This is a genomic window from Phreatobacter oligotrophus (assembly GCF_003046185.1).
Lineage (GTDB): Bacteria > Pseudomonadota > Alphaproteobacteria > Rhizobiales > Phreatobacteraceae > Phreatobacter > Phreatobacter oligotrophus.
The window spans coordinates 554,734-663,909 of sequence record NZ_PZZL01000001.1 but is presented as its reverse complement, the minus strand read 5'-3'; the positions used below and the strand labels follow the sequence as shown (position 1 = coordinate 663,909).

The window sequence follows — 109,176 nt, the reverse complement described above, 5'->3', positions numbered from 1 at the left end:
ACATTAGGGTTGCCATCGGGTTAACCCGCTACACGCCAGACGCGCGGCCTTGAGCCTTTGTTAACCACGACCGCCGATAGTCCGCCCATGGCTTAAGTGCTCTCATGGGGCTCAGGCGTGACGCGTTCCCTTTTCATCCTCACCACGGCGCTGATGCTGGCGGCTTGCGCCGGGCGTCCGGGCGCGGGTCCCGGAACCATCGTCGACACGACACGCGGTCCGGTGGGCCCGGTCGGCCGCGAAGGCACCCTCGTCCCGCATGAGCAGATCATGCCGCGCGGACCCTACCTCCTCGACACCAGCGATCGCCTGCGGGTCGTGGTCTTCGGCCAGGAGGGCCTCACCAATTCCTATGCGGTGGACGCGACCGGCGCCATCGCCATGCCGCTGATCGGCCTGGTGCCTGCCGCCGGCAAGTCGACGGACGCCCTGGCCCGCGAGATCGCCGGGCGCCTGCGCGGCGGCTTCATCCGCGAGCCCAGCGTCTCGGTCGAGGTCGAGACCTATCGTCCCTTCTTCATCATGGGCGAGGTCACCGCCGGCGGGCAGTTCCCCTTCGTCTCCGGCATGACGGCGCAGAACGCCATCGCCATTGCCGGCGGCTTCACCCCGCGCGCCAACCGCTGGAACGTCGAGGTGACGCGCAAGGTCAACGGCCAGCTCTACCGCGCCGACGTGCCGCTCACCCATCCGCTGGCGCCCGGCGACACCGTGGTGGTGCGCGAGCGCTGGTTCTAGGCGGCCCGCGGCCTTGGATCGTCCCCTCTCCATTCTCCATGTCATGCGCTCGCCGGTCGGCGGGCTGTTCCGCCATGTGGTGGACCTCGCGGGCGAACAGGCGGCGCACGGACACCGGGTCGGCATCGTCGCCGATTCCTCCACCGGCGGTGATCGCGCCGACACCATCTTTGCGGGGCTGACGCCGCTGCTCGCCCTCGGCCTCACCCGCGTGCCCATGGCGCGCGAGCTCGGGCCTTCCGACTGGTCGGCGGGACGGTCCGTCGCCGAGGTGCTGGCGCGGCACCAGGTGGATGTCGTCCACGGCCATGGCTCCAAGGGCGGCGCCTTTGCGCGCCTCGTCGGCGGCAACCGGGTCAAGGCCTACACACCCCATGGCGGCAGCCTGCACTATTCGCGCGGCACGCCCGTCGGCTTCGTCTACCTCACCCTGGAGCAGGTGCTCGCCGCCCGCACCGACCTCTTCCTCTTCGAGAGCCGCTATGGCCTCGGCGCCTTCGAGGCCAAGGTGTCCAAGCCGAAGGGGCTGGTGCGCGTCGTCCATAACGGGGTCAGCGCCGGCGAATTCGCGCCTGTGCCGCTGCGCGACGATGCGACCGATCTGCTCTTCGTCGGCGAGCTGCGCCAGCTCAAGGGCGTCGACCTCCTCATCGACGCGCTGGCGCTGCTCAAGGCCCGCGGACGGAGCCTCACCGCCACCCTGGTCGGCGATGGGCCGGATGCGGCAGCCTTCCGCCAGCGGGTCATCGACAGGGACCTGTCCGCCAGCATCACCTTCGCTGGCGCGCTGCCGGCGCGCGAGGCCTTCGCGCGGGGGCGGATCCTGGTGGCGCCGTCACGGGCGGAATCGCTGCCCTACATCATTCTGGAAGCGGCGGCGGCCGGCGTGCCGCTGGTGACCACGGCGGTCGGCGGCATCGCCGAGATCTTCGGGCCCGATGCGCGGGCGCTCGTCGCGCCGGGCAGCGACTGGGCGCTGGCCGAGGCCATCGCGCGCGCGCTCGACGAGCGGGACGAGACGGCAGCCCTCGCCGCGCGCCTGCGCGAGCGCGTGGAGGCGCATTTCTCCGTGCGCGCCATGACCGACGGCGTCCTCGCCGCCTATGCCGACGCGCTGGCCGCGCGCGCGTGAGCCCGCAAGCGAAAAGCAACCTTTTGCGGTTAATCCACGACAATCCGGGAGAGGGAGTACCGCAGCCATGCTGGGGATCACGGGACGCGACATTCTGAAGGCGGCAGAGACCGCCCCGTCGCCTGCGGCAAGCGACGAGCGCCGCCCGCTATCGGACCTCGCCACCCGCATCGCCGACGAGGCCGTTGGCCCCGTCTATTCGCCCGTCGTCCTGTCTGGGCTCGTCCGTCTCGTCGAATTCGCCGCGGTGCTTGCCCTCGGCGCCACGATCTATCTCGCCTGGGTGTTCCCGACGCACGGCGTGCAGTGGCCCTCGCTGATCGGGCTCTGCGCCGTCCCGGGGCTGACGCTCGCCGCCTTCCAGGCCGCCGGCCTCTACAATATCCACGTCTTCCGCACCCACGTCGCCCAGTTCAGCCGGCTGTTCTTCGCCTGGACGCTGGTGTTCCTGGTGGCCATGGCGGCGGCCTTCTTTCTCAAGGCCGGCGAGGAGCTATCGCGGCTCTGGCTCGGCACCTGGTATGGCATCGGCCTCGTCGCGCTGACCGCCGGCCGCGTCGGCCTCGCCCAGCTCGTGCGGACCCTGTCGCGCGCCGGCCGCCTGCAGCGCCGCGCCGTCGTCGTCGGCGGCGGTGAGCCGGCCGAGGAGCTCATCCGCTCGATCCTCGCCCAGTCCGAGTCGGACGTGACCATCTGCGGCACCTTCGACGATCGCACTGACGAGCGCTCGCCCGCCCATGCCGCCCATGTGCCGAAGCTCGGCACGGTTGACGACCTCTTGGAATTTGCCCGCCGCACCCGCGTCGATCTCGTCATCGTCACCATCCCGATGACGGCGGAGAAGCGCGTGCTGGACATGCTGCGCAAGCTCTGGGTTCTGCCGGTGGACATCCGCCTCGCCGCCCACACCGCCAAGCTGCGCTTCCGCCCGCGTGCCTATTCCTACATCGGCAACGTCCCCGTCCTCGACGTCTTCGACAAGCCGATCCAGGACTGGGACATCGTGCTGAAATGGGTGTTCGACAAGGTCGTCGGCACGGCCGCGCTGATCGCCCTGGCGCCGCTCTTCATCCTCACCGCCATTGCCGTGAAGCTGGACTCGAAGGGCCCGGTCTTCTTCCGCCAGAAGCGCTACGGCTTCAACAACGAGATGATCGAGGTGTTCAAGTTCCGCTCCATGTACACCGACATGAGCGACGCCACCGCCTCGAAGCTCGTCAGCAAGGGCGATCCGCGCGTCACCCGCGTCGGCCGCTTCATCCGCAAGACCTCGATCGACGAGCTGCCGCAGCTCTTCAACGTGGTGTTCAAGGGCAACCTGTCGCTGGTCGGCCCGCGCCCCCATGCCGCCCATGCCAAGGCTGCCGACAAGCTCTATGACGACGTGGTCGACGGCTATTTCGCCCGCCACAAGGTGAAGCCCGGTATCACCGGCTGGGCGCAGATCAATGGCTGGCGCGGCGAGACCGATACCCCTGAGAAGATCCAGCGCCGCGTCGAGCACGACCTCTACTACATCGAGAACTGGTCGGTGCTGTTCGACCTCTACATCCTGGCGATGACGCCGATCTCGCTCGCCAAGCACCGCGAGAACGCGTTTTGACCCTCGCCCTCCCCGCGACCGCCGCCGGGGGGACAGACCGCGCCGAGCCGCTGCGCCGCGCCGTCCTCTGGCTGATGCTGGTGGGCGGCGCCTTCGTCTTCGCCGAGCCGAGCCCCTATGAGATCGGCGCGCTGGTGGCGATCCTCACCTTCATGGCGACCGGGGCCTTGCGCCTGCGGCCCGTTCACGGCCCCCTCGTCCTCATTCTTGTCGTCTATTGCCTCGGGCTGACGACGGCGGCGATCCCCGTCCTGTGGGCGCCGAAGGTCGCCGTCTGGGTGGTCGTCTCCTGGTATCTCGCCCTCACCATGATCTTCTTCGCGGTGATCGTGGCGGAGGAGACCGAGGGGCGCCTCGACGTCATTCTCAGGGCCTGGACGCTGGCGGCCCTCATCGCCGCTGCTGCCGGCATTGCCGGCTATTTCCGCCTCTTCCCCGGCGCCTTCGACCTCTTCACGCTTTATGCCCGCGCCAAGGGGACGTTCAACGATCCCAATGTCTTCGGCCCCTTCCTGATCCTGCCCATGCTGATGGCCATCCAGGCCTTCTTCCGCGGCACGGCCGGCCAGATGGTCCGCGCTGGCGGCGTGCTCGCCGTGCTGCTGGTGGCGCTGCTGCTCTCCTTCTCGCGCGGCGCCTGGATCCATTTCGGCCTGTCGGCCCTGATCATGACGGCGCTGCTCTTCCTCACCGCCAAGAGCCGCGCCGAGCGGGTGCGAATCCTCGTCGTCGTCGGGCTCGGCGCCATCCTGCTCGCCGTCTTCGTCGGGGTGCTGCTCTCGATCGACAAGGTCGCCGAGCTGATGAAGGAGCGCGCGAGCTTCAACCAGAGCTACGATTCGGGTCCGATGGGCCGCTTCGGCCGCCATGCCTATGGCTGGCAGATGGCGCTGGACCTGCCCATGGGCATCGGGCCGCTGCAATTCACCCGATTCTTCCCCGAGGACGTCCACAACGTCTATCTCAACGCCTTCATGTCCGGCGGCTGGATCGGCGGCATCGCCTATCACGTCCTCGTCGGGGCAACGCTGGTGGTCGGCCTCGTCGCAGCGCTCGGCCGCTCGCCGGTGAGACCCGCCGCAACGGCCGTCTTTGCCTGTTTCTGCGGCCTTGCCTTCGAGGGCCAAATCATCGACAGCGACCACTGGCGGCACTTCTGGGTGCTGGCCGGCCTGCTCTGGGGCCTCGCCCTTGCGAACCGGGTTGCAGTGGCGCGCGAAACGTCCTAAATCCCCCGCACGGTCGGAGTGTAGCGCAGCCCGGTAGCGCACTTGCATGGGGTGCAAGGGGTCCCGAGTTCAAATCTCGGCACTCCGACCAATTTCCTCAAAAATACAAATACATAAAAGCGCCTGCAGACGCGCATTGGGACGGTCTACCCCCCAGTCATCCGGTCTGCCCACGGGCGCGAGGGCGCCAACTCATTGCCCTCGGTTCATAGCGCCGCATCGCCTCCTCGATCAGCCTCCTCACGTGTCCCACACACGAGAGATAGCGCCATGCGCTTCAAGCCCGACTGGAAGTTCATCATCGAATATGTGGTCAAGATCCTGGTTGAGATCTTCAAATGGCTCATCGAGCAAGGCGTCGCCTAGACGCAGTAGTGGATCGACCGAACGGGGCCATAACTGTGCGTCGAGAGCTTCGGTTCTATCCATGACAACCCCGTAGCGGTTGCGGCCTAGCGGAACCCATCCCCCTGTCCGGGGTTCTTCCCGACAAGGAGGACCCCGACCATGACGCATATCGACCCGCGCAATCCCGACCGCATCCCGGTGGAGCCGACACGGCTTGACGGCGGCCGTCGTTCCGATCTCGACCCGCCGACCGACCCGCGGATCGGCCGTTCGACCAGCGGCAACTAGGGCATGATCGGCGGCCTCGCGGCCGTCCTCGTGCTCGGCCTCGTCATCTTCTCGATGATGGGCGGCCAGCCCGCCGGCAACAATGCGACGACGCAGACAAGCCAGCCCGCTCCGGCGGCGCAGCCTGCCCCCGATGCCACCACCACGGGCTCGGTTCCGCGCTCGGCGACGCCGCCCTCGGGCCAGCCGGCCGGCACGATGACCCCGGCTCCCAGCCTGTCGCCGGCTCCCTCGCCCGCTCCCGCGGCCCCGCGCAACCAGCCCTGACAACGCTGACGTGACCCAGGACGGGGCGCCCTCGCGGCGCCCCCTCTTCCCTGTCCCGGAGCCATCATGACCCGCTTCGCCGCCCTCGCCCTGCCCCTGCTGCTCGCGACCGCCATCCCCACCCTCGCCCAGGTTCCGCCCGCCCAGCCCGACGGCGGCATGGGCGGCTCCAGTTCGTCCGGCGGCTCGTCGGGCGGCGGGATGACGGCGGACGACGAGAATGCCCAGGGCGTCGAGGCCGGCCACGAGGGCCGGATGGTCCGCAGCCGCGCCAATGCCGAGCGCGGGCGCGAGGCGAGCACGGTCGATCCCGCGCCCGATCCGCGCAGCCCGGCCTCCGGCAACGTGCCGAACCCGCCGGTGGCCAGCACCCCCGCGCCGCCCACGCCGACCCACCGCTGAGGCACGGCGCCCATCCTCTTGAAAAGGCACCCGCTCTCGCCCCACACTTTGCTGCGGGACGGGAGCGGGTGTCATCATGCAGGTGTCGACGCGGCTGAGGCCTCGGCTGATCGGCTGGACGGGGATCGTCATCGTCCTTGTCCTGCCAGCCGCCATCGGCGCGGCCTATGTCGGCGCGCTGAATGCCGCGAGCTTCGACGACCGCAACCTTCTCTGGCAGGTGACCATCGGCTTGAGCCTGCTCATTCCGGTCGGCCCGCTCTGCATCATCTTCGGCAGCGAGGCGGTGAGCCGCCCCGACCCCCTGGCGCTGTCGCGCATCGACAAGATCATCGCGGAGCTCGAATTCGCCAACCAGCAGGCGGGTCAGCTCGACCAGAGCCTGCAAACGGTGCGGGACGTCGCCGACCACATGGCCCGCCGCATCGAGGAACAGGCCAAGGCACCGCCGCCGCCCGCGCCGCCGCCCTGGCGGCGCTGAGCCTCAGCGCGGGTCGAAGGCCTCGTCGAGGCGCTTGCGGCATTCCAGCAGTTCGTAGAGGGCAGCCTGCAGCCGGCGAATGTCGTCGGCCGCCAGCCGTGCCGCCGGCGGCGGAGGCGCGACGTCGCGCACGGCAGGCCGCATGGAGGGCATGGACGGCGACGGGGACGCCGGTACGGCGGGAGGCTCGGCCATCGGCACCGTCGCGACATCCTGCTGCGCCGCATGGCCGGCGGAGGCCGGACCCGCGACAAAGGGCGGTTCGACGCGCGGCGCCGTCGCCGGCCGGGTGGGCGGGATCACCGCGGGACGTGCAACGAGAGGCCGCGAGTAGACCGGCTGGGCCGCAGCTGGCGGGCGGGCGATCGGCGCGGGCGGCGCGGGCCGGGCGATGGTGGTCGGCGGCAGCTCCAGCGGCTCGTCGTCCTCGGCCTCCGGCTCGTCCTCCTCTCCGAGATCGGCGGGGATGAAGGGGGGCGTGGGATAGGCCGCCTCGGCGAAAACGGGGACGCGGGTGGCGGGCCGGGCCGGCGGCTCGTCGGGCTCGCGGCCGGGATCGATGATCTCGGGTCCGCGCGGCTTCTGCAGCGGCGAGGCCCCCTCCCCGCGACCAAGCGCCTGGATCGCCTTGACGCCATTCTCCTTGATGATCCGCTGGACGCCGCGGATCGTGTAGCCCTCGCCGTAGAGCAGGTGGCGGATCCCCTTCAGGAGATCGATGTCCTCGGGGCGGTAATAGCGACGCCCGCCGCCGCGCTTCAGCGGGCGGATCTGGCTGAACCGCGTCTCCCAGAACCGCAGAACGTGCTGCGGCAGGTCGAGGTCATCAGCGACCTCACTGATCGTGCGGTATGCGTCGGGGGCCTTGTCCACGCTCGTCGTGCTTCACTGATAGGCGCGATGGCAAAGGGACATCGGGCCGCGCAACGGTGGCGGATTCGTGACGTTCCGGCAATCGCGACCGCGCGGGAATGCGGGCCGCGTCTTGTATCAGTCCTTCAGGCCTTCGCCGCTCTGGCCGTTGATCTTGGCCTTGAGGATGTTCGAGGGCTTGAAGACCATCACGCGACGGGGCGCGATGGGCACTTCCTGGCCGGTCTTGGGGTTGCGGCCGATGCGCTCCCCCTTGGACCGGACGACGAAGGAGCCGAACGAGGAGAGCTTCACCGTCTCGCCATCGGCGAGGCAATCGGTGATCTCGCGCAGGACGAGCTCGACCAGTTGGGCGGATTCGGTCCGCGACAGACCGACCTTCTGATAGACCGCCTCGCACAGATCGGCACGCGTGACCGTCCTGCCCGCCATGTTCACCCCCAGCATCGGCCTCTGATCGGGCACCCCTTACGGCAGCAGGTGCCGGGGACGCTCCTTATCACTCTGATTTTGCTATCATTATGGGGTTGCCGGACAGCGGTCAACCCATTGTTCGCCGGCGGTGGCCCTACCAGCGCACCAGCGCGGAGCCCCAGGTGAAGCCGCCGCCCATGGCCTCGAGCATGACGAGGTGACCGGGCTGGATGCGGCCGTCGCGCACCGCCACGTCGAGGGCGAGCGGGATGGAGGCGGCGGAGGTGTTGCCGTGGCGGTCGACGGTGATGACGACCTTCTCCGGCGCGATCTTCAGCTTCTCGGCCGAGGCGTCGATGATGCGCTTGTTGGCCTGGTGGGGCACGAACCAGTCGAGGTCCGCCGAGCTGGTGCCGGTCGCGGCATAGGCGTCGTTGATGACGTCGGTGATCATGCCCACCGCGTGCTTGAAGACCTCGCGGCCCTCCATGCGCAGGTGGCCGACGGTCTGGGTCAGCGAGGGGCCGCCATCGACATAGAGCTTGGAGCTGTGGCGGCCGTCGGACCGCAGATGCGTGGTGAGAATGCCGCGTCCGCCGGGCCCGTCCGGCTGATCCTGCGCCTCGACGACCACGGCGCCAGCGCCGTCGCCGAACAGCACGCAGGTGGTGCGGTCGGTCCAGTCGAGGATGCGCGAGAAGGTCTCGGCGCCGATCACCAGCGCGCGCTTGTGGCTCCCCGACCGCAGGAACTTGTCGGTGGTGGCCAGGGCGAAGACGAAGCCGGAGCAGACGGCCTGCAGGTCGAAGGCGGCGCCATGGCGGATGCCGAGCTTGTCCTGGATCGTCGTGGCGCTCGCCGGGAAGGTGCGGTCGGGCGTCGAGGTGGCGAGGACGATGAGGTCGATGTCCTGTGCGTCCATGCCGGCGGCGGCCAGCGCATTGCGGGCGGCGGCGAGGCCGAGATCGGAGGTCGTTTCGCCCTCCGCGGCAATGTGCCGCTCGCGGATGCCCGAGCGCTGGACGATCCACTCGTCGGAGGTGTCGACGAGGGTTGAGAGTTCGGCATTGGTCATCACGCGGGCGGGCAGATAGCTGCCCACGCCGCGCACCACGGTGCGCAGGGTCACGATGCGGCCTCGACAGGAGCGGCCGGCGGCACCGGACGCAGGGCGTGATAGGCTTCGAGCATGGAGCGGATCTTCGCCTGGAGATCGTAGCGCGCCATGTCATAGGCGAGGTCGACGGCACTGGCGAAGCCGAGCGCGTCGGTGCCGCCATGGCTCTTGATGACGATGCCGTTGAGGCCAAGGAAGACCGCGCCGTTGCTCTTGCGGGGGTCCATCTTCTCGCGCAGCGTCGCGAAGGCGTTGCGGGCGAGGAGATAGCCGAGCCGGGCGCGCCAGGTGCGCGACATGGCGGAGCGCAGATACTCGCCGATCTGCTTGGCGGTGCCCTCGCCGGTCTTCAGCGCGATATTGCCGGTGAAGCCCTCGGTGACGATGACGTCGGTGACGCCCTTGCCGATATCGTCGCCCTCGACGAAGCCGCGATAGTCGAGCGAGGGCAGGTTCGCCTCGCGCAGGATCTGGCCGGCCTCGCGGATGAATTCGAGGCCCTTGACCTCCTCGACGCCGATATTGAGCAGGCCGACGGTCGGGCGCTCCAGGTCGAAGACGACGCGCGCCATGGCCGCGCCCATCACCGCCATGTCGACGAGGGCCGCGGCATCGGCGCCGATGGAGGCGCCCATGTCGAGCACGATGGATTCGCCGCGCAGCGTCGGCCAGAGCGCGGCGAGCGCCGGGCGCTCGACATAGGCCATGGTCTTCAGGTTGAAGGCGGCCATGGCCATCAGCGCGCCGGTATTGCCGGCGGAGACGGCGGCATCGGCGCGGCCATATTTCACTTCGTCGAGGGCCCGCCACATCGAGGAGACGCGGCGGCCATAGCGCAGCGCCCGCGAGGGCTTGTCGTCCATGCGGATGGCGACGTCGGCATGAACGATGGTGGCGCGCGCCTTGACGCGGGGATTGGCGGCCAGAAGCGGCGTGATCTGCCGCTCGTCGCCCACCAGCACGAATTCGAGGTCCGCGTGACGCGACAGGGCGATCTCCGCGCCCGGCACGACGACGGAGGGGCCGAAATCTCCCCCCATGACGTCGAGGGCCAGCCGTACCTTATCGGACATACGACGTTCCGTTGCGTGGGCCGCCACGGCGCACCGTCGGGAGACGGCACGACCCCGGGGCCGCGGGAGCCGGGACAATAGCGTTTGGGACTGCCTGCACAAGAGGCAGGCGATCCGCGGCGCCTGTTTAGGTCCGGCGCTTCAATTTGGAAAGTCCCGCGAAGGGCGAGCCCTCGCCGAGGCCCTCCGGCTTCTCGAAGACGGCGTCGGGCTTGCGCGGATAGGGATCGACGCCGAGGGCGAGGAATTCCGCGGCGATGGCGGCCGCATCGATCACGCCACCGACAAGCGGGTCATCGGCCGCATGCGACGCGTCGATGGACAGGCCGTCCTCCTCGTCCTCGACCAACTTGGTGGTGATCTTGTCCTCGGGGCGGAAAGTGATCTCCACCTCCTCGTCGATGCGGCTCACCATCGGCTCGAGGGTGACGACGCAGGTCTGGTCGACCTCGGCGGTGACGCGCCCCTCCACCGCCAGGCCATCGCCGCGATAGGGGCGCACGTGGATGTCGAGGTCGAAGGCGCGCAGGCCCGCGACGCCGATCTGCGCGGCAAAGGCCGCACGGTCCGCGTCAGAAAGGTCGCGGCGGCGGACATGCAGCCCGCCCGCCGGCACATCGACCAGCCGCACCGGCCAGCGCGGCAGTTGTGGCGAAGGGGCGCGGGGGCGCCCGGTCTCTCCGGTCATGCCGGCTCTCCGTTGGGCGGCGGCGGGAAGGCGACCTCGCCCGCCAGGAACGATTCGTAGGGGACCGCGGCGAAATGCGCGGCGGTGCGCCGCACATAGGCCGCGAGCTCGCGCGTGTCCGCGCCGGGCGCCGACAGCACATTGCGAGCGAGCGCGTCTTCCAGCCGGCCCGGATCTTCGGCGGCGAGGGCCTCATCATAGGCCTGGATGCGGCCATAGAAGGCTTCGCCCATCTGCCGGATCTTGCGGGGCACCTTGGTGTCGGAGACGCCGACCTCGCGCAGTCCCCGGTCGAAATCGAGGAACAGCCGGTCAAACAGCGCCTGGCCGAGCGCGCGGCGCTCCTCGCTTTCCCCCTTCAGCCGGTGGAGCACGAGGAAGGCGTGGAGCACGACCATCTCGAAGCGCCCCCAGAGCGTGTCGGGCACGCCGCAGGCTGTGAAGAACACGGGTTGGCGAGCCTGCGCCACGATGGTGCCGTAAAGGCTGTCGATGGTCGGCTCGCTCTTCTTCCGCCGAAACAGGCCGAGGATCATCCGGTTTTCCGCCTTCGGGTTGAAATGGTGGCGGACGGGAGTTAAGTCAACGCGCCCCCGTGTCAAGCGAGGGCGTCCGCCAGAGGTGGCGGCCGGTGGGAAAAGGTCGTTCGCGCATGAAGTCCGTTCCGTCTCGTTCCCTGCGGGTGATGGCCGTCGCCGGTGTCGGCACGCTTCTCGCCGCCTGTTCGCAGGGTCCGTCGGTGTCGTCGCTCACGCCGAGCCTGCCAACGCCGACCCAGTTCCGCGTCGGCGAGACCTTCAACCGCGGCTATATCCCCAACGAGGAAGCCCTCGCTCAGGTGAAGGAAGGCAACAGCCAGGATCAGGTGATGATCGCGCTCGGCACGCCGACGACGATCTCCACCATCAATGGCGACGTCTTCTACTACATCTCCGAGAAGCAGACCCGGACCTTCACCTTCCAGACGCCGCAGACGGTGGAGCGCAACGTGCTCGCCGTCTATTTCAACGGCCAGCGCAAGGTGGAGCGCATCGCCAATTACGGGCTTCAGGACGGCAAGGTCTTCGACTTCATCTCGCGCTCGACCGTCACCGGCGGCGAGGAGGCGAACCTGCTCCGCCAGATCATCATGGGTCCGAGGACCTGAGGCAGCCCTGCCCGGCCCTGCCCCCCAAGCCCCGCTCCGGCGGGGCTTTTTCGTGGGGCTTGCCGCGCACCAGCGCCCCGGAATGACAAAGCCCCGCGGGATCGCTCCCGCGGGGCTTTGCCTGTCACGCCGGGGCGCGGCTCAGTGGGCGAGGATCGCCAGGAGCAGCAGGGCCACGATGTTGCAGATCTTGATGGCGGGGTTCACGGCGGGGCCCGCCGTGTCTTTGTAGGGGTCGCCGACGGTGTCGCCGGTCACCGAGGCCTTGTGGGCTTCGGAGCCCTTGAGATGGGTGACGCCGTCCTTGTCGACGAAGCCGTCCTCGAAGCTCTTCTTGGCATTGTCCCAGGCGCCGCCGCCCGAGGTCATCGAGATGGCGACGAAGAGGCCGTTGACGATGACGCCGAGCAGCGAGGCGCCAAGCGCGGCGAAGGCCGAGGCCTTGGAGCCGGAAATGGCGAGCACGGCGAAATAGGCCACCAGCGGCGCAAGGACCGGCAGCAGCGAGGGGATGATCATCTCCTTGATCGCCGCCTTGGTCAGCATGTCCACCGCACGGCCGTAGTCCGGACGGTCGGTGCCGGCCATGATGCCCGGCTTCTCCTTGAACTGGCGGCGGACCTCCTCCACGACCGAGCCGGCGGCGCGGCCGACGGCGGTCATGGCGATGCCGCCGAACAGGTAGGGAATGAGGCCGCCGAAGATCAGGCCGGCGACGACATAGGGGTCCGAGAGGTCGAAGGTGACCGGGCTCATGCCCTTGAAGTAGCCATAGGCGGTGGACCCCGCCTTGTTGGCCTCGGTGATGAAGTAGTTGAGGTCGTAGCTGTAGGCGGCGAAGAGCACCAGGGCGCCGAGGCCGGCCGAGCCGATCGCATAGCCCTTGGTGACGGCCTTGGTGGTGTTGCCGACCGCGTCGAGGGCGTCGGTGGAGTGACGGACCTCCTTGGGCAGGCCCGCCATCTCGGCGATGCCGCCGGCATTGTCGGTGACCGGGCCGAAGGCGTCGAGCGCGACGATCATGCCGGCGAGGCCGAGCATGGTGGTCACCGCGATCGCCGTGCCGAAGAGACCGGCCAGCTGGAAGGTCGAGATGATGCCGCCGACGATCACGATGGCCGGCAGCGCCGTCGATTCCAGCGAGACCGCGAGGCCCTGGATGACGTTGGTGCCGTGGCCGGTGACCGAGGCCTGGGCGATGGAGACGACCGGGCGCTTGCCGGTACCGGTGTAGTACTCGGTGATCCAGACGATCAGGCCGGTGACGGCGAGACCAACCAGGCCGCAGGCGAAGAGCGCCGAGCCGGTGATGGCCTTGCCGCCGACGGTGCCGATCGTGCCCCAGCCGGTGACGAACTGGGTGGCGATGGCGAGGCCGCCGATGGACAGGACGCCGGTGACGATGAGGCCCTTGTAGAGGGCGCCCATGATCGAGTTGTTGGCGCCAAGCTTCACGAAGAAGGTGCCGATGATCGAGGTGATGATGCAGACCGCGCAGATGGCGAGCGGGTAGATCAGCGCCGACTGCAGCGCCGGGGTGCCGGCGAAGAAGATGGCGGCGAGCACCATCGTGGCGACGACGGTCACCGCATATGTCTCGAAGAGGTCGGCGGCCATGCCGGCGCAGTCGCCGACATTGTCGCCCACGTTGTCGGCGATGGTGGCGGGGTTGCGCGGATCATCCTCGGGGATGCCAGCCTCGACCTTGCCGACGAGGTCAGCGCCGACGTCGGCGCCCTTGGTGAAGATGCCACCGCCGAGACGGGCGAAGATGGAGATGAGCGAGGCGCCGAAGCCGAGGGCGACGAGGCCGTCGATCACGGTACGGCTGGTCGGGGCGAGACCACCCGGGCCGGTCAGGGCCCAGAAGTAGACGGCAACGCCGAGGAGGGCGAGGCCGGCGACGAGGAGGCCGGTGACCGCGCCCGCCTTGAAGGCGATGTCGAGGCCGGCGGCCAGCGACTGCGAGGCCGCCTGGGCGGTGCGGACGTTGGCGCGCACCGAGACGTTCATGCCGATGAAGCCGGCGGCGCCCGAAAGGACCGCACCGATGAGGAAGCCGACCGCCACGGCCGTGCCGAGCAGCCAGCCGACGAGAAGCAGGATCACCACGCCGACGATGGCGATGGTCGTGTACTGGCGGCGGAGATAGGCCGCGGCACCCTCGGCCACGGCGCCCGCAATCTCCTGCATGCGCGCCGAACCGGCGTCGGCGGCCATGAGCGATTTCGTCGCCCAGACGCCATAGACCACGGACAACAGTCCGCAGCCGATGATGACCCACAAAGCTGTATTCATCGATGTTTCCTCTGTCCCGTCGGCCCGTGGGGACCGCCGTCCTGCCCTGAAGGGCGGAGTTGGCTGCTCGTCTTGTTTTGAGGCGGGACGGCCAAAAGCCGGGCCCGCCGCGAGTCCGGGCACATTTCTGCCAAAGTCCCTGCGGCGAAGCAACGCGCCCGGGGGCTCCGGACCTCGTCCTTTCGGCAGTTATGCAGGGATTTGGAACGATTAGAGGCCGATGAGCCGGCTCAGGCCGGTACGGGCTGCCGGCGCGCACCCATGACGAGCGCCACGGCCGCGAGCGCGACGATGGGGAAGACCACCCAGTTCACCATGTCCCAGCCATAGGTCGTGACGATCTTGCCCGAGGAGAACGAGCCGATGGCCATGACGCCGAAGACGCAGAAGTCGTTGACCGACTGGACGCGCGTGCGCTCCTCGGGGCGCGCGGTCGCGGCCACCATGGCGCTGGCGCCGATATAGCCGAAGTTCCAGCCGAGCCCGAGCAGCACCAGGGCGGCGTAGAAGTGCGGCACGGTGAGGCCGAGCAGGGCCACCACCGCCGAGAGCGCGGTGAGCACCAGACCCACCGCGACGACGCGCGGCGCGCCATAGCGGGCGATCAGGCTGCCGGTGAAGAAGCTCGGCGCATACATGGCGATGACATGCCACTGGATGCCGTAGGCCGCGTCATCGATCGTGTGGTTGCAGCCGATCATGGCGAGCGGGGCGGCCGTCATGACGAAATTCATGAGCATGTAGGTGGCGGCGCCACAGATGACCGCGGTGACGAAGGCGGGGTTCTTGAAGAACTCGATCGTCGGACGCGACACCGTGCCGGCGGGCGCCGGCTTCGGCTTGGGGATGTCGATGAAGGATAGGATGACGCCGGCGAGCAGCGCCACGACGGCCTGGCCGATATAGGTGCCGGCGAAGAGCACCGGCGGCAGGGCATCCTTGGTCCAGACCACGAGCTGCGGGCCGACCACGCCGGCAATGACGCCGCCGGTCATGACCCAGGAGATCGCCTTGGGCCGGAAGCCGTCGGAGGCGGTGTCGGCGGCCGCGAAACGGTAGCTCTGGGCGGCGGAGGCATAGAAGCCGGCGCAGAAGGTCGCCAGGCAGAAGACGGGGAAGCTCGCCAGCGTGACGCCGAGATAGCCGAAGAGACCGGTGAGCATGCCGGCGAAGGTTGCCAGCTGGTAGGCGGTGCGGCGGCCATAGCGGCGCACCAGCATGCCAACGGGCAGCGAGGCCGCGGCGAGGCCCACGACGAAGATCGAGATCGGCAGCGTCGCCAGCGAACGGACCGGGGCGAGCTGCGCGCCGACAATGGCGCCGGTTGCGAACATGACGGTGGTGTTGGCGCCCGCCAGCGCTGTCGCGACCGCGAGGATGACGGCGTTGCGGCGCGCAAGGCGGTCGCCGATGGCAGCGGCGTCGGAGGTCATGGCGGTCATGGGCATCACGCGGGGCGGGACGATCGCATCGCCCTGCGGAGCATCGCAGGACAGACGATCTCCCGGACGAGCCAGGGAAAGATGATCGTTCTCTAGTGTGATTTTGCCCCACCTGCCATCGGATCGAAGGAGGGAGAGGGCTGCGCCCAGCACATGCGGGAAATGCATGGCCCGTGGCTGCCCATGCGTCACCCTTGGCAGATGAGCCCTGCGCCCCAGCTAGTTGCGGGCGACAGGCCTTTCAGGTCCCCTCGCCGTCCAGCCGCCGCCAGAGACCGTCATGAGCCAGCTTTTTACGCCCTTCGCACTGGGCCCCGTCACCCTGCCGAATCGCATCGTTGTGGCGCCGATGTGCCAGTATTCGGCGGACGATGGCTGCATGAACGACTGGCACCTGCAGCACCTGATGAACCTCGCCATGTCCGGCGCTGGCCTCGTCGTCGTCGAGGCGACGGCGGTGGAGCGGCTCGGTCGCATCACCCATGGCTGCGTCGGCCTTTACAATGACGCCAACGAGCGCGCGCTGAAGCGGGTCCTCGACGCCGCCCGGGCGGTCGCCCTGCCCGGCACGAAGTTCGGCATCCAGATCGGCCATGCCGGCCGCAAGGCTTCCTCCGAGCGCCCCTGGGAGGGCGGTGGTCCGCTGAAGGACAATGCCGACCCCTGGGCGACGGTCGGCCCCTCGGCCATCCCCTTCGATGAGGGCTGGCACATGCCGCGCGAGATGACGGCCCAGGACAAGCTGCGCATCGCCCAGGCCTTCGTCGATGCCGCCAAGCGCGCCGTGCGCCTCGGCTTCGACGCAGTCGAGCTCCACATGGCCCATGGCTATCTCTTGCATTCGGTCATCAGCCCGATCTCCAACACCCGGACCGACGGGTTCGGCGGCAGCCGCGACAACCGCTTCGCCTGGCCGCTCTCCATCGCCGCGGCCGTGAAGGCGGCGCTCCCCGCCCATGTGGCGCTCGGCGCCCGCATCACCGGCCAGGACTGGACCGAGGAGGGCCTGCAGGTCGCCGACGCCGTGGCGCTCGCTGCGGAATTAAAGGGCGCCGTCCTCGATTTCGTCTGCGTCTCGTCGGGCGGCGTCACGCCGCGCATCCGCATCGCCGTGAAGCCGGGCTACCAGGTGCCCTTCGCCCAGGCGGTGAAGGCCGGCAGCGGCATCGCCACCCGCGCGGTCGGCCTCATCAACACGCCGAGCCAGGCCGAGGAGGTCATCACGTCCGGCGCCGCCGACATGGTCGCCATCGGCCGCGGCCTGCTCGACAACCCGCGCTGGGGCTGGCACGCGGCAGAGGAACTCGGCGTCGAGCTGAACTATCCGCCGCAATATGCCCGCGTCGCCAAGAAGGTCTGGCCAGGGGCGGCGCTGGCAAGGCCGGCGTGAGGGCGGCCGGCCCATCCACACCCCTCGCTTTGCTTCCGCCGCCGATCCGCCTATAAGGACCCGCCCGTGACGCGGCTTCCGCCGCGGGGCGCGTGATCGATTCCGGCCCGCCGGCCCGGTCGCGCCACGGACCCTCGACGCGGATCCAAGACCCCGGCGCATGAGCACCGTCCTCATCCTCAACGGCCCGAACCTCAACCTCCTCGGCACGCGCGAACCCGCCATCTACGGCGCGACGACGCTGGCCGATGTCGAGGTCATGTGCCGGGACGAGGCAGCAAAGCACGGGCTCACCGCCGATTTCCGCCAGTCGAACCACGAGGGCGTGCTCGTCGACTGGCTGCACGAGGCCGGCCGCGCCTTCGCCGCCGGCACGCTCAAGGGCGTCGTCTTCAATGCCGGCGCCTATACCCACACCTCGCTCGCCCTCGCCGATGCCGTCCGCGGCACCGGGGTGCCGATGATCGAGGTTCACATCACCAACGTGCATGCGCGCGAGGCCGTGCGGCACCATTCCTTCCTTTCACCCGTCGCGCGCGGCATCATCGTGGGGCTCGGCCCCATGGGATACGCGCTCGCCATCGCCGCCGTCGCGGCGCTTCCGGCCAAGGCGTGAGCGGCCCCCGCCGCGCCGAGCCCCAAGAGGCCACCATGAACAAAGGCAAATCCTCCATCGATACGGCGATGATCCGTGAGCTGGCCCAGGTGCTGGCCGACACGGATCTCACCGAGATCGAGATCGAGCTCGAGGCGCTGAAGATCCGCGTCGCCCGCCAGGTCACCGTCCATGCGACGGTCGCGGCGCCGGTCGCCGCGGCGCCTGCGCCGGCCCCGGTGGCCGCGGCTGCCGCTCCCGCCGCCGTCGCGGCTCCTGCGGCCTCGGGCGATGATCCGCGCAAGCATCCGGGCGCCGTGCCCTCGCCCATGGTCGGCACCGCCTATCGCCGCGCCTCGCCCGACGCCAAGCCCTTCGTCGAGGTCGGCTCGGCCGTGAAAGAAGGCGACCGCATCTGCCTCATCGAGGCGATGAAGACCTTCAATGACATCGTCGCCCCACGCTCCGGCACGGTGACGCGCATCCTGTTCGACGACGGCCGGCCGGTCGAATACGGCGAGCCGCTGATGATCATCGAGTGAGCGCAGCGCCATGTTCAACAAGGTGCTGATCGCCAATCGCGGTGAGATCGCCCTGCGCGTCCTCCGGGCGTGCAAGGAGCTCGGAATCGCGACGGTCGCCGTCCATTCCACGGCAGATGCCGATTCGATGCATGTGAAGCTCGCCGATGAGAGCGTCTGCATCGGCCCGCCCTCGGCCCGCGAGAGCTATCTCAACATCCCCTCGCTGCTTGCGGCCTGCGAGATCACCGGCGCCGAGGCCGTCCATCCCGGCTACGGCTTCCTCTCCGAGAATGCCCGCTTCGCCGAGATCCTCGAGAGCCACGGCATCACCTTCATCGGACCGAAGTCCGAGCACATCCGCATCATGGGCGACAAGATCGAGGCCAAGCGCACGGCGAAGCGCCTGGGCATCCCCACCGTCCCCGGTTCGGAAGGTGGCATCTCCGATGACGAGGAGGCCCGCAAGGTCGCCGCCGAGATCGGTTTCCCCGTCATCATCAAGGCAGCCGCCGGCGGCGGTGGTCGCGGGATGAAGGTCGCCCGCACGGCGGACGAGCTGGAGGTCGCGCTGCAGACCGCCAAGACCGAGGCCAAGGCCGCCTTCGGCGATGACGCGGTCTATATCGAGAAATATCTCGGCAAGCCCCGCCATATCGAGATCCAGATCCTCGGCGACGGCCAGGGCAATGCCATCCATCTCGGCGAGCGCGACTGCTCGCTGCAGCGCCGGCACCAGAAGGTCTGGGAGGAAGGCCCCTCCCCGGTCATCACGCCGGAGCAGCGGGCCGAGATCGGCGGCATCTGCGCCAAGGCCATGGCCGACATGGGATATGTCGGCGCCGGCACGATCGAGTTTCTCTACGAGGACGGGCAGTTCTTCTTCATCGAGATGAACACCCGCATCCAGGTCGAGCATCCGGTGACCGAGATGATCACCGGCGTCGACCTCGTGAACGAGCAGATCAAGATCGCCTCGGGCCAGAAGCTCTCGGTGAAGCAGTCGGACATCGTCATCGAGGGCCATGCCATCGAGTGCCGCGTGAACGCCGAGAATCCGGCGACCTTCCGGCCCTCGCCCGGCAAGCTCAACCTGTTCCACACGCCCGGCGGCATCGGCGTACGCGTCGACAGCCACGCCTACCAGGGCTACACGATCCCGCCGAACTACGACTCGCTGGTCGGCAAGCTGATCGTCCATGGCCGCACCCGAGCCGAGTGCCTGGCGCGCCTGCGCCGCGCCCTCGACGAGTTCGTGGTGGACGGCATCGAGACGACGCTGCCGCTGTTCCGCACCCTCGTGCGCAACCCGTCGATCATCGCCGGCGACTACGACATCCACTGGCTGGAGAAGTTCCTGGCCGGCGAGGCCGCCAAGACTGACAAGGCCTGAGCACGGGCGAGGCCCGCCTCACACGCCCCACAGACGCTTCAGGATCGCCGGGACCTCGCCATAGGTCCTGGCGATCGCGTTTGGGCGGGAGCGCAGGAGCGCCTCCGGCGCATGGTAGCCCCAGGTGACGGCGATGGAGCCGACGCCGGCGGCATGGGCCATGTCGATGTCATAGGTCGTGTCGCCAATCATCACCGTATCCTCGGGCACCGCGCCGACCTCCGCCATCGCCTGCAGGATCATGCCGGGATGGGGCTTCGAGGGCGCGTCGTCGGCGGTCTGGATCGTGGCGAAGCGGTCGATCAGGCCGTGATGGGTCATGACGATGCGCACGCCGCGCTGGGACTTGCCCGTGGCGATGCCGAGGGCCGCCTTCTCCGCCGCCACCCACTCGATCACCTCGCGGCAGCCGGGATAGAGCGGCTCGGCATGGCCGTGCTTCTGCCGCTCGGCATGGAAGGCGCCCTTGTAGGCCTCGATGAGCGCGGGAATGTCGGGGTCCTCGGGGCTCGTCAGCACCGCGAAGGCCTCGAACAGCGACAGGCCGACGATGGACAGCGTCGCCTCGCGGCTCGGCGGCGTGCGGCCGAGCGAGATGAAGGCCGCGTCCATGCAGGCGACGATGAGGTGCTGGCTGTCGACGAGGGTGCCGTCGCAGTCGAAGATGACGAGCTTCACGAAAGGCGCTCCGGGGAACCGGAGCGCCTTGTGGGCCGCCAGGCGCCGAAGATCAACGGGTCAGCCGAAACGGCAGGATCGCACGGCCATGCGGAACTCGGGCGTGCGCGGGATGTAGCCGTGGGCGCGGGCCGACTGGCGGCACTCGACGATGCGGGCAAGATCCGGGCGGCGGGCGCGCAGGCAGTCGAGGACGGCGGCGCGGACGGCGGGTCCGCGATAGCCGCGCGCACGGGCCTCCTGGCGGCATTCGAAGCGCTCGGCGCGCAGTTCGGGATTGCCGCGGCCGGGGCCCGGCCCATAGCCGAAGGGCTGGGCGGCAGCTGGCGCGATGGCGGACAGGGCGAGAAGACCGGCGAGAAGCAGGCGGGTCATGGCATGGGCTCCATCAGGACGATGCGTCCTTGTCGGTCCCGCCCGCTGAACCGCGCCTGAATCGGCTGTTCAGCGGCGCTCGCGCTCCAGCGTCTCGACACGCGCCTCGAGGGCGGAGATGCGGCGTTCGGCAAGGTCATTGGCGCGGCGCAGTTCGCCGACGAGGTCGGCCATGGCCCGGTCGCCGCCCGGCACGGTGCGGATCACCCGACGTGTCACCATGACGATGAGCGCGAGGATGGCGAACAGCGCCGCGGCGGTGACGTAGATCCAGCCCGTCAGGGACATCACTCCTCCGGCGCCTCGACAATGGGATCGTAGCGCGAGACGTCCCAGCCGAGGAGGTTGAAGGTCTGCTCCATGTGCGGCGGCAGCGGCGCCGAGACGTCGATCGTGCCCTTGCCGCGCGGATGCGGCACGACGAGGCGGCGGGCATGCAGGTGCAGCTTGTGCTGGATGCCGCCGGGGATCTCCCAGTTCTCGACGTCGAAATATTTGGGATCGCCGATGATGGGATGGCCGATCTCGGCGGCATGGACGCGCAGCTGGTGGGTGCGGCCCGTCACCGGCTTCATCGACAGCCAGGACAGCTTCTGCGCCATGGTGTCGATGACGGCGTAGTAGCTGACCGCGTGGCTGGCGCCCTTCTCGCCGTGCTTGGCGATGCGCATGAAGCTCTCGTCCTCGCGCTCTTCCTTGGCGAGATAGGTCGAGACGCGGCCCTGGCGCGGCTTCGGCACGCCGGCCACCACCGACCAGTAGATCTTGCGGGCGGCGCGGGTGCGGAAGGTCTTGGCCAGCGCCGCCGCGGCGAAGCGGTTCTTGGCGACGAGCAGGCAGCCCGACGTGTCCTTGTCGAGGCGGTGGACGAGGCGCGGGCGCTGGCCGTCCTCATCGGTCAGCACCGCCAGCATGCCGTCGAGGTGCTTCTTGGTGCCGGAGCCGCCCTGCACCGCAAGGCCAGCCGGCTTCGACAGGACGAGGACGTCGGCGTCCTCATAGAGGGTGATGGAGGCGAGGAAGCCGGCGACATCCTCGCCGACCTTGGCCGACATGGGCCGCGCCTGGTCGAGCTTGAGCGGCGGCACGCGCACCGCCTGGCCGGCCTCGAGGCGGTCCTTGGTCTCGACACGACGGCCGTTCACACGGAGTTCGCCCTTGCGGACGATGCGCTGGATGTAGCTGAAGGACAGCTGCGGGAAGCGCGCCGCGAGGAAACGGTCGACGCGCATGTCCGCCTCGTCATCCGTGACGGTGAGGGTCTGGACGCCGGTCTGCAGGGTCTCGGTGGCCGCAGCCTTTAGTTCGGCGCGGGTCGGGCCTGCCGGAGGCGGCGGCGCTGCGGGACGCTCGCGGCGCGGCGCCGGGCGGTCCTCAGGCGATGCGGACCGGACGGGGCGCTCGGCACGGCTCTCACGCGGGGCGGCGCGGGAGGGGCGATCACTGCGGGTGGGGCGCTCGTCACGGGCGGGACGCGCCGGCCGGCGACTCGGGCGCTCCTCCTCGAAGCCGACCATGTCGAGATCCGCCTCCGGCGACCAGGAGGGCTCGGGCAGGTCCCAGTCGTCGGCGCGGCCGCGGCGCGGCGAGCCATCGAATGAGCGCAGTTCGGACGGATCGGGCCGCTCGCGACGGGCGGGACGCTCACCACGCTCCGGACGGTCGAAACGCGGGCGACGATCATCGCGGCGACCGGCCTCGCCCTCGGGCGCGAGGCCGCGGCGCGGGCGGCGATCAGCCTCCTCGGTGGCGCGCGGCGGGCGCTTGGCAGCGGGGCGGCCCTCCTTGGCGAAGGCCGGCTTGCCGCCCTTCGCGGGCGGACGGCCAGAGCCGGTGCGGGCGGGTCCGCGCGGACCTGACGGCGCCCCCGGCTTCGATCCGCGACCCGGCGGCTTGCCCCTGCCCTTCATGAGAAGCTCCTGATGACGGCAAGGCCGACCGCGACGGCCGCGATCGAGAGAACCACCGAGGCCCCGACATAAAGGGCTGCGCCGGCATAGTCACCCCGCTCCACGAGGGTCATGGCGTCCAGCGAGAAGGCGGAGAAGGTGGTGAAGCCGCCGAGGATGCCGGTGGTGAGGAAGAGACGGAGCTCCTGGCTCCAGGCCATTTCAGCGCGGAAGGCGAGCCATCCCGCGATCAGGCCCATGAGCAGCCCGCCGACGACATTGATGATGAGCGTGCCGATGGGAAAGCCCGGCCCGAAAGCCTTGAGCGACCAGACGTTGACGCCGTGGCGCAGCGAACCGCCGATGCCGGAGCCGAGAAAGACGAGCAGGACCTTGGTCATACGCTGAAATAGCGCAATCCCAAGCTGTCAGTACATCAGGATTTGGACATCACCCGGCAACGCCGCCTGTACCGCATCCGGCCCGATCAAGCCGTTATTGCGAGAAGCAAACTCGGCGCGCACAATCGTCATGATCTTTGTGGCTGCATCGGTGAAATTCGCGTCGCCATACACCTCATACCGCACCCGGATCGATCCAGCGGTCGGGCGCCTCTGCCGCACTTCGGTCAGATCGCTGTTAACTGATGTCACTCTTCGATAAGACCTCGACAGCAAAGCTTGGAGCGCGGCGGCATCCTGTGACCGACCGCTCACGTAAAAGATGCGGACATCAGTCTCAGTGTCACCGGGATTCGGTGGCGGAGGATTGGGGAGATTACCGGCAGCCGCTGCGCGCGTCTCCAGTGCCGTAATTCGGCGCTGCATCTCCGATGTTGCTTCAGCGATGATGTTTCGAAGATCACACTGAGCATTTGGGTTAGAAGATGCACCCAATTCGAGGGCGACATTTGGGCGTCCCTCGCCAAGATTTAAAGTAAATTTTGACAAGGCAGGCAAAAGCAATATTGCTACTGCGACTGCCATGACAATCGCCGTTGGGGTCGCTTTCGACTCTTCAAGTCCTTGAGCGTACTGGTAGGTCGCGATCGCCAATATGGACAGACCAAGAACAGACGATAAAAAGAACAGTCCTTGCGGATAGGAAAGTGCGCACCCCCAACCGGTGCAGGAGCCTGACACTGTACAAATGCTTTCGAGAGCCGATACATCAGCCATGGCGCGCGCCCCTTATGCGCCCATGAAGCACTAGGCCGCGAAGCCGCGCAATCGGGTTTTCCCGCGTTAATTGAATTCACCGCATACGCTCGCGTCGAAGTTTCGCCCACCACTCCATGCGCTTGCCGATCTCGCGCTCGAAGCCGCGCTCGACCGGCCGGTAGAGCGACTGCCGGCCAATGGCCTCGGGCCAGTAGTCCTGGCCGGAAAAGGCGTCGGGCTCGTCGTGGTCGTAGCGATAGCCCTCGCCATAGCCTTCCGACTTCATCAGCTTGGTCGGGGCATTGAGGATGGTCTTCGGCGGCATGACGCTGCCGCGCTCCTTGGCCAGCGCCTGGGCGGCCTTCCAGGCGGTATAGGCAGCGTTCGACTTCGGCGCGGTCGCGACATAAATCACGGCATTGGCCAGGGCGAGTTCGCCCTCGGGCGTGCCGAGGAAATCGTAGGCGTCCTTCGCCGCGTTGGCGACGACGAGGGCCTGCGGATCGGCGAGGCCGATATCCTCCACCGCCATGCGGACGACGCGGCGGGCGATGAAGAGCGGGTCCTCGCCGGCATCGAGCATCCGCGCGAGATAGTAGAGCGCTGCGTCCGGATCCGAGCCGCGCACGGTCTTGTGGAGGGCGGAAATGAGGTTGTAGTGGCCCTCCTGCGCCTTGTCGTAGATCGGCGCGCGGCGCTGGACGACGGCGGAGAGGCCCGCCGTATCGAAGACCTCGCCCTCCCCTGCCGCGCGCCAGACCTCCTCGGCGAGAGTCAGGATGGCGCGGCCGTCGCCATCGGCCATGCGCACCAGCGCGAGGCGGGCTTGCCCGTCGAGCGGCAGCGGCTTGTCCTCCAGCGCCTCGGCACGGGCGAGCAGCTTTTCCAGCGCCTCGTCGTCGAGGGCGCGGAAGGTGAGGACGCGCGCCCGCGACAGGAGCGCGGCGTTGAGCTCGAAGGACGGGTTCTCCGTGGTGGCGCCGACGAGCGTCACCGTGCCGTCCTCGACCACGGGCAGGAAGGCGTCCTGCTGCGAGCGGTTGAAGCGGTGGATTTCGTCGACGAAGAGCAGCGTGCCGCGGCCCTGCATGCGGCGGGATCGCGCCTGCTCGAAGACCTTCTTGAGGTCGGCGACGCCGGTGAAGATCGCCGAGATCTGGTCGAAGGCGAGGTCCGTTTCGCCCGCGAGGAGGCGCGCCACCGTGGTCTTGCCCGTGCCCGGCGGGCCCCAGAAGATCAGCGAGCCGAGGGAGCGCGAGCGCAGGAGCCGCGTCAGCGCCCCGTCAGGGCCGGTCAGGTGCTCCTGTCCGGCGACATCCGCCAGGGTCTGCGGGCGCAGCCGGTCGGCGAGCGGCCGCGGCGCCTTGGGGTCGGGGCCCGCGGCCTCGAAGAGGTCCACCCTCAGCCGCCCAGCATGGACGAGATGATCTGGCCGCCGCGGTCGATCTGGAAGCGCCAGAGCCGCGAACGCTGGGCCGTCACCTCCCGCAGGTCGTCGGGCTTGGCGATCTCGCGGCCATTGACGCCGACCACCACGTCGCCCGGCTGCAGGCCGACCTGCGCCGCGGCGGAATTGGGCTCCACCGCCATCACGACGACGCCGTCGCTGCGATGGCTGACGCGCAGCTCGTCCGCCATGCCCGGGGCCAGCGTCGCGACACGGGCGCCAGCGAAGGGCGACGGGCCGGTGATGGTGATGGCGTCCTGGCCGCCGGGCGGCGCCGGCTCAAGGGCCACCGGAACGACCAGCGCGCGGCCGTTGCGGGTCACCGCGATGCTCGCCATGCCGCCGATGGGCTTCACGCCGAAGCGGTAGCCGAAGCCGTCGGGGTCCTCGACCGCCTGGTTGTCGACGGCGGTGATGAGGTCGCCGGCGCGAAGGCCAGCGCGGGCGGCGGGCGAGTTGGGGACGACCGAGACGACGAGCGCGCCCGTCGGGCGCGCGAGGCGCAGGCTCTCCGCGACATCGGCGGTGACATTCTGCAGGCGGCCGCCGAACCAGGGACGGCGCACGGTCTGGCTGCCGGCCTTGGCCGATTCGACGACGAGGCGGACGAGCGCGGTCGGAATGGCGAAGCCGATGCCGTGGCTGCCGCCGGAGCGCGAGAAGATGGCGGTGTTCACGCCGATGAGGCGGCCGCTCATGTCGACCAGCGCGCCGCCGGAATTGCCGGGATTGATGGCCGCGTCGGTCTGGACGAAGGACTGGTAGTCGGCGACGCCGACCTGCGTGCGGGCGAGCGCCGAGACGATGCCCTGGGTCACGGTCTGGCCGACGCCGAAGGGATTGCCGATGGCGAGCACGAGATCACCGACCTCGAGGGCGTCGGAATCGCCGATCTCGATGGTCGCGAGGTCGGAGGGCGGCGATTTCAGCCGGAGCACGGCGAGGTCGGTGCGCGGGTCGCGCAGCACGATGTCCACCTCGAACTCGCGCCGGTCGGCGAGCGCCACCTTCACCTCCGTCATGTTCTCCACGACGTGGTTGTTGGTGATGACGAGGCCGGAGCGCTCGACGATGACGCCCGAGCCGAGGGACCGGGCGACCTCGGCGCGCTGCGGCCCGCCCTGACGGCCCTGCCCGCCCCGGTCACCGAAGAAGCGGCGGAAGATCGGGTCGTCGAAGAAGGGATGGGCCTGCACCTGCTCGACGCGCGAGCCATAGACGTTCACGACCGCGGGCGCGGCGCGCCGCACCACGGGGGCGAAGGAGAGTTGCACCTCCGCACGGGTGGCGGGCGCCTGGCGTGGCGCCTGGGCCACGGCAGGAGCGGCGGAGACGAGCGCGAGGGCGGCGGCGGTGGCGAGGACGGTGAGTCTGGTCATGGCGGCAATATAGTCGTGCCCCCGCGAGCCCGGAAGGGAAGGCAGGCGCCCGATGCGTCCACGGCGGTTGACCGGACCGGGGGGAGCAGTGACGCTCCGTCAAAACACCCCCGAGGACACGCCCATGGCCGCCAGCCCGACGATCGACTTCGCACCCGGCAATTACCGCTACGTCCCCAGCGTGTTCCAGTATTCATCGGGCGCCGCGGCGATGCCCGGCTATCACATCGAGCGGGTGATGTTCCGCAAGCCGGTGCCGCTGAAACAGGGCTTCGAGCGGATCGCCGCGCTGATCCAGGGCCAGGGACGCCCGCTCACCGCCTTCTGCGCCTGCGAGCTGCGCTCTCCCGCGCCCTTCGACGATGCCGGCTTCAAGGCCTTCAACGAGGTCTATGTCGGCACGCTGGCGGCCTGGGGCATCTACAACGCCGAGACCAAGGCCAATCCGGTGGCGCGCTCCAATGTCTGCCCGGAGATCGGCGGACCGCCGGAGCCCTCCTTCCACGCCTTCTGCTACGTCGCCGAGGGCGATGCAGGCGGGGCGCCGCAATTCGTCATCGCCGGCTCCGGCGAGGCGCGCGAGGGCGCCGGCGCCTATGCCGAGCGGATCGTCCGGCTCAACGACACCAGTCCCGTAGGCCTGCGCGAGAAGGGCGTCTTCGTCCTTGAGCAGATGGAGAAGCGCATGGCGGCCTTCGGCCATGGCTGGGCGGACACGACGGCGGCGCAGGTCTATTGCGTGCACGACATCCATCCCTTCCTCGCCGACGAGATCGTCCGGCGCGGCGCGGCGCGGGCCGGCATCACCTGGCACTACAACCGCCCGCCGGTGATCGGCCTCGACTACGAGATGGATTGCCGTAGCGTCGCGGTCGAGCGCAGCCTGTGAGCGCATCGCCGCTGGGGCGCTGGCAGGGCTTCTTCGGTCCCATCCTCGCCGGCTATTGCGGCCTGCTCATCGGCGTCGGCATGGGCCGCTTCGGCTATCCTCCGCTGATTCCGGCCATGGTCGAGGCCGGCTGGGCGACGCCGACGACGCTGCACCTTGCCGGCGCCTTCAACCTCGCCGGCTACATCGTCGGCGCCAGCACGGCGCTCGCCAGCGCGCGTCTGATGGGCGTCCGGCCGGCCATTGCCCTCGCCGCGGCGCTCGCCGTCTTCGCCTTCGCAGCCTCAGCCGTGCCCCTGCCCGCCCCCGCCTTCATCGCCCTGCGGGCGCTGTCCGGCTCGACCGGCGGCATCCTGATGATCGTCATCCCGCCGGTGGTGGCGAATGTCGTGGCACCCTCGCACCGGGGGCGGGCCAACGGCCTCGCCTTTGCGGGCGTCGGCACGGGCTTCGTGCTGTCGGGAACCGCCGTGCCGGCCTTTGCGGCCTCGGGACCGGCGGCCGCCTGGCTGGCGCTGGCGACGGCGCTGGCGGTGGCGAGCGTCGTGATGATGGCGCTGCTGCCCCGCTCGGCCCCGCCGGTGGCGGCGGAGCGCGGCGCGCCCTCCCCGGCCTGGCGGCGCGCACCGGCCTTCCTCGGCCTCGCCGCAGCCTATGGCGGGGCGGCGGCAGGCTATGTGCCGCACACGCTGTTCTTCGTCGACCACGTCGCCCGCGATCTCGGCTTCGGCCTCGCCATCGGCGGCTGGATCTGGGTCGCGGCCGGCATCACGGCCGTTCTCGCACCGATGGTCGCGGGCGTCGCCGCCGACCGCTTCGGCTATGGGCCGGTGCTTCGGATCATCGTGGCGCTGATGGCGATCGGCGCGGCGCTTCCCGCGCTCACCCACAATCTCGTGCTGCTGACGCTGTCGGCGATGATGGCGGGCGGATTGATGATCGGCTTGGGATCATCCACCTCCGGGCGGACCCGCGAGATCGTCGGGCCGGAAGCGCACACGGCGGCCTGGGCGCTGCAGACCGTCGCCTTCGCCGTCATCCAGGCAGGCGCAGCCTACGGTTTCACCGCCCTGCTGGCCGCCACGGGCAGCCACGCGCTGGTCTTCGCGCTGGCGGGGACCATCATCGCGGCGGGGCTCGCAACCGAACTCGTCACGGCCCGCATGGCGCCGCCTCCCGGCTGACGCGCAAAGCAAAAGGGCGACCTGACGGCCGCCCCTGCAAAGGGCTGGTCCCGGAGGACCGCCCCGACTTCTCGTGGATCAGGCCGCCTCGGCGGTCTTCGCCTGGACCGGACCGGAGTCCTTGCCCTTGGCGTCGACGTCGCGATCGACGAACTCGATGACCGCGATCGGCGCATTGTCGCCATAGCGGAAGCCGGCCTTCAGGACGCGGGTGTAGCCACCCTGGCGCGCCTGGTAGCGGGGCCCGAGGACCTCGAACAGCTTCTTGACCATGGCGATGTCGCGGATCTGCGACACGGCCTGGCGGCGGGCGTGCAGGTCGCCGCGCTTGCCGAGCGTCACCAGCTTCTCGACGATCGGACGCAGGTCCTTCGCCTTCGGCAGGGTGGTGACGATCTGCTCATGCTTGATGAGAGCGGCGCACATGTTGGCGAACATCGCCTGACGATGCTCGGCCGTGCGGTTGAACTTGCGGTGGGCTTTGCCGTGACGCATCGCCTTGTCCTCCGGTGGCTCGCGGACCTCACGGTCGGCGAGGATGAAAACTCAGTAGTGGTCCTCGAAGCGCTTGGCGAGCTCTTCGATATTCTCCGGCGGCCAGCCCGTAACCTCCATGCCGAGGTGGAGGCCCATCTGGGCAAGCACTTCCTTGATCTCGTTGAGCGACTTGCGGCCGAAGTTCGGCGTGCGGAGCATCTCCGCCTCCGTCTTCTGGATCAGGTCGCCGATGTAGACGATGTTGTCGTTCTTCAGGCAGTTCGCCGAGCGGACCGAGAGCTCGAGCTCGTCGACCTTCTTCAGCAGCGCCGGGTTGAAGGCCAGATCCGGGATCGACTCCTGGACGACTTCCTTCCGCGGCTCCTCGAAGTTCACGAAGATCTCGAGCTGGTCCTGGAGGATGCGGGCCGCATAGGCGATCGCGTCCTCGGGCGAGACCGAACCGTTGGTCTCCACCGTCAGGGTCAGCTTGTCGTAGTCGAGCACCTGGCCCTCGCGGGTCGGCGAGACCTGGTAGGAGACCTTCTTGACCGGCGAGTAGAGGCTGTCGACCGGGATGAGACCGATCGGCGCGTCCTCGGCGCGGTTCTTCTCGGCCGGGACGTAGCCCTTGCCGGTGTTGACGGTGAACTCCATGCGGATCGAGGCGCCCTCGTCGAGGGTGCAGATCACCAGCTCGGGGTTCAGCACGGTGACGTCGCCGACCGTCTGGATGTCGCCAGCGGTGACCACGCCCGGGCCTTCCTTGCGCACGACCATGCGCTTCGGACCGTCGCCCTGCATCTTGATCGAGATGTCCTTGATGTTCAGGACGATGTCGGTGACGTCCTCACGCACGCCAGGGATCGACGAGAACTCGTGCAGCACGCCATCGATCTGGACGGCCGAGACGGCGGCGCCCTGGAGCGAGGACAGGAGGATGCGGCGCAGGGCGTTACCGAGCGTCACGCCGAAGCCACGCTCCAGCGGCTCGGCGGTCGCGGTCGCGAAACGCTTCGGGTCATCGCCGGGGACGATGTTCAGCTTCTCCGGCTTGATCAGTTCCTGCCAGTTCTTCTGGATCACGGTGTGTTACCTTCGCTCAAATCTGGCCGCTGTCTCGTCCCCTGCAGGACCCTGACGGCCGGTGTCCCTCGCTTTGCAGCGAGAGGCGGAAAACCGCGAGCCGCCACAGGCCGGCCCGCGATTGCGAGAAACAATGAAACTCAGACGCGACGACGCTTGCGCGGGCGGCAGCCGTTGTGCGGGATCGGCGTCACGTCGCGGATGGAGGTGACGGTGAAGCCGGCGGCCTGGAGGGCGCGCAGCGCCGACTCACGGCCCGAACCGGGACCCGACACCTCGACCTCGACCATGCGCATGCCGTGCTCGGCGGCCTTGCGGGCAGCGTCCTCGGCAGCGACCTGGGCGGCGTACGGGGTCGACTTGCGCGAACCCTTGAAGCCCATGGTGCCGGCCGACGACCAGGCAATGGTGTTGCCCTGCGCGTCTGTGATGGTGATCATCGTGTTGTTGAACGACGCGTTCACGTGGCAGACGCCGGAGGCGATGTTCTTGCGCTCACGGCGGCGAACGCGGGTGGCTTCCTTGGCCATTCTCTAGTCCTTGTCCTTCAGGCGCGCCCGTGGTGCCAGGCGCTCGGGAAACGGCAAGGGGCGCGGCTGGCGCGCCCCGACCGGATTACTTCTTCTTGCCGGCGATCGGCTTCGCCGGACCCTTGCGGGTGCGGGCGTTGGTGTGGGTGCGCTGGCCGCGGACCGGCAGGCCCTTGCGGTGACGCAGGCCGCGGTAGCAGCCGAGGTCCATGAGGCGCTTGATGTTCATCGAGACTTCGCGACGCAGGTCGCCCTCGACCATGTAGTCACGGTCGATGGTCTCGCGGATGGTGAGCACTTCCTGGTCGGTCAGCTGGTTCACGCGGCGCTCGGCCGGGATCTTGACCTTGTCGCAGATCTCGGCGGCGAACTTCGGTCCGATGCCGTGAATGTACTGCAGCGCGATGACTACGCGCTTGTTCGTCGGGATATTGACACCCGCAATACGAGCCATGTCTCGTCTCCATGTGGTCCGCGTCGCCGCGGGAGATGATGAAACCGTGCGTCCGGTGGAGGCCGGCCCCTGCACGGATGTCCTCGAAACGGAGCGGCCCGCCTGCACGGCAGACGGACCGGCTCAACCGTCTTTTGGACGAAGGTTGGCCGCATAGCCCGCCCTCGTCCCTGCGTCAAGCCCGAAAGGGCCGAATTCGCCTCACACGCCCAGATGGGCGGCGATGGCCTTGGTCACGTCGTCGATCGGCGCCATGCCGTCCACGGTCTTCAGCGCGCCCTTGGAGGCGTAATAGCCGGAGACGGGAGCGGTCTGCTCGCGATAGGCGTCGAGGCGCTTCTTGAGGGCCTCGGCATTGTCGTCGGCGCGCACGGGCTCGCCGCGGGCGGTCATCTCGGCAACGCGCTTCTCGATGCGGCCGACGAGGATCCCCTCGTCCACCTTCAGCTCGATGACGCCGTCCAGCTTCATGCCCTTCTCCGCCAGCATGGCGTCGAGGGCTTCGGCCTGGGCCACCGTGCGCGGGAAACCGTCAAGGATGAACCCCTTGGCGCAGTCCGGTTCGGCGATGCGGTCGGCGATGATGCCGACAACGATGGCGTCGGAGACGAGCTCACCGCGCGCCATGACATCCTTGGCCTTCAGGCCGATGGGCGTGCCGGCCTTCACCGCGGCCCGGAGCATGTCACCGGTGGAGAGCTGCACGAGACCGTGACGCTCCACCAGCCGCTGTGCCTGGGTCCCCTTCCCCGCCCCGGGAGGCCCGAGCAGAATCAGCTTCATCGACGTTTCCCCCTGAGCTGCGACTTCTTGATCAGCCCTTCATACTGATGGGCCAACAGATACCCCTGCACCTGGGCCACCGTGTCGAGCGTCACGGTGACGACGATCAGCAGCGAGGTGCCTCCCAGCAGATAGAAGCTTTGACCGAGCTGCGAAATCAGCATTTCGGGCAATAGGCAGACCAGGGTGATGTAGGCAGCGCCGAGGACGGTGATGCGGGTGAGGACATAGTCGATGTACTGCGCCGTCTTCTCGCCCGGGCGGATGCCGGGGATGAAGCCGCCATACTTGCGCAGATTGTCGGCGGTCTCGGTCGGATTGAACACGATCGCCGTGTAGAAGAAGCAGAAGAAGATGATCAGCAGCGCATAGAGCGCCATGAACAGCGGCTGGCCGTGGCCGAGCAGCTGGGCGGTGAGGCGCAGCCATTCCGACGGATTGGTCTGGAACGACAGCGCCGTCGTCGGCAGCAGCAGCAGCGATGAGGCGAAGATCGGCGGGATGACGCCGGCCGTGTTGATCTTGAGCGGCAGGTGCGAGGAATTGCCCTCGAACACCTTGTTGCCCTGCTGGCGCTTTGGATACTGGATCAGCAGCCGGCGCTGGGCGCGCTCGCAGAAGACGATGATGACGATCGTCACGCCGATGAGCACGAGGAGGCCGAGCAGCAGCGGCGTCGAGATGACGCCCTGGCGGCCGAGTTCAAAGGCCTGGGCCAGCACGCTCGGCAACTCCGCGACGATGCCGGCGAAGATGATGAGCGAGATGCCGTTGCCGATGCCGCGCTGGGTGATCTGCTCGCCCAGCCACATCATGAACATGGTGCCGCCGGTCAGCGTGATGACCGTCGACATGATGAAGAACAGGCCGGGACTGGCGACGACCGAGCCCGAGGACTGCAAGCCGACGGCGATGCCCCAGGACTGGAACAGCGCCAGCACCACCGTGAGGTAGCGGGTGTACTGGTTGATCTGCTTGCGGCCCTGCTCGCCCTCCTTCTTCAGCTTCTCGAGCTCCGGCACGACGGCCGTGAGCAGCTGGATGATGATGGAGGCGGAGATGTAGGGCATGATGTTCAACGCGAAGATCGCCATGCGCGAGACCGCGCCGCCGGCGAAGACGTTGAACATGGCCAGCACGCCCTGGTTGGCGTTGAAGACCTGGCGCAGGGCCTCGGGATCGATTCCCGGCAGCGGGATATAGGTACCGAGGCGATAGACCAGCAGCGCGCCGAGGGTGAACCACAGCCGCTTCTTGAGATCCTCGGCCTTGCCGAAAGCCCCGAAATTCAGGTTGGCTGCAAGTTGTTCCGCTGCCGATGCCATGGTGGCTCCGATGCCTCAGGGACGGAACGGGTCCATCCGGAAAAGTCGCCTTCACTTAACGGCCAGTGGCCGCCTTCGCCAGCCCCCCGACGTCGCAGGCAGGGCTATCGATGCAAAGGGGCCGGTCCTCGTCGAACCGGCCCCTTGAAGCTGTGATCGTCGTGTCGGGAGAGCGATGCGCCGGCCGTCAGGCCGCCGCCTCGTCCTTCGCCTTCAGCACGGTGACCGAGCCGCCGGCCTTCTCGACGGCCGCAACGGCGCCGGCGGAGGCGCCGGAGACGGTCAGCTCGAGCTTCGCCTTCAGCTCGCCGGTGGCGACGAGACGGATGCCGTCACGGGCGCGGCGGACGACGCCGCTCGACACCAGGGCAGCCTCGTCGACCTTGCCGGCCTGCAGCTTGCCGGAGTCGATCGCGCGCTGGATCCGGGCGAGCGTGACCTCGACATAGGAGAGGCGGAAGATGTTGTTGAAGCCACGCTTCGGCAGGCGCCGATGCAGCGGCATCTGGCCACCCTCGAAGCCCTTGATGGCGACGCCCGAACGGGACTTCTGGCCCTTCACGCCGCGACCGGCGGTCTTGCCCTTGCCCGAACCGATGCCGCGGCCGACGCGCATCTTGCGATGCGTGGCGCCGGCATTGTCCTTCATGTCCGTGAGTTTCATGGGATCAATCCACCACTTTCACGAGGTGAGCGACCTTGGCGATCATGCCGCGGACACTCGGGGTGTCCTCCAGCGTGGCGCGGCGGTGCAGCTTGTTGAGCTTCAGGCCGATGAGGGTCGCTTCCTGCGACTTCTCCCGGCGGATCGGCGAGCCGATCTGCTCGATGGTAACGGTCTTGTTGGCCATGGATCCGATCCTTACGCGTCGCCCTCGCCTTCCTCCTGGCGGCGGGCCTGGAGGACCGACACCTTGAGGCCACGGCGAGCCGCGACGGAGCGCGGGCTGTCCTGGTTCTTCAGCGCGTCGAACGTGGCGCGCACCATGTTGTAGGGGTTCGACGACCCCATCGACTTGGCGACCACGTCGGCCATGCCGAGCGTCTCGAAGACGGCGCGCATCGGACCGCCGGCGATGATGCCGGTACCGGCCGGAGCGGCGCGCAGGATGACCTTGCCGGCGCCGTGGCGGCCGTGCACGTCATGATGAAGGGTGCGGCCCTCGCGCAGCGCCACGCGGATGAAACCGCGCTTGGCCGCCTCGGTGGCCTTGCGGATCGCCTCCGGCACCTCACGGGCCTTGCCGTGGCCGAAGCCGACGCGGCCCTTCTGGTCGCCGACCACGACGAGAGCAGCAAAGCCGAAGCGCTTGCCGCCCTTCACCGTCTTGGAGACGCGGTTGATGTGCACGAGCTTGTCGGTGAATTCGCTGTCGCGCTCTTCGCGGTTGCGCTCGCGTTCACGTTCCCGAGCCATGTTCTGTCCTTTCGGCGGCAGGGCCGCCCGTATCCGTTAGAAGCTCAGGCCGCCCTCGCGGGCGCCGTCGGCGAGCGCCTTGACGCGCCCGTGATAGAGATAGGCACCGCGGTCGAACACCACGGCGGACACCCCAGCCTGCACTGCGCGCTCGGCGACGAGCTTGCCGACGGCGGTCGCCGCGGCCTGATCGGCACCGGTCTTCAGCGAAGACTTCAGGTCCTTCTCCAGTGACGAGGCACTCGCAACCGTCACGCCCTTCGCGTCGTCGATGATCTGCGCATAGATATGCTTCGACGAACGGAAGACGCTCAGCCGCGGACGCCCATTTGCCGCAGTGCGCAGGGCACGGCGGACACGCGCCTTGCGACGCTCCGTTGCATCCTTGAATTTGGCCATAGCCAGCTCCTTTTATCGGCGCGGTACCGGACGGACCCGCACCCCGGTAGACGGTGAGGCCCCGTATCCGGGGCCTCCGCCTTACTTCTTCTTGCCTTCCTTGCGGAAGATGAACTCGCCCTCGTAGCGGACGCCCTTGCCCTTGTAGGGCTCCGGACCACGATACTCGCGGATCTCGGCGGCGACCTGACCCACCTTCTGCTTGTCGATGCCGGAGATCAGGATCTCGGTCGGCTTCGGGGTCGCGATGGTGATGCCCTCGGGGACGGGATAGTTGACATCGTGGCTGAAGCCGAGAGCGAGGTTCAGCACCTTGCCCTGGGCCGCGGCACGATAGCCGACGCCGGTGATCTCGAGCTTCTTCTCGAAGCCCTTGGTCACGCCGACGGCGAGGTTGGCGACGCGGGTGCGAGCCATGCCCCACATGGAGCGGGCACGCTTGCCCTGGTCGCGCGGGTCGATCTTGATGACGTTGCCGTCGAGCTTCACGATGACGTCGTCCGGGCAGGTGAACGACAGCTCACCCTTGGGACCCTTCACCTTGACGGTCTGGCCGGACAGCTGGGCAGTGACGCCCTGCGGCAGGTCGACCGGCTTCTTACCGATACGAGACATTGGATGTCGTCCTTTGTCGAATGGGAGCTCTGCCAGGTCAGAAGACCGTGCAGAGCACCTCCCCGCCCACGTTCTGTTCACGTGCCTCGTGGTCCGCCATCACGCCCTTGGGGGTCGAGATGATGGTGATGCCGAGGCCGTTGGAGACGCGCGGCGTGTTGCCGACGCCGGCATAGACGCGGCGGCCAGGCTTCGACACACGGGCGATCTCACGGATGACCGGCTCACCGTCGAAATACTTGAGCTCGATCTCGAACTCCGAACGGCCGTTCGGGTGCGTGACGGTCATGTAGTCGCGGATGTAGCCTTCCGACTTGAGCACGTCGAGGACGCGGGCGCGCAGCTTCGAACCGGGCGTCAGGACGCGGGTCTTGCGGCGCATCTGCGCGTTGCGGATGCGGGTCAGCATATCGCCGAGCGGATCGTTGAGAGCCATGATCTGTCTCCTCTCACCAGCTCGACTTCACGAGGCCCGGAACGAGCCCCTTGTTGCCGAGGTCGCGCAGAGCCACGCGGCTCATGCCGAGCTTGCGGTAGAACGCCCGCGGACGGCCGGTCACCTCGCAACGGTTCTTGATGCGGACCTTGGCGCCATTGCGCGGCAGGCTCGCAAGCTTCACGGTGGCCGCGAAACGCTCTTCGATGGAGAGCGACTGGTCCATCACGGTCGCCTTCAGCGCAGCGCGCTTCTTGGCGTCCCGTGCGACCAGGGCACGGCGGCGGTTGTTCTTTTCGATGGAGCTCTTCTTCGCCATCGGATTCTCCTGGTTTCCGCGTCTGAGACGGGCTTCTAGCTTTGAGAAACCCGGCTCACTGCCGGAACGGGAAGTTGAAGGCCTTGAGGAGAGCGCGAGCTTCCTCGTCGGTCTTCGCGGTGGTGCACACGATGATGTCCATGCCCCACATCTGATCCACCTTGTCATAGGAGATCTCGGGGAACACGACATGCTCCTTCAGGCCCATGGCGAAGTTGCCACGGCCATCGAAGCTCTTCGGGTTCAGGCCGCGGAAGTCGCGGACGCGCGGCAGCGCGATCGTGACCAGGCGGTCCAGGAACTCGTACATGCGCTGCTTGCGCAGCGTGACCTTGCAGCCGAGCGGCATGTTCTCGCGAACCTTGAAGTTCGAGATGGCCTGCCGGGCCCGGGTGATGACCGGCTTCTGGCCGGTGATCAGGGCAAGGTCGGCCGCCGCAACGGAGGCCTTCTTGGAGTCGGCGGTGGACTCGCCGACGCCCATGTTGACCACGACCTTCTCGATCTGCGGGATCTCGAGCGGGTTCTTGTAGCCGAACTGGGTCACCAGCTGCTGCCGGATCACGCTGTCGTAATGCGCCTTGAGGCGCGGGGTGTAGGCCGCCTCAGCCATCGATGGTCTCCCCGGACTTCTTGGCCACGCGCACCTTGGTGCCGTCGGCGAGGATCTTGAAGCCGACGCGGGTCGGCTTGCCGGTCTTCGGATCGGCATAGGCCAGGTTGGACAGGTGGATCGGACCCTCTTTCGAGATGATCCCGCCTTCCGACGTCTGGCTCTGGCGCTGATGGCGCTTCACAATGTTGACGCCGCGGACGAGGGCGCGGCCCTCGGTCGGCATGACCTGGATGACCTCGCCGGTGCGACCCTTGTCGCGGCCAGCAAGGACGACAACCTTGTCACCCTTCTTGATCTTGGCGGCCATCACAGCACCTCCGGAGCCAGCGAGATGATCTTCATGTGGTTCTTGGCGCGCAGCTCGCGCGGAACCGGTCCGAAGATACGGGTGCCGATCGGCTCCTTCTGGTTGTTGATCAGCACGGCCGCATTGCGGTCGAAGCGGATCACCGAACCGTCCAGGCGACGGATGTCCTTCGCCGTGCGAACGACGACCGCCTTCATGACGTCGCCCTTCTTCACGCGGCCACGCGGAATCGCTTCCTTGACCGACACGACGATGATGTCGCCCACATGGGCGTAACGACGCTTCGCGCCGCCGAGCACCTTGATGCACATGACGCGGCGTGCGCCCGAATTGTCCGCCACGTCGAGATTGGTTTGCATCTGGATCATGACGCAACCTCTTCCTTTCGCGCCCGTCTCGGGTCTCCCCGACGGCGGCGCGCTGTTCTAACGATCACCGAGGGCTCACGCCTTCGGCAGCACGACCCAACGCTTCAGCTTCGAGAGAGGCTTGCCCTCCTCGATGCTCACCACGTCACCCACCTTGAAGGCGTTGCCTTCGTCATGGGCGTGATAGTTCTTGGTGCGGCGCACCGTCTTCTTGAGCAGCGGATGGGTGAAGCGACGCTCCACCTTCACCACGACCGTCTTGTCCTGCTTGTCGCTGACGACGATGCCCTCGAGCACACGCTTCGGCATATGCCCTCTCCTTACTTCTTCTCGGCGCGCTTCTGCGCGGCGACGGTCTTCACGCGGGCGATGTCGCGGCGCACCTGGCGGACGCGGGCGACGTTCTCCAGCTGGCCGGTGGCCTTCTGGAAGCGCAGGTTGAACTGCTCCTTCTTCAGCTCACCGAGCTGGCCCTCGAGCTCGTCGAGGGTCTTGGTCCGGATCTCTTCGGCCTTCATGACCCCTCTCCTCACTCGGCGATGCGCTGGACGAAGCGCGTCTTGATCGGCAGCTTGGCAGCCGCCAGCTCGAGCGCCTTCTTGGCGACGTCCAGGGGAACGCCGTCGAGCTCGAACATGATGCGGCCCGGAGCCACCTTGGCGGCCCAGTACTCGTTGCCGCCCTTGCCGGAGCCCATGCGGACCTCGGCAGGCTTCTTCGACACCGGGACGTCCGGGAAGATGCGGATCCAGACGCGGCCAGCGCGCTTCATTTCGCGCGTCATGGCACGGCGGGCGGCCTCGATCTGGCGCGCGGTAATGCGCTCCGGCTCGAGAGCCTTCAGGCCGAACTGGCCAAAGTTCAGGTCCGTGCCGCCCTTGGCAGCGCCGGAAATGCGCCCCTTGAACTGCTTGCGGAACTTGGTCTTCTTGGGCTGAAGCATGGTTCTAGACCTTCATCCTCACGCCGCGTCGCGGTCTTGACCGCGCGGACGGCGCGTCGAACCCTCGCCCTCGGACATCTTCTTGTCCTGGGCCATCGGGTCGTGCTCCATGATCTCGCCCTTGAAGATCCACACCTTCACGCCGCACGTCCCGTAGGTCGTGTAGGCCGTGCCGGTGCCGTAATCGACATCGGCGCGCAGGGTGTGCAGCGGCACGCGGCCTTCGCGATACCACTCGAGGCGGGCGATCTCGGCGCCGCCGAGGCGGCCCGAGCAGTTGATGCGGATGCCCTCGGCGCCGAGACGCATGGCGGACTGGACGGCCCGCTTCATGGCGCGGCGGAAGGCGACGCGACGCTCGAGCTGCTGGGCGATCGACTCGGCCACCAGGGTCGCGTCGGTCTCGGGCTTGCGGATCTCGACGATGTTGATGACGACTTCGGCGTCGGTCATCCGCGAGACGGCCTTCTTCAGCTTGTCGATGTCGGCGCCCTTCTTGCCGATCACGATGCCCGGGCGAGCCGAGTGAACCGTGACGCGGCACTTCCGGTGCGGACGCTCGATGACGATCTTCGAGACCGCCGCCTGCTTCAGCAGCTTCATCAGCTCACGGCGGATCTTGAGATCCTCGTGCAGGAGCTTGCTGTACTCGCCCTTGTTGGCGAACCAGCGGCTGTCCCAGGTGCGGTTGATGCCGAGGCGAAAACCGATCGGATTGATCTTCTGACCCATCGCTCTCTCCTCAGGCCTTGGCCGCCTCGACCTGACGAACGACGATCGTCAGGTGCGAGAAAGGCTTCTCGATCCGGGCGCCGCGGCCGCGGGCACGGGCATGGAAACGCTTCATCACGAAGGCCTTGCCGACATGGGCTTCGGCGACCACCAGGTCGTCGACGTCGAGATCATGGTTGTTCTCGGCGTTGGCGATGGCGCTCTCCAGGCACTTCTTGACGTCGCCGGCGATCCGCTTGCGCGAGAACTCCAGATCGGCGAGCGCCGTGTCGACCGGCTTACCGCGGATGAGCGCGGCAACCAGGTTCAGCTTGCGGGGCGAGACGCGCAGCATGCGCGCGACCGCCTTGGCCTCGTTGTCGCCGAGGGCGCGGGGTGTTGCGGGCTTACCCATGGCTCACTTCCGCTTCGCTTTTTTGTCGGCCGCATGGCCGTAGAAGGTGCGGGTCGGCGAGAACTCGCCGAACTTGTGGCCGACCATCTCCTCGGTGACCTGCACCGGGACATGCTTCTGACCGTTGTAGACGCCGAAGGTCAGTCCGACGAAATGCGGGAGGATCGTGGAGCGACGGCTCCAGATCTTGACGACATCGTGACGGCCCGACGAGCGGGCTGCCTCGGCCTTCTTCAGGAGGTATCCGTCGACGAACGGACCTTTCCAGACGGAACGTGCCATGACGGGCCTCTGTTACTTCTTCTTCGAATGACGGCTCGACACGATGAACTTGTCGGTCCGCTTGTTCGAACGAGTCTTCTTGCCCTTGGTCGGGAAGCCCCAGGGCGTGACGGGGTGACGGCCGCCCGAGGTACGGCCTTCGCCGCCGCCGTGCGGGTGGTCGATCGGGTTCATCGCGACGCCGCGGTTATGCGAGCGCCAGCCGAGCCAACGGTTACGACCGGCCTTGCCGATCGACACGTTCATGTGGTCCGGGTTCGACACCGCGCCGATCGAGGCGAAGCACCGGCCGTGGACGAGACGCTGCTCGCCAGAGTTCAGGCGAAGGATCACGTAGCCCTCGTCGCGACCGACGATCTGGGCGTAGGTGCCGGCCGAACGGGCGACCGCGCCGCCCTTGCCGATCTTCAGCTCCACGTTGTGGACGATGGTGCCCACCGGGATGTTGGCGATCGGCATGGCGTTGCCGGGCTTCACGTCGGCGCTCTCGGCGGCGACGACGCTGTCACCCACGGCCAGGCGCTGCGGCGCCAGGATGTAGGAGAGCTCGCCATCGACGTACTTGATGAGCGCGATGAAGGCCGAGCGGTTCGGATCGTACTCGATCCGCTCCACGGTGGCGGCAACGTCGAGCTTGCGACGCTTGAAGTCGACGAGACGGTAGGAGCGCTTGTGGCCACCGCCGCGGAAGCGGGAGGTGACGCGGCCGAGGTTGTTACGGCCGCCCGTGGACGACTTGCCCTCGGTGAGCGTCTTGACCGGCTTGCCCTTGTAGAGGTCGGAACGGTCGACCAGGACGAGCTGACGAAGGCCCGGCGTGATCGGCTTGAAGGTCTTGAGTGCCATGGTTTACCCCTCGCCTCACAGACCGGTCGTGATGTCGATGGAGTGGCCCTCGGCGAGGGTCACGATCGCTTTCTTCACGTCCGACCGACGGCCGAGAACGCCCTTGAAACGCTTGGTCTTGCCCTTCTGGACGAGGGTGTTGACGCTCTTGACCTTGACGTCGAAGAGCTTCTCCACCGCCGCCTTGATCTGCGGCTTGGTGGCGTCCGCCGAGACCTTGAAGACGACCTGGTTATGCTCCGCAACCACCGAGCCCTTCTCGGTGATCAGCGGCGCCTTGATGACGTCGTAGTGACGCGGATCGACCGTGCTCATTTGAAGCGCGCCTCCAGTGCGTCGACGGCCGCCTTGGTCAGGACCAGGGTGTTCCGGCGCATGATGTCGTAGACGTTGATGCCCTGGATCGGGAGGACATCGACGAGCGGGATGTTGCGGGCCGCGAGGGCGAAGTTCTTGTCGACCTCGGCGCCGTCGATGACCAGCACGCTCTTGAAGCCGAGCTTCTCGAACTGCGCCTTCAGCGACTTGGTCTTGGCCGCCTCGGTGGAGGCCTTCTCGAGCACCACGATGGAGCCGGCCTTCACCTTGGCGGAGAGGGCATGCTTCAGGCCGAGGGCGCGGACCTTCTTCGGCAGATCGTGCTCATGCGAGCGCGGGGTCGGACCGAAGGAGCGGCCGCCGCCACGGAAGAGGTTGGCACGAGCCGAGGAGTGACGGGCGGAACCCGTGCCCTTCTGCTTGTACATTTTCTTGCCGGTGCGATGGATCTCGGCGCGGTTCTTGACGTCGTGGGTGCCGGCGCGGCGCTTGGCGAGCTGCCAGCGCACCACGCGGTGCAGGATGTCAGCGCGGGGCTCCAGGCCGAAGATCTCGTCGGAGAGATCCACGGAACCGGCGTCGGCGCCGTCGAGGGTCTTGATGGTCAGTTTCATGTTCAACCCTCCGAAGTCTCGGCGGCGGCCGGAGCAGCCTCGGCGCCCGGCAGCTTGAAGCTACCCGGCAGCGGCGCGTCCTTCGGCAGCGGCTTCTTCACCGCGTCGCGGACGAGGATCCAGCCACCCTTCGAACCGGGGACGGCACCCTCGACCATGATCACGCCGCGCTCGACGTCGGTACGGACGACCTTGAGGTTCTGCGTGGTGACGCGGACGACGCCCATGTGGCCGGCCATGCGCTTGTTCTTGAACACCTTGCCGGGGTCCTGACGGTTACCCGTCGAACCATGCGAGCGGTGCGAGACCGAGACGCCGTGGGTGGCACGCAGACCGCCGAAGTTGTGACGCTTCATGGCGCCGGCGAAGCCCTTACCCTGGCTGGTGCCGGTGACGTCGACGAACTGGCCGGCGACGAAATGGTCGGCGGCGAAGCGGGCACCCACCGGGACCACGCCCTTGTCGTCGACACGGAACTCGACGATCTCGTGCTTCGGCTCGACCTTGGCGATGGCGAAGTGGCCACGCTGCGCCTTGGTCGTGTTCTTGACCTTGGCAAGGCCGGCGCCGAGCTGCAGGGCGGTGTACCCATCCTTCTCGGCCGTGCGGTGGGCGACGACCTGGCAGTCGTCGAGCAGAAGCACCGTCACGGGGACGTGCTCACCACCGTCGTTGAAGATGCGGGTCATCCCCATCTTCTTGGCAATCACACCGGAACGCATCGCGCGCATTCCTCGTTTTGGGGTCATCCGCGCCCGACATGGCGGACCGGAGAGGACCCGGGTTCAACTTGAGGTGCACCTTGCGGGGCACCCGGACACTTCGCGAAAGGCCGTCATCGGCCTGTCGCAAGACTCAGAGTTTGATCTCGACGTCGACACCAGCGGCCAGGTCGAGCTTCATCAGCGCGTCCACGGTCTGCGGGGTCGGGTCCACGATGTCGAGAAGCCGCTTATGGGTGCGGATCTCGAACTGCTCGCGCGACTTCTTGTCGATGTGCGGCGAGCGGTTCACCGTGAACTTCTCGATCCGCGTCGGCAGCGGAATCGGCCCGCGGACCTGAGCACCGGTGCGCTTCGCCGTGTTGACGATCTCGCGCGTCGAGGTGTCCAGGACCCGATGGTCGAACGCCTTGAGGCGGATCCGGATGTTCTGGTTCATGGGTTCGCCCCTTCAAAGGCAAAGCGACAGAGGACGCACGGTTTCCCGCGCGTCCTCGGGATAACGGATCACTCGATGATGGAGGCGACGACGCCGGCGCCGACGGTGCGGCCGCCCTCGCGGATGGCGAAGCGCAGCTTCTCCTCCATGGCGATCGGCACGATCAGGCTCACCGTCATGGCGATGTTGTCGCCCGGCATCACCATCTCCGTGCCCTCGGGCAGCGTCACGATGCCGGTCACGTCGGTGGTGCGGAAGTAGAACTGCGGACGATAGTTGGTGAAGAACGGCGTGTGGCGACCGCCCTCCTCCTTCGTCAGGATGTAGGCCTCGGCCTTGAACTTCGTGTGCGGCTTCACCGAGCCCGGCTTGCACAGCACCTGGCCGCGCTCGACGTCCTCACGCTTCGTGCCGCGCAGCAGCGCGCCGATGTTGTCGCCAGCCTGGCCCTGATCGAGCAGCTTGCGGAACATCTCGACGCCCGTGACCGTGGTCTTCTGGGTGTCGCGGATGCCGACGATCTCGATTTCCTCGCCGACCTTCACGATGCCGCGCTCGACACGGCCGGTCACGACGGTGCCGCGGCCCGAGATCGAGAACACGTCCTCGACCGGCATCAGGAAGGGCTGGTCGATCGGGCGCTCCGGCTGCGGGATGTAGCTGTCCACCGACTCCATCAGCTTCAGGATGGCGTCGCGGCCGATCTCCGGCTGGCGATCCTCGAGGGCGCACAGGGCCGAACCCTTGGTGATCGGGATGTCGTCGCCCGGGAACTCGTACTTCGACAGCAGCTCGCGAACCTCGAGCTCGACGAGCTCGAGAAGCTCGGCGTCGTCGACCATGTCGACCTTGTTCATGAACACGACCAGCGCCGGAACGCCGACCTGGCGGGCGAGCAGGATGTGCTCGCGGGTCTGCGGCATCGGGCCGTCAGCGGCCGACACGACCAGGATCGCGCCGTCCATCTGGGCAGCGCCGGTGATCATGTTCTTCACGTAGTCGGCGTGGCCGGGGCAGTCGACGTGGGCGTAGTGGCGGTTCTTCGTCTCGTACTCGACGTGCGCCGTCGAGATCGTGATGCCGCGCGCCTTCTCTTCCGGCGCCTTGTCGATCTGGTCATAGGCCGTGAAGGTCGCGCCGCCGGTCTCGGCCAGAACCTTCGTGATCGCCGCCGTCAGCGACGTCTTGCCATGGTCGACGTGACCAATCGTGCCGATGTTGCAATGCGGCTTCGTGCGTTCGAACTTTTCCTTGGCCATGGTGGCCTCCTTCGATGTTCGCCCCGCCCAAGGATCGTTGAACGACCCGGTCGGGCAGATGGACAATTAGGCGTATTTGGCCTGGACTTCGGCGGCGACGTTGGACGGCGCCTGCTCGTAGTGGCTGAACTGCATGGTGTAGCTGGCGCGACCCTGGCTGAACGAGCGCAGCTGGTTGACGTAGCCGAACATGTTCATCAGCGGCACCTTGGCCTGGATGACGTTGGCGTTGCCGCGCATGTCCTGGCCCTGGATCTGGCCACGGCGGGAGTTGAGGTCGCCGATGACCGAGCCGGTGTACTCCTCGGGGGTGACGACCTCGACCGACATGATCGGCTCGAGCAGCACCGAACCGCACTTCTGCAGCGCCTCGCGCATGGCGGCGCGGGAGGCGATTTCGAAGGCGAGGACCGAGGAGTCGACGTCGTGGTAGGCGCCGTCGATCAGGGTCGTCTTGACGTCGACCACAGGGAAGCCGGCGATGATGCCCGCGCCCATGACCGAGTCGATGCCCTTCTCGACGCCCGGGATGTACTCCTTCGGAACGGCGCCGCCGACGATCTTCGACTCGAAGGCGTTGCCGGCACCCGGCTCATTCGGCTCGACGATGATCTTGATCTTCGCGAACTGGCCGGTACCGCCGGTCTGCTTCTTGTGGGTGTAGTCGATCTCGGCGCGCTTGGTGATCTTCTCGCGGAAGGCCACCTCGGGAGCGCCGACCGTGACGTCGACCTTGTGGGTGCGGCGCAGGATGTCGACCTTGATGTCGAGATGGAGCTCGCCCATGCCCTTGATGCGGGTCTGGCCGGACTCGGTGTCGGTGGAGACGCGGAAGGACGGGTCCTCGCCGGCGAGCTTCATCAGCGCCAGCGCCATCTTCTCCTGGTCGGCCTTCGTCTTCGGCTCGATCGCCATTTCGATGACCGGCTCGGGGAACTCCATGCGCTCCAGGATGACCGGCTTCTGCGGATCGCAGAGCGTGTCACCGGTGCGGGTGTCCTTCAGGCCGACGAGGGCGACGATGTCACCGGCATAGGCTTCGGAGATTTCCTCGCGGTTGTTGGCGTGCATGAGAACCATGCGGCCGACGCGCTCGTTCTTCTCGCGGGTCGAGTTGAGGAGGGCCATGCCCTTCTCGAGCTTGCCGGAATAGATGCGGCAGAAGGTCAGGACGCCGTACTGGTCGTCCATGATCTTGAAGCCGAGGAGCGACAGCGGCTCGGAGTCCGACGACTTGCGCTCGGTCTCGGCCTCGGTCTTCGGGTCGATGCCCTTGATGGCCGGGACGTCGACGGGCGACGGCAGGTAGTCGACCACGGCGTCGAGGAGCGTCTGGACGCCCTTGTTCTTGAAGGCCGAGCCGCAGAGGACGGGGAAGAAGGCGGAGGTGAGGACGGCCTTGCGGATGAGGCGCTTCAGCGTGTCCTCGTCGGGCTCGTTGCCCTCGAGATAGGCCTCCATGGCGGTGTCGTCGAGCTCGACGGCGGCCTCGACCAGCTCAGCGCGGTACTGGGCGGCCTTCTCCTTGAGATCGTCGGGGATCTCGAGGTTGGCGTCGAAGTCGGCGCCGAGGGACTCGCCGGACCAGACGACGGCCTTCATGCGAACAAGGTCGATCACGCCCTTGAAGGTGTTCTCGGCGCCGATCGGCAACTGGATGGCGACGGGCTTGGCACCGAGGCGCTTCTTGATGTCCTCGAGGCACATGTAGAAGTCAGCGCCGGTCTTATCCATCTTGTTGGCGAAGACGATGCGCGGAACCTTGTACTTGTCGCCCTGGCGCCAGACGGTCTCGGTCTGCGGCTCGACGCCCTGGTTGGAGTCGAGGACGCAGACGGCGCCGTCGAGCACGCGGAGCGAACGCTCGACCTCGATGGTGAAGTCGACGTGGCCGGGGGTGTCGATGATGTTCAGGCGCTTGCCGCGCCACTGGGCGGTCGTCGCGGCGGACGTGATGGTGATGCCGCGCTCCTGCTCCTGCTCCATGAAGTCCATCGTGGCGGCGCCGTCATGGACTTCGCCGATCTTATGGGACTTGCCGGTGTAGTAGAGGATCCGCTCGGTCGTCGTCGTCTTGCCCGCATCGATGTGGGCCATGATGCCGAAGTTGCGGTAGTCCTCGATCGCGTGAGTGCGCGGCATGATCTTGGTTCCTTCGGTTCCGGATGAACCGTGTCGGTGTCGTTACCAGCGGTAATGCGAGAAGGCGCGGTTGGCTTCCGCCATCTTGTGGGTGTCTTCGCGCTTCTTCACCGCGTTGCCGCGGTTGTTGGCGGCGTCCAGCAGCTCGGAGGAGAGCTTGTCCACCATGGTCTTGTCGTTGCGGGCGCGGGCCGCCTGGATGAGCCAGCGGATGGCGAGCGCCTGGCGACGGTCAGGACGAACCTCGACCGGAACCTGGTAGGTGGCGCCGCCGACGCGGCGGGAGCGGACCTCGATCGCCGGCATGACGTTCTCGAGGGCCGACTGGAAGACGCCCAGCGGGTCGGTCTTGGCCTTGGACTCGATCTGGTCGAAGGCACCATAGACGATCTGCTCAGCGACCGACTTCTTGCCTTCGTACATGACCGAATTCATGAACTTGGCCAGCACGACATTGCCGTACTTCGCGTCCGGAATGACTTCCCGCTTTTCGGCCCGATGACGACGAGACATCGCTCTCTCCGTTGATCCTGAAAGCCGCCGGCCGCTCCGATCCGGCGCCTACGCGCCTCGACCTGGAGCGGCCGGCGGAAACAACTGTTACTTCGGCCGCTTGGCGCCGTACTTGGAACGGCGCTGCTTGCGGTTCTTGACGCCCTGCGTGTCGAGAACGCCGCGCAGGATGTGGTAGCGGACGCCCGGAAGGTCCTTCACGCGGCCGCCGCGGATCATGACCACCGAGTGCTCCTGGAGGTTATGACCCTCACCCGGAATGTAACCGATGACCTCGAAGCCGTTGGTGAGACGCACCTTGGCGACCTTGCGGAGCGCCGAGTTCGGCTTCTTCGGGGTCGTCGTGTAGACGCGTGTGCACACGCCGCGCTTCTGCGGGCAGCCCTCCATGTGGCGGGACTTCTCGCGGTAGGTGCGCGGCTGACGCGGCTTGCGGATCAGCTGGTTGACTGTCGGCATCGGCGGCCTTGTCCTTGAACCAATGAGACCCGGTTGCCCGGAACTCGTGAAAAGCGTGGCTTTGCCTGCCCCGTCACCGGAACAGGCAACCGGGCGCTCGGTTTGCCCCGGAGGACAAACTGCGCCCGGCGAAAACAGAGGATCTCCGCCCGTAAGGCCGGGGATCGTGCATTTCGATCTGACTGGCGTCAGGCGATGCAGTCTCGGTTTGCTTCGATCGGATCAGGCCTTGAGGCCGTTCCCAGGACCGGGTGTGCAACCGACGTACATCGGAAGTTGGGCGGCAATACACGCTGACTCGCGGCCCGTCAAGCGCAACCGTCGCGCGGAGGCCGGTTGGACCGGATGTTTCATCCTACCGGCGCAACGCGACAGAAACATTCGCCCCTCATCCCGTCATCGTCCGACAGTGTCGGCGTCCTATTGGGAAAGACATGGCGGCCCGGCGCGGCGGCCATCCCTTTAGCCACTTGCCCGGGGGTCGGGGAATCGGACTAAGCGCGAGCTGGGTGCCGCTTTTGGGGGATCGTTGGCGAGACGCTGCGCGATCCGGGGGCGACATTCATTCGAAGCGGCCGTCCGCCACGCCAGGGTGCCCACCGCACCGCCGTGAGCGGAACCACGCGGTCAACATGAAGAGGAAGAAGACCATGGCGTTCAGGAACGTCGTTTTCGCCGCCCTCGCGGCGTTCACCCTCGCCGGCGCCGCCGCGCCCGCGACCGCCCAGACTGACCGCGACGGCCAGCAGCGCTGGATCAACATCGTCAACCGTTCCGGCGTGACGATCCGCGAGTTCTACATGACCGACGTCGACACCCGCGGCTGGGGTGACGATCGCCTCGGCCAGGAGGTGGTGGAGCCCGGCGACTCGCTGCGCGTCGTCCCCACCCCGCGCCAGCGTGCCCGCGGCTACTGCCAGTTCGACATGAAGGTGGTCTTCGCCAATGACCGCACGGTGGAGCGCCGCGGCGTCAACCTGTGCTCGACGACCAACCTCGTCTGCACCTCGACCGGCTCCTGCCGGACCAACTGATCGACGAGGCGCTCGCCGCTTCTGCAAGGCCGCCCCTCACCGGGCGGCCTTTTGCATGCAGTCATTCTTCACGCGATGACCCTGCCCGTCCGCTTCGGCAATTGCGGCGAAACCGTGATGCTGCCATACCTTGCTGGCCGACTGACGCATCGTCACGTGAATGAACCGGCTACCCGGTGATCCTCGCGGCGTTCCGCCCCGACGCATTCCCCATCTGCGCGGGCAAGAGCTTCGCGCCGCCACGAGGACAAGACCATGACCACGCGCCTTCTCGCCACGGCCGCTGCCGCGCTGATGGCCTCCTGCCTCTCCATTGCCCCGGTCGCCCAGGCCCAGACCGATCGCGACGGCCAGCAGCGCTGGATCAACATCGTCAACCGCACCAACGTGACGATCCGCGAGTTCTACATGACCGACGTCGACACCCGCGGCTGGGGCGATGACCGGCTCGGCCAGAACGTCGTGGAGCCCGGCCAGGCGCTGCGTGTCGTGCCGACCCCGCGCCAGCGCTCGCGCGGCTATTGCCAGTTCGACATGAAGATCGTCTTCGAGAACGAGCGCACGGTGGAGCGTCGCGGCGTGAACCTCTGCTCGACCAGCAACCTCGTCTGCAACTCGACGAGCTCCTGCTCCGCCAACTGAGGCTAGGCTTCCCATCGCATGCAAAAGGGCCGCCCGCGAGGGCGGCCCTTTCTTGTTGGGACCGATGCGGCAAGGGGCCGACCAGCCCCCTGCCCTGTCCGCAGCCTCAGGGCTGCGGCGCCTCGATGGCGGCCACCTCGGCGGGAGCGCCGGCCGGCGTCGCCGCGGCCTTCTGCTTCTCGTCGAGGATGAGATCGTCGCGCTTTAGCGCGATCTCGCGGATGCGGTTGATCATGGCGCCGGTGCCCGCCGGGATGAGGCGGCCGACGATGACGTTCTCCTTCAGGCCCTCGAGCGTATCCGACTTGCCGTTGACGGCGGCCTCGGTGAGCACGCGGGTGGTCTCCTGGAAGGAGGCCGCGGAGATGAACGACCGGGTCTGCAGCGAGGCCTTGGTGATGCCGAGCAGAACCGGCGTGCCGGTGGCCGGCCGCTTGTTCTTGTCGTCGGCGATCGCCGCATTGGCCTCTTCCATCTCGGACGCGTCCACCTGGTCGCCCTGGATGAGGTCGGTGTCACCGGGATCGGTGATCTCGACCTTCTGGAGCATCTGGCGAACGATGACCTCGATGTGCTTGTCGTTGATGACGACGCCCTGCAGTCGGTAGACCTCCTGGATCTCGTTGACGAGGTAGGCAGCAAGCTCCTCCACGCCCTTGATCGCCAGGATGTCGTGCGGCGCCGGGTTGCCGTCGACGATGAAGTCGCCCTTCTGCACCTCGTCCCCGTCCTGCAGATGGATGTGCTTGCCCTTCGGGATCAGGTACTCGACCGGATCCTGCTCGGCCTCGAAGGGCTCGATCGTCAGGCGACGCTTCTGCTTGTAGTCCTTGCCGAAGCGGACCACGCCGGAGATCTCGGCGATGATCGCTGCATCCTTCGGACGACGCGCTTCGAAGAGCTCGGCGACGCGCGGCAGACCGCCGGTGATGTCGCGGGTCTTGGCGCTTTCCAGCGGGATACGGGCGATGACGTCGCCGGCATGGATACGGGCACCGGGCTCGAAGCCGATGATCGCGTCCACCGCCAGAGCGTAGCGGGCGTCCGTGCCGCGCGGCAGCTTCTGCAGCTTGCCGTTGGAGTCTCGGATGACCAGCGACGGCTTGAGATCGGCCGAACGGGTCGAGGTGCGCCAGTCGGTGACGACACGCTTGGTGAAGCCGGTGGCCTCGTCGGTGGTCTCCGCGAGGGACTGGCCGTCGACCAGGTCCTCGAAGCCCAGCACACCGTCGATCTCAGAGATGATCGGACGGGTGTAGGGGTCCCACTCGGCGATGCGCTGGCCGCGCTTCACCTTGGTGCCCTCGTCGACGCGCAGCTTGGCGCCGTACTGGATACGGTGCGTGGCGCGCTCGGTGCCGTCCGCATCGACGATGATGACGGCCATGTTGCGGCCCATCGCGATGAGTTCGCCATCCGAGTTCTTCACGATCGAGCGGTTGCGGATCTTGATCGTGCCCTCGAAGGTCGCCTCGATGAACGAGGTGTCGACCACCTGGGCAGCGCCGCCGATGTGGAAGGTGCGCATGGTGAGCTGGGTGCCCGGCTCGCCGATGGACTGCGCGGCGATGACGCCGACCGCTTCGCCGATATTGACCGGCGTGCCGCGGGCGAGGTCACGGCCATAGCACTGGCCGCAGACGCCGACCTTGGTCTCGCAGGTGAGCACCGAGCGGATCTTGACCTCCTGGATGCCGGCGGCGGTGATCGCCTCCACGTCCTTCTCCAGGATCATCTCGCCGGCCTCCACCAGCACCTTGCCCGAGGACGGGTCGGTGACGGTGACGGCAGCCGAGCGGCCGAGGATGCGCTGGCCGAGGGTCGCGACGACCTGGCCGGCATCGACGATGGCGCGCATACCGATGCCCTTCTCGGTATGGCAGTCCTTCTCGGTGATGATGCAGTCCTGAGCGACGTCGACGAGACGGCGGGTCAGGTAGCCCGAGTTGGCGGTCTTCAGCGCGGTGTCAGCCAGGCCCTTGCGGGCGCCGTGGGTGGAGTTGAAGTACTCCATCACCGACAGGCCTTCCTTGAAGTTCGAGATGATCGGCGTCTCGATGATCTCGCCCGAGGGCTTGGCCATGAGGCCGCGCATCGCGGCGAGCTGGCGCATCTGGGTGGGCGAACCACGCGCACCGGAATGCGACATCATGTAGATGGAGTTGATCGGCCGGTCGCGGCCGGTCTCGTCCTTCTTCACCGAGGAGATGCGACCCATCATCTCCTGCGCCAGGCGGTCCGAGCATTTGGCCCAGGCGTCGACGACCTTGTTGTACTTCTCACCATAGGTGATGAGGCCGTCGAGGTACTGCTGCTCGTAGTCCTTGGTGAGCGTGCGGGTCTCCTCGACGATGGACCACTTGTTGTCCGGGACGACCATGTCGTCCTTGCCGAAGGAAATGCCGGCCTTGTAGGCGTGGTAGAAGCCCAGCGCCATGATCCGGTCGCAGAAGATCACCGACTCCTTCTGGCCGCAGAAGCGGTAGACGGTGTCGATCATCGCGGAGATCTCCTTCTTCGTCATCAGCTTGTTGGCGACGTCGAAGGGGATCTTGGTGGACTTCGGCAGGAGCTGGCCGAGCAGGACGCGGCCGGGCGTGGTGTCGTAGATCCGGCGGACATGGTTGCCGTCGGCGTCCAGGCCCTCCCAGCGATACTTGATCTTGGTGTGGAGCGTGACGACCTTGTTCGACAGGGCGTGCTCGAGCTCGCCGACATTGGCGAAGGCCTTGCCCTGGCCGGGCATGCCGTCCGACATCAGCGAGACATAGTAGAGGCCGAGCACGATGTCCTGCGAGGGCACGATGATCGGCGCGCCGTTCGCGGGATGCAGGATGTTGTTGGTCGACATCATCAGCACGCGGGCTTCCAGCTGGGCTTCCAGCGAGAGCGGCACGTGGACGGCCATCTGGTCACCGTCGAAGTCAGCGTTGAAGGCCGAGCAGACGAGCGGGTGCAGCTGGATGGCCTTGCCCTCGATGAGGACCGGCTCGAAGGCCTGGATGCCGAGGCGGTGCAGCGTCGGGGCGCGGTTCAGCAGCACCGGATGCTCGCGGATGACCTCGTCCAGGATGTCCCAGACCTCCGGACGCTCCTTCTCGACCAGCTTCTTGGCCTGCTTGACGGTGGCCGAGAGGCCCTTGGCGTCGAGGCGGGCGTAGATGAAGGGCTTGAACAGCTCCAGCGCCATCTTCTTCGGCAGGCCGCACTGGTGCAGCTTCATTTCCGGACCGACGACGATGACCGAACGGCCGGAATAGTCGACGCGCTTGCCGAGCAGGTTCTGGCGGAAGCGGCCCTGCTTGCCCTTCAGCATGTCGGCGAGCGACTTCAGCGGACGCTTGTTGGCGCCGGTGATGACGCGGCCGCGGCGGCCGTTGTCGAACAGAGCGTCGACGGCCTCCTGAAGCATGCGCTTCTCGTTGCGGATGATGATGTCCGGCGCGCGCAGCTCGATCAGCCGCTTCAGGCGGTTGTTGCGGTTGATGACGCGGCGGTAGAGGTCGTTGAGGTCGGAGGTGGCGAAGCGGCCGCCGTCCAGGGGCACGAGCGGACGCAGGTCCGGCGGGATGACCGGGACGACCGTCATGATCATCCATTCCGGCTTGTTGCCGGACTGGATGAACGCCTCGATGATCTTCAGGCGCTTGGCGAGCTTCTTCGGCTTCAGCTCGGTGGTCGCCTCGGCGATCTCCTTGCGGGTGTCGGCAGCGAGCTTCTCGAGGTCGAGGGCGCGCAGCAGCTCACGGATGGCCTCGGCGCCGATGAGGGCGGTGAAGCTGTCGTCGCCGTACTCGTCCTGGGCGCGGATATAGTCCTCTTCCGACAGGAGCTGACGCTCCTTCAGCGGGGTGAGGCCCGGCTCGATGACGCAGTAATATTCGAAGTAGAGGATGCGCTCGAGGTCCTTGAGCGGCATGTCGAGCAGCAGGCCGATGCGGCTCGGCAGCGACTTCAGGAACCAGATGTGGGCGACGGGAGCGGCGAGCTCGATATGGCCCATGCGCTCGCGGCGCACGCGCGAGAGGGTGACCTCGACGCCGCACTTCTCGCAGATGATGCCCTTGTACTTCATGCGCTTGTACTTGCCGCACAAGCACTCGTAGTCCTTGATGGGGCCGAAGATGCGCGCGCAGAACAGGCCGTCACGCTCGGGCTTGAACGTGCGGTAGTTGATCGTCTCCGGCTTCTTGATCTCGCCGAACGACCAGGAGAGGATCTTCTCGGGGCTCGCGATCGAGATCTTGATCTGATCGAACGTCGCCGGCTGCGTGGTCGGATTGAAGAGATTTGCGATCTCTTGGTTCATCGCCGTCTCCTAAGCCCGGTGTCCCGGGGGGAAATTCGGGGCCGGAACGTGATCCCGGCCAATGAAAGCGTCAGGTGGGTGGCGGGGGCGAACAGCGCCCCCGCGCGGCGCGGCCTTACTCGGCGGCCGGCTGACCCACGTCGTCGTCGGCGCGAACCGGCTTCGAGGAGGCGAGCTCCACGTTGAGGCCGAGCGAGCGCATTTCCTTGACGAGCACGTTGAAGCTCTCGGGAATGCCGGCCTCGAAGGTGTCGTCGCCGCGGACGATCGCCTCGTAGACCTTGGTACGGCCGGCCACGTCGTCCGACTTCACCGTCAGCATCTCCTGCAGCGTGTAGGCGGCACCATAGGCCTCAAGCGCCCAGACCTCCATTTCGCCGAAGCGCTGGCCACCGAACTGCGCCTTGCCGCCCAGCGGCTGCTGGGTGACGAGCGAGTACGGGCCGATGGAGCGGGCGTGGATCTTGTCGTCCACGAGGTGGTGCAGCTTCAGCATGTAGATGTAGCCGACCGTGACGTTCCGATCGAAGGGCTCGCCGGTCTTGCCGTCATAGAGCGTTACCTGACCGGAATGGTTCAGGCCCGCCATGTCCAGCATCTGCTCGATGTCGGCTTCCTTGGCGCCGTCGAAGACGGGCGTGGCGAAGTGGATGCCACGACGCGTGTTGCGCGCGAGTTCGGCGAGGTTGGCCTCGTCGAGGGAGGCGACCTGCGGATCGTCCCCGAAGACCTTCGAGAAGGCCTGCTTCAGCGGCTTCACGTCCTTCGACTTCATGTAGGCGTCGTAGGCCTCGCCCACCATCCGGCCGAGGCCGGCGGCAGCCCAACCCAAATGGGTCTCGAGGATCTGACCGACGTTCATGCGGCTCGGCACGCCCAGCGGGTTGAGCACGATGTCCGCATGGGTGCCGTCGGCGAGGAACGGCATGTCCTCGATCGGCACGATGCGGGACACGACGCCCTTGTTGCCGTGACGGCCGGCCATCTTGTCGCCCGGCTGGATCTTGCGCTTCACGGCGATGAAGACCTTGACCATCTTCATCACGCCCGGCGGCAGCTCGTCGCCACGCTGCAGCTTCTCGACCTTGTCCAGGAAGCGCTGCTCGAGGCGGCGCTTGGACTCGTCGTACTGCTTCCGCATGGCCTCGATCTCGGCCATCAGGGCATCGTCGCCGATGCCGAAGGCCCACCACTGGCCACGCGGATACTCGGCGAGGGTATCGCGGGTGAGCACCGTGTCCTTCTTGAACGCCTTGGGGCCGGAGATGGCGGTCTTGCCCTCCAGCATCTCGGCGAGGCGGCCGTAGACGTTGCGGTCGAGGATCGCCTGCTCGTCGTCGCGGTCCTTGGCGAGACGCTCGATCTCCTCGCGCTCGATCGCCATGGCGCGCTCGTCCTTGTCGACGCCGTGACGGTTGAACACGCGGACCTCGACGATGGTGCCGGTGACGCCCGGGGGCACGCGCAGCGAGGTGTCGCGCACGTCGGAAGCCTTCTCGCCGAAGATGGCGCGCAGCAGCTTCTCTTCCGGGGTCATCGGGCTCTCGCCCTTCGGCGTGATCTTGCCGACGAGGATGTCACCCGCCTGCACTTCCGCGCCGATATAGACGATGCCGGCCTCGTCGAGGTTCTTCAGCGCCTCTTCCGACACGTTCGGAATGTCGCGCGTGATCTCCTCCGGACCCAGCTTGGTGTCGCGGGCTGAGACCTCGAACTCCTCGATATGGATGGAGGTGAACACGTCCTCCTTCACGATCCGCTCGGAGAGTAGGATGGAGTCCTCGAAGTTGTAGCCGTTCCACGGCATGAAGGCGACGAGCACGTTGCGGCCGAGGGCGAGATCGCCCAGGTCCGTCGACGGGCCGTCGGCGATGATCTCGCCCTTCTTGACCATGTCGCCGACACGCACCAGCGGACGCTGGTTGATGCAGGTCGACTGGTTGGACCGCTGGAACTTCATCAGGCGGTAGATGTCGACGCCCGACTTGGTCGGATCGAGATCTTCCGTCGCGCGGATAACGATACGGGTGGCGTCCACCTGGTCGACGACGCCGGTGCGGCGGGCGGCGATGGCGGCGCCCGAGTCACGGGCGACGATCGGCTCCATGCCGGTGCCGACGAAGGGCGCATCGGCCTTCACCAGCGGCACGGCCTGGCGCTGCATGTTCGAGCCCATGAGCGCGCGGTTGGCGTCGTCGTTCTCGAGGAACGGGATGAGCGCCGCGGCGACCGAGACGAGCTGCTTCGGCGACACGTCCATGAAGTCGACGCGATCGACCGGGAGGAGCAGGGTTTCACCCGCCTGGCGGCAGATCACGAGGTCTTCCATGAACTTGCCGGTCTTGTCGATCGGCGCGTTCGCCTGGGCGACCGAGTACTTCCCCTCCTCCATGGCGGACAGATAGATCACCTCGTCGGTGACCCGGCCGTCGCGCACCTTGCGGTAGGGCGTCTCGATGAAGCCGTACTTGTTGACGCGGGCGAAGGTCGCCAGCGAGTTGATGAGACCGATGTTCGGGCCTTCCGGCGTTTCGATCGGGCAGATACGGCCGTAATGCGTCGGATGGACGTCGCGGACCTCGAAGCCGGCGCGCTCGCGCGACAGACCGCCCGGGCCAAGCGCCGAGAGGCGGCGCTTGTGGGTGATCTCGGAGAGCGGGTTGGTCTGGTCCATGAACTGCGAGAGCTGCGAGGAGCCGAAGAACTCGCGCACGGCGGCAGCCGCCGGCTTGGCGTTGATCAGGTCCTGCGGCATGACCGTGTCGATCTCGACAGAGGACATGCGCTCCTTGATGGCGCGCTCCATGCGGAGCAGGCCGACGCGGTACTGGTTCTCCATCAGCTCGCCGACCGAGCGGACGCGGCGGTTGCCGAGATGGTCGATGTCGTCGATCTCGCCCTTGCCGTCACGCAGCTCGACGAGGGTCTTCACCACGGCGAGGATGTCGTCCTTGCGCAGGATGCGCACGGTGTCCTCGGCGGTGAGGTCGAGGCGCATGTTCATCTTCACGCGGCCGACGGCCGAGAGGTCGTAGCGCTCGGAATCGAAGAACAGCGAGTGGAACATCGCCTCGGCCGTCTCGACGGTCGGCGGCTCGCCCGGACGCATCACGCGGTAGATGTCGAACAGCGCGTCCTCACGCGTCATGTTCTTGTCGGCCGACAGGGTGTTGCGGATGTAGGCGCCGATGGTGACGTGGTCGATGTCGAGGATCGGAATCTCCTCGTAGCCCTCGCCCACGAGCAGCTTCAGCATCTTCTCGGTGATTTCCTCGCCGGCCTCGGCGTAGATCTCACCGGTCTTCATGTTGACCATGTCCTCGGCGAGGTACCGGCCGGCGAGCTCCTCGGTGGAGAGGCGCAGCGCCTTCAGGCCCTTGTCGGCGAGCTTGCGGGCATCGCGGACCGACAGCTTCTTGCCGGCCTCGAGGACGACCTCGCCGGAATCGGCGTCGATCAGGTCATTGGTGGCCTTGAAGCCGCGCATGCGCGAGGCGTCGTAGGGAACGCGCCAGCCATCCTTCTTGTCCTTCGTCACCGCGATGCGGTTGTAGAAGGTCGAGAGGATGTCCTCGGAATCCATGCCGAGCGCATAGAGCAGGCTCGTCACCGGGATCTTACGGCGGCGGTCGATACGGGCGTAGACGATGTCCTTGGCGTCGAACTCGATGTCGAGCCAGGAGCCGCGATAGGGAATGATGCGGGCGGCGAAGAGCAGCTTGCCCGAGGAATGGGTCTTGCCCTTGTCGTGGTCGAAGAACACGCCCGGCGAGCGGTGCATCTGCGAGACGATGACGCGCTCGGTGCCGTTGACGATGAAGGTGCCGTTCGACGTCATGAGCGGGATGTCGCCCATGTAAACGTCCTGCTCCTTGATGTCCTTGACGGACTTCGCGCCCGTGTCGGCGTCCACATCGAACACGATGAGGCGCAGCGTCACCTTGAGCGGGGCGGCGAAGGTCATGCCGCGCTGGCGGCACTCGTCCACGTCGTACTTCGGCGGCTCGAACTCGTATTTCACGAACTCCAGCATGGCGCTGCCGGAGAAGTCGGTGATCGGGAACACCGACTTGAAGACGGCCTGCAGCCCCTCGTCGGAGCGTCCGCCCTTCGGCTCGTCGACCATCAGGAACTGGTCGTAGGACGACTTCTGAACCTCGATGAGGTTCGGCATCGTCGCCACTTCCCGGATCTTGCCGAAGAACTTGCGGAACCTTTTGCGGCCGGTGAAAGTCTGAGCCATGTCGCCTCTCGCTTGGGCCGCCAGGCGTCGGCGGCGGCCCTGGTTCCAGCGGCGGACGGTCCCTTGGGACACTCTCCCGCCGCAGACGCCTGACCGGACGGTCCACAATCGGATCTTTTTCAGACCCTGGACCGTCCGGTCAGACGCTGACACCTCACATTCGTCTCGACGCGATCCAACGAGATCCCGCCATGCTGTGCCGTCCCTGGTACGGCTCCCGCGCGGTCAGACCGGCAGGCAAGGAGCCTGCGCGGGCGACCCTGAGGCCGCCCGCGCAGAGTACAATCACTTCAGTTCGACCTTGGCGCCGACGGCCTCGAGCTGCTTCTTCAGCTTCTCGGCCTCGTCCTTGGCAACGCCTTCCTTGACCGGCTTCGGAGCACCCTCGACGAGGTCCTTGGCTTCCTTCAGGCCCAGGCCGGTGATGGCGCGGACTTCCTTGATCACCTCGATCTTCTTGTCGCCGGCGGAGGCGAGGATCACGGTGAACTCGGTCTGCTCCTCGACCGGAGCAGCGGCGGCACCACCGGCGCCCGGAGCCGCGGCAACGGCAACGGCGGCGGCGGCGGAAACGCCCCACTTCTCCTCGAGCATCTTGGCGAGCTCGGCGGCCTCGAGAACGGTGAGCGACGACAGCTCGTCGACGATTTTGGCAAGATCAGCCATTTCCAACTTCCTTTTGAACGGTTCGAACCGGTTTGAGTGAGAGAAGCCTCACGCGGCCTTGTCTCGGTCGGCATAAGCGGCGAACACGCGAGCCAGCTTGGCAGCGGGCGCGGTCGACAGCTGGGCCAGCTTGGTCGCGGGAGCCTGGATGAGGCCCACGAGCTTGGCACGCAGTTCGTCGAGCGACGGCATGGTGGCGAGCGCCTTCACACCGTCCGCGTTCAGTGCGGTCTTGCCCATCGCCCCGCCGAGGATCACGAACTTGTCGTGGGCCTTGGCGAAGTCGGACGCGACCTTCGGAGCCGCGACCGGATCCTGGCTGATGGCCAGGATGGTGGGGCCCTTCAGGAGCCCACCGATGGACGCGACGTCCGTGCCTTCGAGAGCGATCTTGGCGAGGCGGTTCTTGGTGACCTTCACGGACGCGCCCTGGGCCTTCATCTTGCGACGGAGGTCCTGCATCTGCGCGACGGTGAGGCCGGAATAGTGAGCGACGACGACGACGCCGGAGGTCTTGAAGACCTCGTTGAGCGTGCCGACCAGCTCCTTCTTTTCCGTGCGATCCACGTTTGCTCTCTCTGGTCGGGCCTTCCTTGCGGAACACCCGGGTTGCACCTGCCGATCATCGGCCGCCGGAAAACCGGCCTGCCGAACGATCGACGTTCGGCCCTGTCCCCTCGAGGAACACCGTGGGATGAAGCCATCCCTCGGCCGAGGTGCTTGAGTTCGAACCTTTCCCTCGGCGTTGCCGCCGGTGAAAATGTCTTCACCCGTCTCATGCTGGCTGGTGGATTAAGAGGGTTTCCCCTCGCCCGCAGTCTCGGACAGGACTTCCGGCTTCACATCGCCCGGCCCTCGGGCCGAAGCGACAATTCCACCGGTCTTGCCGCGCAAGTCTCCCCGCGCGGAAGATCTTTCAAAACTCGTGTCGGACTCCTGATCGAGGTCCCGGGCCCTGCCCTGCGACCTCTGCGACGACCGTGACCCGCTGATGCGAATCGCGATCCGTGGCCCAAACGCAATGAGGGCGTGGTTGCCCACACCCCAGCCGGCGTCGTCTAGCAAAGGCCGTTCCACTTGCCAAGTGGGCAATCCCACTTTTTTGTCGTGGCCCGCTCACGAAGCAGGGCTGCATCCCGGGGATGCGGCGGAGCGGGGCACACGCGCGGCGCGTGCCCCGTCCTCACGATCAGGCGTTCAGAACGCTCGAGGGATCGACCTTCACGCCCGGACCCATGGTCGAGGAGATGGCGATCTTCTGAACGTAGGTGCCCTTGGCGCCGGTCGGCTTGGCCTTCACGACGGCGTCGGCGAAGGCCTTGATGTTCTCCACCAGCTTGCCCTGGTCGAAGGAGACCTTGCCCACGGCCGAGTGGATGATGCCGGCCTTCTCGACGCGGAACTCCACGGCACCGCCCTTGGAGGCGGCGACGGCGCCCTTCACGTCCATGGTGACCGTGCCGACCTTCGGGTTCGGCATCAGGCCGCGCGGGCCGAGCACCTTACCGAGGCGGCCGACGAGGCCCATCATGTCCGGGGTGGCGATGCAGCGATCGAAGTCGATCTTGCCGCCCTGGACGATCTCCAGCAGGTCCTCGGCGCCGACGATGTCGGCACCGGCCGCCTTGGCCTCATCGGCCTTGGCGCCGCGGGCGAAGACGGCGACGCGCAGCGTGCGGCCCGAGCCGTTCGGCAGGTTGCAGACGCCGCGGACCATCTGGTCGGCGTGGCGCGGATCGACGCCGAGATTCATCGCGATCTCGATGGTCTCGTCGAACTTGGCCGTGGCGCGCTCCTTGACGAGCTTCACAGCCTCGTCGAGGGCGTAGGTCTTGGTGATGTCGAGACCCTCGAGGGCCTTGCGAAAACGCTTACCGCTCATGGCTTACCCCACCACCTCGATGCCCATGGACCGGGCCGAACCCTCGATCATCGACGAGGCCGATTCGACCGAGTCGCAGTTCATGTCGACCATCTTCACCTTGGCGATCTCGGCGATCTGGGCGCGCGTGATCTTGCCGACGAAGCCGCCCTTGCCGGGGGTCGTCGAGCCCTTGTCGAGCTTGGCGGCCTTCTTCACCCAGTAGGTGACCGGCGGCTGCTTCATCTCGAAGGTGAAGGAGCGGTCCTGGTAGGCGGTGATGACGACCGGAATCGGCATCCCCTTCTCCATCTGCTGGGTCTTCGCGTTGAAGGCCTTGCAGAATTCCATGATGTTCAGGCCGCGCTGACCGAGAGCGGGGCCGATCGGCGGGGCGGGATTGGCAGAGCCGGCAGGCACCTGCAACTTGATATATCCGACGACTTTCTTCGCCATGACATCCTCCTGACGCGCCCCGCGAGGGAGCGGTCGGTTGGGTTTCGTGGTCGGGTCCAGGGCGGATGGCGAACCGCCGCCCCTCGCCTCCCACGGGTGAAGGAGAAACGGTTGCCCGCCTCTCCGCCGGCGGCCCGGAGGCCACCGGTCGCCACCGGCCCAAGGCCGGCGGCACGATCAGGTCAGAGCTTGTCGACCTGACCGAATTCCAGTTCCACCGGCGTCGGCCGGCCGAAGATCGAGACGGCGACCTTGACGCGGGCGCGGCCGTCGTCGACCTCCTCGATGAAGCCCTCGAACGAGGCGAAGGGACCGTCGTTGACGCGCACCTTCTCGCCCACCTCGAAGGTGATCGTGGTCTTGGGGCGGTCGACGCCCTCCTGGACCTGCTGGGCGATGCGCATCGCCTCGGCTTCCGGGATCGGCATCGGCTTCTTGTCGGCGCCGAGGAAGCCGGTGACCTTCGGGGTGTTCTTGATCAGGTGATAGGCCTGATCGGTCATGTCCATCTTCACCAGCACGTAGCCGGGGAAGAACTTGCGCTCGGTGTCCACCTTGCGGCCGCGGCGCACCTCGGTGACGCGCTCCTTCGGCACGAGGATGTCCTCGAACAGCTCGGACAGGCCGCGCTGGGCCGCGCCCTCACGGATGGCCTCGGCCACCTTGTTCTCGAAGTTCGAATAGGCGTGAACGACGTACCACTGCTTCGCCACGGCGGCCTCCCCTCAGCTGCCGAAGGACAGGAGCGTCTGCACGCCCCAACGGATGATGGAGTCGGCGATGAAGAAGAAGATCGCCGAAACGACCATGAAGATCACCACCATCAGCGACGAGATGCCGACCTCCTTGCGGGTCGGCCAGGTGACCTTGTTGGCCTCCTGGCGTACCTGCTGCATGAACTCGACGGGATTTGGCTTGGCCATGGCGTGAATCCGGGCAGGGCCGACCACCGCTCCCGTCCGAATCGGACGAAAGCCGGCGCGACGGCCCAGGAAATGGAAAGCGCGTCCCGCCGGAAGTCCGTCACCGGGCCGGCAGGGAGTGGGGTCTGCTACCCGATACGAGCCGGGCCGTCAAGGAAGCCGGCGTCGCAGCCGGGGCAAAAGCAAAGGCCCGGCGCGATGCACCGGGCCTTCTGGAATTGGCAGGGGCAGCAGGGTTCGAACCCGCGACCTGCGGTTTTGGAGACCGCCGCTCTACCGGCTGAGCTATACCCCTTCAGGCCGTGCCGCGACGATATAGACCGCCGCGGCTCGCCGTTCAATCACTCACTCGATGATGGAGGCGACGACGCCGGCGCCGACGGTACGACCGCCCTCGCGGATGGCGAAGCGCAGCTTCTCCTCCATGGCGATCGGCACGATCAGGCTCACCGTCATGGCGATGTTGTCGCCCGGCATCACCATCTCCGTGCCCTCCGGCAGCGTCACGATGCCGGTCACGTCGGTGGTGCGGAAGTAGAACTGCGGACGATAGTTGGTGAAGAACGGCGTGTGGCGACCGCCCTCCTCCTTCGTCAGGATGTAGGCCTCGGCCTTGAACTTCGTGTGCGGCTTCACCGAGCCCGGCTTGCACAGCACCTGGCCGCGCTCGACGTCCTCACGCTTCGTGCCGCGCAGCAGCGCGCCGATGTTGTCGCCAGCCTGGCCCTGGTCGAGCAGCTTGCGGAACATCTCGACGCCCGTGACCGTGGTCTTCTGGGTGTCGCGGATGCCGACGATCTCGATTTCCTCGCCGACCTTCACGATGCCGCGCTCGACACGGCCGGTCACCACGGTGCCGCGGCCCGAGATCGAGAACACGTCCTCGACCGGCATCAGGAAGGGCTGGTCGATCGGGCGCTCCGGCTGCGGGATGTAGCTGTCCACCGACTCCATCAGCTTCAGGATGGCGTCGCGGCCGATCTCCGGCTGGCGATCCTCGAGGGCGCACAGGGCCGAACCCTTGGTGATCGGGATGTCGTCGCCCGGGAACTCGTACTTCGACAGCAGCTCGCGAACCTCGAGCTCGACGAGCTCGAGAAGCTCGGCGTCGTCGACCATGTCGACCTTGTTCATGAACACGACCAGCGCCGGAACGCCGACCTGGCGGGCGAGCAGGATGTGCTCGCGGGTCTGCGGCATCGGGCCGTCAGCGGCCGACACGACCAGGATCGCGCCGTCCATCTGGGCAGCGCCGGTGATCATGTTCTTCACGTAGTCGGCGTGGCCGGGGCAGTCGACGTGGGCGTAGTGGCGGTTCTTCGTCTCGTACTCGACGTGGGCCGTCGAGATCGTGATGCCGCGCGCCTTCTCTTCCGGAGCCTTGTCGATCTGGTCATAGGCCGTGAAGGTCGCGCCGCCGGTCTCGGCCAGAACCTTCGTGATCGCCGCCGTCAGCGACGTCTTGCCATGGTCGACGTGACCAATCGTGCCGATGTTGCAATGCGGCTTCGTGCGTTCGAACTTTTCCTTGGCCATCGGTCGTGGTCCTTCGGCTGCCAAAATACGGGCGACCCCGCGGTGCGCGGTCGGTTACGGGTTTTCGATCAATTCTGCAAGAGCCAGTTACGATAGTTCGCCGCCATTTGAGCGGCGAGGCGCTCGACCGGGCCGCCGGCGATCGCCGGCACGAGGAACGTCCCCACCAGGCCGCCGCCGCCGTCGATGAGGATCCGCATCTCCGGATAGACGACGAGCGTCTGGCCGCTGACCGCGTCCCGGAGCGTGATGTTGGCCACCAGCTGGTGATGCTGGCTGACCAGGATGCGCATGGCCTCGTTGGGCAGGTGCAGCGAGGTGACCGTGACATCAAGCCGCGCGGGCCTCTGGCCGAGCAGCGCCCGCCCGACCTGCTTCTCCATCTCACCGCGCAGAATCTCGACGGTCCGGCGCTGGTAGAAGGCCTGCGCCTCGGGGGAGTTGATGAGGGTGAAATAGTCGGGACCACCGGCCGGCGGCGCGACGGCCGTGGCTTCAGGCGTGCCGGCGCGCGCCGGCATGACGGCGCCCCGCCCCTGCGCAAAGGCCATCTCGAAGGCGGTGTTGCGGCCCGACACGCCGGGCGGCAGCGTCACGGTGATATCGGCGATCCGGTATGTGTTCAGTTCGGCAACCGACATGGTGCGCGAGGGCGCGTTGCAGGCGGCGAGCAGCAGGGCCGCGCAGACGATCAAAAAGCGACGAGGCAACATCAGTGAAACTCCCTAGACCCCGGCGCCTATAGCAACCCTGAAGTACGGGAGACAATCACCTGCGCGCCATTCGTGTGGGCGCATCGACAGATCATTGTGGAGGAGTTGGAGCGGGTAGCGGGAATCGAACCCGCGTATTCAGCTTGGAAGGCTCCATTAAGCCCTTGATCTGCCTCACCGGTGTTAGAAAACTCGGCTGCACACCCGCGCAAGGTGTTGGCGTTGTTGGGCTACGCCTGCAGCGAAATCCGGCCGAGATCATCGATCACGATGCGCCGCGGCTCGCGCGGCACGATCAGCCGGCGGGGCTCCGCGGGGACCTGCAGGCGCCGGTTATCCGCCGCGACGATGATCCTGCGCTGCTCGTCGGCGGTGATGGTCACTGTCGCGGCCCCAGCGCAGGAGAGCTCGGCCGCGCACCTGCCTGCAGCAGGATGCCCATCTGCGTTTCGAGGCGGGTCAGCGCCTGGATGGTGTCGCGCTGGTATGCGGCGAAGTTGTTGGCGAACACCTCGTCGCGGGCTTCGAGCTTGTCGAGGCGGATCGCGTCGCGGCCCTGCGTCTGCTTGATCAGGGATTGCTCCGTGCGCAGCAGCGCCTGGTCGGACCGGATGTCGTAGTAGAGCGCGACCGCCCCGAGGAGCATCGGAACGATCGTCAGCAGGTTGCCGAGCGTGACTTTGAGCTCAAACCAGTCGGGCTTTTTCATCACCGAGGCCTTCCGAAGCGGAGGGCGGGCAGCACCTCCTTCATGGTGTGGCCGCCATGGAAGACAATCATCCAGACGGTGGTGACCGTGCCCCATGCGGTGAGCATGTCGCCGAAGCCGACAAGGGGCTTCACACCCCAATTGCCGCCGAACAGGCCCACGGGCAGGAGGAGCGCCCAACCGCCCCAAACGATCACCTGAATGATAACGCGGATGGCCTGCCAGGCGACGAAGCCCTGCGCGATCTCGGCCGCCTGGGCGTCGCTGGCGCGCTTGGCCTCGATCTCCCACACCGAGCGCATGACAGTGGCGATGCGTTCAGCCTCCGCCACCACCGGCGTCGCTGCCGGGTTGCTGACTGCATCATTCACTGCTTCCGGTGTCGGGTCGGTCCCCAGCTGCTCGGCGAGCGTCTCGATGGCCTTGCCGGCAAGCGAGCCGGCGACGGCACCGGCCGGACCGCCGATCGCGCCGGCGATCAGGCCGCCGAGGACCGGAGCGCCCTGTTTGGCGAGGTTCTTGGCGAGATCGTCAAGGATATTGCTCATGGCGCGTCTCCTCGCGGCGCATCGAAGTCGGGAAGGGGAACCGTCTGACCGGCAAGCGCGTGCGTGCAGTCGCCGAGGAACTGGATCTGGCCGTCGGCGATGAACGAGTGGCAGACGGTCTGCGGGATATCGAGGCGCTCGCCCGCCATGATGCGGTCAATCTCATCCTCGGTGAGGCGGCGGGTGAAGCGGGTCAGGATCGAGGGCTCGAAGGTCGGCCGGTCATAGTCGCCGTTGAAGCCCCAGCGAGGGCCAGGGCCCTCCCCGACCTGAATGCCGTGGATCTCGTCACAGCCCGGGCAGCGGAAGCAGATCCGCCCGCCCTCGCCTGTCCGGAGGATCCCGCGCTTCATGGCGTCACTCCCCGCTGCCGAGCGCGGCGTCGGCCGCGAATGCCTTGGCGTCACGGCTCTTCATCCAGGCGCGCACACCGAGGAAGCCCATGGCGGCGACGGTGATGACGATGACGGCGGCGAGGCCATAGTCGAAGCCGGCGGCCGGCTTCGGCGCGGCCGTGCCGGTCCCAAGACCGGTGCCGCCGGCGGCGGCCGTGCCGGTGATGGCCCGCTTCGACGCGGTCGTAGCCTTGGCCGATTCCTGCCGGATCTCGTGGATCGCCTGGGCGGCAGGCCGGCCCTGCAGCGCAGCCTTGGCGCGGATCAGCTTGGCCTTGCGGTCGGCGAGCCCATTGCGGCCGCCGTTGATCTTCTTGGTGGTGGCGACGATGTCGTCCCGGTCGGCCAGCGGGTTGAGGCGGCGGTCGTTCCAATAGTGGAGCGCGGTCTGCACGCTGATGTCGGGCTCGGCGGCGCGCGCGGGGTTGCCCTCAAGGTCGACTCTGATCCTGTTGCCGAAGATCCGGTAGTTGAACCGGCCAGTCAGCTGGAAGATGCCGCGCCCGCGATAGCGCGGACCATCGCCGGGGGTTTCGTTGCCTAGATCCTTTCGACCGTCGTAGCGCCGGAAATAGGCCGTGTCGCCATACTCCACGAGGGTCCGGAAGCCGTCTGTCTCATGCGCAGCATGGCAAAGGAAGTGCGCCGCCCGGTTCTCGGTCGTGACGTCGAAGGGTCTTTCGGGGAACCGCGCGGTGAGCGCCGGCGCCAGATGCTCGATGATCGCGGGGGATGCCGTGGGGGCGATGCGCTTCAGCATCGCGGGCGTGATGACGATCGACATAGGCGCGCTCCGTCGGGGGAGCGCGTCCTACGCTTCGTCAGCCGGTCATATCAGGATCGCTCATGTGACGCTACCGCGCGGCGCTGTCTCGGTGGCCATAAGTCGCCGGATCGAGGCGCGCCGCCTCCCTGTTCAGGGCCTTAATGGCCAGCACGGCTACCACCACGTTCCCTGCCCCGAAAGCCATAGCAGCGAGAGACAGTGTGCCGGCATCTGTGTCCAATAGATCGCCAAACCGCTGTCGCAAAGAAATGACGAACCCCCCAACGGCAAAAACCGAGTTGATCCAGACTACCCACCAGAGGGACATCGCCGTGCTTGCGATTCGATATGCGGCCTCTGCGTTCATTTCAGAAACCCCTTTTCCGCCAGATAGAAGCCGATGACCGCGCGAATTGAGTCAGACCGCGACAGCGGTGGTTCATAGGTCTGGGCGAACCGTTCCAGCGCCGGCAGCAAATCGTCTGGCAAGCGAACAGTCACGTGCGACATCTGGCCCGTGGCGGGCCTCCCGCGTTTTTTTTGTGTTACATTTATTGACATGGCGCATATTGTGTCACACAAATCGCCGGGCCGGACAAGGTGCTTGGAACCACCCTGCCGGCCCTAACCCTCGACACGGAGCAAGCCATGTCTCAGGCTGGAAGAGCCTATACACCCGGAACGTGCATCACGACATCGGCAATTAGCGCGATTGCCTCCCGCTTCGAACAGCGGCAACACTACGCCGCTGCTCGCGACGCCTGCCCCGTCGAGGACGACGAGAGCGTCATCGATGCCATATGCGGCCGCCTGTCGGCCATTGACCGCGACATCCTGTCTCTTCCGCCGCTGAATTTGGCCGATCTCGCTGCGCAGGCCGCCGTCGTCCTTGATGCCGACGGCGAGTTCATTACCGAAGACGTCCGCACGGTGTTGTCTCGCGTCCTCGCGCTGTCGAAGGTGCTGTCATGAGGGACGTCGCCACGGCCCCCTCCCCCTCGCCGGTCGTTAAGGTTCGCGATGGTCGCGTGTTCGCGACTAGCCGCGACGTCGCCGAGGTTTTCGGCAAAAACCACCGGCATGTGCTCGACGCCATCGACAATCTGCTGAAAACGGACCCCGAAATGGGTCCGCCGACTTTTCGGCAGACCCCCTATTTGGAGCCGCAGAACGGCCAGACTTACCGCTCTTTCGAGATGGACCGCGACGGGTTCACGCTTCTCGCGATGGGCTTCACCGGCGCCGACGCGCTCAAATGGAAGCGGCGCTATATCGCCGCCTTCAATGCCATGGAGGATCAGATCCGCCAGGAGCAGGCGACGCCGGTGAACCTGAACGATCCGGCACAGCTGCGGGCGCTCCTGCTGGCCTACTCCGAGAAGCACGAGGCTCTCGAAAAGCGGGTCTCCGAGCTCCTGCCCTCGGAGGAGGCGTTGGAGCGGATCGCACGGGCGGATGGCTCACTCTGCATCACGGACGCGGCCAAGGCGCTGCAGATGCGGCCGAAGGATCTCTTCGACTGGCTGCGGCAGAACGGCTGGATCTACAGGCGCCACGGCGCCGCGCACGATCTCGGCTTCCATTCGAAGACGAGCACCGGACTCCTCGAGCACAAGGTCACCACCGTCCTGCGAGCCGATGGCAGCGAGAAGGTGACCGAGCAGGTCAGAGTGACTGCCAAGGGCCTGACGAAGCTCGCGCAGCTGATCCGGCCACCGACGCGGCTGATCTAACCGACATGAGCAGCCCCGCCGAACCATCGGCGGGGCTTGTGTTCTTCGTCAGTTGACGCGCTGCCCCAGGCGGTCGCGGAGGGTCCGGTTCAAGGTCGCATTGGAGATTAAGACGCCATCCTCACGCCGGGCGGCATTCTCCATTCGGGCGCGCAGGGACTGCCGCATCGTGTCGCCGGTGATCTCGACGCCGCGGGCATAAGCGCGGTTGTTCCACTGCTTGATGCGCTCAACCACGGCCGCCCGCGTCTCGGCATCGCCGACGCGGTAGGCCGTGGCGAACTGGTTGAGGAGGTCGCGCCGCTCCCTCATCACGTTCTGGTTGGCCTCGCGGATCCGCTTGTTGCGCTCGAACGATTCCGCGATGTGCGCCGGCGTGAAACCGCTCGCCTGGGCGATGAGGTCCCACCCGGAGATCTTGTCCTTCGACACCACCTCGTCGCCCCGCTGGTTCATCACGCCTTCGTTGGCGTAGCGGTAGGCCTTCATGACATCACGGATCGCCTTTGGCGCGATCACCTCGACGCCACGGGCCGTCTTGCCTTCCGCGATCATGTAGCCGCCGCGGATGGTGTTGGCGATGGTCGAGAAGAAGACACCGCTGGCGCTGAACATCAGCTCCTTCCACCAGTCGGCGCCTTCCTTGTTGCCGTTGGGCTCTCGCAGGAAGAAGTCGGGCATGCCGATGCGGCTGGTGAGATCCAGCCCGGTGAGCTGGCCAGGCGCGCCCTTGAGGATGATGCCGCCGAGGGTCGGGCCGAAGAGATCGATGATCGATCGCTCGACCTGGTGCTTGAACTCGAACGGGTCGTCGTCCTTGCCGAAGAACATGCCGGCGATGGCCATGGCGACGTTGTAGCCGGCTATGCCGGTGACGCCCCCGAGGAGCCCCATCATGCCGAGGATTCCGCCGAGCTGGTAGCGCGCCTCCTTGCGAGCCTGCGGCGTGTCGCCCTTGAACGACTGGTGCAGGTCGCGGAAGAGCCGATACCACATATTGATCTGGAAATTCTGGAAGGTGCCGACCACCTTGGCGACGTCACCCTGCAGGATCCGCGGCCGGTTCGAGTTGGAATAGTCGAAGTTGACCTTCCACGTCAGGTCGTGCGCGGTGTCGACTGCCGCGTGGTGCGACTGGCCGGCCTCGCGGGCGAGCCGGTAGGCGGTGAGCGCCGTCACCTCGCGGTTCCAGATCTCGGCCCGGTGGAAGCCCCAGCCGATGATGGACATGACGCGGTGCCGGAGCGGCGAGTATTCAACGCCGGTGTCGCCAAGGCCGGCGAGGTCATAGGTCTGCGAGCGCTCGATCAGGCCGGATTCATAGAAGGCGCGCACGGCCGCCTGCTCGTCGCGGGACAGCGAGGCGCTGTTCTGGATGGAGCCGGAGCCGGTGACGGTGTCCTTGACGGCCTTGGTCATGGCCGCCGCAGCCTTCGCCGCCCCGCCGAACCGGGCCCCGAGAATGGGCACGCCGAGCATGACCGGCTGCGTCATGTTGACGATGGCGGCCGCCGGCGTCGCCGCGAGATACCACGCGAACATGGCGGAGGTGATCGCCTGGGCGACCTTGCCGCCGGTCGGGTTCATCACCCACTTGTGGCGCTTGCGCAGCTCGTTCACCAGCGTCGTCGCCCTGGTGGGATCGTCTGCCCGGCGCGCCTCGTCGGAGGCACCGTTCAGGGCCTCGGTGAGGTCGCCGGCATATTTCAGGCGCGCCATCTGGTGGGCGGCGTGGAACATATGCGAGGCGAAGCCCTTGAGCGCGTCCTGCTGGAAGCCCGACGTGCCCTTGCGGTGAATGTAGCGCTTGCGGATCGAGAGATCCGGCATCGACTGCAGGTAGCGCTGCCAGATCGCATCCATGACGCCCGGCTCGACGCCGGCCTCGCCGAGGAGAATGTCGATCTCGCCGAGGAGACGCGGATCCATGGGGGCGTTGATGTCGCCCTTCTCGTCCACGACGCCCTCATCCTTCAAGGCGCCGGGGAAATCCTGCTGGATCTTCGGCCAGTTGTCGCGCACCCACCGGCGGCGGTCGGCCTCGCGCTCGAACCGGGAGAAGGAGACGACGTCGCCCTCGCCGTTGCGGATCGTCACGAAGTAGCGGCCGAAGCGGGTCAGCGGGAAATAGGGCGACGGAACGCGGTTGCTCTCGAACTGCTGGCGCAGCTTCGTCATGCGGGCCTTGTGCGCCCACTGGCCACGGAGAAGGTCATTCTCGCGCTGCGCTTCCAGGCGCTCGATGCGCTCGCGCTTTTCCGGCTCGGTCAGGGACCGGTCGGCGCGGATCCGCTCGAGGTTGGCGCGATAGGCCTGCTCGACCTTGCGCTGCGCTGCCAGCTGCGACTTGTCGATGTTGGCCAGGATGATGTCATCGAGCTCCTTCTGCTGCTCGACAAAGGCATCCCGCACCTCGCGATAGATCTGCTGCGCCTTTGGCGGCAAGGCCGCCCACCGCTTGCCGAGATCGATCTGCACCGAGTCGGCCGGATCCGGCGCCATCGCGGCGGGATCGAACTTGGCCAGCGTGGTGTCGTGCATGAGGGCCGACAGCTCTTCCGCACCGCGGCGATTGGCGGAGGCGAATTTCCGCCAGTCCTCGGCGAGGTGAACCATCAGCTCGTGGCGCTTGCCGCGATAGGTGTCCATCTGCCGCTTGAACTGCAGATAGGCATCCACCGACGTCATGCCCGGCCGCTTCAGCTCGGAGAAGTAGTTGAGCGGCACCGTGGCGAGGAGCGCCGGCTGAATGTCCGTCGCAGCGCCGCGCACCGCATCGGCCACGGCCTTCTTGTCGAGCATGGCGCCGGCGGACGCCGCGACGTCGCGCACCGAGTCTTTGATCGGGTTTTGATCGGCCACCACCGGCGCGGTCTGGATCCCGCGCGCCTGGTCGCGGATGGCGGCCGCGGCGAGCGCACGCAGCTGGGCCGGCGTCACCGCGCCGATCTGGCGGCCGAAGGTGGCCAGCGCCCATGCCTTCACCCGGCCGACGACGTCATCGATCCAGCCGCGCAAGGCACGGGGCGCCTGCTCATAGGCCTCGATCGCATAGGCGCCGAATTCCTCGGCCGTGAGCGGACCGGTGACGCCGGCCCGGCCGACGCGGCGGCGCGCCTCGGCGAAGAACTCGCCGGCCTTGCCGGGCGAGCGCTCGAACTGCCGATGCAGCCGGTCCAGCCGCTCCATGAGGCCAGTCCAGGCGGCGTCGCCGATGAGGGGGCGGACGCCGGAATGGAAAGCCTCGTGAAGGATGACCGGCATGACATCGGCCTCGGAGATCTCCGGGGCGACGATGCTGATTCGACCATCGGGCGTCGTGAACGCCTGAACGCCGGGAGCCGCACCATCGTAGGCCTGCGAGACGATGGAGACGCGGCGGCTGGCCTGCAGGAGCCGCACCATCGGCCCCAGCGGATGCCGGTCGATGGCGGCCTGCACGGTGCTGGTCGCCTTCGTCTCGGCCTCGGTCGCGGTCTTGGCGGGAACCTCGCCCCACACCATCAGGTTGAGAGTTGGGGCGGCATCAGCTACGCTGTCCCTGTCAGCGGCGCCTTCCGTGCTGCCACCGGCGGTTCCGTCGGGGGTCGACCGGGTACCACTCCCCGGGTCGCTGGCACGACGGGGGGGTTGCCGTTCCAAGGTAGGTACCGGGCCCTCACGGGTTGCTAGGCCTCCGGCGTTGATTGCCGGCCCCCCCGTTCGCTCATTGTCGAAGGTCAGATCGTACTGCCAGTGGCCGTCGGCCTGCTGATGCACCGACACTGCCAGTCGACGCACCTCCCCCATCAGCATCACGGGCGCGGCGACGATGCGGCGCTCGATCACGCGGGGCACATTCCCCGGCTCGGTGAACACCACGTCACCCTGCCGCAGGATCTCGGGGATCGCGGGCACAGCGCGCAAGAGAAGGTCCCCGCGGCCGTTGGCGCTTTTGTTCCGGCCCCGCCCCCCGAACTGCACCTCGGTGCCGTCCTTCATCAGCACCGTCGTGCCCATGAGGTTGGCCTTGTACCAAGCCAGGGCGGCGGTGCGCAGCGCCGGCAGGTCTTCACCACCCCGGAACTCGACACCGAGCTCGGCGCCGGTGATCGTCGCCACCGGATCCATGTCCTTGACCGAGTCCTTCGGCGCGTCCTCCGGCTTGGCGGCCGGCGGCTTCGGCTTCGGCCGGAGCGCAGCCATGATCTCGGTATGCTTCTGGCGCGTCTCCTCGAACTCGGCGGCCTGGGGGAACGGGCCGATCTGCGCCTGCAGCTTCGGTAGCTCGGCGCGCAGCGCGGCGAGCCGCGCCTTCATCTGATCCGGCTCCTTCACCAGCCAGCGGGCGGTGTTGGTGATCTTGAGCCCCAGCCCGTTCGGGTCGGCCTCCTTGACGTCGCCGACCGAGATCTCGTGCGTCATTGCACCCGCCATATTGAGGCGGAACGAGGTGGTGTGTGCCCACTGCAGGGTCAGCTTGAACGGGCCGTAGCTGCCGACGGGTGACCGTTCTGCTCCCGATTCCAGCATCTCCTTCGCCGCGTTGAGGATGGCGAGGCCCATTTCGGAGGGCTTCTCCATCTTGGCGCCGCGGATCGTCGCGGTGAACTCGCCGGCGAGCGTTTCGGCCGCCGCGGCGGCGTCCTTCTCCATGTCCGGCATCATCGTCTCGATGCGGTTCGTCTCTCGCATCGAGGCGCCGATCGCACCCTTGACGCGGTGCTGACCGCGCTCGTGCTCCACCATCGCCGCGTCGAGTTTGCGCAGGCGCTGGCGCAGGGTCATTTCCTCGAGGATGAGGGGATTGCCGCTGGCGGCGGCTTTCATCTCCGCAGCGTTGGAGGCTTCGCCGCCGATGTCCTCGACGGTGCGCTCCTTCACGTTGCCCTTGCGCAGCTGCTCGATGAAGCGGGCCTTCGCCTCGATCGTCTGCCACTGGCGGGCATCGAGGGTGTTCTTGGTCGCATAGCGCAGGATCTCGATCTCGAACCCGTCGGGATCCTGCTCATAGAGCTCGTTGCCCTGGCGGATGCCGCGACCATCGCGCTGTTCGAGATCCGACGGCCGCCACGGCGCATCGAGGTGGTGCAGCGCCACGAGGCGGTTCTGCACATTGGTGCCGGCGCCCATCTTCGGCGTCGAGCCGAACAGGAAGCGGATGCGGCCGGAGCGCACCTTGCCGAACAGCTCCTGCTTCTGCAGGTCGGTGTTGGCGGAATGGATGAATGCGATCTCCTCGGGCGGGATGCCGCGGTCGATCAGCTTCTGACGGAGATCGTCATAGACCGAGAACTTGCCGTCGAGAGCCGACAGCTCGTCGGGCGACAGGTTGTCGAGGGCTTCCTGGGCGGCATCATCGCCCTGCTCGGCCTTGGCGATGAGCGCGCGGATCCGCTCGGCCTCCTTGCTCTTGGCGGCCTGCGGCGTCGAGAGATCGATGAACACCAGCTGCGTGCCGCGGTCGCGGGCCCATGCCTTGTAGATCCGCACCATCTCGTCGGCGGCGCGGTGCACCTTGGAATTGGCGACGTCGCCGTAGCCCTGCCCGATCAGGCGCATGTCGAGAGCCGCCTTGCGGGCGTCCGACATGATCTTGAGCATGTTGTCGGCGCCCTTCTCCGCCTTCTTCGGCAGGTTCTCCGCGCGCCAGATCAGCGAGCCCTTGGGGAACTGCAGGTTGCCGTTGGCATCCTCCGTGCCGATGCCGATGAACTCGGCCTGGTCGGGCGAGCGTTCGACAGCGATGTTGGTGGGCTTGCCGCCCTTCACCTTCGGCAGGGGGAAGCGCTTGCCCTGGGCGGCGAGCATCGCCTTGATGTCGTCGTTGACGATGACGTCGGCGAAGGACCGGTAGAACTGCATGAGCTCCGGCACGTTGGTGAACCGGGCGAAGCGCGAATTCTGCTTGTATTGGCCGGTCGGCGAGAGCTCCCAATCGGTCACCACCTCGCCGAAGACGCGGGCCCACGCGTCGAAATGCGCGAGGCCCATCTGTTCCAGCTTCCGGCCGGCGAGATAGCGCTGCACCGTGAACATTTCCGCCATCGAGTTGGACAGCGGCGTGCCAGTGAGGAAAATCAGGTTGCGGCCGCCGGTCTTGTCGAGGAGGTGCCGGATCTTGATCGCGAGATTCGAAGCCTTCTGCGAGCCGGTCGGGTTGCCGAGGCCGGCCACGCGCTGCATCGAGGTGGCGAACCCGAGGTTCTTGAACTCGTGCGCCTCGTCCACCATCAGGGCGTCGATGCCGAGATCGTCCCACACCAGCCCGGCGTCCTTGCCGCCACCCTCCATCAGCTTCTGCAGCCGGGTCTGCAAGGCGTCGCGCTGCTTCGACAGCTGGGAGACGTTGCGGCTCTTCTCGCCGGTGGCCGCCCTCACCTCCTGCATCGAGGCCATGATCTGCGTGACCTGATCCTGCAGGTAGGCCGCCTCATATTCGGCCGAGACGCCGATCTTCTTGAAGGAGGAATGCGCGACGATCACGGCATCCCAATCCGAGGTGAGGATCCGCGCGAACAGACGCTGACGGTTCTCCTTGTCGAAGTCCTTTTCGGTCGGCGCCAGGACGCGCGCACCCGGGTAGAGCTTGATGAAATCCGCTGCCCACTGGCCGACAAGGTGATTGGGGACCACCACCATCGGCTTCTTGGCGCGGCCGGTGCGGCGCAGCTCCATGACCGAGGCGATGCCGGCGAAGGTCTTGCCGGCGCCGACGGTGTGATCGAAGAGCGCGGATCCGGTCTGCGTGGCGCGCCACACCGCGTTCAGCTGGTGCGGGCGGAAGGAGATGATGTCGTCACTGACCTTGCCGGGCAGCTTGAGGTGGGAGCCGTCGAACCGGGGCTCGACGTCCGTGTTGAACGTGTCGTTGTAGATCCGCGCGAGCTCGTCGCGGCGGGCGTCGTCCTCCCACACCCAGCGGCGCCACTCGGCCTTGACCTTCTCCACCTTCTCATTGGCCGCTTCGGTTGCCGCCTGGTCGACAACCATCGTGCCGTCGGCGTTCTTGTAGGAGATCGTGATGCGGGAATGGTTGAGCGCCGCGTCGATGACGCGGTTGATGGAGGCCTCCTCCGTCGCCCACATGGTGGATGCGGACTGCGAGGCGCGGCCCGGCGTCGCCACCCAGCTCGCGGTGAGCTTGGAATAGAAGGCCTTGGATCCGGTCCCGTCGATGATGTGGTTGATGAAATCGGCGACATGGTTGGCCGGCACCCATGGCGAGCCAGATTTCACGTCGATGTCGACCGCCTCGATGTCGGCCGGCTGTACCGCTTCCAACGCTTCCACATTGACGCGGAATGCCGGATCCTGCTCGGCGGCGCGGCGGGCTTCGGCGAGCTTCTGCTTGACGTTGCCGGACAGGTAGCCGTCGGCCGTCTCATAGATCCCGGCCGGGGTCTTGAAGATCAGCGAGCCGAGCTCGGCAACGATGTCGGCCTCGGGCTGGCCGTAGATCTGCTCCATGGCGCGCATGTCGACGCGGCCATATTCGGAGAGCACGGCAGCCAGGGCATCCTTCGCGTTCGCCGCAGTGGTCGGCGGAGCATAGGGCTGCTGCGTGCGCTTGGTGAAGATCGCCGCCTTCTTGGCGCTGGGAGCGCGCGGCGTCTCGCCGGTGGTCTTGGCGACGTCCGCGCTGATGCCCTTGTCGAAATTGTCTTCGAGGGCGGAGATCTGCGGCCAGGTCGGATCCTCGCGGAACAGTCGCTTGTTGGCATCCGCGTTGATCGGGCCGAACTTGGCGACATGCGCGTCATAGACCTTGTTCAGGCGCTCGCGCAGGTTCTCGATCTTCTCGTCGGTCGCCTTGGGGTCGAGCTGGGCGGCGCGCAGCCGGGCGAAGGTGTCGCGGACGCGGATCATCTGCGCGACGCGGGCGGCGGCAGTGTTGCCGAGATCGGCAGGGCTGGCCTGCGGCTCGCCGATGCGGTCCGGATCCCGGCGCCAGATCTTGCCGTCCGGATCGAGGAACATGGATCCTTCGAGGGCATCGCGGACGTTGCTCGGGACCTTGGGCGTCTCGCCGACCACGGGCGCAGCCGGCGCCGGCATGACCTTGGCCGGCAGCGCGTTGATGGCCTTGCGCACCAGCTGGGGCAGGTTGTCGCCTTCACGGGCGATCAGCGCCGGCTCGTCGGGACCGTACATGGTGCCGTAGGCGCCGAAGTCGCCGAGCATCATGTCGGGATTGTCGATGAAATAGCGGTTCAGCGGGACCTTCCGGCCCTCGCGGTCGCGGTACTCGCCGACGTCCACCCAGCTCGACGTGTCCGCGGCCACACCATCGGCGCGCCGCTGCAGGAACACGATATCAGTGGTTACCGACGTGCCGGCGTTCTTGAGGAAGGCGTCATTCGGCAGACGGATCGCGCCGAGGAGGTCGGCCTTCTCCGCGATGTAGGCGCGGGCGCGGGTGTCGGCGCCGTCGAGGAAGCGCGAGGTGATGACCATCGCCAGCACGCCGCCGGGGCGCAGGCTGTCCACGGATTTGGCGAAAAAGTAGTTATGGATGCTGAAATTCGCGATCTTGCGGTTCAGCTTGTCGTGCACGCGCTCACTGCCGAACGGCGGGTTGCCGATCGCCAGGTCGAAATAGCCTTCGGGCACGGTCAGCGCCTCGAAGCCCATCGGCGCCTGAATGTTGGCGTCGAGATAGAGGTTCTTGGCGATCTGCCCGGTGATGCGATCGAGCTCGACGCCCGTGAACCGGCCCGTCTCACGGACCGATGGCGGGGCCAGCCCGAGGAAATTGCCCGCGCCGACGGAGGGCTCGAGGATCTGGCCGCCCTTGAAGCCGAGGCGATCGACCGCCGACCACATCGCCTTGACGATCTCGGGCGCCGTGTAGTGCGCATTGCGCGTGGACGACTCGGCCGCCCGGTATTCCTCCGGCGTCATCAGCTCGCGCAGCTCGGCCGCTTCCTTCTCCCAGCCCTTCGCCACGGAACCATCGTCGCGGGCGAATGCAGGTCGCAGGCCGCCCCAGCCCACCCATTTGGCGAGCACGGACTGCTCGTCGCGGGTCGCCGTGCGCGCCTCTTCTTCCAGCTTCCGCAGAAGCCGGATTGCCGCGACGTTGTTGCGGAACTTGGCCTTGGCGCCACCGCTGCCGAGCTCGTCGGCATCGGTGATCGTGTAGGCGGTCGGGCGTGCCTGGGCGACGAGGCCACCAGACGGCTGCGGCTCGGTTGGCGGCTCTACGCCTGCGCCGGCTCGTCCTCGTCCATCGGCGGCATCGAGTTGGCGAGACGCCACGTCTCCGCTTGACCCGCCAGCGCTTCGCGATCCTCCGCGCTCATCGGCGGTTCGCTGCTCGTCGGCGTCAGGTACTCGGGCCGGACCCTCTCCGTCGCCTCGTCCAGGCGCATCCCGCCGGCCACCAGCGCGTCGATCTCCGACGTCATCCGGCTCGACTCGTCGTGCAGCGCGTTCGCCAGCGTTCCGTTCGCCTTGTGGCGCGCGTACAGGTCCGGCTTCGTCTGCCGCCAGTTGTCCTCGATCTCCCGCATCTGCGGCGTCTTGGCCATCGGCCTTCTCCTCGGCGGGCGCCGCGGCTTGCGCCGGGGCCTTCATCAGCTCCTGATGCAGCCGGGCGGATTCCTCGGCTGACGTCATCCCGCTCGTGTCGAGGCCGGGATAATGACGCGTACCCTCCCAAAAGGAAAGCAGGTACGGCCGGACGTTCGGCCCGAGGTCCGAAACCATGCGGCTGGCATAGTCGGTGAAGGACCGCACACCGGCCTCGATATAGGCACCGGCGATGGTCATGCCATCGATCAGCGTCTCCGGATCGATGCCCGAATTGACCTGCCGCATCTTGGCGCGGAGGCGCGCACGCGCGGCCTCTACCTTGTCAGCGGTGAAAAAGGTGTTGCCGGAGAAGTCGACCGCCGGCCGTTGGGGCCCATCGGACGGGTCAGCGTTTCTGCCGGACTCCAACCTCGGTTCAGTCGCGCCAGTAGCGTCGATTTGCTTACCCCGAGCTTTCGCGCCCAAGCGCGCACCGACATCGTCAGGCCGTCGTGGCTGATCAGATGAGGATCCGTCCCGCCCGGTGCCTTCTCCTGCGTCAGCGCTTGGGAGGGTGTCATCCCGCGCGCCAGCCTCGCGTACACCGTCGAGGGCTTCAGGCCGGCTTGTGTCGCGGCCTCCGCTGCGGTCAGGCTCTCCACGCTCTTCACGAACCCGGGGCGGTTGCGCGCTTGCTCCGTCGGTGTCGCCCACCGGACGTTCCCTGGCTCGTACCCCTTCGTCCCGTCCATCCGGTCCACCGAGTGTGCCGGGCTCGGACGCGGGCCGATCTCCCGGTAGAACGCCAGAAAGTCCTTCTTCCACTCCGGATGGACGGTTATCCCGCGTGCCCCGTACATCGGGAAGTCGGGGCTCCGCGGATTCAGGCACCTCTGCTTTAGGTGCACCCACGCCACGTGCTCCGGCGTCCCCGTCATTCCGTGCTTGAAGTTGCGGATCGGCATTCGGCGATGCTTCCTTCGTTATCGTGTTGCGATCAGCGAACGGCTTAGTTGTGTCCCCATCGGCGAACCACGCCTTGAGGCCCGCGATGTTGGTGGGCGTCAGCGTCCCGAGGCCCTTCCAGTTCGCCTGATAATTGGCGAGATAGGCTGTTTTGGCCTGGCCTGCGGTTTGCCAGCCGAGCATAACCTTCGGCTCATCGAAGCGCTTGGTATCGGGCGATACCTGGTCGATCACGAATATCGGCGAACCATCGTTTAGCGCGCCGGTACCGGGCTTCACGAAGACGTCGATGTGGTCCTTATCGGGGCCACGTGTCCCACGGAAGTAGCCATAATGGCTCTTCATGATGATCGACCATGCTCTGCCGTTGGGGTCGGTTCCGCTGCGGGTCGAGCCAGCCGGGTTCTCGATGCTGATGTCGAGTCCAGCGAGCCGGAGCCTGCCGACTTTGTAGTTGCCCGCTTCGCGCTGCGCTTCTGTCGGCTCGGGGGTGTCGTTGGTCGGGCTGGTGGCGGCCTCGTTCGCCGCCGCGTCAATTGCGGACCATTCCGGCAATTGGCCCGTTTCTGACACGGTTTCGAGCGCTTGCGTCGATGCGCCGCCGACCACGGGCGGATCTGCCGGCCGCTTCTTCTCCTCGCGGCGGTCCTCCGCCTTCATTCGCGCCAGCATCTTGTCGCTGACGGTCGGCACCTTCACCGGCGTGCGGGTCGTGGCCTCCTTGGCGGCACGCTCGACGCGGTAGCGATAATCTTCGGCGAGCTGCGCCAGGCGCTGGGGCGACACGCCGAACTGCTCGGCGAGTGCGACCTGCTCGGCCATCGGCCGATCGGTGTCGAGATCCAGGGCGCCCCGGCCGAGCGTGCGCTTGGAGTCGTGGCGCATCTTGCCGAGGTCGTAGAGCCGCGAGTGCTTCTCGTCCGGCATGACGATCTGCTTGCCGCGCACCTCGCGGGCGGTCGGCACCGTCCCGGTGATCGTCTCGCGTTCGACCGGCGGGTTCTCGGCGAGGTCGCGGGCCTGCTGCTGTTCCGGCGAGACGCCATTCACGCGAAGGCGATCGACGGGGATCTCAAGCTCCTGCCCGCCGTCGCCGCGGACAACCGCGCTCTGACCATCGGGCGAGAAGCCCTGCAGGGTTGCGCCGAAGCGGCCGACGGTCGCCGGATCATCCACGATGACGCGCGAGCCCGGCCGGACCATCGCCGGCCGCTCCGTCAGGGGGACGGTGTCCTTGCGCGGCGGCAGCTGGCTCGTCTCGGTCGGGGCGATGCGGCCGACCGGCGCGGCGGCCTCGGCGGTGACGTCCTGCGGCGGGACAGTGCCAGGCGCGGGCCGGGCCGCGGGGTTTTCGGGCGGCACGGATTGGCTTGCCGGCTGCGCCGGAGCGGGCTGGGCGACTGTGCCCGAAACCCCGGGCACAATTTCGGGCACGATTTCGGGCCGGGTTTCGGGCACCGGCGGCGGGGGCGCAGCGGGCCGAAGCGGGGCGAGCTGGGACAGCGGCACCTCGAGCGTCTGCGTGCGGATCTCGCCCGTCTCCGGATCCACGATCTCCGCCAGCACCATCGGCTCTCCCGATGGTGAGTAGCCCTCGATGCGGCCGTTGAGGCGCTGGCCGCGCGCCATCGTCACCGAGACATCGGTGCCAGGCGGAGGCGCGCCGTCCGGGGCCGTGGTCGGCGTGCCGCCCTGCCGGGTCGCGTATTCGAGGGCGGACGAGAGCGGGCCGGATGGTGCAGCGCCGCGTTCGGCGCCGATGGCCTGCCCCTTCGCCTCCGCCGCGTTGCGGGGCTCCGGAATCGCTGGCGCCGGCGCCGGCGCGTCGTTGCGGCGCGCTGCAGCACCGGCGGCACCCATGCCGCCGCCCATCAGGCCGCCGACGACTGCGCCGCCGGCTGCCGCGTTGGGCACGCCCTCCATCAGGCGCTGGTTGGGGTCGGCCCCCTGCAGCGCATAATTCTTGGCCATCTGCTCGGAGACGGACTGCGGCAATTCCTCAAGCAGGCCTTCGGCGACGACGCCGCGGCCGGCGCCGGAGAGGATCCGCCGGCCAAGGCCTCCCTGCACACCCTCGGCGAGGATCTTGGCCAGCGCGCGATCGCCCTGGCCGCCGAAGATGCCGGTGGCGACGCCGGCGATCAGCATGCCCTTCGTGGCGAGATCGTCAGTCAGTGCCGCCCGGGCCTGCACCGGCGTCTTGCCGCCCTCGATGAGCGAGCGGTAGGCCTCGGACTGCTGCAGCGTGGCCTCCGGCATCTTGCCGATGGCCTCGCGGATCTCGGCCGAGGTCTGGCCGCCGGCGATGACGCCTTCGCTGATGCCGCCGGCGATGAGCGCGGTGCGTGCCGCGGCAGCCGCGGCCACCTTCTCCGTCGCACCGCGAGCCAGCGCGCCGACATAGGCACCGCGGGCGAGGATCGCGCCGGGCACCATCGTGATGGCGGTACCGGCGGCGGATTCGGCGAGGCCGGACAGGTAGGACCGCGGATCCGTCCAGGCGGATCCCATGCTGTACGAGGTCGAGCCGTCGGGGTTCTGGCGCTCTTCCACCCACTGCTTCTCGCGGGCGGCGCGCATTTCCGGCGTCATGCCGGCGGTGAGGCGCTCGCGCCGCTCGTTGAACAGCGTCTCGCTGTCGCGGCCCCACATCCATCGATCGATCGAGTCGACGCCATCCACGATGGCCGGACCGACCTTGGGAATCGCCCGCACCACCTCACGCAGAGCGTTTGCGGTGCTATCGAGCCCGAGAGTGGCCGCGCGGCGGGTGTCGCCGGCGACGCCACCGGAGGCGTTCTGCTTGCGCCACTCCTCCTGCTTCGCCGCAAGGTCGCGCTCATCCACGATGGTGTAGCGGCCCGGGGCCTTGGCCTCCTGCTCGCGCTGCCAGGCGGCAAGCTCCTCGTCGCGGCGGCGCGCGTCCTCGACTTGGGCGACCTGTTCGGGCGACGGCTGGGGCGGTTTGGGCGCAGTGCTCGGGAAGAGCGGATCGATCGTCAGCGAACCGGGGGCGACACGGATCGGCTCAAGGGGGTTGCGCTCGGACACAGGGGGCCTCCACGGGTTGACGGCCGCAGGGAAGCAACCCGTTGAGCGCCACGCCCTGTGTCCGAGCCGGAGATGCGATCAGGCGCCGACCGAAGCGCACCCCCGTTCAACCTCTATAGAGTGCGTGCGCGTTACCGAGAACGGCCGGTTGGTTGACTTACAACGGATTTCTTGACTGCATGACATCATGAAAACGCCCTCTAAAAGAGACGTCCTGATCTCCATCCGCCTGCCGCGGGCTCTCGTTCAGGCCCTCGATGACTACAGGCGCGAAAGCGAGGATCTCCCCACGCGGCCGGAGGCAATCCGCCGCTGCATCGAGGGACAGCTGCAGTCGGCCGGCTATGCGGTCGAGAAGGGAGAAGCGCCTAATGTCTGACGGCTTTGATGTGCCCGACTGGACCGGCGCCCCGAGGCTTTTTGTAGTGACGCACCAGCTTCACGAAGGCCACGCGGTGACCTTCTACGTCGTGGCAAAGACGCCGGTAGAGGCGCTTGATCGCTCGATCGAGAACTCACCCTGTCCGATGCCCTACCGCTGGGAGATCGTCTCTCACCCGGTGCTGATGCCGCGAGATGAGAAATCGGCATGACCGGCCGGATCGGGTGCTGCGTCCCCTTCTGCCGGCGAACGCGCGGGCCGCGGAAGGGTGACCGCGTGCCGATCTCCTCCATCAGGGAGTGGATCTGCGCCGAGCACTACAGGGCAACGCCGGCCAGTCTTCGCCGCCGGCGTTCGCGGATCCTCCGCATGATCGACCGGGCGAGCGGGGTGCGGCTGTTCAGGCTCTACGACATCGACCGCCGCATCTGGGACCGGCTCAAGGCTGCAGCGATAGAGCGCGCGGCGGGGATCACCTCATGACCGCTGACCCTGCGGCCGGGATCCGCGCCCTCATCGCCGAAACCGAGGGCTGGCTGCATGACCATCGGTCCAGGCGAGATCGCCACGGCATGAGCAAGCACGACAGGGCCGGCGAGAGCATCGAGGCCCTGGCCTGTTCCATCCGCCTCCGCGCGCTGCGAGACGCGCTGCGCACCATCGAGCGAGAACCAAGATGACCGACAACAAGCAGGCCTTCCTCTGCCAGTGGAGGCCGCGCACCGGATCGTTCACCGCCCCATTCGACGTGGTCGTGATCGCCAGTGACAGCGCCGAGGCAGCGAGCATCGTGAAGCCGCTCGGGGCCGGTGAGCTCGTCGTGACCGGCTATCCCGTGCGCAATCTGCCGAACGGGCCCGTGCTGACGGCGATGGTCGATGAAATGCTGAATGACCTGCAGGCCATCGGCGAAGAATACGGCGTGCTGGGCGGGGAGAAGCGCACCGACGGGATCCGGCGGGTCCTCAAGGCGCAGCGCAGCACCATCGACCTGCTGCACGCCATCTGTGAGCGCTACGAAGAGGGCTTCGCGGATCCGGGCCGGTTCATGGACGAGATCCGCGACGGGCTGGGGCGACGGGATCCATTGAAGGTGGCGCTGCGGGAGGCTGTGACCGCGGGCACCGGCGTGATCGTCGTGGAGGGTGACGGCAAGACCACTACCCGCTCGATGCGGGAAATGTGGGGCGATGGCGGCGTCGCCAGCTCTTTACAGCACCAGCTCCGCACGGATGACGTCGCCAAGCTCCGCGAGATCGGCGAGCGATGCCTCGCCCTCATGCGGGAGACGCCGACACACACGTTGCGCCGCGCGCGGCTCGCCGACGTGCATGTCAGCCTGGTCGAGGCTGCCCGCAAGATCGAGGAGGCGATGCGCAATGTCAGGTGAATGCCGCCTCGCGCAGAAAAGGGCCGGCGGCGGCTGGCCGCGGTCGTGCCCCATCTGCGGCCTGTCCAAGACCTGCCAGCGCGGGCTTGAGGAGGTGCAGCTGGCGAACGGACGGTTCGAGATCCGCGAGGCGCGGGAGCGCACGCCGGCCTGCGAGCGGTGCCGGTTCTGGCGCGACAAGCTGTCGAATGCGGGCGAGTGCCGGAGGCGCGCGCCCGAGGTGTTGCCGGGCGCGGCTGGCTCCCACGGCCGGACGGTCGACTTCCTGACGGTCGCCAGCCGCTTTCCAGAGACGCACAAGGCCGACTGGTGCGGAGAATTCGAGCCGGCCGCCAAGGGGGATGCCGCATGAAGATGACCGCATTTACCCGCGCGATGCTGGCTGCCCGTCGGCAGCGGCGGGCTCTCGTCCGGCAGGGCTACGAAGAGGTGCCGTGCCCGATCATGGCCATGCACAACGGGGGCCGAATGCGCGAGCGCATCGTGGACGTGAAGATCTCAACCGATGGGCACGGGCTCTATGTCCTGACCGACGCGCGCCGCGACCTGGCGCTGATGGAGGCCGAGTACGGCCCGCGTACCAAGAGGAGCATCCTGTGAGCACGGTCGAGAACCTGCGCCCACATTATGAAGACGCGCTTGTCAGCCTCGCTGCCAAGGGCCTGTACGACCGTGAGCGCCATGGGCCGTTCCCGACACACCTTTGGGAGCCGCTACGCCAGAAGCTACAACAGCGGTGGCGGGAGGCCACTGGCGAGCAACAAGACATCCTAACGATTGCGAAAGTGGCACCATGACCATCAACACGTCGACGCGGCCCGCTACCATCGAGGAGATCGCCGCGGAAATGGATCGGCGCGGCATCGTGATCGAGAGCCTTGAGGCGACCATCGCGACGCTGACCGAGCGTCTCGCAGAAGCCGACGGTGCCCTTGCGACGGCGCGGGCCAATGATGTGCGGTCGATGGACATTCGCGATGTGGCCGTTGCCTTGCCGGATAGCGAGGCCGACCGTCTTCGTCGCATCTGCGAGCAAGCGTTAGCCGCTTCACAATGGGAGAAGCGTGCCAAAGCCACCGAGGCCGCCCTTGCCCTCTTCGCGGACATAGCCGGCGAGGGCGCTGAGGACTATCCCGACGACACGAAGGTGCTGGTGACCTTCGGCCGTGTCACCCACCACGCCCTTACCTTGGGCGACTTGCGCCGCGCCGCGGCAGTCTATGCCGCAAGCGCTCCCTGAATAGCGTCACCGCATAGCGAGTCCTGGGGCGGGCCGCCGCGGCGGCAGCGGCGCCACGGTTGGAGCCGCGCTAGGCTGATCCTGAACCATCGGGGACGGCGCATCGGGATTGCGCCGCTCCATCATCGCTCGCAGCGCCGGCGGCCATTCCGCCATGGGCACGCCTTGGCGGGCGAGGCGCTCGGCAACGCGCTGCGGCGACGCCCCGCGGTCAAGCTCGGTCTGCGCCGATGTGCGGACATTGGCGAACCGCTCCTGATCGTTGCGCGGCTGCGGGAAAGGCACCTGGGCGGCCGGCTGTTCGGACGAGGCCTCTCGCGCCGGCGCCGGCGCGCTGGCGGTTGGTGCCTGCTGGCCTGCGGGTGCCGGGGGCGGACCGCTGACCTGCCGCCGGTTCTCGTCATACTCACGGCGGTTGGCCCACATATCGGCGACGACGTCGCGAGCCGGCCGCTGGGCGGCAATCATCTCGCCGGGTGAGCCGTAGGACCGCGGCGCGGCGGCAGCCGGTGCGGGGGCGCTGGTCGGGGCAGCGGGCGGAGGCGCGGCGGGCGTCTCGTAAGCCTGCTCGTGGGTCTGCTCCCCGCTGGGCGGCGTGGATCCGGTGGTGGCGGGAGCTGCCTCGGGGGCCGCGGCAGCGGCGGGGCGAGGCGCGGCCGCACCTCCCACGGGCTTTTCCGCAGCGCGCGGGGCCGGAGCGGGCCGCGCCGGGCGGCGACTGCCGAACAGGTTGCTAAGGCCCGGCATGCTGAACGATCCCGCGCTCGGCATGCTGAACGATCCGGCCGGAAGCCCGCCGCGCAGGCGATCCTCTTCGCCGGGGGCAAGGCTTTCGCGGTCGCGAAGCAGCATCAGGCGATCGCGCTCGGAAAGATCGCTGCGGCCACCGTTCGCCGCGGCGGCCTGCTGCGGGCGCGGCTGGGGCGCCGGCGGGTTTGCCGGAGCGGCGGAATTGCTGCCTTCCGACGGTGCCGCGGCGCGACGCCGGGCGGATCGGGTCGGCGCTGCCTGTGCGGGAGCCGGCTCGGCGGCCGGATCCGGACGGGGTTGCGGCACCGGCGCCTCGCGCGGCGCGTTGGGCACCTCCACCGAGACGCTGGCACGACCACCGGCCGCACCGGATGCCGTTCCGGTAGCGGTACCGGTCCCGGTCGGGCTGGGCGCCATCTGCGGATCCGTCGCCGAGTCCACCTCCCCTGCCCTCAATGCGCGCGGTGCCACCGCGCGAGCCTGAAGGCCAAGGCCCGGGGCCGGACGCACGGCGGAGGTCGCGCCACGGCCGCCCTGGCTGACGCCGCCGCTGGCATAGGCACGCGCCTCAAGGTCGCCGTTCTCGACGCGGGGCTCGGTCGGCGGGCGATCGTCGCGGTAGATCTCGGGCGAGCCGACCGGACCGGCCTCGCCGGCGCGCAGCGGCGGCTGGTTATCGGCAGAAGCGCTGGCACGGCCGCCGGGCGCGACGCCACCGCGGGCGGCGGCGGCCGGATCGATCGCCGCGTTCTCGACACGGACCGGCATCGGGGGCGCATCGTCGCGATAGATCTCCGAGGACGCGACGGGGGCCGCTTCGCCAGCACGAAGAGGAGGCTGCAGATTGTCCGAGGCGGCGGCACGGCCGCCACCGGCGACGCCGGCCCGGCCGCGGCCGTAGCCCTCGGGACCGGCGGCGGCCATGGCGTCGGCGGTATTGCCGGGGCCGGCGCCCGGCGTGCGGCGGAACACGTAGTTGGGCATGGCGCCACGGACCGCCGCATCGACGCCGCCGGCGGCCGGCTCGGTGATGGCGAGGCCGGGAGCGTTGCGACGTGCCGACGAGACAAGGCCCTCGATCTCGGGGTTCTGCTGGATCTGCTGGCCGGCATCGGCCGGGACCTGATTGTCGAAGATCGACGGGATCTGCAGGGCGCCGGGCTCGACGCGGATCGGCTCCGGCAGGTCGCCGGCTTCGGAGCTGCTGGTGAATTGGCGATTCCCGCTGCTGCGGCCACCATTGAGGAAGCCGGTGTAGAGCTGCCCGAAACGGCTGTTGTAGCCGCTGACCGACGTGCCGTTGACGTCCTGGCGGGCCATGCGGTTCATCCCGCCCTCGCCGGCGAACCATGCGCGCGAGGCACCTTCGGCGCCGTACCTGCCCATGTATTGGCCGAACTGACCGCGGAACACCGCATCCTGCGCCTCGCGGTTTTCGAGGAACTGCTGCGGGGTCAGACGCTGGCCGTAGTGGCGCTCGGTCCACGAGGGAATGTTCTCGCCCATGACCTGATAGGCGCCATAAGCACGGTCGCCGCGGTTGGTGACGGGCCCAAGCGCCGAATAATTCCCCTCGGCGGAGCCGCTCTCGATCGTGCGGATGCTTTGCGCCGCCGCGTTGAGGTCGCTGGGCCAGTTGGTTGCGCTGCTGCTGCTCGGGCCGTTCGGCGATGCCGGCGATCCGCCTTCGGTCGAGGCGGCGGAGACATCGGACATCGGCTTGTCGGCCGCCTGGGCGCCATCGCTGCCACTACCGAAGATCCCGGCAAGGCCGCCGCGCTCGTCCCACCGATCGCGGGCAGCGGAGCCGAGCTGCAGGCCGCCGGCGAAGCCGTGCCAGAATGTCATCGCGGTGCTCCGTAGATCTGCAGGCCGGGCGCGCGGGCGTTGGGGGGGCTGATCTGCTGGCGCCGCATGATCCCGGCGCGCAGCGATTCCGGCCACGCGTCGACGGGGATACCGGCTCTCTCGAGCCCGCGGGCAACGTTGTCGGGGCTTTCGCCCGCGGCGATGGCACGTTCGGCGCCGGCGCGGATGGCGTCGCGCTGCTCCTCTTCGCGCGTCACCGGACCGGGGCGCATGGCCTCGGCGACGGGCGATGCGGCCGTGGATCCCGGGCCCGGGGCCGGAGCCGGTACCGAGGGCGCGATCGGGCGCGGCGCCGGACGCGGGGATCCACCATAGGCGGCCTCGCGGGTCGCGACGTCCTGCGCCGATGGTCCGGCCGGCGGGCCGGCAGCCTGGCCGGTGACGTTATCGAAGGCGACGCGGGCGCGCGGTGCCGCACCGGCGCCGGCAAGCCCGGGCGAGGCGCTGCGCTGGGTCGGGGGCACGCGGGACTGCGCACGGTTCTGCACCAGCTGGTCGCGCTCGCCCTGGTCGAGATCCGCCCACGGCCGCATCGGGGTCGTGTCGCGGCGGGTGACGTCGGTGCGGCGCTCCTCGTACTCCTTGCGCACCTGCTCCTCGGCCGCCTGCCACTCGCTGCGCTCGGTCGAGCGCTGCGTCTCCTGCTGCTTGGCGCGCGCCTCGTCCTGCTTCCGGCGATCCTCGAACGCGGCCTGCGGATTGAAGAACATCGCCGCGGCGCGCGGAATGTCACCGGGCGCGACATCGCGCTCGATGGTCTTGCCGTCCTCGCCTTGGAACTGCATCCGGTAGCCGATGGTGCGCTCGTTCTCGCCCTCGCCCTCCACGATCGGCCGGAACCGGAACTGGCGATCGCCACCGTAGGCGGTGATGGCCTGCGCGCGTTCGAGCTGCTGCAGGCCGCGGGCCATCAGCTGCGGGTCGTAGGATCCATCGGGCTTGCGGGCCATCTCGAACATGACCATGCCGTTCTGGAAATGGGCGATGCCGCGGCGGGCCTCGTCGCTCTGCACCCACTGCTGGAACTGGCGCGCCTTCTCCGGCTGGCCTTGGCGGGCATAGCCGTCCTGAATCTGGCGCCAGTAGCGAGCCTCCACCTCCTCGCGGTTGCCGCCGGCGGCGATCTCATCGTTCGCCTGGCGACCGATGGCGGCCAGCTCCTCGGTGTTGGCACGCTCCTGCGCGCGGGCGTCACGCGCCTCCTGCCGGTCGAGACGCCGCTCCCTGCGGTCATCCGCCGCTTCGCGTGCCTCCATGCCGGAGCGCAGGCCCTGCACGAAGCTCCCAATCCCAAGACCAAAGGACATCAGGCGGCCTCCCGCTGCTCGGCGCCACGGCGGGGCGCGGCGATGATGATCCCGACGGCCGGCTCACGACGGCGCCGCTCCGGCGGCATGTCGCGCCCGCGCATGCTCTCGACGTTGTCGGGGGTCGGCTCGGCGCCGACCGCATCGGCGATGGCGTCGATCTTGCGGTCGAGATCCGCGATTGCCGCATGGTGCAGCCCGAGCATGTCCTGCACCTTGATGGTCTTGCCGTCGCCCTTGCCGGTGGCGCGCTGCATGTCCTGCGCATAGGGGCCGATGTGCTCGCCTTCGTCGGCGACGCCGGGCTTGTAGCGCCAGGACTCGGACGGCGCCTCCCGGACGGCTTCGAGTGCCATCCCGGGCGGCAGCGGCCGCTTGTCGGTCTTCACCTCCTCGTCGGACATGAACAGGCCGGCGAGCCCGCCGATGGCGGCACCGAAGCCCGAGGCGGACTGCGCGGCCATCATCTGCGAGGCCTTCCACGCGTCCACCTGCGTCGCGTACTGGCGGTTGAGGGTGTCGCCCATGCCGGCATAGCCGCGCATCGCGCCCTGGAAGCCGCTCGACATGATGCCGGTCGAGGAGTTGAACAGGCTCTGGTTCTGCTGGGCGTTGCCGACGCCCATGCCCATCGTGTTGATGGAGGTCTGCGCCGCCGCACCTGCAGTGCCGGCACCAGCGGTGATGCCCTGCAGCCCGAGGGCGGCGGCGGCCGACGACTGCGCCGGCAGGCCGCGGCCGAGATTGGCGACGTCGGCCGTCAGGGCAAGGCCGGTGGCGCGCACCCGCTCGCGGGCCGTGTTCTGCGCACCTGCGGCGGCGAGCGCGGTGCCCATGTCGGCGGCGCGATTCAGGCCGCCGAAGCGGCCGGAATTCGGGTTGACGCCCATGGACGCGGCTTCGCGCTGGGCGGCCTCGCGCTGCTGGGCGGTCGAGCTGACGACATCGGCGCGAGCCTCGGCGGCCATGGCCGCCTGTCGCTCCGGCGAGTCGTACTCGGTCGCCTGCTTGATGAACTTGTCCTCGACGGGCCGGAACACCTGCTCATAGCGGCGCCGATCGTCGCGGGCATAACCGGCCTGCTCCTCGCCAAGCGCCAGCTGCTGCTCGGTGACCTGCCGGGCGAGGTTCTGGTTGTCCTCGGCCAGGACCATCTGCCGATTGCTGATGTCCTTGGTGAGGGCGTCGAGCTCGCCCTGGCGCTGCGTCGAGGTGGCGAAGGCCTCCTTCGAGAAGTCCAGCCACTTTTCGCCGGTTTCGGCCTGCATCACCGCGGCACGGCCGATATTCGGATCCGGTGCCGGCGCGCTGGGAGCGCTCTTGCCCATGGGACGCCTCTCGTCGTGTGACGAGCGCGTCCTACGCTGCGTGCCGCACTATAGCGCGGGCACGCGGTTTGAGCCAACGGCAGTCTTCGCGGAGGAGTCCGAACAGGATCATGTCCTCTCCGGCCGGCCCGGCGCGGCGCAGGCGGCCCTCCTGGGCGAACCCGAAATGCCGGCACATCGCCAGCGACGGGTCATTGTGCTCGCTGACGAGCGCGGTGATCCGCCGGTTTCCGACCTGCAGGAACGGGTAGGCCATGGCGTGCACGCAGAACTCGCGGGTGAACCATCGGCGCGAGCCGTCGGACACCACGTGGATGAGGCAGTCGCCGTCGCTCCACGTGTCGAAGATGACGACGCCCCGGATCTCGCCGTCGGTCTGTCGCCCGATCGCGTGCGCGTCCTGGCGGAAGCGGAACCCGGGATAGCCCATGCGATCGACCGCCCACGCGAGGAGGCGGTCATTGTCGTGATAGACAAGCTCGGAGGTCACCGCTGGCTCCTGCGCACCAGTCCCCACTCCTCAAGGACGCGGATCGGTTCCTCGCGGCCATAGGTGATCGCGTGGTCCACCCCTCTTGTGAGGCAAAGGGTCTTGATCTCCAACTGATCAGCGGTTGGTCTGCCCTTGTCCCTCTTCAATTCGATGAAGCCGACGCCCCGCGGGCCGATGCAGATGAGGTCGGGAAGGCCACGCTTCAAGCCGTACTGGCCATGGGCATTCTGGTTGGGGATGGCGGCCACCAGCGTGTCAGGCAACCCGAGGGCCTTCCAGTGCGCGATCACGGCGCGCTGGATCTCGCTCTCACGCATTGATGAGGCGCGCCTGTATCGCCTCGATGAGCGCGACGAGGCGGCGCTGGATCTCGGCGACGTCCTTCTGCAGCGCGTCGAACTCGGCCTTGGTCGGCGTCGAGCCGGCCGCCGCGACCGATTGCAGCCTGGTCGACATGCGCATGAGCCCGTCGAGATCCTGCAGGCGGACGGCGGCCTCTGCGATGGCGCGCGGGCGCCGCCCGTCGAGCGTGGCGAGACGTTCCTGCATCAGCTCGGGCGTCATGGTCATGAGGTGAGATCCGCCATGCTGGTGGCGAGCGTGATCTGCTTCACCGAGACGTTGCTGCGCACGGCGATCTCCCATGACCGCGCCTTGAAGCCGGCCGGCAGCCGCACCGGCCGGTCGAGATGGCGGATCGAGAATTTCGGCTCACCATCGGCAATGACGATGGCCTCGAATTCGGGGCCGGAGATCGCTGCCAGCGAGACGGAGAACACGTCGCCGCCGACGAGAAGCTCTCCGATGGGCTTGGCGTTGATCGGCGCTCCGAGGTCACTGATCGGAATGGCCGCTGCCAGCTGCGCCAGCACCGCGGCGCGATCGGCATCGAGCGCCGCCTGGTCGGCGGCCGTGAGGGCTGCAAGCGAATCCACAAGGATGACGCCGAAGTTGTGCGGCGCCGGCAGGAGGAACTCCTTGCTCGACCACGACAGCACGTTGGGCGATCCCTCGGTCGGGTGAAGCTCCTGCACCTCGCCGGATCCGGGGGCGCAGTAGTAGAGCGCGCTGTTCCGCAGGTCGTACCAAGCGGCGCCGGCGGTGATGGTGTGGCGGACGAGGAAGGCCGTTCCGGACAGGTCGATGGCGAAGGCGCCGGCATTGCGCCGCGTCCCCACCATCGTGTCGTAGAACATCATGTAGCGCTGGCCGAGCTGGGATCCGATGGCGGTCTGCGGGGACAGGGCCTGCCAGTCGTCCTTGCGGAAGAGGTTGCCGGTGACGAGCGAGGGCGTCCCGCCGGCCGACATCGACACGAGGCCGTCATGGCTGGGATAGCAGACGGCGAAGCCGAGGTTCACGACGCCCCGGGCGTTGATGCAGGGCAGGTTCAGCTCGATGCGCTTCTGCGCCATCGTGCTGGGATGCGTCCCCTGGGCGACGTAGGGCTGGCCCTCGGTCATGATGAGGAGCGTGGTGTCGATCGCGGCCAGCGCGACCACGGGATAGTCCACCGTCAGGACGTACTTTTCCGGCCAGGCATGCGGCCGCCACGGCTCGCAGAAATATACGTCGCGGCCGGTGAACGCCGCCATCATGCCGTTCGCCATGGAGACAAGGCCGGTCAGTCCATCGGGCGGTGCGTTCCAGTCAGCGCTGGGCAGGCTCTCGCCGAAGGTGTCGACCGGGACCGTGTCCGTGAAATCGCTGTTCGAGGCGTTCCGCTCGGCGATGAGGTAGAGATAGGTGCCGACCTTGCCGGTCTGGCTTCGATAGATCCGCTGCTTGGTGATCCCGCGGCCGGCGGGGGCGCTGGCGAAGCCGGTGAGGGTGACGGTCTTGCCGGACTGCCACAGCAGCTCATTGCTGACCGGGCACGGTTCGCTCTCCTCGCCGAACGAGGTCACCCACGTATAGACGTAGAGGCGCGTGAACACCTCGCCGGTACCGCTGCCGGTGGCGGAAGCGGTGAGCGCCGCGGCGGGCGGCGGCAGGGCCAGCGGATAGACGACGCCGGCCACCTGCATCTTCGGGGCGCCGTCGCCGGTGTAGTAGAGCCGGTCCTGCGCCACCGGACCGGGGGCGAAGTGGACATCGCCGGCACGCGACAGCCAGGTGCCGTTGTGGCGGTAGATCGTGCGGTGGTTGGCCGTGACGGTGGCGACGAGGCGCGAGCGCCGTGTCGGCGTCAGGCCGCCATCGTCAAGGCGGACGTCCCAAGCCTCGCGGGCGCCGGCATCGGGCAGCATTGTCGGCAGCACGCGTGGCTGCTCGCCCGAGAAACCGGTGATCCCGACCTTCATGGCATTAACCCCACGGCGCGGTGACGTCGGCGAACGCCTGCTCGATTGCCGCAAGCGTGGTGACGGTGCCCGCATCGATCGCCGCCAGCACCTCGCCCTCTCGAGCGAAGCAGGCATCGACATGGGCGAGCACCGCGGCCGACAGCGCCGTGATCGTCGCGGCATCGAGCGCGATGAACTGGCCGTCGGCGCCCTTCCACTGCGTGACGAAGCCGGGATCGGCGACCGCCTGGATGCGGGCGCCCATGATCATCATCTTCGAGCGATCATCAGTGTGCACCGAGATCCCGCTGACGGTGATGCCGCCGGTTTCGCGGCGCCACCGCGCATCGGCTGCTGCGGCTCGCAGCTGGGCGGCCGTCGGCGGACGCGGGGCGCGCTCCGCGTCGAATGCGGCCAACTCGGCAGGCGAAAGCGGGACACGCACGCCATCGACATACCTGCAGGGGGTGGTGTCGGTGCTCATCAGACGATGCCCTCAAGCTTGTAGTGGCCGGAGATGGTGCCGGACCCCGGATAGATCTGGATGGCGTTGTTCGCCTCGTTGTTGTTTCGGGCGCCGCCGGCCGTGAGGAAGCCGACGGGAGCGGCGTTCGCTGCGGTGTAGTAGGCGGTGCTGCGGGACCGGAAGAACGTGCGAACGGTGGCATCACGGGCGTCGTAGATGTCGAGCTCGTTCCACACCCGCTGGTCGGCGGTGGTGCCGATCACACCCATCAGTTCGCAGAAGCTGTTGTTGGTCCAACCGGTCCCGACCGCGGAGCCATTCGACTTGTAGAGCCAATCGTAGCTGTAGTCGGAGGCGCCGGTTGCCCACGTCGCGCCGCCGTCCGTCGAGGTCCGCATGACCAGCGCGGCGGCAGCCGACATGATCGCGCGAGTCGTCAAACGGAAGCGCCGGAAGCCCTTGGGCAGGGTGATCGTGAGCGACGAGGCCGCGCTGAACGACACCTCGGCGAGGAGCGCGGTGTCGGAGAGGTAGAACACCTCCCAAGTGCCGATGCCGTTGGAGACGAGGTAGCACTGCTGGCCTTGGGACATCGTGAACGACGTCGGCGAGCCGAGCCCGCTATGGACGCGGAAGACGTCGGTAGAGGACCGCTGGAACGTCACCGTGACGGCATCGAGGACCTTGAACGGGCCGAGCACCGTGCCGGCGGGGTGGCTCGCCGCGGCGGGGATCGTGATCGTGTGATCCGCCGAGAACGGCAGCCACGCCTGATTGGTATCGGCAGCGGCGGCGGTAACGCCCGCAGTCGAGCTGCGGAGGCCCTTGATGCCGTTCAGGTTGGCCGAGTGGAGCATCTCGCGCCAGGCTTCCCACGTCCACACGCCTCCGGTTTCCGAGCCGCCGCGGATGAAGGTGCGGCTGGTGGTGTACGAGGACAGGATCTGCGTGCGGGTGTTGCCGCCGCCGAAAACTGCGAGCGAGAAATAGGAGACATCGACACCGGCCGGGCCGTTCGTCGGCGTGGCCGCGAGATAGTAGGAGCCCGGGTTGGTCAGCGCATTGATGTTGGGGTTCGCCGCGCTGATGATCTGCTGCTGGAAGTAGCGCGCATCCTGCTCGGTCTGCGACAGCTCGGCCCGATACCATGCGCCCCACGTGCCGGAGTTGAGGTGGCGCCGGAAGATCTTGGTATTGGTGCCCACTGCGGACAGCGCCTGGACGGTTTGCACCGCGAAATTCGCGTTTATGGCGGACTGGATGGTCCAGCCCACCCAATAATCGGTGCCGGCCGCACCATCGGGGGTGTTCTGGACGTTCTCGGGTGTGCCGCGGTTTGAGGCGTAGAAGCCGGTGGCCGTGGCGGTATTCCAGTCGTTCACCGCGGCGCCAGTGGCGCGGAGGCGGGTCGGAAGCCCACCCTCGGGGATGGTGCCCGTGGCGTTGGCGAGATCGAGGTAGTAGGCCGCGCTCTGCGCGTCGAGGAGATCGGCATCGAGGCCGGATCCGGTGCCGTCCACTGTCAGCAGAAGCGCGAGCACGGCCGCCGCATTGAAGCCGCTGGCATCGAGCTTGGCGGCAAGGATGGTGAGGATATCGGACAGGGCGCCGGCGGTGAGGCGGTGATCGACGCGGGCGCCGGACGAGAACGCCTTGGCGGTGGTGCCCTCCTGGGCGCGGGTCACCGTGAGGTTGGCGCCGCTGCGCGCCGTGCACCGCATCACCTCGATGTTGCCGGAGCCGTCCACGACGGTGATCGGCGCCCAATCGCCACCGGTCGGGCTGGGGAACAGCGCCGCGTCGCCGGACTGCACCGTGATGGTGGTGGAGCCGGTGGTGATCGAGGTCGCGAGGGTCGAGGTCGCGTTGTTTTTGAAGACAGGTGCCACGATCAGGACTCCCGGATCCGGAGGCGAAAGGAGATCTCTTTGGTGCGGCCCTGCGCGGTCACCGCGCGCACCGTGACGATGGCGGTGTCACCGGTCACGCCGCCGGAGATCCACACCTTCACGGCATCGGACGAGACATCGACCTGATCGGCGGTGGCCGTGGATCCGGTGATGGTGGCCGTGGCGGACTGGATGACGTCGCCGGTCGGCAGCCAGCGCGCACCGAAATCGACGTCGTAGTCGAGCCGGTCGGCTGGATCCTTGGCGACGTTGACGGTCAGCGCGCTCATGGGCCCCTCGATGTGAACTGGCGGGACGTCTGCTCGAGCGGGACCACCAGCACGCGCTCGCGGGGCGCCCGCTGCCGGTAGCGCCAGAACAGCGAGCCGGCGCCGGCGATCGTGATGGTGCCGGCCGCCGTGAACTGCGCGCGTCTGGTGGCGGCTGCGACGGTGGCGAGGACGAGATCGCTGGCCGAGGACATGCCCTGCCGGCGGCGGAACAGCGCGACATTGCCGGCGGCGAGGGTGGAGACGGAGGAGATGCCCTGTCGGCGGCGGAACAGCGCCACCTGCCCTGCGGTCATGGTGGAAGCGCTGCGCATGGAATGGCGCTGCGAGAAGCGGGCGACGGTGTCGACGGCCATCGTCGCGGTCGCGCTCATCTCGTGCGTGACCGAGCCTCCGTTGAGCACGAAGGCGTTGAGGACGTCGCCGTTGACCGCCCCGCGCGACATCAGGTCACCGTGAGGTCAAGCTCGCCGATCCGGATGACAAGCTCATCCGTGACGGCGATGGTCTTGGAGGCGGTGAGCGCGCCGGAGAACAGGCAGTTGCCGGCGCTCGGCGCGTCCCAAATGGCGAAGTGGGTCACGACGACGGCCGAAGCGCCGTTGTTGGCCGGGAACAGCACCTGCAGGGCGTTCTCGATCGCCTTGGCGGTGGCCGCGGTGAAGCCGGTGCCGACCGCGCCGGCCTGGGCGGGATCCTGCCGGGCATAGGCCGGCCAGTTGCCGACCGTCACCTCGTTAGCGCCGGTGAGCCCTGGATCTGCGGTGTGGAGGGAGATCCAGACGCGCGACGGCGCCGTGAAGGCGACGCCGCGGAACAGCAGGTCGAGGATCTTGTTGCCGGCGTAGGTGGAGGCGGGCACGGAGCTCTCCCGGTCAGGGAGCGCGTCCTACGCTGCAGGCGGCACCATAGCTTTTCGGTCCGGTGGTCGCAATGCGGGCGCTGTCACCGCCCGCATCGGGGCTGATCCCTTGCGTTTTACCAGCCACGGCCTGCCGCCTACACCACCGTCCCTGTCACGGGACGCCGGCTGATTTCCAGCCGCTCCCGCTCGGTGTCGTCGGGCCCGATGGGTCCGACCACCTTCGGCGGTTCCTTGCAGCGGTCCTTGCACCGCATCCGGCGGGCGAACAGGTGCAGCGGCACGTCGTCCGGATAGGCCGGCAACAGATCCCACGGCACATCGACGGTCTTGCAGGCGCACCGCAGGCGGAGGTGCGTCTTTCCCGCGGCGATGGCGTCGGCCTTGGTCCGTGGATCCATGTCGCGATGATAGATCCCGGCCGGCCCATGAAAAAGGGGCCGCCTGTCACCAAGCGGCCCGAAGTCTAGGGAGGAAACGCCCAAGAAGGGCTGCGTGGTCAAGCAAGGGGCTTTACCGCGCCTCCGGCCATTCGCGGCCGAAGATCATTCCGCCTCACGCGAGCGAGCGGCGGTGAAAGTGTCGGCGGTCCCACCACACGTCGAGGAAGCGACGAAACCGGGTCGACCTGGCGGCGAGCGAGGACAGCACGAAGGCGGTGGCGGCGGTGACCGTGGCGACAGCCAGGGCGCCGAGCATGATGTGGAAGGGCGCCGGCAGGATCGGCAGCACGTCGCGCAGCATCTGCGGATAGTGCTCATAGACGCCGGGCGCGATCACGAGGGCGGCGAGCCCGACGGCGACGACAAGGCTGATGGCAGCGCCGATGAGGCAGAAACGGGCGTAGCGCGTGGTCTTCATGCTGGCTCTCCTGCTTTGCCGGATCCGCCGGCGCGGGTCAGAAATAGCTGGGCTTGGTGCGGGCCTTGGTCCGCAGCTGCGTCATCTGTTCTTTGACGCGGATCGAATCGATCTGCTGCTCCCACTTCCCCCACAGCGCCGCTCCCAGCTGGGGATTGGCGATCTCAAGGTTGTTGGTGAGGAGCACCTTGGCCGCGGCGGCGCCGGCGAGCGCGTCATGCCAGCGATCGGCGATCGCCTCGGGGATGGTGAGGGCGTCGCGGGACGGCTTGAGGATGAGGCGCACCGACAGGTCACCGGGCTGGCGGGGCACCACCGCGACCGTGTTCCACGCCTTCTGCACGATGTAGCGGGCCATGCCGTCATTGTCGGTGTAGCGGAACTCCCAGCCCGGCTGGTTGTCGTCCAGCCAGGCGACATCGACGGCTTCGAGCGGGCGCTGGTCGAGATAGGCGGCTTCGATGCGGATGATCTGCGCATCCTGCGTCGTCATCACCGCCTCGCATTCCGGGGTGGTGACCTTGAGCGTCTCGGATTCGCGCCACGACAGGCTTGCCTCGCAGAGCTGCATCGCGGCTTCGCGCAAATATCGGATCGCCAGCGGCTCCGGGCAGGCCGGCACATGCACGAGCACGTCGGGCAGAAGCTCCTCGAGCTCGATCATCGCTTACGATCCCGGTTCGGACTGGTGGCGGCTTCGACCTGGATCTTGAGGCCGATGGCGGTCGCGAAATTCTGGTAGTGGATCGCGGCGCGGCCCTGATTGGCGGCGAAGTCGTCCTTCTGCTGGGCGCGATAGACGACATAGTCGACCACGGCGCCCGAGTAGATCTGGTCGAGGCCGACGTCGCCGCCATAGCTCGCGACGTCATCGGGTGCGGCGCTTGGGGTCAGGAGCGGCGGGCGATAGGAGACGACGCCCTCGATCACGCCGGTACCGGTGTTGCCCGGGTACACGTAGAATTCGAGGGGGTTTTCCTCGTCAAAGATGAACTGCCGCACCTCCTTGCGGAACGGTACGCGCTTGGGGTCGTGCCAGTCCGGTTCGGAGGTGTCGAGGAGAGAGCGGATCACCGGCCGGATCGCCCGGCCGCCGATGCGCGTCTGACCGCTCACCGTCACGTTGCGCGTCACGCCGATCAGGCGCAGCGGGGTCGGAGATCCCGATGTCGGCACCTTCTGCAGCGTGCCTTCGACCATCGGGATGGCAATGGTCATCGATTTCGCCGACGGCTTGGCGAGGAGGATGGCGTCAACCGCCTCGTTCACCCACTCGACAAGCTCGGGCAGCGGCCAGCGCGTGTGGTCCTCGTCCTGCAGGAGGACACCGGCGCGGGTGAGGATCTGCACGCCGGACAGCATGGATCAGGCCTCGGGGTTCGCCTTGGGCTTGCGACCGCCGCGGCCCTTGGGCTTCGTCGCGGGCGGGGTGGCGTTGGCCTCGCCGTGCTCGCTTTCGGGCGTGCTGGGGGCACCTTGCTGCTCGCCGGTGGCGCCGGCGCCGCCCTGGGGCTGCTGCCCGCCGGCGCCGCCCTGGGGCTGCTGCCCGCCGGTGCCGCCCTGCTGCTGCTCGCCGGTGGCGCCGGCGCCGCCCTGGGGCTGCTGCCCGCCGGTGCCGCCCTGCTGCTGCTCGCCGGTGGCGCCGGCGCCGCCCTGGGGCTGCTGCTCGCCGGTGCCGCCCTGCTGCTGCTCGCCAGTCGTGGCGGCGCGGGCGCGCTTCGGCTTCGGCTCCTCCGGAACCTCCGGCACCTCGCGATAGTGGGTCACCGCGAGGAATAGCGAGCGATCGAGAAGGTTCAGGACCCTGGCGACATAGCGGCCGTGCTGGTCGCGCGAGAAGTCATAGGTGGTGCCGTTCACGTGCTGCGTGGCGGCCCCGAGGGTGCATTCGATGAGAGACATAGCGGCGCGTGTCCTTGAGAGAGGGGAGCCGCCGGCGCTAGGCCGGCGGCGGGTTGAACGCGGGCTTACTCGGCCGCGTACAGGACGGTCAGGCCGATGGTGCCGGCCTGCGGCGTAGCCGCCGCAGCGGCCACCTTCACGCCGATGGCACGCTGGATGTTCGCGCGGCCGGTGCGGAAGGCCGTGACGATCGACGGCTCCACGACGCCACCGGTGCGACCGATGGTGGCGCCGGCTACGAACTCGGCGCCGCAGGTGCGGGACTGGTTCGGATCGCCGGCCTCGCCCGACATGATGCCGACATCGAGCGACAGCGTCGGCGTGCCGTTGCTGTCGAGATCATCGCAGTCGAAGGCGACGATATCGACCACACGGCACCCGGCGGGGATCACCGCCAGCTCGAAAATGTCGTTGAGGGCGAAGTTGGCCGGAACGCTCATGGCGAAGCGTGCAGCGCACACCATGCCGGCAACGGCGGGATACGGGACATCCTTGATGCCCTTGACGTGGTCGCTCTGAAAGATGGCCATGGACGGCTCCTCGGCGAAGATGATGGGAGGGAGGATGCGAGCCCGGCTCGATAGCCGGGCTCTGATGCGTCACTGGATCCCGGGCGATCAGCCCGGGTTGGCCGCGTAGGTGTCGATGGAGAGAACGCCGAAGTCCGCGCCGTTGAAGCGGGTCTTCTTCTGGCCGACGATGAAGCCGGCCATGACCTCCATCTCATTGCCGTGGTCCTTCGGCTCCTCGTTCCAGAAGGAACGCATGCCGTTGTTCGAACCGTAGGCAATGACGCCGGCCTGACGCCCGAGGAAGAGCGCGCGGGCGGCGGCGAGGTTGGCGCCGGAGCCGTAGTCGTTGAAGCGGATCACCGACTCGTGGGCGTGGAGGACGACGTTCTTGATCATCCCGAGGCCGCCCTTGAAGATGGGGTTGTTGCGCCCCTCCGCCTGGGCGGCGGCCTTCTGCACCTCAAGCCAGCCGGTGACGCCGCTCTCCTGCCGCAGGTCATGCTCCTGGAAGGGAGACATGAGGCAGACGTAGTGCGACTCGCCGTTGATCATGACCGGCATCATGTTGGCCTTGGTCGGGTCCACCGCGCGCATCATCTGCGCCTTCACCGCGGCGCGCTCGATGACGACACGCGACATCGTGGAGGCCGTGGTGACGTTGGCCTTGGCCGTGGCCGTGCCGCCGTACATGAGGTGGGCCGAGTCGGGCGCCTGGATGGGGTTGTTGGCATAGCCAACCCACGACGCCGGCTCGAAATAGTCCTCGTTGATGCCGCGGGCACCCGAGAGGTAGATGAACATCGCCTCGTCGTGGTACTTCGCCCAATAGTCGGAGAGGCGATCCTTGGCGATCGAGCGCAGATTGTGGGTCGTGCGCTTGCGGGTCATGCGACCGCCAGACGACACGGTCTTGCGCATCTGGTCGATGCTGATCGTGTCGGTGAAGAAGCGCAGGTTCTCCGCCTTGCCCTCGACGCGATCATCGCCATAGGTCGGCGTGCCGCGCAGCTGCACCGAGACGTCGAACGAGATCGTGTCGCCGGCCGCCGATTCCAGATCGGTCAGCTTCTGCACGAGGCTGTTCTGGCTCTCGCCGATGAACTTGCGTTCAAAGTACGCTTTGCGGAGGACTTCGAGGAAAAGGGTACCAGACCACCGCTTGGCGGCCTTCGGGTCACCGACAGGGATATTCGTGGGTCCAGCCATGGACGCGGCTCCTGTTGTCAGGAGCGCGTCCTACGCTCTGTGTTCGCTTGGCCTTTTTAGCTGCAATCAGCCGGCCGCGCAATTGAGGGCGTCGTTATCCGCACCGAGGCGCGGGCGAACGCCGGATAGACCGGGCGCGAAGGCGGGCGGGTGGATCCCGAAGAAATCCCGCTCGACGCGCAGCCGGGTCAGGATGGCGAGCCGGACCTTGCGGCCGGACCGATCCAGCACCTTGATGGCGGCGCCGGTGTCCGGACCATCGCCGATCCGGACACCTTCGTTGGGCTCCAATGTCAGTATCAGCACCAGCCCCCTCCCCTGCGCCCTACGCGCCCTGCTCGTAGCGCTCGCGCTGCTCGTCGGTGAGCTTGGCCAGCGCCTGCTCGTATTTCAGCGGATCCGTCTGCAGGAGACGGTCGAGGTGGGCGAACTCGCTGCCCTGGCCGGTGTCTTCCAGCGCCGCGGCCGGGATCGTGGCCAGCGAGGGAGGAATGGCCGGCGGCGGCGGAAGCGTCTTGCCGGCCGGGGCGCCCTTCGCGGGCTGGGCACCCGCGGCCTGCTGGGGCGCTCCGGTGAACCGGGTTAGCTCGGCCTGCACCTGCTGGTGCGCCTGGTGAAGGATGGCGGGGTCGAACGGCCGCTCGGAGTTGTTCTGCAGGCCGCGCACCGCCTCATCCAGCATCTTGAAGAGGAGCGAGCCAGGCTCGTACTGCGGATTGGCTTGGATGAAGGCGGTGGCCGTCTGCTTCCAGCCTTCGAGCTGCGTGTCGTAGGAGATCTCGGCGCGCAGCTTGGCCTCGCGCAGATCGGTCTCCTCGCGATTCAGCGCCGACAGCTTGGACTGGAACTCGGCGCCGGTGAGATCGCCATCATCGAACTGCCGGGCAAGCTCGGTGCGCTGCTGTTCGAGCGTGGAGATCCGCCGCTCATAATCGGCGGGCATCTCATAGATCGGGAACGGCGCGGCCGCCGGCGGAGCCGCGGTGTCCTTGGACTGCTCCGCCGGCGGCGGGTCGCCAGCGGCGGGCTTCGCCGCGGCGGCCTCGGCAGCTGCAGCGTCGGATCCCGCGCCGGCATCGGCATCGCCGCCGCCTTCGGCGTCGGCCTCGGCATCATCCTCGCCGTTCTCGGCGCGCTCCTCGGCCTCCAGCTCGGCGAGGCCCTCGCGCTCCTCGTCGGTCAGCTGGTCGATCTCGTCCTTGGTGAACTTAGACATTCACGGCTCCCTGCGGTGGTTGGGGTTGCGGCGCTGCTTGCGCTTGGGCGGCTTGGGCCATGGCCATCGCCTCCTGCGCTTCGTTCTTCTGGTCGGTGACGGACTTGAACCCGCTCTCGCCGAGAATGTGGTCGGCGACATGTGTGATGCCGGGCTGGGCCACGGCGGCGCCGGCGGCATCCATGGCGACGCGCTGGCTCTGCACCTTGGTGTTGGTGGCCTTGGCCTCGATCTCGGCCGCTTGTGCGATGAGCTTCCGGATCTCGGCCTCCTTCTTCTTCAGCTCGGAGAGGGCCATCTGGATCGTGAACTGCTGCTGCTGCATCTGCAGCTGCTTGCGGGCCATTTCGTCGGGCGTCGGCTCTTCCTGATCGGGGTCCGACATGCCGGTGGCCTGCCGGATCCGCTTCACGATCTCCTCGCGGTTCGGAATGTCCATGCTCTCGATGAGGAGATCGAGCACCACCATCACCAGCTGCGGCGCGCCGGGCGCCAGCTTGGCGAGGAGCGAGAACAGCTCGTCAGCCTGCGCCTGGCGGATCGTGGCGCGCCAGTCGGCCTCGGTGATGGTGAAGTCGGCCTTCGAACGGGTGATGTCGTTTTCCGGCAGCTCGTCATTGACCTCGATGTATTGCGGGTTGCCGCGCTTGTCCGTGATCCGGAACGCCTTGCGCTCCGTCATGAACTGTTCGAGGAGGCTGCACTGCTTCTCGCCGGATTTCTGCTTGGCGTAGCGCAGATTGTCGAACAGGCCGGAGGTGGCCATCTGGCCCTGATCCTGCCGGCTCTGGATGGCAATGCCGGACGTGGCATTGGTGCCGCGCCCCATCAGCTCGTCGGTCACGCCGGACGACTGCTGAACCATCGCGATCGAGCGGCTCATCAGCTCGAGGTGCCACTGCGACAGGTCGCGATCGGCGTTGATGTCGATGTTCTTGCCCGCCTTCTTGACGATGACGGCATCGGGGCGGGCGATCTCTTCCTCGAACGCGGCGATGTCATCGACGGCGCCCTCGTCCATGATGACCTTGTTGGTCGAGAGGATATGCAGCGCCTTAGAGGCGCGCTTGTTGATGTCCTCCTGAATGTCGCGGATCCGGCGGATCATGCCGTAGGGCAGCCCGTTGCGGCCGCGGCGGAAGCCCCACACCGGGGTGAAGGGGAACCGATTGTGCCGGTACGGGCTCGGGCCCATCCACAGCATGCCGAAGGTCGTGAAGATCGCGCAATTCATGCGCATCGTGGTGCGGGTCACCACCTCGCTTTCCCCGGCGGCAATCTCTTCCTGATGGCCAGGGGAGCGCGGGTCGTAGATCTCGCCGGCGAACATGCCCTTGGAGATCTTCGGCACCTCGGCCGGGGCGCGGTACCAGCACTCGATGAGCCGGACGCGGCGGCGGTGATAGCCGCCGATGGCGTTGTCGCTCCGGCGCCCGGTGGTGACGCGGTCGAGATCCATCTCCTTCTGATCCATCGGACCATCGCCGTAGAGGCTTAGCTCCACGAACTGGTCGACGTTATCGACGGACGACTCGATGATCTCCTTGCGGTTCTTGAAGATCGCGCAGGCCACATCGACGTCCACCCATTTGGACCGGAAAATGTAGCGGCCATCGCTGTAGTCCATTTCGCTCGCCGAACTGTCGCCGAGCATCTCGCGCCAGTTGCAGTAGCGGGTGACGATGGGCTCGTTCTCGGTGCCGTCTTGGATGGCGTCCTCGATCCAGCCGCAGCCGACCTTGACCGCATCGGCGAAGGCGCGGGACCAATGGAACGGGCTGTCGTTGCAGTCCGAGAGGTATTTCAGAAGCTCGCTTTTCCGCTCGGCGGGCTTGGCGTCCTTCTTGCGGCGCGGCAGCACCTTGAAGTCGGAGCGGGCGCGCCGCTCGGTGCCGAGCACCCAATCGATCGTGGTCGCGGTGACGTTATAGACGAGGGCCTTCTGGCCGCGGGCTTCGAGGATCGCCTTGTCGTCGTCGCTCCACTGCTCGTTGTCGTAGAAATCCTCGTCCGTCGCCATTTCGCGGCGGTTCTCCGCCTGGCGGTCGATCTCGCGCAGATAGTGGTCGAGAAGGCGGCCGTGCAGCTCGATCGCGGCATCACCATCGAGGAGCGAGGCGGGCGGATCCTTGATGGCCTCGCCGCCTGGGGCGATCGGAGAGACGTATTCTTTGCGGCGAACGCTTCCGTCCGTTGCCTGAAGGTCAAACATCGGTTCGCATCTCTCTTTCGATGATGCGGCCCGACTCCCTCTCCTTCATGACGACGTCCCCGAACACGACTTGGTCGCGCTTCGGCGCGGGGGGCATCATCACGAGCTCGTACATATTGTCGTTGATGATGGTGAGGATCGCGACGCGGTTGGCGGCGTTGTCCTCGATGTCGAGCTGCTCACAGGCCTTGCCGGCAAGCGTCCATGCCAGCTGCTTGTCGCCCATGCCGGCGAGATCCACGGCATAGGTCGGCAGGTCGACGTCATCATGCACGACGAAGATCCGCAGATCGTCGCTGCCGAAGGATCCGCGCCGCATGATGACGAGGCAGCGGCGCCACTCGCCGATACCGTGCTGGCACCACGTCCCGATGGCCATGAACATGCCGTGCGGGCGGCGGAAGTGCCACCGGGAGATATCAACCTCGGCCAAGGCACGCCCTCTGATGAGTGCTCCGAATAGCCTTGGCTAGGCGATTTCCCCTGTTACGACAATTGGCCGCGGCCGAGTTGCCCCCGATCGTGTGCGTCAGGCGGCCATCGCCGAGGCACGTCGCCGCGGCCTCGGTGCCGACGGTCCGGTGTTGATGAGCCCGGCCTGCTCCGCCTGGCTCTTCTGGCGCAGGGCGTCGGCGGCATGCTGGTGGCCGTTCTTCATGATGCCGCCGGTCCAGACGCCTTGCGTCGCATTCCAGGCCTTCGAGAAGCCGTCGAGGTGCTTGATGCCCTCCGCGCAGGCCTCTTCATCGAACTGGTACCGGGTGAACTCCTCGCGCATGCCATCGATGGCGGCGTTGAGATCGGTGGTGCGCGGCACGATCTCGACATTGCTGAAACCGAGATCGCGGATCATGTCGGCGTAGGTTTTCAGCACCTCGGCATTGATGCGGCGGGCAGAACCATCGTGCGGCAGGAAGTGCTTGCCCCATACGAAATGCCGCTGGGCCCTGATGTCTTCCAGCCCGCGCACATAGTAGCTGGGCGGCTCGCCGCTGCCCTCGATGTAGCCGACGAAGTTGTCCATCATGTTGACGCGCTGATGCAGCCAGATGGACGTCGCATCGTCGGTGCCGATGTCCCAAAAGGTGTTGACCGGATAGCCGGGCAGGAGCGGCACCTTCCCGATGCGGCCGTCACGGCGTGCCCGCGCCATGGGTTCGGACAACCACAGACCATCGGCCGACACCTCGAACGCCTCTTCGAGGAACGAGGGGTACTGCCGCTTCATCTTGTCCTGGCCACCGGAGAAGGTGGATTCGAGCGTCTTGGCGTACCAGGCGCGCGACCACGGATCGATCGGCCGGCCGATCTTCGCCTCGACGCGCTCGAAATAGGCGTTCATCTGCGGAGAGATCACCTGCAGGCGCGGGTCGAGCCGATATTCCGGGGCGTCCCACCACGAGGCGAAGTGCAGCTTGAAGTCGAGCGGGGTCAGCTCGCGCTTGGCGTCAGCGTTCGCCTGGGCGGTGCGGCAGAAGTCGGCGAACAGGCCGTGCGGCCCTTCGACCGTGCTCTCGATCACGAGGATGCCGGTTGGCGGCACCGCGGGGATGGAGCCCTGCTGGATCTCCTCCACCTTGAGGGGCGAGGCCTGCACGATCTTGCCGAGCTCGGAGATATGGAGGAAGTGGACGGTGCCGCCGCGGACGGACGTGGCGAGGAGCATGGTGGAACCGTTCGCCCACACCAGCTCGGTGATGTTGTCGGTGGTGAGCGGGACCATTTCCTTCACGAAGGCCGGCAGCCGCTCCCATGCGAACTTGATCTTGGTGTTCCGGATCTGCTTCGCGGTGTCCTCGTCCTGGGCGATGACGGCCGACATCGTGCCCGGCTTGAACAGGCAGGTATCGAGCATCAGGATCTGGATGAGGGTCGAGAACCCGCGTTGACGGGCCTTCGGCACCACGTTGCGGTACCACATTTCCAACAGGAACTTGCGCTGCGCCTCGTTGGGGTTGAAGCGGACCGCGACGCCATCCTTGTTCTGGATCCAGTAGAGGTTGGTGAGCCTCCACCATCGGTTCTGCATTGCCGCGACGAGATCCGCCGGCGAGATCGCCTCGATGGAGGGAAACAGCGTGGCGAAGGGATCGCTCATGGCATGCCCTCCCCGGTCAGCGTCCGTCGAGGATGGACATTCCGGGGGCCGGCGACGGTGATGCCGGCGCCGCGGCGCTCGGGGCCTTCGGCGCGCCCGTCTCTCCGGTCGGGGCGTTCACCCACGTGTCGCGGGAGAAGTGTTCCAGCATAGCCCGCAGGGTGTCGGAGACGTCGAGATCTCGCAGCGTGGCCTTCCACGCGTTGATGTCGACGTGCCGGCCGGCGAGCTCGAGGATCTTCACCCGGTCGGCGACCTTCACCTTCTTGATGTAGCCGATGTGGACGCGCTCATCGCCGCTGTCATCGAACTCTTCGACCACCTCGATTCCGGCGATGAGGCCAGTGCGCCAGACGTCGGGCCATTCGTGGATCGGTTTCACGGCACCGTGACCATCGAAGATATCGGAGAGATCGGCACGCACCTGGGCGATGAGGCGGGACAGCACCTCCGTGGCATTGAACTCGATGGCGGCGAGCCGGCGGGTGCGAAGCTCGGAGATCCGCTTGGCGACATGGGGCTTGGCCATCATCTGCGAGGCGGCCTGATCGGGGCGCTTCGCCATGCCACCGGCGCGGCGGTAGGCCTCGGACGCGTTGGCCGTCTCCACGTAGAGGTGGGCGAACAGCTCCTCGCGATAGGTCAGGCCTTCGACCGCGGAGTTATCGTCAAGCAGCTGCGGTGGCGGCGTCGGCGTCCTGCGCTTCGGCATCACGTCCCTCCGGGGGGATCGCCGGCGCTGCGACCATCGGTGATGTCCTTATACTCGCCGGCGTCGAGATCGACCACGGCTGGCGGCGGCGCACTCTCACCCGCGGGGCTCACGGATGCGAAGAGATTGCCTTGGCGGGGTTCTGGTGCGGCATCGACGCGGACACCACTGAACGCATAGACGCGCTGATCCATAATCAGCGGCTGCCCTTGAATGTCATGGGCGGTTCGCCGCGGCGGCGGAACGTCTCTTGAGATCAGGCGAGCCATGGATTGATCCGGTCAGAAGCCGGCACCGCCGAGGAAGGCGCCCGGTGCCAGCGGAAAGAACGTGTCGACCAGCCACCAGGCGGCAGCGGCGATGCCAGCGGCGCCGACAACGGCGCCCACGGTGAAGACGTCGACAAGGACGCGGTCCTCATCCGGCGGTCGCCGCGGCGGCAGCGCGAATGCCCCATCATCATCGAGATCCTCGATGCCGGGGACCGTCGGCAGATCCAGCTCGCGCTCAAGATCGCGGATCCGCGTCTTCCACAGCAGTGGATCCGGCGGCGGTGGCGGGATGGTCGCCTTTCCCATGGGACCATCGCCCGTCAGGCCTGATGGTGGTTGTCGGGGGCGGCGCGGATCTTGTCTATTACGCCGCGGGCCTCGGCGGCGACGCGGGCGCGGCGCTGGGCCGCTGTCTCCCTGCCCTCGGCGATGGCGCGGGCATCCTCCTCGGCCTCCGCCTGGGCGAGGCGCCGCTGCTCGCTGCGGTGCTCGCGGGCCTTGATGACGCGCTCGGCGACGGCCGCGGCGATCCGGAGATCCTGCGCGCGGGCCTTGGCGGCGGTGTGGATCTCCGCCGGCGTCGGCCGGAAGGGGAAGGTAGCGATGATGTGCTCGGTCGCATGGCTGGCGACCGCGGGCGGATAGCTGCACAGGGCCTTGGCGATCTCCGCGACGATCAGGCCGGTGTCTGCGGCTTCGGTCGGGCGAGCCTTGGTGCATGCCATGATCCGGGTCGCCATCGCGGCACCATCGTGCCAGGGCGTCTGGCCGGCGAGCGTGTCCTGCACCGCCTCGATCAGCCGTCGGCACGTCTCGATGCCGGGCAGATGCGAGAGCGGCCCGGAGAGCGGGCGATCGGCCTCGGCGATCAACACCGCAAGGGCTCGGGGGTCAGGTGTAGCCCGGTGGTGGGTTGTCAGCGATGTGGCGGCCGATGTCGATGATGGAAGGTTGCTGGTCATGGCGTTTTCTCGTGTTCAGGACGGTGACAGTGGCGGGCTCCGAAGGATCGGGAGGTGGTCTTGGTCTTGCCGTGACCTGGGCAAAGGCATCCGGCAGAACCTTCTCGAAATAGGCGAGGTTGTCGGCCCGCCCGTTGCGGATCCCGGTGCAGACGACGTCCTCGATCAGCTCCGGCGAGTAGCCGCGGGCCAGCCAGGCGGCGACGAGGTGCATCGACGGCGGCAACTTCCCGACGGCGTCGAAGGCCGCGACGATCGCCTTGCGAACGGCGACCTCGCGCGCGCCATCAAGCACGCGCTCGCTGGGGGGCAGTGAGGGCCCTTTAGGGCCCGAACGGGGGGTGTGAGTTTGGGAAGGGGGTACGGGGGAAACCCTTGTCTCCGGGGGGTGGGGGGGCTGATCACCGGGATCATTGTGATCAGCGTGATCACGCGTGATCACCTGTGATGCCTTGCGCTCCCGGTAGCGGGCCTGCGCCTCGGCATGCTTCGAGCGGCCGGTCGCCAGCGCCGCCTCCATTTCGGCGACGGCAGCCACGATGGCCTCGGCCGGCATCCCGGCCGCCAGCATGTGTTTCACCGCTGTCGCGATCATCGACATGCGCGCCTCACACCACCGGGACGCGGAAGCCCGCGGCGTTGCGGTGGCCACCGCCGCCGAAGGCACGGGCAACCTTGCTGACGTCCTCGCGGCTGTTCTCGGAGCGCAGCGAGAAGGTGCGGGCTCCATAGGCATCGACCACCACGGCCGCGAACGGCGCGTCAGGATGGGCCTTGAGGAGCGCGTGCCCGAGATCGCTGGCGAAGGTGTAGGGCGCATGCGCCACGGGCACGCCAGCCCATTCGCCGATGCGCTGCAGCGTGGCCGTCGGCACCAGCTCGGCGATGCGGGCATCATGGTAGCGCTCGATCGCCGCGGCCTCGGCAAGCACACCATCGCCGGTGAGATCGGCGTTCAGCCGGTCGGCGATGTCCGTCCAGACGTCGAAGTCGTAGGGGTGCGAGCGCAGGAAGAGGGAGAACTTGCGCGAGTTAGGGATGGCGAAGCGCCACAGATCCCGGTCGGCGACGAAGTTGACGATGAGCGGGGGCGGCAGAAATGGCCGGATGAAGCCCCACGCCAGCTGGGCGCCGGACTGGCTCATATCGAAGTGCGCAAGGACGCGATGCGTCGGATCCGTGCGCGGATCATCCAGCATGACCTGCCAGCCGGTGAATTCCGGCGCGTCGGGATGGATCGGGGTCCAGCCCACGGTGAAGTCGCGCAGCTCATCCTGGGCGGACGCGTGATGGTCGAGCACGACGACGGACCGGGCGTAGCGCGCCAATTCGAGCATGGCGTCCCGTTTCAGTGAGAAGTCGACCATCAGGACATTCTTGCCGGCGAGCCC

The 109,176-nt window shown here is 67.5% G+C and carries 119 protein-coding genes, 3 tRNA genes and 1 pseudogene (1 of these 123 only partly in view); 27 read left to right on the top strand and 96 right to left on the bottom strand.

All coding sequences use genetic code 11. The features are described 5' to 3' along the window. The first annotated feature begins 117 nt into the window (after positions 1-117). The 9 genes from C8P69_RS03355 (at position 118) to C8P69_RS03320 (ending at position 6,488) form a co-directional block, all read left to right on the top strand. On the top strand, positions 118-738 hold the full coding sequence (locus C8P69_RS03355) for a polysaccharide biosynthesis/export family protein (RefSeq protein WP_245901840.1): 621 nt from the start codon (positions 118-120) through the stop codon (positions 736-738). Between the two features lie 13 nt (positions 739-751). Further along, positions 752-1,870 carry a glycosyltransferase family 4 protein gene (locus C8P69_RS03350; protein ID WP_342750193.1) on the top strand — a complete coding sequence of 373 codons (1,119 nt, stop codon included), beginning with the start codon at positions 752-754 and terminating at the stop codon, positions 1,868-1,870. 67 nt (positions 1,871-1,937) lie between these two features. After that, positions 1,938-3,473, top strand: a complete 1,536-nt coding sequence (locus C8P69_RS03345; RefSeq protein WP_108174428.1) for an undecaprenyl-phosphate glucose phosphotransferase — start codon at positions 1,938-1,940, stop codon at positions 3,471-3,473. After that, complete coding sequence (locus C8P69_RS03340) at positions 3,470-4,702, top strand: O-antigen ligase family protein (RefSeq protein WP_108174427.1); 1,233 nt, start codon at positions 3,470-3,472, stop codon at positions 4,700-4,702. The genes C8P69_RS03345 and C8P69_RS03340 overlap by 4 nt, the downstream gene beginning before the upstream one ends. Before the next feature lie 14 nt (positions 4,703-4,716). Continuing rightward, positions 4,717-4,793, top strand: a tRNA-Pro gene (locus C8P69_RS03335). 416 nt (positions 4,794-5,209) lie between these two features. Next, positions 5,210-5,338, top strand: a complete 129-nt coding sequence (locus C8P69_RS24400) for a hypothetical protein (RefSeq protein ID WP_281260017.1) — start codon at positions 5,210-5,212, stop codon at positions 5,336-5,338. A 3-nt stretch (positions 5,339-5,341) separates the two neighbouring features. Next, the gene (locus tag C8P69_RS03330) at positions 5,342-5,605 is read left to right on the top strand and encodes a hypothetical protein (protein WP_108174426.1); all 264 of its coding nucleotides are present in this window, start codon (positions 5,342-5,344) and stop codon (positions 5,603-5,605) included. Positions 5,606-5,671: 66 nt separating this feature from the next. Continuing rightward, positions 5,672-6,007 (top strand): hypothetical protein, encoded by a 336-nt coding sequence (locus C8P69_RS03325; RefSeq protein WP_108174425.1) that lies wholly within the window; start codon positions 5,672-5,674, stop codon positions 6,005-6,007. A 76-nt stretch (positions 6,008-6,083) separates the two neighbouring features. Next, positions 6,084-6,488 (top strand): hypothetical protein, encoded by a 405-nt coding sequence (locus C8P69_RS03320; RefSeq protein WP_108174424.1) that lies wholly within the window; start codon positions 6,084-6,086, stop codon positions 6,486-6,488. A 617-nt stretch (positions 6,489-7,105) separates the two neighbouring features. Here the strand turns inward: C8P69_RS03320 and C8P69_RS24545 are convergent. From C8P69_RS24545 to C8P69_RS03290, 6 genes and pseudogenes are all read right to left on the bottom strand, one after another. Next, positions 7,106-7,361: pseudogene (locus tag C8P69_RS24545) on the bottom strand (MerR family transcriptional regulator); the annotation flags it as partial. Positions 7,362-7,478: 117 nt separating this feature from the next. Beyond that, a complete protein-coding gene (locus tag C8P69_RS03310; RefSeq protein ID WP_108174573.1) occupies positions 7,479-7,793 on the bottom strand; it encodes an integration host factor subunit alpha in 315 nt (104 codons plus the stop codon). A gap of 136 nt (positions 7,794-7,929) precedes the next feature. After that, positions 7,930-8,904 carry a beta-ketoacyl-ACP synthase III gene (locus tag C8P69_RS03305; RefSeq protein WP_425440735.1) on the bottom strand — a complete coding sequence of 325 codons (975 nt, stop codon included), beginning with the start codon at positions 8,902-8,904 and terminating at the stop codon, positions 7,930-7,932. After that, the gene (gene plsX / locus C8P69_RS03300; RefSeq protein WP_108174421.1) at positions 8,901-9,965 is read right to left on the bottom strand and encodes a phosphate acyltransferase PlsX; all 1,065 of its coding nucleotides are present in this window, start codon (positions 9,963-9,965) and stop codon (positions 8,901-8,903) included. Before plsX ends, C8P69_RS03305 begins: the two co-directional genes overlap by 4 nt. Before the next feature lie 127 nt (positions 9,966-10,092). Beyond that, on the bottom strand, positions 10,093-10,653 hold the full coding sequence (locus C8P69_RS03295) for a YceD family protein (protein ID WP_108174420.1): 561 nt from the start codon (positions 10,651-10,653) through the stop codon (positions 10,093-10,095). Beyond that, complete coding sequence (locus tag C8P69_RS03290) at positions 10,650-11,189, bottom strand: ubiquinol-cytochrome C chaperone family protein (RefSeq protein WP_108174419.1); 540 nt, start codon at positions 11,187-11,189, stop codon at positions 10,650-10,652. The genes C8P69_RS03295 and C8P69_RS03290 overlap by 4 nt, the downstream gene beginning before the upstream one ends. 116 nt (positions 11,190-11,305) lie before the next feature. On the opposite strand from C8P69_RS03290, the gene C8P69_RS03285 reads away from it, so the two are divergent. Continuing rightward, positions 11,306-11,800, top strand: coding sequence for an outer membrane protein assembly factor BamE (locus C8P69_RS03285; RefSeq protein WP_108174418.1), 495 nt, complete (start codon positions 11,306-11,308; stop codon positions 11,798-11,800). Between the two features lie 141 nt (positions 11,801-11,941). Here the strand turns inward: C8P69_RS03285 and C8P69_RS03280 are convergent, their stop codons facing one another. Together C8P69_RS03280 and C8P69_RS03275 are read right to left on the bottom strand one after the other, a co-directional pair. Then, positions 11,942-14,098, bottom strand: a complete 2,157-nt coding sequence (locus C8P69_RS03280; protein WP_108174417.1) for a sodium-translocating pyrophosphatase — start codon at positions 14,096-14,098, stop codon at positions 11,942-11,944. 230 nt (positions 14,099-14,328) lie between these two features. Then, positions 14,329-15,540: an MFS transporter gene (locus C8P69_RS03275; RefSeq protein WP_108174416.1), complete on the bottom strand. Its 1,212-nt coding sequence runs from the start codon at positions 15,538-15,540 to the stop codon at positions 14,329-14,331. A 280-nt stretch (positions 15,541-15,820) separates the two neighbouring features. Here C8P69_RS03275 and C8P69_RS03270 point away from each other — a divergent pair, with 280 nt between their 5' ends. The 4 genes from C8P69_RS03270 (at position 15,821) to accC (ending at position 19,439) form a co-directional block, all read left to right on the top strand. Further along, the gene (locus C8P69_RS03270) at positions 15,821-16,930 is read left to right on the top strand and encodes an NADH:flavin oxidoreductase/NADH oxidase (protein WP_108174415.1); all 1,110 of its coding nucleotides are present in this window, start codon (positions 15,821-15,823) and stop codon (positions 16,928-16,930) included. Positions 16,931-17,090: 160 nt separating this feature from the next. Next, a complete protein-coding gene (aroQ, locus tag C8P69_RS03265; protein WP_108174414.1) occupies positions 17,091-17,546 on the top strand; it encodes a type II 3-dehydroquinate dehydratase in 456 nt (151 codons plus the stop codon). Positions 17,547-17,581: 35 nt separating this feature from the next. Next, the gene (accB, locus tag C8P69_RS03260; RefSeq protein WP_108174413.1) at positions 17,582-18,067 is read left to right on the top strand and encodes an acetyl-CoA carboxylase biotin carboxyl carrier protein; all 486 of its coding nucleotides are present in this window, start codon (positions 17,582-17,584) and stop codon (positions 18,065-18,067) included. Between the two features lie 10 nt (positions 18,068-18,077). Next, positions 18,078-19,439, top strand: coding sequence for an acetyl-CoA carboxylase biotin carboxylase subunit (gene accC, locus C8P69_RS03255; RefSeq protein ID WP_108174412.1), 1,362 nt, complete (start codon positions 18,078-18,080; stop codon positions 19,437-19,439). Between the two features lie 18 nt (positions 19,440-19,457). Here accC and C8P69_RS03250 read toward each other — a convergent pair whose 3' ends face one another. The 8 genes from C8P69_RS03250 to C8P69_RS03220 form a co-directional block, all read right to left on the bottom strand. Continuing rightward, positions 19,458-20,117 carry an HAD-IA family hydrolase gene (locus C8P69_RS03250; protein WP_108174411.1) on the bottom strand — a complete coding sequence of 220 codons (660 nt, stop codon included), beginning with the start codon at positions 20,115-20,117 and terminating at the stop codon, positions 19,458-19,460. Between the two features lie 60 nt (positions 20,118-20,177). Further along, positions 20,178-20,492 (bottom strand): hypothetical protein, encoded by a 315-nt coding sequence (locus tag C8P69_RS03245; protein ID WP_108174410.1) that lies wholly within the window; start codon positions 20,490-20,492, stop codon positions 20,178-20,180. 69 nt (positions 20,493-20,561) lie between these two features. Continuing rightward, on the bottom strand, positions 20,562-20,780 hold the full coding sequence (locus C8P69_RS03240; protein WP_108174409.1) for a hypothetical protein: 219 nt from the start codon (positions 20,778-20,780) through the stop codon (positions 20,562-20,564). Then, a complete protein-coding gene (locus C8P69_RS03235; RefSeq protein ID WP_108174408.1) occupies positions 20,780-22,402 on the bottom strand; it encodes an RluA family pseudouridine synthase in 1,623 nt (540 codons plus the stop codon). The genes C8P69_RS03240 and C8P69_RS03235 overlap by 1 nt, the downstream gene beginning before the upstream one ends. Continuing rightward, positions 22,399-22,782 (bottom strand): fluoride efflux transporter CrcB, encoded by a 384-nt coding sequence (crcB, locus tag C8P69_RS03230; RefSeq protein WP_108174407.1) that lies wholly within the window; start codon positions 22,780-22,782, stop codon positions 22,399-22,401. The genes C8P69_RS03235 and crcB overlap by 4 nt, the downstream gene beginning before the upstream one ends. Before the next feature lie 27 nt (positions 22,783-22,809). After that, a complete protein-coding gene (locus C8P69_RS23420) occupies positions 22,810-23,559 on the bottom strand; it encodes a hypothetical protein (RefSeq protein ID WP_146167279.1) in 750 nt (249 codons plus the stop codon). 76 nt (positions 23,560-23,635) lie between these two features. Further along, positions 23,636-24,946, bottom strand: a complete 1,311-nt coding sequence (locus C8P69_RS03225) for a replication-associated recombination protein A (RefSeq protein WP_108174406.1) — start codon at positions 24,944-24,946, stop codon at positions 23,636-23,638. Further along, complete coding sequence (locus tag C8P69_RS03220) at positions 24,943-26,367, bottom strand: Do family serine endopeptidase (RefSeq protein WP_108174405.1); 1,425 nt, start codon at positions 26,365-26,367, stop codon at positions 24,943-24,945. Before C8P69_RS03220 ends, C8P69_RS03225 begins: the two co-directional genes overlap by 4 nt. Positions 26,368-26,491: 124 nt before the next feature. On the opposite strand from C8P69_RS03220, the gene cnbZ reads away from it, so the two are divergent. Continuing rightward, entirely contained in the window at positions 26,492-27,256 is a 765-nt protein-coding gene (gene cnbZ, locus C8P69_RS03215) for a 2-amino-5-chloromuconate deaminase CnbZ (protein ID WP_108174404.1), read from the top strand. Beyond that, a complete protein-coding gene (locus tag C8P69_RS03210) occupies positions 27,253-28,440 on the top strand; it encodes a YbfB/YjiJ family MFS transporter (RefSeq protein ID WP_108174403.1) in 1,188 nt (395 codons plus the stop codon). Before cnbZ ends, C8P69_RS03210 begins: the two co-directional genes overlap by 4 nt. A gap of 78 nt (positions 28,441-28,518) precedes the next feature. On the opposite strand, the gene rplQ is transcribed toward C8P69_RS03210, so the two are convergent. From rplQ to rpsL, 31 genes are all read right to left on the bottom strand, one after another. Next, positions 28,519-28,935, bottom strand: a complete 417-nt coding sequence (rplQ, locus tag C8P69_RS03205; protein ID WP_108174402.1) for a 50S ribosomal protein L17 — start codon at positions 28,933-28,935, stop codon at positions 28,519-28,521. A gap of 51 nt (positions 28,936-28,986) precedes the next feature. Further along, a complete protein-coding gene (locus C8P69_RS03200; RefSeq protein WP_108174401.1) occupies positions 28,987-30,003 on the bottom strand; it encodes a DNA-directed RNA polymerase subunit alpha in 1,017 nt (338 codons plus the stop codon). Positions 30,004-30,143: 140 nt separating this feature from the next. Next, entirely contained in the window at positions 30,144-30,533 is a 390-nt protein-coding gene (rpsK, locus tag C8P69_RS03195; protein ID WP_108174400.1) for a 30S ribosomal protein S11, read from the bottom strand. Between the two features lie 85 nt (positions 30,534-30,618). Continuing rightward, positions 30,619-30,987: a 30S ribosomal protein S13 gene (rpsM, locus tag C8P69_RS03190; protein WP_108174399.1), complete on the bottom strand. Its 369-nt coding sequence runs from the start codon at positions 30,985-30,987 to the stop codon at positions 30,619-30,621. A gap of 201 nt (positions 30,988-31,188) precedes the next feature. Next, positions 31,189-31,770 carry an adenylate kinase gene (locus tag C8P69_RS03185; RefSeq protein WP_108174398.1) on the bottom strand — a complete coding sequence of 194 codons (582 nt, stop codon included), beginning with the start codon at positions 31,768-31,770 and terminating at the stop codon, positions 31,189-31,191. Next, a complete protein-coding gene (gene secY / locus C8P69_RS03180) occupies positions 31,767-33,095 on the bottom strand; it encodes a preprotein translocase subunit SecY (protein ID WP_108174397.1) in 1,329 nt (442 codons plus the stop codon). The genes C8P69_RS03185 and secY overlap by 4 nt, the downstream gene beginning before the upstream one ends. Positions 33,096-33,282: 187 nt before the next feature. Continuing rightward, positions 33,283-33,759 carry a 50S ribosomal protein L15 gene (gene rplO / locus C8P69_RS03175; protein ID WP_108174396.1) on the bottom strand — a complete coding sequence of 159 codons (477 nt, stop codon included), beginning with the start codon at positions 33,757-33,759 and terminating at the stop codon, positions 33,283-33,285. 4 nt (positions 33,760-33,763) lie between these two features. Continuing rightward, positions 33,764-33,946, bottom strand: a complete 183-nt coding sequence (rpmD, locus tag C8P69_RS03170) for a 50S ribosomal protein L30 (protein WP_108174395.1) — start codon at positions 33,944-33,946, stop codon at positions 33,764-33,766. An 11-nt stretch (positions 33,947-33,957) separates the two neighbouring features. Continuing rightward, positions 33,958-34,512, bottom strand: a complete 555-nt coding sequence (rpsE, locus tag C8P69_RS03165; RefSeq protein WP_108174394.1) for a 30S ribosomal protein S5 — start codon at positions 34,510-34,512, stop codon at positions 33,958-33,960. A gap of 36 nt (positions 34,513-34,548) precedes the next feature. Next, positions 34,549-34,911, bottom strand: coding sequence for a 50S ribosomal protein L18 (rplR, locus tag C8P69_RS03160; RefSeq protein WP_108174393.1), 363 nt, complete (start codon positions 34,909-34,911; stop codon positions 34,549-34,551). Positions 34,912-34,992: 81 nt separating this feature from the next. Continuing rightward, positions 34,993-35,526: a 50S ribosomal protein L6 gene (rplF, locus tag C8P69_RS03155; protein WP_108174392.1), complete on the bottom strand. Its 534-nt coding sequence runs from the start codon at positions 35,524-35,526 to the stop codon at positions 34,993-34,995. Between the two features lie 37 nt (positions 35,527-35,563). After that, entirely contained in the window at positions 35,564-35,962 is a 399-nt protein-coding gene (gene rpsH / locus C8P69_RS03150; RefSeq protein WP_108174391.1) for a 30S ribosomal protein S8, read from the bottom strand. A gap of 13 nt (positions 35,963-35,975) precedes the next feature. Next, complete coding sequence (gene rpsN, locus C8P69_RS03145; RefSeq protein WP_108174390.1) at positions 35,976-36,281, bottom strand: 30S ribosomal protein S14; 306 nt, start codon at positions 36,279-36,281, stop codon at positions 35,976-35,978. 55 nt (positions 36,282-36,336) lie between these two features. Next, a complete protein-coding gene (gene rplE / locus C8P69_RS03140; RefSeq protein ID WP_108174389.1) occupies positions 36,337-36,894 on the bottom strand; it encodes a 50S ribosomal protein L5 in 558 nt (185 codons plus the stop codon). Further along, entirely contained in the window at positions 36,887-37,204 is a 318-nt protein-coding gene (gene rplX / locus C8P69_RS03135; protein ID WP_108174388.1) for a 50S ribosomal protein L24, read from the bottom strand. The genes rplE and rplX overlap by 8 nt, the downstream gene beginning before the upstream one ends. Further along, on the bottom strand, positions 37,204-37,572 hold the full coding sequence (rplN, locus tag C8P69_RS03130) for a 50S ribosomal protein L14 (RefSeq protein ID WP_038312231.1): 369 nt from the start codon (positions 37,570-37,572) through the stop codon (positions 37,204-37,206). Before rplN ends, rplX begins: the two co-directional genes overlap by 1 nt. 75 nt (positions 37,573-37,647) lie before the next feature. Further along, positions 37,648-37,881, bottom strand: coding sequence for a 30S ribosomal protein S17 (gene rpsQ, locus C8P69_RS03125; RefSeq protein WP_108174387.1), 234 nt, complete (start codon positions 37,879-37,881; stop codon positions 37,648-37,650). Positions 37,882-37,892: 11 nt separating this feature from the next. Further along, positions 37,893-38,090 carry a 50S ribosomal protein L29 gene (gene rpmC / locus C8P69_RS03120; RefSeq protein WP_108174386.1) on the bottom strand — a complete coding sequence of 66 codons (198 nt, stop codon included), beginning with the start codon at positions 38,088-38,090 and terminating at the stop codon, positions 37,893-37,895. Between the two features lie 11 nt (positions 38,091-38,101). Beyond that, entirely contained in the window at positions 38,102-38,515 is a 414-nt protein-coding gene (gene rplP, locus C8P69_RS03115) for a 50S ribosomal protein L16 (RefSeq protein ID WP_108174385.1), read from the bottom strand. An 18-nt stretch (positions 38,516-38,533) separates the two neighbouring features. After that, positions 38,534-39,247, bottom strand: coding sequence for a 30S ribosomal protein S3 (gene rpsC, locus C8P69_RS03110; RefSeq protein WP_108174384.1), 714 nt, complete (start codon positions 39,245-39,247; stop codon positions 38,534-38,536). Between the two features lie 10 nt (positions 39,248-39,257). Next, on the bottom strand, positions 39,258-39,641 hold the full coding sequence (rplV, locus tag C8P69_RS03105) for a 50S ribosomal protein L22 (protein WP_108174383.1): 384 nt from the start codon (positions 39,639-39,641) through the stop codon (positions 39,258-39,260). A gap of 3 nt (positions 39,642-39,644) precedes the next feature. Next, the gene (gene rpsS, locus C8P69_RS03100) at positions 39,645-39,923 is read right to left on the bottom strand and encodes a 30S ribosomal protein S19 (RefSeq protein WP_108174382.1); all 279 of its coding nucleotides are present in this window, start codon (positions 39,921-39,923) and stop codon (positions 39,645-39,647) included. Between the two features lie 12 nt (positions 39,924-39,935). Beyond that, entirely contained in the window at positions 39,936-40,769 is an 834-nt protein-coding gene (gene rplB, locus C8P69_RS03095) for a 50S ribosomal protein L2 (protein WP_108174381.1), read from the bottom strand. Between the two features lie 15 nt (positions 40,770-40,784). Continuing rightward, the gene (locus C8P69_RS03090; RefSeq protein ID WP_108174380.1) at positions 40,785-41,084 is read right to left on the bottom strand and encodes a 50S ribosomal protein L23; all 300 of its coding nucleotides are present in this window, start codon (positions 41,082-41,084) and stop codon (positions 40,785-40,787) included. Then, complete coding sequence (gene rplD, locus C8P69_RS03085; protein WP_108174379.1) at positions 41,081-41,701, bottom strand: 50S ribosomal protein L4; 621 nt, start codon at positions 41,699-41,701, stop codon at positions 41,081-41,083. Before rplD ends, C8P69_RS03090 begins: the two co-directional genes overlap by 4 nt. A 2-nt stretch (positions 41,702-41,703) precedes the next feature. Further along, positions 41,704-42,423: a 50S ribosomal protein L3 gene (rplC, locus tag C8P69_RS03080; RefSeq protein ID WP_108174572.1), complete on the bottom strand. Its 720-nt coding sequence runs from the start codon at positions 42,421-42,423 to the stop codon at positions 41,704-41,706. A 133-nt stretch (positions 42,424-42,556) separates the two neighbouring features. Continuing rightward, positions 42,557-42,862, bottom strand: coding sequence for a 30S ribosomal protein S10 (gene rpsJ, locus C8P69_RS03075; RefSeq protein ID WP_106748008.1), 306 nt, complete (start codon positions 42,860-42,862; stop codon positions 42,557-42,559). A 68-nt stretch (positions 42,863-42,930) separates the two neighbouring features. Continuing rightward, complete coding sequence (tuf, locus tag C8P69_RS03070) at positions 42,931-44,121, bottom strand: elongation factor Tu (RefSeq protein WP_108174366.1); 1,191 nt, start codon at positions 44,119-44,121, stop codon at positions 42,931-42,933. Between the two features lie 66 nt (positions 44,122-44,187). Next, positions 44,188-46,263, bottom strand: coding sequence for an elongation factor G (gene fusA, locus C8P69_RS03065; RefSeq protein WP_108174378.1), 2,076 nt, complete (start codon positions 46,261-46,263; stop codon positions 44,188-44,190). Between the two features lie 42 nt (positions 46,264-46,305). Beyond that, positions 46,306-46,776 carry a 30S ribosomal protein S7 gene (rpsG, locus tag C8P69_RS03060; RefSeq protein WP_108174377.1) on the bottom strand — a complete coding sequence of 157 codons (471 nt, stop codon included), beginning with the start codon at positions 46,774-46,776 and terminating at the stop codon, positions 46,306-46,308. An 87-nt stretch (positions 46,777-46,863) separates the two neighbouring features. Continuing rightward, positions 46,864-47,235 carry a 30S ribosomal protein S12 gene (gene rpsL / locus C8P69_RS03055; protein WP_038312203.1) on the bottom strand — a complete coding sequence of 124 codons (372 nt, stop codon included), beginning with the start codon at positions 47,233-47,235 and terminating at the stop codon, positions 46,864-46,866. 650 nt (positions 47,236-47,885) lie between these two features. On the opposite strand from rpsL, the gene C8P69_RS03050 reads away from it, so the two are divergent. Continuing rightward, a complete protein-coding gene (locus C8P69_RS03050; protein WP_146167278.1) occupies positions 47,886-48,269 on the top strand; it encodes a hypothetical protein in 384 nt (127 codons plus the stop codon). Positions 48,270-48,524: 255 nt separating this feature from the next. Beyond that, positions 48,525-48,911: a hypothetical protein gene (locus C8P69_RS03045; protein WP_108174375.1), complete on the top strand. Its 387-nt coding sequence runs from the start codon at positions 48,525-48,527 to the stop codon at positions 48,909-48,911. A 106-nt stretch (positions 48,912-49,017) separates the two neighbouring features. Here C8P69_RS03045 and rpoC read toward each other — a convergent pair whose 3' ends face one another. From rpoC to C8P69_RS23730, 18 genes are all read right to left on the bottom strand, one after another. Next, positions 49,018-53,220, bottom strand: coding sequence for a DNA-directed RNA polymerase subunit beta' (gene rpoC / locus C8P69_RS03040; RefSeq protein WP_108174374.1), 4,203 nt, complete (start codon positions 53,218-53,220; stop codon positions 49,018-49,020). A gap of 115 nt (positions 53,221-53,335) precedes the next feature. Next, complete coding sequence (rpoB, locus tag C8P69_RS03035; RefSeq protein WP_108174373.1) at positions 53,336-57,463, bottom strand: DNA-directed RNA polymerase subunit beta; 4,128 nt, start codon at positions 57,461-57,463, stop codon at positions 53,336-53,338. A gap of 285 nt (positions 57,464-57,748) precedes the next feature. Beyond that, the gene (rplL, locus tag C8P69_RS03030; RefSeq protein ID WP_108174372.1) at positions 57,749-58,129 is read right to left on the bottom strand and encodes a 50S ribosomal protein L7/L12; all 381 of its coding nucleotides are present in this window, start codon (positions 58,127-58,129) and stop codon (positions 57,749-57,751) included. Between the two features lie 48 nt (positions 58,130-58,177). Beyond that, positions 58,178-58,696, bottom strand: a complete 519-nt coding sequence (gene rplJ, locus C8P69_RS03025; RefSeq protein ID WP_108174371.1) for a 50S ribosomal protein L10 — start codon at positions 58,694-58,696, stop codon at positions 58,178-58,180. Positions 58,697-59,318: 622 nt separating this feature from the next. After that, positions 59,319-60,011, bottom strand: a complete 693-nt coding sequence (rplA, locus tag C8P69_RS03020) for a 50S ribosomal protein L1 (protein WP_108174370.1) — start codon at positions 60,009-60,011, stop codon at positions 59,319-59,321. A gap of 3 nt (positions 60,012-60,014) precedes the next feature. Next, entirely contained in the window at positions 60,015-60,446 is a 432-nt protein-coding gene (gene rplK / locus C8P69_RS03015) for a 50S ribosomal protein L11 (RefSeq protein ID WP_108174369.1), read from the bottom strand. Positions 60,447-60,628: 182 nt separating this feature from the next. Beyond that, positions 60,629-61,159: a transcription termination/antitermination protein NusG gene (gene nusG, locus C8P69_RS03010; protein ID WP_108174368.1), complete on the bottom strand. Its 531-nt coding sequence runs from the start codon at positions 61,157-61,159 to the stop codon at positions 60,629-60,631. 12 nt (positions 61,160-61,171) lie between these two features. Continuing rightward, the gene (gene secE, locus C8P69_RS03005; RefSeq protein ID WP_108174367.1) at positions 61,172-61,369 is read right to left on the bottom strand and encodes a preprotein translocase subunit SecE; all 198 of its coding nucleotides are present in this window, start codon (positions 61,367-61,369) and stop codon (positions 61,172-61,174) included. 219 nt (positions 61,370-61,588) lie between these two features. After that, positions 61,589-61,664, bottom strand: a tRNA-Trp gene (locus tag C8P69_RS03000). Between the two features lie 50 nt (positions 61,665-61,714). Then, on the bottom strand, positions 61,715-62,905 hold the full coding sequence (gene tuf / locus C8P69_RS02995; RefSeq protein WP_108174366.1) for an elongation factor Tu: 1,191 nt from the start codon (positions 62,903-62,905) through the stop codon (positions 61,715-61,717). A 68-nt stretch (positions 62,906-62,973) separates the two neighbouring features. Continuing rightward, the gene (locus C8P69_RS02990; RefSeq protein WP_146167277.1) at positions 62,974-63,618 is read right to left on the bottom strand and encodes a hypothetical protein; all 645 of its coding nucleotides are present in this window, start codon (positions 63,616-63,618) and stop codon (positions 62,974-62,976) included. Between the two features lie 106 nt (positions 63,619-63,724). Next, positions 63,725-63,826 (bottom strand) — tRNA-Gly (locus C8P69_RS23740). Positions 63,827-63,848: 22 nt separating this feature from the next. Beyond that, the gene (locus tag C8P69_RS23735; RefSeq protein ID WP_170118101.1) at positions 63,849-64,001 is read right to left on the bottom strand and encodes a hypothetical protein; all 153 of its coding nucleotides are present in this window, start codon (positions 63,999-64,001) and stop codon (positions 63,849-63,851) included. Then, positions 63,998-64,327: a hypothetical protein gene (locus C8P69_RS02985; RefSeq protein ID WP_108174364.1), complete on the bottom strand. Its 330-nt coding sequence runs from the start codon at positions 64,325-64,327 to the stop codon at positions 63,998-64,000. The genes C8P69_RS23735 and C8P69_RS02985 overlap by 4 nt, the downstream gene beginning before the upstream one ends. Then, the gene (locus C8P69_RS02980) at positions 64,327-64,875 is read right to left on the bottom strand and encodes a hypothetical protein (protein WP_108174363.1); all 549 of its coding nucleotides are present in this window, start codon (positions 64,873-64,875) and stop codon (positions 64,327-64,329) included. The genes C8P69_RS02985 and C8P69_RS02980 overlap by 1 nt, the downstream gene beginning before the upstream one ends. Continuing rightward, positions 64,872-65,228, bottom strand: a complete 357-nt coding sequence (locus C8P69_RS02975) for a ubiquitination-like system serine protease family protein (protein ID WP_108174362.1) — start codon at positions 65,226-65,228, stop codon at positions 64,872-64,874. Before C8P69_RS02975 ends, C8P69_RS02980 begins: the two co-directional genes overlap by 4 nt. A gap of 4 nt (positions 65,229-65,232) precedes the next feature. Further along, a complete protein-coding gene (locus C8P69_RS02970) occupies positions 65,233-66,054 on the bottom strand; it encodes a glycoside hydrolase family 19 protein (RefSeq protein ID WP_108174361.1) in 822 nt (273 codons plus the stop codon). Positions 66,055-66,399: 345 nt separating this feature from the next. Continuing rightward, positions 66,400-66,537 (bottom strand): hypothetical protein, encoded by a 138-nt coding sequence (locus C8P69_RS23730; protein WP_170118100.1) that lies wholly within the window; start codon positions 66,535-66,537, stop codon positions 66,400-66,402. A 147-nt stretch (positions 66,538-66,684) separates the two neighbouring features. On the opposite strand from C8P69_RS23730, the gene C8P69_RS02960 reads away from it, so the two are divergent. Together C8P69_RS02960 and C8P69_RS02955 are read left to right on the top strand one after the other, a co-directional pair. Continuing rightward, positions 66,685-67,008, top strand: coding sequence for a hypothetical protein (locus C8P69_RS02960; RefSeq protein WP_108174359.1), 324 nt, complete (start codon positions 66,685-66,687; stop codon positions 67,006-67,008). Further along, positions 67,005-67,769, top strand: coding sequence for a Rha family transcriptional regulator (locus C8P69_RS02955; RefSeq protein ID WP_108174358.1), 765 nt, complete (start codon positions 67,005-67,007; stop codon positions 67,767-67,769). The genes C8P69_RS02960 and C8P69_RS02955 overlap by 4 nt, the downstream gene beginning before the upstream one ends. Before the next feature lie 48 nt (positions 67,770-67,817). Here C8P69_RS02955 and C8P69_RS23725 read toward each other — a convergent pair whose 3' ends face one another. Further along, the gene (locus C8P69_RS23725) at positions 67,818-81,281 is read right to left on the bottom strand and encodes a PLxRFG domain-containing protein (RefSeq protein WP_170118099.1); all 13,464 of its coding nucleotides are present in this window, start codon (positions 81,279-81,281) and stop codon (positions 67,818-67,820) included. Between the two features lie 371 nt (positions 81,282-81,652). On the opposite strand from C8P69_RS23725, the gene C8P69_RS02940 reads away from it, so the two are divergent. From C8P69_RS02940 to C8P69_RS02910, 7 genes are all read left to right on the top strand, one after another. Next, positions 81,653-81,874, top strand: coding sequence for a hypothetical protein (locus tag C8P69_RS02940; RefSeq protein WP_108174356.1), 222 nt, complete (start codon positions 81,653-81,655; stop codon positions 81,872-81,874). Further along, a complete protein-coding gene (locus C8P69_RS02935) occupies positions 81,871-82,146 on the top strand; it encodes a hypothetical protein (RefSeq protein WP_108174355.1) in 276 nt (91 codons plus the stop codon). Before C8P69_RS02940 ends, C8P69_RS02935 begins: the two co-directional genes overlap by 4 nt. Beyond that, on the top strand, positions 82,143-82,343 hold the full coding sequence (locus C8P69_RS02930; protein WP_108174354.1) for a hypothetical protein: 201 nt from the start codon (positions 82,143-82,145) through the stop codon (positions 82,341-82,343). Before C8P69_RS02935 ends, C8P69_RS02930 begins: the two co-directional genes overlap by 4 nt. After that, positions 82,340-83,053 (top strand): hypothetical protein, encoded by a 714-nt coding sequence (locus tag C8P69_RS02925; protein WP_108174353.1) that lies wholly within the window; start codon positions 82,340-82,342, stop codon positions 83,051-83,053. The genes C8P69_RS02930 and C8P69_RS02925 overlap by 4 nt, the downstream gene beginning before the upstream one ends. Continuing rightward, the gene (locus C8P69_RS02920; protein WP_108174352.1) at positions 83,043-83,405 is read left to right on the top strand and encodes a hypothetical protein; all 363 of its coding nucleotides are present in this window, start codon (positions 83,043-83,045) and stop codon (positions 83,403-83,405) included. Before C8P69_RS02925 ends, C8P69_RS02920 begins: the two co-directional genes overlap by 11 nt. Next, a complete protein-coding gene (locus C8P69_RS02915; protein ID WP_108174351.1) occupies positions 83,402-83,653 on the top strand; it encodes a hypothetical protein in 252 nt (83 codons plus the stop codon). Before C8P69_RS02920 ends, C8P69_RS02915 begins: the two co-directional genes overlap by 4 nt. A 193-nt stretch (positions 83,654-83,846) precedes the next feature. Continuing rightward, a complete protein-coding gene (locus C8P69_RS02910; RefSeq protein ID WP_108174350.1) occupies positions 83,847-84,293 on the top strand; it encodes a hypothetical protein in 447 nt (148 codons plus the stop codon). A gap of 6 nt (positions 84,294-84,299) precedes the next feature. Here C8P69_RS02910 and C8P69_RS24395 read toward each other — a convergent pair whose 3' ends face one another. From C8P69_RS24395 to C8P69_RS02765, 30 genes are all read right to left on the bottom strand, one after another. Further along, positions 84,300-86,987, bottom strand: coding sequence for a hypothetical protein (locus tag C8P69_RS24395; RefSeq protein WP_146167276.1), 2,688 nt, complete (start codon positions 86,985-86,987; stop codon positions 84,300-84,302). After that, entirely contained in the window at positions 86,888-88,219 is a 1,332-nt protein-coding gene (locus C8P69_RS02900; protein WP_108174348.1) for a hypothetical protein, read from the bottom strand. The genes C8P69_RS24395 and C8P69_RS02900 overlap by 100 nt, the downstream gene beginning before the upstream one ends. Beyond that, entirely contained in the window at positions 88,219-89,547 is a 1,329-nt protein-coding gene (locus C8P69_RS02895; protein WP_108174347.1) for a tail fiber domain-containing protein, read from the bottom strand. Before C8P69_RS02895 ends, C8P69_RS02900 begins: the two co-directional genes overlap by 1 nt. 31 nt (positions 89,548-89,578) lie before the next feature. Next, positions 89,579-90,037, bottom strand: coding sequence for a GNAT family N-acetyltransferase (locus tag C8P69_RS02890; RefSeq protein ID WP_108174346.1), 459 nt, complete (start codon positions 90,035-90,037; stop codon positions 89,579-89,581). Next, positions 90,034-90,357, bottom strand: a complete 324-nt coding sequence (locus C8P69_RS02885) for a PDDEXK family nuclease (RefSeq protein WP_108174345.1) — start codon at positions 90,355-90,357, stop codon at positions 90,034-90,036. Before C8P69_RS02885 ends, C8P69_RS02890 begins: the two co-directional genes overlap by 4 nt. Then, complete coding sequence (locus C8P69_RS02880) at positions 90,350-90,610, bottom strand: hypothetical protein (protein WP_108174344.1); 261 nt, start codon at positions 90,608-90,610, stop codon at positions 90,350-90,352. The genes C8P69_RS02885 and C8P69_RS02880 overlap by 8 nt, the downstream gene beginning before the upstream one ends. Further along, positions 90,607-92,343 (bottom strand): hypothetical protein, encoded by a 1,737-nt coding sequence (locus tag C8P69_RS02875; RefSeq protein WP_108174343.1) that lies wholly within the window; start codon positions 92,341-92,343, stop codon positions 90,607-90,609. The genes C8P69_RS02880 and C8P69_RS02875 overlap by 4 nt, the downstream gene beginning before the upstream one ends. A 4-nt stretch (positions 92,344-92,347) precedes the next feature. Next, entirely contained in the window at positions 92,348-92,809 is a 462-nt protein-coding gene (locus C8P69_RS02870) for a DUF4376 domain-containing protein (protein ID WP_108174342.1), read from the bottom strand. Next, positions 92,809-94,680 carry a pyocin knob domain-containing protein gene (locus C8P69_RS02865; protein ID WP_108174341.1) on the bottom strand — a complete coding sequence of 624 codons (1,872 nt, stop codon included), beginning with the start codon at positions 94,678-94,680 and terminating at the stop codon, positions 92,809-92,811. The genes C8P69_RS02870 and C8P69_RS02865 overlap by 1 nt, the downstream gene beginning before the upstream one ends. 2 nt (positions 94,681-94,682) lie before the next feature. After that, the gene (locus C8P69_RS02860; protein ID WP_108174340.1) at positions 94,683-94,970 is read right to left on the bottom strand and encodes a phage fiber-tail adaptor protein; all 288 of its coding nucleotides are present in this window, start codon (positions 94,968-94,970) and stop codon (positions 94,683-94,685) included. Further along, positions 94,967-95,416: a hypothetical protein gene (locus C8P69_RS02855; RefSeq protein ID WP_108174339.1), complete on the bottom strand. Its 450-nt coding sequence runs from the start codon at positions 95,414-95,416 to the stop codon at positions 94,967-94,969. Before C8P69_RS02855 ends, C8P69_RS02860 begins: the two co-directional genes overlap by 4 nt. After that, positions 95,416-95,832 carry a phage tail fiber protein gene (locus C8P69_RS02850; RefSeq protein ID WP_108174338.1) on the bottom strand — a complete coding sequence of 139 codons (417 nt, stop codon included), beginning with the start codon at positions 95,830-95,832 and terminating at the stop codon, positions 95,416-95,418. The genes C8P69_RS02855 and C8P69_RS02850 overlap by 1 nt, the downstream gene beginning before the upstream one ends. 137 nt (positions 95,833-95,969) lie before the next feature. Next, positions 95,970-96,233 carry a hypothetical protein gene (locus C8P69_RS02845; protein ID WP_108174337.1) on the bottom strand — a complete coding sequence of 88 codons (264 nt, stop codon included), beginning with the start codon at positions 96,231-96,233 and terminating at the stop codon, positions 95,970-95,972. A 154-nt stretch (positions 96,234-96,387) separates the two neighbouring features. Continuing rightward, positions 96,388-96,693, bottom strand: coding sequence for a hypothetical protein (locus C8P69_RS02840; protein WP_108174336.1), 306 nt, complete (start codon positions 96,691-96,693; stop codon positions 96,388-96,390). 37 nt (positions 96,694-96,730) lie between these two features. Continuing rightward, positions 96,731-97,357, bottom strand: coding sequence for a hypothetical protein (locus tag C8P69_RS02835; protein WP_108174335.1), 627 nt, complete (start codon positions 97,355-97,357; stop codon positions 96,731-96,733). After that, on the bottom strand, positions 97,354-98,055 hold the full coding sequence (locus C8P69_RS02830; protein WP_108174334.1) for a phage adaptor protein: 702 nt from the start codon (positions 98,053-98,055) through the stop codon (positions 97,354-97,356). Before C8P69_RS02830 ends, C8P69_RS02835 begins: the two co-directional genes overlap by 4 nt. 3 nt (positions 98,056-98,058) lie before the next feature. Further along, positions 98,059-98,595, bottom strand: coding sequence for a hypothetical protein (locus C8P69_RS23415; RefSeq protein ID WP_146167275.1), 537 nt, complete (start codon positions 98,593-98,595; stop codon positions 98,059-98,061). Between the two features lie 65 nt (positions 98,596-98,660). Next, positions 98,661-99,125, bottom strand: coding sequence for a hypothetical protein (locus C8P69_RS02820; protein ID WP_108174333.1), 465 nt, complete (start codon positions 99,123-99,125; stop codon positions 98,661-98,663). Positions 99,126-99,212: 87 nt separating this feature from the next. Continuing rightward, entirely contained in the window at positions 99,213-100,313 is a 1,101-nt protein-coding gene (locus C8P69_RS02815; RefSeq protein WP_108174332.1) for a N4-gp56 family major capsid protein, read from the bottom strand. 66 nt (positions 100,314-100,379) lie between these two features. Then, positions 100,380-100,619 carry a carbon storage regulator gene (locus tag C8P69_RS02810; RefSeq protein WP_146167274.1) on the bottom strand — a complete coding sequence of 80 codons (240 nt, stop codon included), beginning with the start codon at positions 100,617-100,619 and terminating at the stop codon, positions 100,380-100,382. 19 nt (positions 100,620-100,638) lie between these two features. Continuing rightward, a complete protein-coding gene (locus C8P69_RS02805; protein ID WP_108174330.1) occupies positions 100,639-101,529 on the bottom strand; it encodes a hypothetical protein in 891 nt (296 codons plus the stop codon). Further along, positions 101,522-103,741 carry a portal protein gene (locus tag C8P69_RS02800; protein WP_108174329.1) on the bottom strand — a complete coding sequence of 740 codons (2,220 nt, stop codon included), beginning with the start codon at positions 103,739-103,741 and terminating at the stop codon, positions 101,522-101,524. The genes C8P69_RS02805 and C8P69_RS02800 overlap by 8 nt, the downstream gene beginning before the upstream one ends. After that, entirely contained in the window at positions 103,734-104,174 is a 441-nt protein-coding gene (locus tag C8P69_RS02795; protein ID WP_146167273.1) for a hypothetical protein, read from the bottom strand. The genes C8P69_RS02800 and C8P69_RS02795 overlap by 8 nt, the downstream gene beginning before the upstream one ends. A gap of 96 nt (positions 104,175-104,270) precedes the next feature. After that, complete coding sequence (locus tag C8P69_RS02790) at positions 104,271-105,839, bottom strand: hypothetical protein (RefSeq protein WP_108174327.1); 1,569 nt, start codon at positions 105,837-105,839, stop codon at positions 104,271-104,273. Positions 105,840-105,855: 16 nt separating this feature from the next. Continuing rightward, positions 105,856-106,551 carry a terminase small subunit gene (locus C8P69_RS02785; protein ID WP_108174326.1) on the bottom strand — a complete coding sequence of 232 codons (696 nt, stop codon included), beginning with the start codon at positions 106,549-106,551 and terminating at the stop codon, positions 105,856-105,858. Continuing rightward, positions 106,551-106,820, bottom strand: coding sequence for a hypothetical protein (locus tag C8P69_RS23410; protein WP_146167272.1), 270 nt, complete (start codon positions 106,818-106,820; stop codon positions 106,551-106,553). Before C8P69_RS23410 ends, C8P69_RS02785 begins: the two co-directional genes overlap by 1 nt. 12 nt (positions 106,821-106,832) lie before the next feature. After that, positions 106,833-107,129: a hypothetical protein gene (locus C8P69_RS02780; RefSeq protein WP_108174325.1), complete on the bottom strand. Its 297-nt coding sequence runs from the start codon at positions 107,127-107,129 to the stop codon at positions 106,833-106,835. A 14-nt stretch (positions 107,130-107,143) separates the two neighbouring features. Next, positions 107,144-107,698: a hypothetical protein gene (locus C8P69_RS02775; RefSeq protein ID WP_146167271.1), complete on the bottom strand. Its 555-nt coding sequence runs from the start codon at positions 107,696-107,698 to the stop codon at positions 107,144-107,146. Positions 107,699-107,714: 16 nt separating this feature from the next. Beyond that, a complete protein-coding gene (locus C8P69_RS02770; protein WP_108174323.1) occupies positions 107,715-108,386 on the bottom strand; it encodes a hypothetical protein in 672 nt (223 codons plus the stop codon). A gap of 7 nt (positions 108,387-108,393) precedes the next feature. Then, positions 108,394-109,176 carry the 3' portion of a phosphohydrolase gene (locus C8P69_RS02765; RefSeq protein ID WP_108174322.1) on the bottom strand. 135 nt of this gene lie beyond the right edge of the window, so the window shows 783 of its 918 coding nt (coding positions 136-918); its start codon lies off the right edge, out of view; the stop codon is at positions 108,394-108,396.

What these genes read in the sequence shown, in the direction of transcription:
- C8P69_RS02855 (WP_108174339.1), bottom strand. Translation starts at nt 95,416, where the DNA reads ATGTCGCGCGGGGCGGTCAACGGCGACGTCCTCAACGCCTTCGTGCTC.
- rpoC (WP_108174374.1), bottom strand. Translation starts at nt 53,220, where the DNA reads ATGAACCAAGAGATCGCAAATCTCTTCAATCCGACCACGCAGCCGGCG.
- secE (WP_108174367.1), bottom strand. Translation starts at nt 61,369, where the DNA reads ATGGCCAAGCCAAATCCCGTCGAGTTCATGCAGCAGGTACGCCAGGAG.
- aroQ (WP_108174414.1), top strand. Translation starts at nt 17,091, where the DNA reads ATGAGCACCGTCCTCATCCTCAACGGCCCGAACCTCAACCTCCTCGGC.
- rpsS (WP_108174382.1), bottom strand. Translation starts at nt 39,923, where the DNA reads ATGGCACGTTCCGTCTGGAAAGGTCCGTTCGTCGACGGATACCTCCTG.
- C8P69_RS02860 (WP_108174340.1), bottom strand. Translation starts at nt 94,970, where the DNA reads ATGAGCGCGCTGACCGTCAACGTCGCCAAGGATCCAGCCGACCGGCTC.
- rplD (WP_108174379.1), bottom strand. Translation starts at nt 41,701, where the DNA reads ATGAAACTGACCATCAAGACCCTCGACGGCGCCGACGCCGGTTCCGTG.
- plsX (WP_108174421.1), bottom strand. Translation starts at nt 9,965, where the DNA reads ATGTCCGATAAGGTACGGCTGGCCCTCGACGTCATGGGGGGAGATTTC.
- tuf (WP_108174366.1), bottom strand. Translation starts at nt 62,905, where the DNA reads ATGGCCAAGGAAAAGTTCGAACGCACGAAGCCGCATTGCAACATCGGC.
- C8P69_RS02925 (WP_108174353.1), top strand. Translation starts at nt 82,340, where the DNA reads ATGACCGACAACAAGCAGGCCTTCCTCTGCCAGTGGAGGCCGCGCACC.
- C8P69_RS02940 (WP_108174356.1), top strand. Translation starts at nt 81,653, where the DNA reads ATGTCTGACGGCTTTGATGTGCCCGACTGGACCGGCGCCCCGAGGCTT.
- C8P69_RS03245 (WP_108174410.1), bottom strand. Translation starts at nt 20,492, where the DNA reads ATGACCCGCCTGCTTCTCGCCGGTCTTCTCGCCCTGTCCGCCATCGCG.
- rplR (WP_108174393.1), bottom strand. Translation starts at nt 34,911, where the DNA reads ATGGCCAAATTCAAGGATGCAACGGAGCGTCGCAAGGCGCGTGTCCGC.
- C8P69_RS03310 (WP_108174573.1), bottom strand. Translation starts at nt 7,793, where the DNA reads ATGGCGGGCAGGACGGTCACGCGTGCCGATCTGTGCGAGGCGGTCTAT.
- rpsG (WP_108174377.1), bottom strand. Translation starts at nt 46,776, where the DNA reads ATGTCTCGTCGTCATCGGGCCGAAAAGCGGGAAGTCATTCCGGACGCG.
- rplB (WP_108174381.1), bottom strand. Translation starts at nt 40,769, where the DNA reads ATGGCACTCAAGACCTTCAAGCCGATCACGCCGGGCCTTCGTCAGCTC.
- rplL (WP_108174372.1), bottom strand. Translation starts at nt 58,129, where the DNA reads ATGGCTGATCTTGCCAAAATCGTCGACGAGCTGTCGTCGCTCACCGTT.
- C8P69_RS03185 (WP_108174398.1), bottom strand. Translation starts at nt 31,770, where the DNA reads ATGAAGCTGATTCTGCTCGGGCCTCCCGGGGCGGGGAAGGGGACCCAG.
- C8P69_RS02845 (WP_108174337.1), bottom strand. Translation starts at nt 96,233, where the DNA reads ATGGATCCACGGACCAAGGCCGACGCCATCGCCGCGGGAAAGACGCAC.
- C8P69_RS02805 (WP_108174330.1), bottom strand. Translation starts at nt 101,529, where the DNA reads ATGTCTAAGTTCACCAAGGACGAGATCGACCAGCTGACCGACGAGGAG.
- C8P69_RS02955 (WP_108174358.1), top strand. Translation starts at nt 67,005, where the DNA reads ATGAGGGACGTCGCCACGGCCCCCTCCCCCTCGCCGGTCGTTAAGGTT.
- rplO (WP_108174396.1), bottom strand. Translation starts at nt 33,759, where the DNA reads ATGAAACTCACGGACATGAAGGACAATGCCGGCGCCACGCATCGCAAG.
- C8P69_RS03325 (WP_108174425.1), top strand. Translation starts at nt 5,672, where the DNA reads ATGACCCGCTTCGCCGCCCTCGCCCTGCCCCTGCTGCTCGCGACCGCC.
- C8P69_RS02935 (WP_108174355.1), top strand. Translation starts at nt 81,871, where the DNA reads ATGACCGGCCGGATCGGGTGCTGCGTCCCCTTCTGCCGGCGAACGCGC.
- crcB (WP_108174407.1), bottom strand. Translation starts at nt 22,782, where the DNA reads ATGACCAAGGTCCTGCTCGTCTTTCTCGGCTCCGGCATCGGCGGTTCG.
- C8P69_RS03045 (WP_108174375.1), top strand. Translation starts at nt 48,525, where the DNA reads ATGACCACGCGCCTTCTCGCCACGGCCGCTGCCGCGCTGATGGCCTCC.
- rplQ (WP_108174402.1), bottom strand. Translation starts at nt 28,935, where the DNA reads ATGCGTCACGGCAAAGCCCACCGCAAGTTCAACCGCACGGCCGAGCAT.
- rpsM (WP_108174399.1), bottom strand. Translation starts at nt 30,987, where the DNA reads ATGGCTCGTATTGCGGGTGTCAATATCCCGACGAACAAGCGCGTAGTC.
- C8P69_RS02800 (WP_108174329.1), bottom strand. Translation starts at nt 103,741, where the DNA reads ATGTTTGACCTTCAGGCAACGGACGGAAGCGTTCGCCGCAAAGAATAC.
- C8P69_RS03290 (WP_108174419.1), bottom strand. Translation starts at nt 11,189, where the DNA reads ATGATCCTCGGCCTGTTTCGGCGGAAGAAGAGCGAGCCGACCATCGAC.
- C8P69_RS03295 (WP_108174420.1), bottom strand. Translation starts at nt 10,653, where the DNA reads ATGACCGGAGAGACCGGGCGCCCCCGCGCCCCTTCGCCACAACTGCCG.
- C8P69_RS02815 (WP_108174332.1), bottom strand. Translation starts at nt 100,313, where the DNA reads ATGGCTGGACCCACGAATATCCCTGTCGGTGACCCGAAGGCCGCCAAG.
- rpsC (WP_108174384.1), bottom strand. Translation starts at nt 39,247, where the DNA reads ATGGGTCAGAAGATCAATCCGATCGGTTTTCGCCTCGGCATCAACCGC.
- C8P69_RS02975 (WP_108174362.1), bottom strand. Translation starts at nt 65,228, where the DNA reads ATGAAGCGCGGGATCCTCCGGACAGGCGAGGGCGGGCGGATCTGCTTC.
- rplC (WP_108174572.1), bottom strand. Translation starts at nt 42,423, where the DNA reads ATGCGTTCCGGTGTGATTGCCAAGAAGATGGGGATGACCCGCATCTTC.
- rplV (WP_108174383.1), bottom strand. Translation starts at nt 39,641, where the DNA reads ATGGGTAAGCCCGCAACACCCCGCGCCCTCGGCGACAACGAGGCCAAG.
- C8P69_RS02780 (WP_108174325.1), bottom strand. Translation starts at nt 107,129, where the DNA reads ATGGGAAAGGCGACCATCCCGCCACCGCCGCCGGATCCACTGCTGTGG.
- C8P69_RS03345 (WP_108174428.1), top strand. Translation starts at nt 1,938, where the DNA reads ATGCTGGGGATCACGGGACGCGACATTCTGAAGGCGGCAGAGACCGCC.
- rplP (WP_108174385.1), bottom strand. Translation starts at nt 38,515, where the DNA reads ATGCTTCAGCCCAAGAAGACCAAGTTCCGCAAGCAGTTCAAGGGGCGC.
- rpmC (WP_108174386.1), bottom strand. Translation starts at nt 38,090, where the DNA reads ATGAAGGCCGAAGAGATCCGGACCAAGACCCTCGACGAGCTCGAGGGC.
- tuf (WP_108174366.1), bottom strand. Translation starts at nt 44,121, where the DNA reads ATGGCCAAGGAAAAGTTCGAACGCACGAAGCCGCATTGCAACATCGGC.
- C8P69_RS03280 (WP_108174417.1), bottom strand. Translation starts at nt 14,098, where the DNA reads ATGAATACAGCTTTGTGGGTCATCATCGGCTGCGGACTGTTGTCCGTG.
- C8P69_RS02990 (WP_146167277.1), bottom strand. Translation starts at nt 63,618, where the DNA reads ATGTTGCCTCGTCGCTTTTTGATCGTCTGCGCGGCCCTGCTGCTCGCC.
- C8P69_RS03270 (WP_108174415.1), top strand. Translation starts at nt 15,821, where the DNA reads ATGAGCCAGCTTTTTACGCCCTTCGCACTGGGCCCCGTCACCCTGCCG.
- rpoB (WP_108174373.1), bottom strand. Translation starts at nt 57,463, where the DNA reads ATGGCTCAGACTTTCACCGGCCGCAAAAGGTTCCGCAAGTTCTTCGGC.
- C8P69_RS23420 (WP_146167279.1), bottom strand. Translation starts at nt 23,559, where the DNA reads ATGGCTGATGTATCGGCTCTCGAAAGCATTTGTACAGTGTCAGGCTCC.
- C8P69_RS02820 (WP_108174333.1), bottom strand. Translation starts at nt 99,125, where the DNA reads ATGGCCATCTTTCAGAGCGACCACGTCAAGGGCATCAAGGATGTCCCG.
- cnbZ (WP_108174404.1), top strand. Translation starts at nt 26,492, where the DNA reads ATGGCCGCCAGCCCGACGATCGACTTCGCACCCGGCAATTACCGCTAC.
- rpsE (WP_108174394.1), bottom strand. Translation starts at nt 34,512, where the DNA reads ATGGCTCGGGAACGTGAACGCGAGCGCAACCGCGAAGAGCGCGACAGC.
- C8P69_RS03320 (WP_108174424.1), top strand. Translation starts at nt 6,084, where the DNA reads ATGCAGGTGTCGACGCGGCTGAGGCCTCGGCTGATCGGCTGGACGGGG.
- C8P69_RS02915 (WP_108174351.1), top strand. Translation starts at nt 83,402, where the DNA reads ATGAAGATGACCGCATTTACCCGCGCGATGCTGGCTGCCCGTCGGCAG.
- C8P69_RS03275 (WP_108174416.1), bottom strand. Translation starts at nt 15,540, where the DNA reads ATGACCGCCATGACCTCCGACGCCGCTGCCATCGGCGACCGCCTTGCG.
- C8P69_RS02985 (WP_108174364.1), bottom strand. Translation starts at nt 64,327, where the DNA reads ATGAAAAAGCCCGACTGGTTTGAGCTCAAAGTCACGCTCGGCAACCTG.
- C8P69_RS02835 (WP_108174335.1), bottom strand. Translation starts at nt 97,357, where the DNA reads ATGATCGAGCTCGAGGAGCTTCTGCCCGACGTGCTCGTGCATGTGCCG.
- C8P69_RS02875 (WP_108174343.1), bottom strand. Translation starts at nt 92,343, where the DNA reads ATGAAGGTCGGGATCACCGGTTTCTCGGGCGAGCAGCCACGCGTGCTG.
- accB (WP_108174413.1), top strand. Translation starts at nt 17,582, where the DNA reads ATGAACAAAGGCAAATCCTCCATCGATACGGCGATGATCCGTGAGCTG.
- rplE (WP_108174389.1), bottom strand. Translation starts at nt 36,894, where the DNA reads ATGGCTGAGGCGGCCTACACCCCGCGCCTCAAGGCGCATTACGACAGC.
- C8P69_RS02840 (WP_108174336.1), bottom strand. Translation starts at nt 96,693, where the DNA reads ATGAAGACCACGCGCTACGCCCGTTTCTGCCTCATCGGCGCTGCCATC.
- rplX (WP_108174388.1), bottom strand. Translation starts at nt 37,204, where the DNA reads ATGGCCGCCAAGATCAAGAAGGGTGACAAGGTTGTCGTCCTTGCTGGC.
- C8P69_RS03235 (WP_108174408.1), bottom strand. Translation starts at nt 22,402, where the DNA reads ATGAAGGGCAGGGGCAAGCCGCCGGGTCGCGGATCGAAGCCGGGGGCG.
- rplA (WP_108174370.1), bottom strand. Translation starts at nt 60,011, where the DNA reads ATGAGCGGTAAGCGTTTTCGCAAGGCCCTCGAGGGTCTCGACATCACC.
- C8P69_RS02900 (WP_108174348.1), bottom strand. Translation starts at nt 88,219, where the DNA reads ATGTCCTTTGGTCTTGGGATTGGGAGCTTCGTGCAGGGCCTGCGCTCC.
- C8P69_RS03240 (WP_108174409.1), bottom strand. Translation starts at nt 20,780, where the DNA reads ATGTCCCTGACGGGCTGGATCTACGTCACCGCCGCGGCGCTGTTCGCC.
- accC (WP_108174412.1), top strand. Translation starts at nt 18,078, where the DNA reads ATGTTCAACAAGGTGCTGATCGCCAATCGCGGTGAGATCGCCCTGCGC.
- C8P69_RS02960 (WP_108174359.1), top strand. Translation starts at nt 66,685, where the DNA reads ATGTCTCAGGCTGGAAGAGCCTATACACCCGGAACGTGCATCACGACA.
- C8P69_RS03220 (WP_108174405.1), bottom strand. Translation starts at nt 26,367, where the DNA reads ATGACCAGACTCACCGTCCTCGCCACCGCCGCCGCCCTCGCGCTCGTC.
- rpsL (WP_038312203.1), bottom strand. Translation starts at nt 47,235, where the DNA reads ATGCCGACAGTCAACCAGCTGATCCGCAAGCCGCGTCAGCCGCGCACC.
- C8P69_RS03090 (WP_108174380.1), bottom strand. Translation starts at nt 41,084, where the DNA reads ATGAGCACGGTCGATCCGCGTCACTACGACGTCATCAAGGCGCCGCTG.
- fusA (WP_108174378.1), bottom strand. Translation starts at nt 46,263, where the DNA reads ATGCCGCGCACTCACGCGATCGAGGACTACCGCAACTTCGGCATCATG.
- C8P69_RS02920 (WP_108174352.1), top strand. Translation starts at nt 83,043, where the DNA reads ATGTCAGGTGAATGCCGCCTCGCGCAGAAAAGGGCCGGCGGCGGCTGG.
- C8P69_RS02880 (WP_108174344.1), bottom strand. Translation starts at nt 90,610, where the DNA reads ATGACCATGACGCCCGAGCTGATGCAGGAACGTCTCGCCACGCTCGAC.
- C8P69_RS02895 (WP_108174347.1), bottom strand. Translation starts at nt 89,547, where the DNA reads ATGGGCAAGAGCGCTCCCAGCGCGCCGGCACCGGATCCGAATATCGGC.
- C8P69_RS02970 (WP_108174361.1), bottom strand. Translation starts at nt 66,054, where the DNA reads ATGTCGATCGTCATCACGCCCGCGATGCTGAAGCGCATCGCCCCCACG.
- C8P69_RS03330 (WP_108174426.1), top strand. Translation starts at nt 5,342, where the DNA reads ATGATCGGCGGCCTCGCGGCCGTCCTCGTGCTCGGCCTCGTCATCTTC.
- rplF (WP_108174392.1), bottom strand. Translation starts at nt 35,526, where the DNA reads ATGTCTCGTATCGGTAAGAAGCCGGTCGACCTGCCGCAGGGCGTCACT.
- C8P69_RS02785 (WP_108174326.1), bottom strand. Translation starts at nt 106,551, where the DNA reads ATGCCGAAGCGCAGGACGCCGACGCCGCCACCGCAGCTGCTTGACGAT.
- secY (WP_108174397.1), bottom strand. Translation starts at nt 33,095, where the DNA reads ATGGCATCGGCAGCGGAACAACTTGCAGCCAACCTGAATTTCGGGGCT.
- C8P69_RS24400 (WP_281260017.1), top strand. Translation starts at nt 5,210, where the DNA reads ATGACGCATATCGACCCGCGCAATCCCGACCGCATCCCGGTGGAGCCG.
- C8P69_RS02870 (WP_108174342.1), bottom strand. Translation starts at nt 92,809, where the DNA reads ATGAGCACCGACACCACCCCCTGCAGGTATGTCGATGGCGTGCGTGTC.
- rpsJ (WP_106748008.1), bottom strand. Translation starts at nt 42,862, where the DNA reads ATGAACCAGAACATCCGGATCCGCCTCAAGGCGTTCGACCATCGGGTC.
- C8P69_RS02910 (WP_108174350.1), top strand. Translation starts at nt 83,847, where the DNA reads ATGACCATCAACACGTCGACGCGGCCCGCTACCATCGAGGAGATCGCC.
- C8P69_RS03285 (WP_108174418.1), top strand. Translation starts at nt 11,306, where the DNA reads ATGAAGTCCGTTCCGTCTCGTTCCCTGCGGGTGATGGCCGTCGCCGGT.
- rpsH (WP_108174391.1), bottom strand. Translation starts at nt 35,962, where the DNA reads ATGGCTCTCAACGATCCGCTCGGCGATATGCTGACCCGCATCCGCAAC.
- C8P69_RS02980 (WP_108174363.1), bottom strand. Translation starts at nt 64,875, where the DNA reads ATGAGCAATATCCTTGACGATCTCGCCAAGAACCTCGCCAAACAGGGC.
- C8P69_RS02885 (WP_108174345.1), bottom strand. Translation starts at nt 90,357, where the DNA reads ATGCGTGAGAGCGAGATCCAGCGCGCCGTGATCGCGCACTGGAAGGCC.
- C8P69_RS23415 (WP_146167275.1), bottom strand. Translation starts at nt 98,595, where the DNA reads ATGTCTCTCATCGAATGCACCCTCGGGGCCGCCACGCAGCACGTGAAC.
- C8P69_RS02790 (WP_108174327.1), bottom strand. Translation starts at nt 105,839, where the DNA reads ATGAGCGATCCCTTCGCCACGCTGTTTCCCTCCATCGAGGCGATCTCG.
- rpsN (WP_108174390.1), bottom strand. Translation starts at nt 36,281, where the DNA reads ATGGCGAAGAAGAGCTCCATCGAAAAGAACAACCGCCGCCGTGCCCTG.
- rpmD (WP_108174395.1), bottom strand. Translation starts at nt 33,946, where the DNA reads ATGGCCAACAAGACCGTTACCATCGAGCAGATCGGCTCGCCGATCCGC.
- C8P69_RS02770 (WP_108174323.1), bottom strand. Translation starts at nt 108,386, where the DNA reads ATGTCGATGATCGCGACAGCGGTGAAACACATGCTGGCGGCCGGGATG.
- C8P69_RS23410 (WP_146167272.1), bottom strand. Translation starts at nt 106,820, where the DNA reads ATGGCTCGCCTGATCTCAAGAGACGTTCCGCCGCCGCGGCGAACCGCC.
- rpsQ (WP_108174387.1), bottom strand. Translation starts at nt 37,881, where the DNA reads ATGCCGAAGCGTGTGCTCGAGGGCATCGTCGTCAGCGACAAGCAGGAC.
- C8P69_RS02830 (WP_108174334.1), bottom strand. Translation starts at nt 98,055, where the DNA reads ATGCTGTCCGGCGTGCAGATCCTCACCCGCGCCGGTGTCCTCCTGCAG.
- rplN (WP_038312231.1), bottom strand. Translation starts at nt 37,572, where the DNA reads ATGATCCAGATGCAAACCAATCTCGACGTGGCGGACAATTCGGGCGCA.
- C8P69_RS02930 (WP_108174354.1), top strand. Translation starts at nt 82,143, where the DNA reads ATGACCGCTGACCCTGCGGCCGGGATCCGCGCCCTCATCGCCGAAACC.
- rplK (WP_108174369.1), bottom strand. Translation starts at nt 60,446, where the DNA reads ATGGCGAAGAAAGTCGTCGGATATATCAAGTTGCAGGTGCCTGCCGGC.
- C8P69_RS03050 (WP_146167278.1), top strand. Translation starts at nt 47,886, where the DNA reads ATGGCGTTCAGGAACGTCGTTTTCGCCGCCCTCGCGGCGTTCACCCTC.
- rpsK (WP_108174400.1), bottom strand. Translation starts at nt 30,533, where the DNA reads ATGGCCAAGGAAGCCACCCGCGTTCGCCGCCGTGAGCGCAAGAACATC.